Genomic DNA, 114509 nt, shown 5'->3' on the forward strand with positions numbered 1-114509 from the left:
CTCGATCATCAACCGGGAGGAGGAACTCAAGATGGGTTCGCCCGAGCGCCGCAACGCGATCGCCAGCGGCGTCGCCTCTGCCGTGAAGGAGTTCTGCGACCCGCGGTGGGTCCTGCTCGGTCCGCTCTGACGTCCACTCAGCCTGGATTGCCTGCCTTGATCTCCTTGAGCCTGGCAAGCGCCTGTTCGAACTTGGCGTTGAACAGCCACATCGCATCGAGGATTTCGCGGAAGGTCGCCGATGTTCTTGCCCTGTCGGCCCGGCCGAACGCGAAGATGCTGTTGTTGCGCAGATATCCCATGATCCTGGGGTCGGAAATTCGGTAGCCGACCAGATTGCCCGACTTCAGCGCGGCCCGCGTCGGGGTCGGAATGATCTGGATCAGCTCGAAGAGCTTCATTTGATCGATCGGATCGGGCAGCGCCTTTGCGATCGCCGGAACCTGCGGGAAAACGTCCGCGTGTGCGTTCATGAGCGCGTCGCGCACCGCGGTCCAGTGATTGAACCGATGGTCGAGATTGCCGGCTCGGGCCTCTTCCTTGTCGTCGCGACGGCTCAGCGCAGGATCGAGGGCCGCGATCGACCCCTTGATGGCGGCCCACTTCTTCTGGCCGTTGCGATCTTCGGACGGGCCGGTCTGCAGGCTGCCCTTGTAGGTGTTCGACCGCGCATTTCCGGCATTCTGCTTGCCGTTCGTCTCGGCAAAGAACAGGCCAAGGCTGATACGGCCGGCGACAGCGGCGTCAGCGGCATCGAGCCCCCTGGCGCGCGCGATCACTGTCGCCAGGTCGACCACGTCCTTGAACGGCGTATCGGAGCTTTGCGCACCGGCGGGCGGCGCCTCCATGACGTCGAACAGCGTCTTGTACTCGTCGAGCAGCGGCTCATTGTCGGCATCGAAATAGGCCGGAGGGATTCCCAGCCTGTTGGGCCTTCCGATCCGCGCCGGCAGCGCATCGGTGAGATCCTTGTAGGTGCTCATCATCTCGACACGGGCCAGATAGATCGCCTGGCCCGGCAGGTTCGGCAGCGACTGCCCGGCATCGATCTGCGCGCGGCGCTGGCGCATGATCGAGACGAAATTCTTCAGCGCATTGTCGTAGGCCTTGAGCGCGGCCGATTGCTCGCTCGTGAGGGCGGCTGGCTCAGCAATGGCAGGACCCGCCGCAACCGGCGCAAGCAGCAGTCCGAGAGAGAGCGCCGCGGCGCGCGCAGCGGCAGATATCCCGATCGCCATCCTGATTGCCATGACGGCTTCCCGAGGCCCGTGCGTCACCGAATCCGACATCCCGGATCGTAGACCGCGAGGCCGAATCCCGGCAATCGGTCAAAGTTCGTTTCTCAGCGCAGCCTCGAGCGTCTCGCTCGAACACGGCTTGGCCAGCCGCGGCTTGTCGGCAAGCGATTCCGGCAGCCTGATGTCCGCGCCGTAGCCCGTGATGAAAGCGAAAGGCACTTTCAGGGCATCGAGCCGCTCGGCGATCACGAACGTCTTCTCGCCCCTGACGAGGCCGACGTCGAGCAGCGCGAAATCCGGCGCGCGTTCGGCAATCAGCTCAAGCGCGCGGGCGACGTTCGCGGCGGTGCGCACCGTCCGGGCGCCGAAGCCCAGGATGGTGTCCTCAAAATAGAGCGAGATGATCGGGTCGTCCTCGACCACGAGGACGTCGCCGGGCATGCCGGCATTGGGAGCGGATTCCATGACGCGGTGTCCAATTCTTCGATGATGGATGAGAGACCGGATCAGTCCGGCCGGATGGCCCGCGACCGGCGCCCGAAAGCACGCCGGCTGTTCCCGGGATGAAACCCACCACATCGCGCGCCGTCGCGTCTGTTCACTAGTGAACATAAAAGCTGGAACTTTTTCAGTATGGTCGGCGTTGGGTTTCCAGGATTTTCCAATGATTGCCAAACGGACCGATTTGGCCGGGACGAGCGACCGGCCGTTCAACAATCTCCTGCGCCGGCTGAATGCCGCCGACTACGCGCTGCTCGCGCCGCATCTTGCGGAGGTCGAGGCCGCGGCCGGCGAGCTGCTCTACAATCCCGGCGACGACGTCCAGATCGTGCATTTCCCATGCGGACCGAGCCTTGCGTCCTACATGGTGGCCAACGAGGACGGGCGCGATGTCGAAACCATCCTGGTCGGCCGCGAGGGCGCGGTCGGCGGCATCGTCAGCCAGGGCTTCCTGCCGGCGTACACACGCATCACCGTCAAGTTCGGGGGGCCGTTCGTGCGGCTGCCGATCAGCAAGCTCGACGCCGCCAAGCTGACCTCGATCTCGGTGCGCAACATCTTCGCGCGCTATGCCGACTGCATGCTGGCGCAGATTTTCCAGTCGACCGCCTGCAACGCGATCCATTCGATCGAGCAGCGCGCCGCGAAATGGATCATGTCGGCGATGGAACGCACCAATGGCAATGGCGTGGTGCCGCTGACGCATGAGCAGCTCTCGACCTTGCTCGGCGTCGGCCGCAGCTACACCAGCCGGGTGATCCAGAACTTCAAGGCCGAAGGGGTGCTGGATACCCGCCGCGGCGCGATCGTGATCCGCGATCCCGACAAGCTCAAGCTACGCTCCTGCATGTGCAACGAGGCGGTGAAGGATCACTTCGAGGAAGTGCTGCGCGGGGTGTATCCGAGCGAGGACAACCCGGCCAATTGATGCCAAGCTGACCTCTCCCCGCAAGTGCGGGGCGAGGGGGAACATCTATCGCGGGCCGCGAAAATCACGCTACACTCGCCTGATGAGCGGGGCTGAACTTCACGCGATCTTCGACATCGCAGCATGGGGCGCGGCCGCGATCGCCATGTGGTGGCTGTCGCGCCGGCCCGGGCTGCAATTCCCGCGGCAATCCTTCGAGCTGCCCTACATCGCCGCACTGGTGTTCGGCGCCGGCATCGGCGCCTACATCTTCGGCACGTTGAACCTGTGGTTCTCGGGCATGTCGGGTATCGCCCGCTCGGTCGAGGGTGCGCTGGCCGGCGGCGTCATCGCGATCGAGCTCTACAAATGGCTGCACGGCATTGCGCTGCGCACCGGGGCGCGCTTCGCACTCCCGCTCGCGCTCGGCATCGCGGTCGGCCGGCTCGGCTGCTATTTCGCGGGGCTCGAGGATTTCACCTACGGCACGCCGACCACGCTGCCCTGGGGCCACGATTTCGGCGACGGCATCCTGCGCCATCCCGTGCAGCTCTATGAAAGCCTGGCAATGGCGGCGTTCGCGGCCTTCTACGTCTGGGCCGTATTGAACCGCAACGCCGCTGTGATCACCAATGGATTCTACCTCGTGCTGTTCTACTATGGCCTGCAGCGCTTCCTGTGGGAGTTCATCAAACCCTACGGCACGCTGATCGGCCCGTTCTCGCTGTTCCACCTGCTGTCGCTGTTTGTCATGGTCTATGCCGCCGTCATGCTGGCGACGGCGCCGAATGTGAGTGTGAAGCATGAACGCGCCGCTGCGTAAGGCCCGCCCCTACATCTTCTGGGGCCAGACCCAGTCGCTCTGTGAGACCTGCCTGACATTGGTGCCGACCAAGATCCAGATCTCAGGCAACGAGGTCTGGTACGAGAAACGCTGCAAGCAGCACGGCGTGCAGTCGACGCTGGTCTCGACCGACCAGGCCTATTGGCGGCTGTGCAAGGACTTCATCAAGCCCGGCGACCGGCCGCTCGCCTTCCAGCGCCACACCGAATTCGGCTGTCCCTATGATTGCGGGCTGTGCCCCGACCATGAGCAGCACTCCTGCCTGGCGCTGATCGAGATCACGGAGCACTGCAACCTGACCTGCCCGGTGTGCTTTGCGGATTCCTCGCCGGCACGCTCAAGCTTCACGCCGCTGGCCAAGATCGAGACAATGCTGGACGCGCTGGTGGCGAGCGAGGGCGAGCCCGACCTGGTGCAGATCTCCGGCGGCGAGCCGACGCTGCATCCGGATTTCTTCGCGATCCTGGATGCGGTGCGCGCCCGCCCGATCCGCCACGTCATGATCAACACCAACGGCCTCAGGATCGCGCGCGAGCCGGATTTCGTGGCGAAGCTCGCCGCGAACAAGCGCGGGCTGGAGGTCTATCTGCAGTTCGATTCGCTGAAGCGCGAGGCACTGGTCAATCTGCGCGGCGCCGATCTGCGCAAGATCCGCCAGCAGGCGCTGGAAAATCTCGAGCGTTACGGCGTCTCGACCACGCTGGTCGCCACCATCAAGCGCGGCGTCAACGACGCCGAAATCGGCGACATCATCCGTCATGCGCTGACCTGGAAGTGTGTCCGCGGCGTCACGCTGCAGCCGGTGCAGGACGCCGGCCGCAACGAGGCCTTCAACAAAGATACCGACCGCATCATGCTGTCGGAGATCCGCCAGCGCGTGATCGAAACCGGAGTGTTCGGCGACAAGGACATGATCCCGCTGCCGTGCAATCCCGAAAGCGTCTCGATCGGTTACGGCCTGCGCAGCGGCGACAAGGTGCTGCCGCTGACCTCGCTGATCCCGCAGGAGCAGCTCGTCGCCGTGATGCCGAACACGATCAGCCCGGAGAAATATCCGGTGCTGCGGGAAAAATTCGTCGATTTGTTCTCGCTGTCGTCGGGGCCGCTGAACACCTCGGAGCGGGTCTGCGAGTTGTTGTGCTGCCTGCCGAGCTTCGAAGTGCCGGAGGGGCTGACCTACGAGAACGTGTTCCGCGTCACCATCGTGCAGTTCCTCGATCGCTTCAACTTCTGCGTCGGCAACGTCAAGCGAAGCTGCATCCACTTCGTCACCGAAAGCGGCGCGATCATCCCGTTCGACACCTACAACCTGTTCTATCGCGACGGAAAAATCGACGGCATCCGCGCAAGCCTGGCCGGCCAGACCTATCGCGAGGCGCGGCAGGGCGAGGAGGTGCCGCGATGAGCGATGACAGCAGGCCTATCAATCCGGATGGATCGCCGCCCTCGCTGCCTCCCCCGCTGCCGCCCCGACGCGGCGGCTGCGCGACCGCCTTCATGGCGCTGTTCGGGGTGTTCCTGCTGCTCCCCGGGCTCTGCGCGATCCTGTTCGGGGTCGGCACCCTGACCTCGTCGCGCCCCGACCCCTCCATCCTTTCTCTGGTCCTGCTCGGCCTGCTGGTCGGTTTTGCCGGCGTGATGCTGATCCGCGCCGCGATCACCGGGCGGTAGAGGTCGGCATTGATCGCTGTACGGGCTCGGGCTGATCATCCGGGCAGGCCTGGAAATGATGCCGAATCAGGGCTCTGACCCGTTAGAACCCGGGTTCCCGGCTCGAAATCAGCTTCCCAGACCGCCAACAAACCGTTGTTTTTTGGCGTTTTCTGACTATATTGCGCCGCAACGCGCAAGGTGCCCGGTCCTCTGACCGGGCTTCCTTTTTGGGGTGATGCGTCCCCGTCAAATTTCTTGGGTATGAGCGTGATCCGGGCCCCGATTGGGCCACGTGAGCGAGCGGCCGGCCAAATCGGTTCGGCGAGATCGCGCATCTGACCATTGCACGACCAGAAGAAGAGCCATGAACCTTCGCAACGTCGCCATCATCGCCCACGTCGACCACGGCAAGACCACCCTCGTCGACCGCCTGCTGCAGCAATCCGGCACCTTCCGCGAAAACCAGAAGGTTGCGGAGCGCGCCATGGACTCCAACGATCTGGAGCGCGAGCGCGGCATCACCATTCTGGCGAAAGCCGCCTCGGTGCAGTGGAAAGACATCCGCATCAACATCGTCGATACCCCCGGCCACGCCGATTTCGGCGGCGAGGTCGAGCGCATCCTGAACATGGTGGATGGCGCGCTGGTGCTGGTCGACGCCGCCGAAGGTCCGTTGCCGCAGACCAAGTTCGTGGTCTCCAAGGCACTCAAGGTCGGACTGAAGCCGATCGTTGTGATCAACAAGGTCGACCGTCCCGACGCACGACCGACCGAAGTCATCAACGAGGTGTTCGACCTGTTCGCGGCGCTCGATGCCAGCGAAGAGCAGCTCGACTTCCCGATCCTGTACGGGTCGGCCAAGCAGGGCTGGATGGCGGATAGCCCGGATGGACCGAAGGACGCCGGCATGCAGCCGCTGTTCGACCTGATCGTGCGCCACGTGGCGCCGCCGCAGGTCGAGCAAGGTCCGTTCCGGATGATCGGCACCATCCTCGAGGCCAACAACTTCCTCGGCCGCATCATCACCGGCCGCATCTCCTCGGGCAGCATCAAGCCCAACCAGGCCGTCAAGGTGCTGGGCGCCGACGGCAAGCTGATCGAGCAGGGCCGCATCAGCAAGATCCTCGCGTTCCGCGGCATCGAGCGCACGCCGCTCGATGAAGCCGAAGCCGGCGACATCGTCGCGATTGCTGGCCTGACCAAGGGCACCGTCGCCGATACGTTCTGCGATCCGTCCGTCGACACCCCGTTGCAGGCGCAGCCGATCGACCCGCCGACGGTGTCGATGTCCTTTATCGTCAACAATTCGCCGCTCGCCGGCACTGAAGGCGACAAGGTGACGAGCCGCATGATCCGCGACCGTCTGCTGCGTGAGGCCGAAGGCAACGTCGCGCTGCGCGTCGTCGAAGCCGCCGACAAGGACTCGATGGAAGTTTCGGGTCGCGGCGAATTGCAGCTCGCGATCCTGATCGAGACCATGCGGCGCGAGGGTTTTGAGCTCTCGGTGTCGCGCCCGCGCGTCGTGCTGCAAAAGGACGAAGCCGGCGTCTGGCAAGAGCCGATCGAGGAAGTCGTGATCGACGTCGACGAGGAGCATTCCGGCGTCGTCGTGCAGAAGATGAGCGAGCGCAAGGCCGAGATGATCGAGATGCGCCCGTCCGGCGGCAACCGCCTGCGGCTGGTGTTCTACGCGCCGACCCGCGGCCTGATCGGCTACCAGGGCGAACTGCTCACCGACACCCGCGGCACCGCGATCATGAACCGCATCTTCCACGGCTATGCCGCCTACAAGGGCGAGATCCAGGGCCGCCGCAACGGCGTGCTGATCTCCAACGACCAGGGCGAAGCGGTGGCCTACGCGATGTTCAAGCTGGAAGACCGCGGCCCGATGATGATCGAGCCGGGCTGGAAGGTCTACAAGGGCATGATCGTCGGCGAGCACACCCGCGACAACGATCTCGAGATCAACGTGCTGAAGGGCAAGCAGCTCACCAACATCCGCACCACCTCGAAGGACGAGGCGGTGCGCCTGACGCCGCCGATCCGGATGACGCTGGAAAAGGCGCTGGCCTATATCGAGGACGACGAGCTCGTCGAGGTGACGCCGAAGTCGATCCGGCTGCGCAAGAAGCATCTCGATCCGAACGACCGCAAGCGCGCCGAAAAGGCCAAGGAAGCGGTGGCGTAAAAGCGGCCCCGCAAAGCAATCTGTCATGCCCCGGCTTGACCGGGGCATCCAGTACGCCGCAGCCTATCGGTTCAATAACAACCGCCTCTGGAATACTGGATCGCCCGCTTTCGCGGGCGATGACAGTCATGCGTGAGGCCGCTTCAGGCCCGGCGGCGAACGTGCTAGAGCCGGGACATGAGTTCCCTTCCCTCCACGGTCGATGTTGCCATCATCGGTGCCGGCGCCGCAGGCCTCGGCGCCGCGCATGCGCTGGAGGGCACCGGCCTCTCCAGCATCGTCCTGGAAGCACGCGATCGGCTCGGCGGCCGGGCGCATACGATCCAGGCCGCACCGGACGTGGTGTTCGACGTCGGCTGCGGCTGGCTGCATTCGGCCGACCAGAACAGCTTTGTCGGCATCGCCGAGCAACTCGGCTTCGAGCTCAACAAGGACCTGCCGCCGTGGCGCGAGCGCGCCTATGGCAAGGCGTTCCCGCAGGCCGACCGCGACGCGTTCATGCTGGCGCTCGACGAATTCTACGAACGCATCGAGCAGGCCGCGCGCGGCGGCAAGGACGGCTCAGCCGATCGCTACCTCGAGCCCGGCAATCGCTGGAACCCGATGATCGATGCGATCTCGACCTATGTGAACGGCTGCGAGCTCGACCAGCTCTCGATTCTCGATTTCGACGCCTATGAGGACAGCAACGTCAATTGGCGGGTGCGGCGCGGCTATGGCGCGCTGGTCGAGGCCTATGGTCAGCAGGTGCCCGTCGCGCTGAACTGCGAGGTGAGGCTGATCGATCACTCCGCCAGGCGCATCCGCATCGAGACCTCACGCGGCACGCTGGAGGCGGACAAGGTGATCGTCACCGTGCCGACCAACCTGATCGCCGACTCGGCGATCCGCTTCTCGCCGGCGCTGCCGGAAAAACTCGACGCCGCGCGCGGCCTGCCGCTCGGCCTTGCCGACAAGGTGACGCTGGCGCTCGCCGAGCCCGAGGCGCTGCCGAAGGAAGGCAATCTGCGCGGCGCCACCATGCGCACCGAGATGGGCACCTATCACATCCGCCCGTTCGGCCAGCCCTGCATCGAGGGCTTCTTCGGCGGCCGCTTTGCGCGAGCGCTCGAAGATGCCGGCGACGGCGCCATCGCCGCGCACAGCATCGACGAGATCGTCTCCTTCCTCGGCAATGATTTCCGCGGCAAGCTGAAGCCGCTCAGCGAATCCCGCTGGGCGCATGACCCGTTCGCCCGCGGCTCCTACTCGCACGCGCTGCCCGGCCACGCCGACAAGCGCGCCGCACTCGCCGCACCGGTCGACGGCCGGCTATTCTTCGCCGGCGAGGCGACGTCACCGCACTTCTTCTCGACCGCGCACGGCGCGCGGGACTCGGGCGAGCGGGCGGCAAAGGAAGTGTTGGCTTTCGTATCTCGAAAGTAGCCACATCATCATTGCGAGCGAAGCGAAGCAATCCATCGCGCCGCGGAACGGATAGAGTGGATTGCTTCGCCGCTCCGCTCCTCGCAGTGACGGCAGAAACTACTCCAGCACCCTCGCCCGCATGTCGGCGTCCGGCACGAAGCACGTCTCGTACTTCCCGAAGATGCGATAGCGGTTGCGGGCGATGAGGCTGTAGACGGTGTCGCGCAGCGGCTTCGGCACCGCGAACAGCGCGCTCGTCCAGCCCCAGCCGGGGAGATGGCTCAGCACCGTCAGCGCCGCATCCGACTTCATCCAGGCGATGCCGCCATGGACCACGGCGTTGGTGTCGGGATCCTCAGGGTCGATGCCGAAGGTCTTGGCAAGCCGGGTGCCATAATCCGACTGGATCGGCGTGAAACGAAAGCGGCGCGCCGTGTCGCGGGCGACGACGAAGCGGACCCAGCGCGAGCAGAAGATGCAGACGCCGTCGTAGAGGATCACGTCGTCGTCGGGCCAACTCTTCATCTTGTTTTCCTTCGACGCGTATTCTTCACGCGAACCGGTCCCACTTCGCTTGCAAACGCTATCGATTGTCCAGCATCAAGAGCGCCACCAGCATCAGCACGATCGCAGGTCCGGTCTTCACCAGCGCGCCGAGCGGCTCGATCCAGAGGTCGGGCGTCAGGATCGCCGATCCGAACATATAGCCCAGCGAGGCGACGATGCCCGCAACGAGACCGAACGCCGCGGCACGGCGGATCGCGATCAATACACCGATGCTCATGTCCATCAGGCTGGTCCCGACCGTCACCGGCCCGACCAGAGCGGGCGGGAAATGATGCGCGCTCAATATGCCGGCGGCGGCGTCATAGGAGATGACAAGGGCGATGAAGCCGGACGCGACCCAGAACAGCACCAGGCTCGCGAAGATCAGCGCCTTGATCAGGAACAGCCGCGCGAACCATTTGTCCTGGATCGTCGCGGGTCGGCCGCCGACCGCTTGCGCGATCGTCTTCGGCACGATGCCGGTCGCGTGCATCCAGGGCGAGGGATCACCGGTGACGCCGCGGCGCAGCTCGGCGATCGCAGTGGAGCGCATCGGCGGCATCCAGCCGAGGCGGTTTGTGAGATCGCCGAGACGGGCGCCGAGATCGATCAGGAACGATGGCGAGGCGATACGGAATTGCTTCGCCGTGCCGAACGACCAGCGGAATTGGGCGATGACGCCGCCGAGCGAGACCGGCTGCTTCTGCATCAGGTCCCATGTCACCGAGCGCACCGCTTCGTCGTCGATATCGCGCGTCGCGAGCCATGCGATGGTGGCGGCGATGTCCTCGACCGCGACCGGCTGGAACGGCGTCGCCGCCTCGTCGGCCGGCAAATCCACCGGCAGCGCCGCCAGCGCGCGCAGCATGGCGCTGCCGCCATAGGCCGATGGCGCGATCACAAAGCCCGGGCGCAGGATCGCATGGGCGATCCCCGATGCCGCGATCAGCCGTTCGGCTTTGCGCTTGGTGGCGCTGAAGGCGGTGCGATCCTGATCGGCGCTGCCGGGAATCGAAATGTGCACCAGACGGATGGCGCGATGGCTGTCGCGGATCGCTTCGAGCAGTCGCGCCACGAAGTCGCGATGCACCGCGCTTGTGTCGCTGCCCGGACCGTCCTGCAGTACGCCGAGGCAGTTGACGACGACATTGACCTCGTGGGTGCGAAGCAGCTGCGTCAGGTCAGCGACATCCATCGACATCAGTGGCAGCTCGAGATCGGCTGCGCTCATCTTTTGTGCAGCCGTGAACTGCCGCGCGATCCCGATCGCGTGAAAGCCGCGCGCCCTCAGATCGTCGGTGAGGTAGCGTCCGATCAGGCCCGACGCGCCAAGCACGAGGATATTGTGTGATGCATCGTCACTCATGAGATCGGATCATGTTCTAGAATGGTTTTGCGATCATCAGCCAGAGGATGATCATCACCGAGCCGAAGCCGGGAATCCCGAACAGGAACCAGCGGCGAAACAGCGCAGCGTAGCGCGGCGGCAGCGGAAGCCCCTTATCGGCAGCCGCCTGCGCGAGGTCGCGCATCTCCATCTGCATGAAGATGACGGGAACCCAGAACACGCCGGCCAGTGCGTAGAGCGCAAGCGAGAGCAACAGCCAGCGCTCGGTCAGGCTGGTTGCCGACAGCAACATCAGCAGCCCGCCGCTCACCGGCTGCAGCAACACCGCGCTCAAGGTGAAGATCATGTCCGCGACCACGACCGTCGACGCCGTGCGCGCGATAAAGGACGCGCTTTGCGTGCGATGCGCCGCCAGCATGAAGAAGGCGATGCCGGTCCCGGTGCCGAGGATCACGATGGCGCCGAGCACATGCAGATACTTGATCAGGAAGTAGAGCGTCATCGCAGTCCGCTCACGATCGGGCTGGTTTTGGCGCGCACAGATATCGCCGCTGCCATAGACCGTGCGCGCGCAAAAATCCACTGCGGCTGCGCACTCGGAGTACCCACATCGCGCTTGGATCGCACGCCAGATCCTGGCGGCGAATCAGCCCCGAATGAGCTTTTTCCGAGCGACGGCACCATCATACTGTGCGCGCGATTCACGCTTTGCACAGGCCAGGATCGGCAATTGATCGCTCAAGCCTGGCAAGTGTCCTCTTTCGACACAAGTTTTCATGACACTGATGCAAAAAACCCACAGGTTAACTGATAATTAACGATGGACCTTGAAGGCGGCCCTCCGACTTGCTTTGATTGGATGCATGAGCACAACGCTAATCGAGGTCCGGCCAGCCAAAGCTGCAGACGCAGCCTCGGTGGCGTCTACCCATGACGAAGCCTGGCGCTCGGCGTATCAGGGAATCATCCCCGGCGCCGAACTCGAAAAGCTGATCAATCGCCGCGGCCCGCAGTGGTGGGACAGCGCGATCCGCAAGGGCAGCCGCGTCAGCGTGCTGGTGTTCGGCGACCGAATCGCAGGCTATGCCAATTACGGCCGCAACCGCGCCCGCAGCCTGCATTTCGAAGGCGAGATTTACGAGCTCTATCTGCGGCCGGAATTCCAAGGCCTCGGCTTCGGCCGGCGCCTGTTCGCCGCGGCCCGCCGCGACCTGATGCAGAGCGGCCTGAAGAGCATGGTGATCTGGGCACTCTCCGACAACGAGCCGGCGACCGAGTTTTACCGCGCGCTGGGCGGCCGGATGGTGGCGCGCTCCTCGGAACGGTTCGGGCCGAAGTCGCTCGACAAGGTCGCTTTCGCCTGGGCCAACTGAAAATCCCGCTTCTCTCGCAGCTGCAGCAAGGCTAAACCAGCCTGAGCGCTGCGCGCGACGGCCAGCCCGGCCCCCACGGCCGGGCCTGATGTCGTTTTGCGGCCTGGCGGCGCCAACCAAAAAATCACATCGTTCTCAACTTCCAGAAGGCCACGCGGAGCAATCCATGCGTATCGACGCCATATCGATCGGAAAGAATCCGCCCCACGACGTCAACGTCATCATCGAGGTTGCCGTCGGCGGCGAGCCCATCAAATACGAGATGGACAAGGAGGCCGGCACGCTCGTGGTGGACCGCTTCCTCTACACGCCGATGCGCTACCCCGGCAATTACGGCTTCATCCCGCACACGCTGTCGGGCGACGGCGATCCCTGCGACGTGCTGATCGTCAACACCCGCGCGATCGTGCCGGGCGCCGTGATGAGCGTCCGCGTGGTCGGCGTGCTGCTGATGGAGGACGAGGCCGGCGGCGACGAGAAGATCATCGCGGTGCCGTCCTCGAAGCTGACCCAGCGCTACGACAAGGTGCACAATTACAGCGACCTGCCCGACATCACGCTGCAGCAGATCCAGCACTTCTTCGAGCACTACAAGGATCTCGAGAAGGGCAAGTGGGTGAAGGTGCTGCGCTGGGGCGACGCCGACGAAGCCCGCAAACTGATCCTCGAAGGCATCGAGCGGGCGAAGAAGAAGTGACGGCGTAGTCGATACGGCGCGCTCTTCCGTCATTGCGAGCGAAGCGAAGCAATCCATGCCACCGCACGTGTGGGACGGTGGATTGCTTCGTCGCTTCGCTCCTCGCAATGACTGCGGAGAGATTTCCCAGCTATCTCACACCGCCGGCGCCGGCAGGCCCTGGATCGCGCAGGCGGCACGCAGCGTGTTGACAAGAAGGCACGCCACCGTCATCTGTCCGACGCCGCCCGGCACCGGCGTGATCGCGCCGGCGACGCCGAGCGCTTCCTGGAATGCGACGTCGCCGACCAGCTTCGGCTTGCCGCCGGGCACCGGAATGCGGTTGATGCCGACATCGATCACGGTCGCGCCCGGCTTGATCCAGTCGCCCCGCACCATCTCGGGACGACCGACCGCAGCATAGACCAGGTCGGCCTGGGCGCAGAGTTTCGGCAGATCGCGCGAGCGCGAATGCGCGATCGTCACCGTCGCGTTCTCGTTCAGCAGCAATTGCACCAGCGGACGGCCGACCAGATTGGAACGGCCGATCACGGTCGCGCTCATTCCTTCAAGCGAGGCATGCACGCTCTTGGTCAGGATGATGCAGCCGAGCGGGGTGCAGGGCGACAGCGCAGCCAGGCCCCCGGCGAGCCGGCCGGCATTGTTCGGATGCAGGCCGTCGACATCCTTGGCCGGATCGATCGCATTGATGACGGTCTCGGTGTGCAGCGATTTCGGCAGCGGCAGCTGCACCAGGATGCCATGCACCAGCGGATCGCGGTTGAGCCGCGCGATCAGCGCCAGCAGATCGGCCTGCGACACATCCTCCGGCAGCTTGTGCTCGAACGAGGCCATGCCGGCGGCCTGGGTCTGGGTGTGCTTGCTGCGGACATAGACCTCGCTCGCCGGATCATGGCCGACCAGCACCACGGCGAGCCCCGGCGTGAGCGCATGGTCGCGCTTGACGCGGGCGACCTCGTCGGCGACGCGGGCGCGAAGCTCGGCGGCGATGGCTTTTCCGTCGATGATGCGGGCGGTCATGTCAGTCCTTCGTCTCTTGGTTCGGCTTTGCCGCCGTCAATTTTCTCAGCGTTTCGCCAAGCCCCTTAGGGTCACCGTCGACAGCCACCTGCTTCAGCCGCGAGGTTGCCCCCGATAGCAGCTTCACCCTGGCCTTGGGCACGCCGAGCGCCTTCGCCAATAACTCCGTCACCGCCCGGTTGGCCTCACCGCCCTCGGCGATGGCACGGACTCGCACTTTCACCACCGAACGGCCGTTGGCCAGCGTTTCGATCCCGTCGATGTCGTCGCGGCCACCGCGCGGCGTCACGCGCAACGCGATGCTGATGCCCTCGGTGGAATAGCGCCAAGGATCCATCAGCAATCCATCAGCAGCGGTCCATCGCCAGGGATCAGATCACGTTGGGATAGATGTAATAAGCGATCACCCGCTGGATGAACATGATGATCAGGATCACGATAATCGGCGAGATATCGAGACCGCCCAGATTCGGCATCACATTGCGAATCGGCCGCAGCACCGGCTCAGTGATCCGGTAGAGGAACTCGGCCACCGCCGAGACGAATTGGTTGCGCGTGTTGACCACGTTGAAGGCGACCAGCCAGGACAGGATGGCCGAGGCGATCAGCAGCCAGACATAAAGGTCGAGGACGATGATGACGATGTCGAGAACAGCGCGCATATGATGGGGGCTCGCGGGTGGGACGACCAGGTAAAGCGCAACGAAACCGGACTTGAACCGCCAGCGCGCTTCTCGTTTGAGCAGGATCTTCTCGGAAAACCGCTGCGTACTTCTCGCTAACGCGGCCCGCCGGGTCCGGATCATGCTCTAAATATCGGTTCGGCCCCCCGCAAACAAGGGAAGTTCCGGGCAGGAAAGGTCGAAAACAGCCGTTTCGCCGTTCTTGACTTGGCCTTGGGCGGGACTGTAAATGGCGCCCGACTGACGGCCGGGACACTCAGCAACACCCGGTCGCGATGGGGCCATAGCTCAGCTGGGAGAGCGCGTCGTTCGCAATGACGAGGTCGGCGGTTCGATCCCGCCTGGCTCCACCACGCTTCGCCTTCGGGCTACGCGTGGCGCAGCCGCGCAGAGCCCGAAGGACGAAGCGTGGTGTCCGGCGAAGCCCAAAGGGCGAAGACGGACCGGTCCAAACCCCTCTTCTCCGACGCCTCGCCGCCAGCCCCAATCCCCCTCACGTCCCCGTAAACCGTGGCGGCCGCTTCTCCACGAAGCTCGCGACGCCTTCGCGGAAATCATTGCCCTTGAGCGCGATCTGCATTTCGCGGTTGGCGTCTATGGTAGCCTCGGCGAGGGTCTGGAACGGCACGTCATAGACCTGACGCTTGATCACCGCGATCGCGCTCGGCGAGACGAAATCGGCGAGGTCGCGGGCATAGGCATAGGTGTCCTCGCGCAGCTTCTCCGGCGAAGAGAGCCGGTTGACGAGGCCGATGCGCAGCGCCTCCGCGGCCGACACCCGCCGCGCCGACATCAACAGATCGAGCGCGTTGGCATGGCCGACGATGCGCGGCAGCATCCAGCTGATGCCGTGCTCGGCGATCAGGCCGCGCCGCGCGAAGGCTGTCGTGAACACCGCGCTGTCGGCGGCGAAGCGCAGATCGCAATACAGCGCGTGAACCAGGCCGATGCCGGCGGTAGCGCCGTTGAGCATCGCGATGACTGGCTTCTTGATGGCGGGGTAATAGGCGTAACGCGTCTGCCAGTCGGCGCGGCGGTTCATGTCGAACGGAATGCTCTCGCCACGCCTGACCTCGTTGGGATCGATGCCCTGCAGCGCTTCCATGTCGGCGCCGGCGCAGAAGCCACGGCCCGCGCCGGTCAGGATGATGACGCGAACATGGTCATCGTTCGCCGCCGCCTCCATCGCATGGCGCACGTCGCGCTCCATGATCGCGGTCCACGCATTCATGCGGTCCGGGCGATTGAGCGTGATGGTCGCGATCCGGTCGCTGACCTCATAGAGGATGTGCTGATAGCTCACGGCGATCTCCCTGGCCTTGTTGTTATGAATTCGCACGGCGATACGAGCCACGCGCGGCAGCCGACAGTAGCACATCCATCAGAATGAAAAGGGCGGCGCGAAATTCCGCGCGGCGGCTATTCCGCCGCCTGCAGCAGCATCGGCCGCGGCACGCGCGCGATCCAGCCGTCGATGAAATGCTTCAGCCACGCGCGCTCGGCGGCATCATGCACGGCGCGCCCGGCGAAGTGCTGATGGACCGGTTGCGCGCCCGGCGAATCCAGCCGCGCGCAACCGCGCGTGGTCCAGCGATGCATCATCGCGTAGGTCACATCGGGATGGAATTGCAGGCCGAAGGCGTTGCCGAACTGGAACGCCTGCACCGGGAAATCATCGCCGGTCGCAAGCAGGTCCGCGCCGTCGGGCAGTCGAAAGCCCTCGCCATGCCAATGATAGACGCGCGCCGGCCAGTCCGGGCAAAGGGCGCGGCCCGCGTCCGTCGGACTGACCGGGTAGTAACCGACCTCGACACGGCCCTGCGGATGCGGCGCGACGCGCGCGCCGAGTTGCCGCGCCAGCATTTGCGCACCGAGGCAGATGCCGAGGAACGGACGCTGCTCGCGCAGCGGAACGGAAATCCAGTCGATCTCGCGCCGGACATAGTCGTCGGGATCGTTGGCGCTCATCGGGCCGCCGCAGATCACCGCGCCGGCATGCATCTCGAGCGTGTCGGGCAGCGTATCGCCGAAGCGCGGACGGCGGATGTCGAGGGGGTAGCCCAGCGCACGCAGCGCGTTGCCGATCCGGCCGGGAGTCGAGGTCTCCTGATGCAGCACGATCAGCACCGGCCTTAGCGCAGCCTGATCCGAAACCTGATCTACCGGCGTGACCGCGGTCGGCCTTCGGTTTGCGAAGGGTACCACGACACGGCTTTGGTCAGACCGGAACGACATTGCCTCTGCTTGAAGGTTTGGCCTCTGCTTAAGGATTCGGCACGTAAGGTGCGATCATAGCTAAGTGCTCGTTAACATCGTGTGAGTTTGCGCACACACGCGCGAAGCAAATCGCGGGCCAGAGACAGCCTTAACGACGACCGAGGGAACGCTTCAGGGGGCTAGCGCTTGCGGAGCTGAAAGCCGCCGACCGCCGACAGGATGAACGAACGCGGAAACAGCCGGAGCAGGAACGGCACGACCTTGATGAAGGCGCCGGGCAGCACGGCGCGCTTGTTGGCCATCAGGCCGCGATAGGCCTGGCGGGCGACCTCATCAGGCGCAACGTTGAGGATCGCGGAATCGAATCCCGGGGCAAACCCTGCGCGATCCTGGAATTCGGACGGCACGGGACCAGGGCAAACCACGGTAACGCGCACGCCTTTCGGCGCCAGCTCACAGCGCAATGCCTCGGAGAATGAAAGCACATAGGCCTTGCTGGCGTAGTACACGGCCATGCCGGGGCCCGGCAGGAATCCCGCGATCGAGCCGAGATTGAGGATGCCGCCGCGATTGCGGATCAGCTGGTCGGCGAAGCGCAGCGTCAGGTCGGTCAGCGCACGGATGTTGACGCTGATCATGTTGAGCTGTTCGGCACGGTCACGCTCGACAGCGAGGCCGAACAGGCCGAAGCCGGCATTGTTGACGAGATATTCGACCTCGACCCCGGCCTCGGTCAGGGCCTGCGCGATCCGGTCGCCCGCATCGGTCTGCTGGAGATCGCAGGGGATCACGATCGGGGCCGCGCCGCCCTTGGCCCCAAGCTCGTCGGCGAGCGCAGTCAGGCGATCGGCGCGCCGCGCCACCAGCGCCACGCGGTGCCCCTTTGATGCAAACACGCGCGCCAGTTCGGTGCCTATGCCCGCCGATGCCCCGGTTATCAGCGTCACACGCTCAGTCACGTTTCAAACTCTTACTGCAAATTCTAGTGAGGTTCCCTGCGGGGCGACGAGAGCATAGGCATGCGGTGCGACGCAAGCCGTGTATGGGCTTGTGGATAGCGGCTGAGGCGCTGGTTTCGGGACGAAACTACCGATTTTCAGTCGGATCGCCCCCGATCGCGGCGGAAATTAAAATTTCGTCATCCGTGATGCCGGCGACGATGCACCCGCTTGCGCAGCCGACCCTGTCAAATTGCCGCGTCTGCCGTGCCCCAGGGGCCCTTCGGCAGCTCGGCCTGCTTCTCGGCGACCCTGTGCTTGAGGTCGATGCGGTCGCGCGAGGAAATGCCGAGCAGGTCGGCGGCGCGCCAGACCACATTGTCCTCGAACTCGCTGACCTGGCCGTCGGCATAGACCAGCTCCCACATCATCTCGACGATGCGCAGCCGCCCCTCCTCATTCACCGAGCGCATGATCACGCTGGTAAAGTGATAGAGATCCACGGCCTCGCCTTCGACGCGCATCGCGGAAGCGATCAACTTGTCGGCGGTGCCGGGATCGAGCTGGAAACGGCTCTCGATCAGGCTGTGCAGCTTGCGCGTCTCGGTCGGCGTCGGCTCGCCGTCCAGCGAGACGACATGCACCAGCAGCGCGGTCGCCGCCAAGCGATAGTCGCCGTCATCGAAACTGCGGTCGGCCCGGGCATCGGGGGAGACGATATCGGCAATGAATTGGCGGAGTCCGTCGAGCATCGCTCTCTCTGTCGAATGAAGCTGAAACCTATATGGCGTGGAAACAGAACCGGCGCAATCCGCGCAGGTCCCCGCTGCGGCATTACGTTTCGGCAAGCATTACGTTTCCGCAATATGACTACGGTATCTCGTACACCACGAGCTTGTCGGCAATGCCGCGCAATGCCGCTTCCTTCTGGATCGGCTTGATCGCGGCGCGATCGAGGATGCCTGCGACTTCAGCCGATTCCATCACCGGCTGGGTCAAATGGATTTCCTGTGACGTCGACAGGCTCTGCACCCTGGCTGCAATGTTCACGGTCTGGCCGAAATAGTCCTGCCGCTCGTTCAGCGTCACCGCGAGGCACGGCCCCTCGTGGATGCCGATCTTGACGATCAGATCCTCCTTGCCGCGCTCGGTGTTGAGCTGCTTCATCGCGGCCCGCATCCGCAAGCCTGCCGACAATGCATGCTCGGGCCGGATGAAGGTCGCCATCACGGCGTCGCCGATCGTCTTCACGACCGCGCCGCGCTCGGAAGCGATGATCTCGAGCAGCGCGTGGAAATGCGCGCGCACCAGATCGAACGCGGCGAGATCGCCGACCCGCTCATAGAGTGCGGTCGAACCCTTCAGATCGGTGAACAGGAAAGTCAGCGCGGTGATCTTCAGCCGCTGGTCGCCGGTGAGATTGTCGGCCTTGAACACGTCGCGGAAGGTCTGGTTCGACAGCATCCGTTTCGCGGTGAGGATCGGCTTGCGCTTGCCGACAAGCTTGTGCAGCGGATCGCCGGCGACCCACACCGAGGGCAGCACGCGAACGTCGGCGTGATTCTCCAGCGAAAGCCGCAGCGGCCCCGGCCGCATCGTCGAGGTGCCGGTCGGCGCATGCGTTTTGTTGAACGCGATCGAGAATTGCTGACGCTCGGTGGTCGGCTCGCCCTCGATGGCGAAGAAGTGCGCCGAATGTGTCACCGGCTCGAACACGATGATGAACTCGTTGGGCAGGTTGAGCGACAGGATCGCCTTTTCGCCGGGCGGCAGCTCGAGCCCCTCCAGCGTGACCTCATTGATCAGGGTCGACACCGAGCTCTCGTCGAGCTCGATCCCTGAACTCCAGAACACCTGGCGGAAGTATTCCCAGATCGGCAGCGTGTTGGGATCATGCGCGGCGATGTGGCGGACCCGCGGGCTGACGGTGAAGGCGACCTCGACCAGCTCGTCGACTGAGACCTCATAGCCGGCCGCGCACAACGCGCAATTGTAGTCGTCATGACGCAACGATTTCAGCGTGGTGTGGGCATCGAGCACGCCGCCGCAGCCCGGACACAGCACGTTCCAGCTCATGTCGAACAGGCCGAGCCGCGAGGCGTGCAAGAAGCCGGAAATCGCCTTCTCCTCGTCGAGCCCGGTGCGGCGCGAGAAATCCAGCACGTTGATGCGATTGAGCTCGCGATCATCGCCATCAGCGATCAGCTGCTGCATGGCGTCGACGACGGCCGGATCGGCCGTCTGCCTGAGGACTGCGAAGTGGGCCTGCGTGTCGCTCATGGTGACCACCTATGTTGGGAGACGCCGCGCACGGTCAGCGCGGCTTGATCGTGAACACCGGCGATCGGTTCGGCTGTGTCGTCACCACGCCGATCGGAATCACCGGATCCTTGTCCGCCAGCGCGACGCGGAACGCGCCGATGATCTTCGCGAGCGCGAGCGTCGCCTCGACCAGCGCGAAATGCGCGCCGATGCAGACCCGCGCGCCGACGCCGAACGGCAGATAGGCGAAGCGATCGGGCGGTGTTCCCGTCATGAAACGCTGTGGCACAAAAGCATTCGGATCGCGCCATAGCTTCTCATGCCGGTGCAACAGCCACGGCGCGATCAGGATTACGTCATGCTTCCTGACCGGACGGCCCTCGATGGTGTCGGGACCGCCCGCGGCACGCGCGATCAGGAACGCCGGCGGATAAAGCCGCATGGTTTCGTCGATCACGGCGCGGGTGAACTTCAGCTTCTCGAAGTCCAGCGCGCCTGAAGTCGCCACGTTCCTGACTTCTGCTTCCAATTGCTCCTGGGTCTCTGGATCGAGCGCCAGCAGATAGAGCGCCCAGAACAGCGCGGTCGCGGTGGTCTCATGGCCGGCCAGGATCATGGTCGCGACCTGGTCGCCGAGCTGGGCATCGGTGAAGGCCTGACCGGTCTCAGGATCGCGCGCAGCGCCCATCAGGTCGAACAGGTCGCGGGCCGGCGCATTGTCATCCTTGCCGGCGGCGCGGCGCTCGGCCATCAGCTGGCCGACGAATGCGGTCCAGCGCTTGCGGAAGCGGGCGCGCCGGAAATCCTGCGGGGTCGGCCAGTTCAGGGGCAACAGCAGGTCCAGCATATGCGGCCGCGCCAGCGTGTCGCCATACTCCATCACGAAGTCGCGCAGCGCGGCGCCGTGGCGGTCCATGCCGAACGAGAACATGGTGCGGCCGGCGATCTCCAGCGTCATGCGCTGCATCACCTCGCGCAGATCGACCGGACCGCCGCTCGCGATCTTCAGCCTGCCGATAGTCTCGTCGACCGCCGCGATCATGTAGGGCACCAGCGTCGTCACCGCGCGCGGCGTGAACGCCGGCGCCAGGGTGCGGCGCTGATGCTTCCACGCGCGGCCCTCGGCGATCAGCAGTCCCTCGCCCAGCATCGGACGCAACACACGGAGGCCGGCGGGCGTGCGGGTGTAGTTCTCGTAATTGTCGACCAGCACGTGGCGGATCGCATCCGGCGTGTTGAGGATGAAGCTCGAGTGATTGAGGAAGCGGCCCTGAACGATGTCGTCCTCATAGGCGCGCTGGCCCCAGGTCTCGATCGGCGAGTTGCGCATCACCCGCATCCGCTGGAACGCGCCCATGTCGGCGGGGGCGCGCGGCGGCGCCGGCGGGACCAGGGGCCGCCGCGTGACCGTGATATCGTAGACTTCAGCTATGCTCATGGTCCTCGCTTCCTGCCTCACGCAACGGCCGATCCGGCCATGCGATCCCGGCGCCGTGAAGGCGCGCGGACCCCTTCCACAAGACCTAATAAGTCAGCTCGGCGACTGCAATCCGGTTCTCCGACGCCGGCCAGCTCCGCATCACAATGCGCTCGGCGTTGAAGATTGCGGCAACCGGACGTCCGATCTCGGCCGCGGTGAGCCGCAACGTCGTCACCGCGTCGGTCGGCACGCCGGATTTGACGTCGGCCGGCTCCTTGCCGTCGAACAGCACGATATCGCGCGGTAATCCGAAATAACCGCGCGGCCGCGACATCAGCACGACGGCGCCTGCACCGGCATCGGCCGGCAGCATGGGCCGCGCGGCGCGCAGATGCACGATGTCGGAGGAGCGCGGAAACGGCGAGCGATAGATATGCGTCGTCACCGCATCAGGCGAGGTCAGCACGAATTCGAGCGACCAGGACGGATCGACCTGCGCCGGCCCCCACCGGCCATCGGCGCCGGTCTGCGAGCTGTGCAGCGGGCCGCCGAGGCGCTCGCCGGTTTCCGCCGACACATGATAGATGTCGACCACGGCGCCCGGCACCGGCCGGTTGGTCGGCACGCCGCCGGGCGTGCCCGTGACGAGGCCGCTCAGCCGCACCGCCGTCTCCGGCACGATCTCGATCCGCGACGGCTCACGTCCGGCGATGAATTTGTAGATCTCGCGAAAGGCGCGCGGATGATACGCGGTCTCGCGATGATCGACCGCGCCGAGCACCAGATTGGTCGCGCCTTTCAGCGCCGGGCCGTCGGTCGTGACGTTGGTCGGCGTGCCCGGCTTGCCGATGAAGCGGCCGTCGGCCTGCGCATATTTGTCGAGCCCGTCGCTGCGCAAGGTCAGGAACGCGGTGCCCGCGGTCACCTCGCTGTCGCCATCGTTCAGCCCGCGCAGGAACGGACCGCGCCCGTTGAACTCGTTGCCGAGGCCGTCGTCGGATGCATAGACGCCGTGATTGGGCGTGCCGCACAGCACCGCGTGGCTGATGTCGCCGCTGCCACCATTCTTGATGGTGTTGCGGATCGCATTGCCGCCGCGGGAATTCCCGACCAGCGCGATCCGCGTGGCGCCGCTGGTCTGCTTCAGCTCCCTGACCGCCTCGGCGAGCGCGCGGCGCTGGTCCTCGGTCGAGGAACGGCCCGCCTGCTCGACCTTGTCGTCGGCGCGCGCCAAGGGATCGGTGAAGTTGATCGCGGCCATGCGCTCGCGCGGCACGCCGTTGGACTCCATCCGCCACAGCGTCGTCATCCAGAGCGCGGCATGATCGCCGTTGCCGTGCACGAACAGGATCGGCGGCAGGGTCGGCGGAATGTCGCCGGCCGGCGCCGGCTGGGCAAAAGCCGGGGCGGCGAGGCGGCCCGCCAGCAGCGTCAGGGCGCCGGCTCCTTGAAAAAATCTCCGCCGCGACAGCGCCATTGATCCCCTTCCCCAAGCCTTTCAGGGCTTTAGCTGTGTCCTACAGCCCGCGAGGATACCGTAATCGCTGGACAGGACACGCGTTTGCCGGGCATCAGTTGATGCAGCCGGAATCATTCAACAAACCATAGCAGGCCAACCGGAACCGGATATGACCGAACCGCCGGATCGACCAGACCGTATCACTGCACCGTTGCGGCATTCAATCTTCAGGCGGATCTGGCTCGCGAGCCTGCTCTCCAACCTCGGCATCCTGATCCAGGGCGTCGGCGCCGCCTGGGCGATGACCCAGATGACCGCGGAGGCCGACAAGGTCGCCCTGGTGCAGACCGCGCTGATGCTGCCGGTGATGCTGATCTCGATGCCGGCCGGCGCCATCGCCGACATGCATGACCGCCGCATCGTCGCGCTGGTGTCGCTGGCGATCGCGCTCTCCGGCGCGACCACGCTGACGGTGCTGGCCTGGCTCAATCTGGTGACGCCGAACATCCTGCTCGCGCTGTGCTTCGTGGTCGGCAGCGGCATGGCGCTGTTCGGCCCGGCCTGGCAATCCTCGGTCAGCGAGCAGGTGCCGTCGGAGACGCTGCCCGCCGCGGTCGCGCTGAACGGCATCAGCTACAACATCGCGCGCAGCTTCGGTCCTGCGATCGGCGGCATCGTGGTGGCCTCCGCGGGCGCCGTGGCGGCGTTCGCGGCCAACGCTGTCCTGTACCTGCCGCTGCTGGTCGTGCTGTTCCTGTGGAATCGCGTCAGCGAACCGTCGCGGCTGCCGCGCGAGCGGCTGAACCGCGCCATCGTCTCCGGCGTGCGCTACATCACCAATTCGCCGTCGATCAAGATCGTGCTGACCCGCACCATGGTGACCGGCATCATCGGCGGCTCGGTCTCGGCGCTGATGCCGCTGGTGGCGCGCGATTTGCTGCATGGCGGCGCGCAGACCTACGGCATCATGCTCGGCGCCTTCGGCATGGGCGCTGTGATCGGCGCACTCAACATCAGCGAGATCCGCAGCCGGCTCAGCGGCGAGGCCGCGGTGCGGACCTGCGCGCTGCTGATGGGCGTTGCGATCGCGATCGTCGCGGTGAGCAAGCAGCCGGTGATCACCGCAGCCGCGCTGGTGGTCGCCGGTGCGGTATGGATGCTGGCCATCGCGCTGTTCAATATCGGCGTGCAGCTCTCGGCGCCGCGCTGGGTCGCCGGCCGTTCGCTTGCGGCGTTTCAGGCCTCGATCGCCGGCGGCATTGCGATCGGAAGCTGGTGCTGGGGCCGCATCACGGACCTCGGTGGTGTCGAGACGGCGCTGTTGATCTCCGCCGGCCTGATGCTGCTGTCGCCGCTGCTCGGCATCTGGCTGCGGATGCCGCCGGTCGGCGCGCGCAACGAGGACGCGACGGTTGCCCTGGCCGATCCCGAGGTGCGGCTGCAATTGACCGCGCGCAGCGGGCCGCTGGTGGTGGAGATCGAGTACCGGGTGGCGCAGGACAAGGCGCGCGCCTTCCACAATGTGATGCAGGACGTGCAGCTGAGTCGCCAGCGCAACGGCGCCTATGGCTGGTCGATCGCGCGCGACATCGCCGATCCCGAATTGTGGACCGAGCGCTATCATTGCCCGACCTGGCTCGATTTCCTGCGCCAGCGCAACCGCGCCACCCAGATCGAGCGCGAGCTGCACCAGAAGGCGGCCGACTTCCATATCGGCGCGGATCCGATCCGGGTGCGGCGGATGCTGGAACGGCCGTTCGGCTCGGTCCGCTGGAAGGACGAGACCCCGGATCGCGCCGCCAAGGAGGTGATCCCGGTGGTCGCGACCGCGGCGGGGAGTAGTACGTAGACTCCGTCGTCATTCCGGGACATCGCGCAGCGATGGGCCCGGAATCCATCGGGCCGCGAGTCCAGCGTTGGAATGGATTCCGGGCTCGCGCCAGGCGGCGCGCCCCGGAATGACGATGATGGCGCTACTGCCCGTTGTCGGTGAGCGTCTGCTGGCAGGCCTTGCTGAGACGGCTGCGATGCTCCTTCAGGCAGGCCAGCACGACCTGATCGCCCTCGCCGAGATGGGCGCGGCAGAACCGCGAGGCATCGCGCGAGCAGGCATCGCGCCCCTGCTGCTGTGCTGAGACCGCTGACGTCAGCAGAACCAGCGGAACGGCGGCGAACAGAAATCGGGTCATCACAAAGCCTCTAAGGAATGCGACGCTGGTTCTATAGCGTTTCAGGGCGGCAAAGAAGCCCTGCGGCTTCGCCGCCCACGGCGAAGTCCATTGGTGCACTGCAATCACTCGGCGGCGGCCCGGCGCTGGGCCGCGAGATCGCGATCCAGCACGACGCGGCAGCCACTGGTCAGCTGGGAGCGGTTCTTGACCATGCACGCCGTGATCTTCGGGATGTTCGGGATCTCGGAGCTGCACAGGCTGAAGGCGTCACCGGTGCACATCTGCTGCGCCTCGGCGCTGAATGCGAAGCTCGCGCTCGAGGTCAGCGACGAGACGCTCGCCGCAACCGCCAGCACGACGGCGGTCCTGCGAACGCCACGTCCAAGTGCTCCGCCCCGAAGAACCCGGCCTTTGAAAATGGTGGTCATGATCGGCTCCCATCGGCGCCACCGATCGCGGCGCCCGTTGTCTGATGTCCGATCCTGCTTGAGCGCGCACCCGATGACTGTGACGACCATCACGCATCGGTAAAGCACGCTTTTTCTTGCGGTCCTGGCGCCTTGTTGGGATCGCGTTAAGACCTTGTTGGCATTAATCGCTCGTTACGGCTGTGGCGTATCCTTAAGTCCGAGAGAGTGTGTAGCGATGCGTAGTGCGTTGGGCCTGATGCTGGCCAGTGTTGTAGCGGCGATCGTGATCGCCGGCGTGTGGTTCTGGACCTCCTCCCCGCGTGCCGACGCGGCGCCTCCGCAGACAACGGCAGCAAGCCAGGCCGATCCGCTGCCCACAGCGGCCAAGCAGGCCGCCAGAGACGATGTCGACACGACCGCCGCGCTCTCGAAGCGCGCCGACGCCACCCAGGCGGCGGCCCCGGCCGCTGCCCCTGCACCGGCGCCCGCTCCGGTCGTGGCGATGCCAAAATGCGCCAATCCCGATGGGCTCGGCATCAGCCGCACCGTCGTGGTCGACACCACAGGCGGCCCGGGCTTCGGCTTCCTGCAGTACAAGCAATATGACTTCCTGACCGACCATGAGGTGGTGCTGACCTTCGACGACGGTCCGTGGCCGACCACGCCCGCCGTGCTCAAGGCGCTGGCGGACGAGTGCACCAAGGCGGTGTTCTTCCCGATCGGCCTGCACACCACCTATCACCCCGATATCCTCCGCCAGGTCGCCGCCGCCGGCCACACCATCGGCGCCCACACCTGGTCGCACGCGCATCTGGCGAGCAAGAAGATCACCGAGCAGCAGGCCAAGGACGAGATCGAGAAGGGTTTTAGCGCGGTGAAGCTGGCACTCGGCGCCAATCCGGCTCCGTTCTTCCGCTTCCCGGCACTGGCGCACACGCCGGCGACCACCGCCTATCTCGGCACCCGCAACATCGCGATGTTCTCGGTCGACGTCGACTCCAACGACTTCAAGTCCAAGAGCTCCGACGAAGTGATCAACAACGTGATGACCAAGCTCGACAAGGAGCACAAGGGCATCATCCTGATGCACGATCTGCAGAAGCACACCGCACAGGCGCTGCCGACGCTGCTGCGCAAGCTGAAGGCCGGCGGCTACAAGGTGGTCTGGATGAAGGCCAAGACCCAGATCGAGACGCTGCCGGAATACGACGCGATGATGGCGAAGACCGAGAAGCCGGTCGCATCGGGCCGGCCGATCGGCAACGTCGTGCAGACGGTGGCCGAGTAACCCCGCGAATACGCCGAACACACTCAACCCAAGGGCGCTCCTGGATCCGATCCGGGGGCGCTTTCGTTCGTGGTGTCGGCGTCGACTACCGGCAGATCACCACGGGCAATGGTGGCGAAATTCCTGCTTCAGATGTACGCAGCCAAAATATCGAAACAACCCCATGCAAAGGAGCTGGCGGGTGCCGGCGCTCGACAAGGCAGCTTGACCCGTCGGGCTGCTCGGGCCCAAGATGCATGGCACCGTGATGAAGATAGGACGCACGGTCTATCGCTCCTCCGTGATCGAACCAATCCTCGCCGCCTTGATGCCGTTCCAGGCCGCCGTCGGCATGCGGCTGGCTTGGCGCTGGAGCGCGGCCGGCGGATGCGTGTTTCAGATCGGCTCCGGCGTGTACCTCCCGGCGTTCATCGTAACCCATCTGAATTCCGCACTCGTCTCCGCGCGGGCCGTGAACCACATAGATACCAATTGGGCGCGTGCGTCGGGGGCACCGACCGGCCTGATCCACGACGCCTGGAGCATCCGCCTGGTGTCGCACTACGCGCTCGGCGTCTTCTTCGTCCTTGCCCATCTCACCTCGGGATTGCGCGGCGTCCTGATCGCGCACGGCGCGGCCACCGCGATCGCCAACCGGATCTGGGCAACCGGCCTCGCCGCGGTCGGACTGGTCGCGGTCGCGAGTGGACTGTGCGGCGCGCGGATCTAGGTGGAAGATGTTCTGGGGTGCCGCAAGAAGGGAACGAAACCCCTCCTCCAAACCCAGCATTTTCCGCCTAAACGCGCTGATCCGCGAGTTTCGTGCCGGGGATCGTGTACCATTGAAAGCGAAAATTGAACTGCCGAGATTAATCCGAAATCTGACCCTGGGTGCTCATCACGCAGCCTTACATGTAGGGCTCGAGCTCGTTGAGTTCGATGCTGCACCTCTTGAGCCGCATGAGATCGCGAAGACGAAGCTTGGTCACCCCACTCTTCCAAAGGCCCTCGATATATTCGTCATCGCTCTCTACGAGTCCGCACCCACGTGCTTCGTAGCATCGGACGATCAGGTTGCGAACGCTGATGCCAGCAATGTCACCGTACAGGGTAACGCCGTCGCGAATTTCGAACAGCTTTTCTGCCTGTCGGGAGGTGAGGCGAAAGTCGCGCAACGCGAGACGCGCCTCAGCGTGCTTCTCGCTAAATTTGAGGTCTTTGCGCTCCTTTGGACTGAGCGCGATAACCTTTTCCGCCTGCTCGACAGTGTCGAGCAGAAATGTCAACTCCCACTCACTGAAGAGATTTTCAGCCACCTTCCTCATCGCGAGAAGGCTGAGGGCAAGGTTACGGACCTTGACCGGATCGCTGCTGACAGCGAGCATTTCGCGAGCAGAGGCCATCGGAGACACCTGTTAACAACATGTGCATGGCTGATGCAGAACTCGACGCGCGAAATCCTCCCTAAGTGATTTGCTGACTTTCAGCAAGGATCAGCGCCCGTAATCACCAGAAACTGCGGGGCGGCGGGAGCAGGCACGGAGCTTGCGCCTACGGTGAGTTCCGTTACGCTTTCAACCTGAGCGGGAGGACCGTGGCGTGCGAGAGCTTGGAAGGGTCAGTGTTGCTGGGTGGCCGACGAGGCCGCCTTCGTCGCATTGAGGAGTGGCGCAGGACGCGTTTCCAGCGACTGCTAAGAGGTTCGGATCGTGAAAGAGCCATCAGAGCAGCGCGCCACTGTCTCGACGTTAGTGCACGTCGCATAGCTGGCGAGGGAGGTCTGATCAGCTAGAACACAAAGGCCCACTACCGGTGTCTAACGGACTTCTTACCTTAATAGCTCTGATACGCCCATTATCCGAGGCAGACATGCCACGTAAGCTTTTCAATATCATCGTAGGCTTCCGAAACTATCTCCGCCGAGAGCCGTCCGAAGCCCATTTTGATAGGGGCGGCATGGCCATTCCGGAGTACCAGCTTCGTCAACGAGAAGTACTGATCCAACGATCGCAAATCGAATTGCATGGACAACGCCAAGTTGCACCGACCCAAGACCCTGCGCCGGACATCGATGCAAGAGAAGCATTTTTTCTGATTTTCGAGGAAAGCGAGTGGCGGGAGAGTCAATTAAAAACAACCATTGATACCTCGAACCTCGTTTACGACTGGCTTGCGCGTCGGCTCGACAACGAAATCCATAAAGCTCTGCGAAACTCGCTTCTCAGTTCTTGGGGCGAGGAATGCTTAGCAGGAACGGCCACTACCCCAGAAAAGCCTATCCCTCCGGACACGTGGGACAAAGTTGAGATCGTATTTGATCGTAGTCATCTTCCACGGACTGCGGCTCACTGGAAGGGTCCCACAAGCCGCGAGTTCGGCCCAATGGCGTGGGTCGGCGTCAGGTTCTCTAGGAACCAGATATTCGGACAATTTCCACTAGTTCAGCGGCCGATCAAGATCATTTTCGACCAAGCTAATCCCAATAGAAGGTTTTGGTCAATCGAACCGATGAGGGACGAAACCGGAAAGCAAATACCCGGAACGTTTTGGGAGTATCGAGCGCTGATAAGGAATATGTCCGCCAAGACTCAAAGGAACGTAAAGGTCATCGTCGAAGCAATCGGACCGATGCCTACTCGGCCGGAGCCGTCACAGTTCGACATCAACAAAAAGCATCTGATCGACTTAAATCCCGGAGAAGAGGCGCTTGTTTTGATACGGCGGTGGTACAACCCGCCTATCGTGGCGGGGATGGCGTGTGGCACAGACGTATATGGACCAATAAAAATGACCGCGAGTGCCGATGACGTTGTACCGACAATAAAGCTTTTTCATTTCGATCCTGAGCGGACACCAATGATCTTCGAGTAGCGCCGATCCAATGATGTAGGTCCTGACATCCTTAAGCACCGATCTTGTGAAACAAAACCTTGCTGACTTTGATAAACACAAGCATCGAAGGGATCGACAAGCAGATAAACCCCGCGAGAAAGAAAATTGCCGCGATCCATCGAGATATCGGGCGAGACCGGTCAAGCATCTCATAGAAGAGGTTCATTCGTATGCGAAGCAATTCGCGTCCGTTCCGCCGCAGTTCCTCTAGATCAGGGTTCGGCCTGCCAAAATAGTACGCGCCATATTCGCTACTGTCTTTGCGCGCGATATCGTCGCCGACCTCCAATTTCCTTTCGATGATCGCTATTTGCTTGTCGCTCACCGACGGTTCGTCGCCCGCGATGTACTCTTCGGGAGAGCCATACCGCTTCACTTCGCCGGGGCATCGTATTGCGAATACGGCTGAGGCAATCGCGATGAATACAAGGCCGACATAAACTGCAAGCAATCGCGTCAATGTATGGTCGGCAGCGTCGTCAAACACATCCTTCGACAGCGTAAGATGCGCAACGATGTCGTCATTCAGCAAGATCAAATAGCCGATCAGCGGAATGAGCACGGTTAGCTTTGCGGCTCGCGAATTGCCGACCGACCGGAGCAAGCTCCATGGCAGTATGACCTTCCCGCGCTTCAAGCCGCTCCTAATCTCGGCTTCGGTCTGAGTGCTGCTCATCGGTCAGGCTCGTGCTGCGGTCGCGTCCATGGTCGACGCGTTTACGGTATATCCAGTAATTGCGGCGCCCAACTTGACCAAGCTCGTGCGCCACCAGATCCACACTCCGCCGTGTAGCAGGATTGGGATCAGCACCTACACGGAGAAACAATTTCCGCCCGGAAGATCGCAAGAATTGAAGGGCTTAGTCTGAGAATGGTGCCGCAAGAGGGACTCGAACCCCCGACCCCGTCATTACGAATGACGTGCTCTACCAACTGAGCTATTGCGGCGAACCGTTCGGCAACGGCCTGAGCTTGCGCGCCACCTGATATCGGGCATGACCCCGATTGGCAAGAAGATGCGGTTATTAAACCGCACAGCCGTTACCTAACCCCGAATTAGCTTCCCAAACGTGACAGAAATCCGCGCCAACCGCCCGCCTGGGCCTTGGGAGGGCCGATTTGTTCCGCAAATTCGTCCACCGGGCCGTCCTCATCGACCCCGGGGTCGTCGGGAGCCCGGACGATCGGAATCACGGCCGGAATCGGCGCCGGCGCCGCCTTGGGCAGATCAGTCCGGGACCGGAACAGCGGGGCCGGGGCCGGGGGCGCCGCCTCAGTGGCCGGGGGTGGAACCGGCTCCGGCGCGGCGGGTTCAGGCGGCACCGGCTCGGCGTCGCTGGCCGCCGGCGCCGGGGCGTTGTCCTGCACGGACGGCGTGGCCGGCTCGACCGGCTTGGCCTCGACCGGCTCAACCGGCTTGGGTGACGGCGGCTCGATGGCCAGCTCCTTGGGCGGCTCGACCCGACGCGGCGCCAGCATCGCCTCTTCGAACGGCGAGGGCTCGATCGCATTGCCCTTGTCGGACGGCAGCGCCGCCACCGGCGTCTGCCACTGGAAGGCATCGAAGCGGCCGGTGACCGGCGACACCGGACGCCAGCGATCCGAGACATAGCCGTCGGCAGTCCACACCGGATCATGCAGCGCGCGCACCGCGCGCAGGGTCCAGGCCCGTGCCCGGCCGCTGTCGCCATGCTCGCTGCGCTCGATCTCGGCCATCAGCAGCGCGACGCGCTGGGTCGGCGCGGCTGTGAACGGCTCCAGCGCCGCACGCGCCTTGCCGAATTCGGCCGCATCTATCGCGGCGCGCGCGATCGCCAGCGCGCCCTCGATGTTGCCCGGCGTCTTGGCCGCCAGCGTCTCGACGCGCACCAGCCGCTGCCGCGCGGAATCGCCGAGCCGGACATGCGAATAGGCGTCGGCGAGATCGGGATGCGGCTGCTTGAGCCACGCGGTCTCGACGATGCGCATGGCGCGGCGCACCTGATGCGCCTCGCTCTCGAACTTCGCCGAGAGCACCGCGGCGGGGATCAGCGTCGGCGCCAGCTTGACGGCCTCCATCGCGCTCGAGCGCGACAGGTCGCGATCGACGGTCTCCAACTCCAGCGCGCGCGCCGTCAGCAGCACGCCGCGCTGCCGCCGATAGGTCGCCTTGTCGATCAATCCGGCCGTCTGGTTGTTGTCGATGATCGACAGCGCGCCGGCCCAGTCACCCTTGGCGCAGCAGAAGCCGAGCACCGCATGCGAGGCCCATGACGAGGACGGCGACATCTTCAGCGCCTCCTCGGCGATCATCACGGCCGCCACCGGATCGTCGGCGCGCTGTGCCTCGATGAACAGGCCGCGCAGGCCGAGCAGCCGCGTGTCGGCGCGCTCGGCCATGGCGCGGAAGGCGCGCTGCGCGCCGTCGCGATCGCCGTCGAGCTGCGCCGATTGCGCGTGCAGCAACAGCGCCAGCGGATCACCTCCGGCGTGGCGCCGCGCCACCTCGGCATGGGCACGCGCCGCCGACGAATCGCCATGCCCGATCGCGAGCAGGCCTTGCGTGATGGCGTGACGGCCGCGGGCGTGGCGCCGCTCGCGCTGGCCGCGTCGGATGCGGCCCGGGATCTTCCACAGTCCGCGCAGGATCATGCCGGCGACCATTGCGACGACGATGACGAGGCCGAGCAGGTACATCGGCTGCCTGGACGTCAGACGCAACCCGCCCCAATTCAGCACGAGATCGCCGGGCTGATCGGCCAACCAGGCGGCACCCGCTGCAGCGAGCGCGATCAGCAGCAGGAACAGAATGATCCGGATCATCAAGAACCTATTGCAAGAAGCTATTGATTGACCGTGGCGAGCGCCGCCATGGCGTTGTCGGCAAATTTACGCGACGCGTCGAGCGCGGCACGGCGTGCGTCCACCCTGGCGAGCCAGGCTTGCGCCGCGGTGCGATCGGCCGGCGGCAACGACTTCAATTCGCGTTCGGTCAATGCGAGATCATTATGCACGGCGGCCGATGTCACGCGCGCGACGATGCTGCCGCGGTCGGTGCCGGTGCCGTCGGTCCGCTCGATGCGGATCAGCTTGGAGGCGCCGGCCTGCAGACGATCGACCAGCCCGGCGCTGGCGGCCGCGGCCTCCGGCGGCGGCGGAGCAAGCTGCGGCACGATCTCGATCAGCTCGCGGCACAGCGCGTTCGGATTCGGCACGCCTGACGCAGCGAAGACTTCGAGCGGCTTCAGCATATCGGGATTGTCGGCGATGGCCTTCGCGGCCTCGAGCGCCGAGCCGTAGGGATCGCCGTGACGCACCGCGACGTCGAGCAGCGAGGCCGCAACCACGCGGCGCAGCGGCACATCATCCGCCTTCGCCTCGGCCTTGGTGTCGGCGATCTTGCCGTCCTGTTTGGCGATCGCGGCGCCCTGCGCCTTCACCGCACCCTCGACCCTGTCGATCCGCGCCGTGAGGCCGGAGATGTCGGGCGCCGCCGCGCCATCGCGCGGCGCGGCCTTCGCGTCATTCACCGCAGCGGCGAGCTTGTCGGATTGCGCCCGCGTCGCGGCGAGCTCGGTACGCAGCACGGCGATCGACTTGTCGAGCGCCTCGAGCCTTGCGGTTGCCGCGGGATCGGCGACCGCAGCGGCTGGCCGGCTCGCCTTTGCTTCGAGCGCGGCCAGGCGCGCACCGAGTTCGTCAACCGTTGCGGCGCTGGGCTGCGGCGCGGACGCCGGCGGCACCGAGGGCCAGCCGAGCAGCCAGCCGACCCCGATCACCAGCGCGGCGGCGACCGCGCCCGACACCGGCGCCACCACCCAGGGCGACACCGGCCGCGGCCGCTCGGCCTCCGGTGCCGCGGAGGCGGCCTCGAGTTGCGGCTCTGTGTGAGGCGCAGGATCGGGATGAGGCTCCGCCCCGGGCGCAGCCGCCTCGCCGGCATGGCCAGCGGTTTCCTCGCCAGTTTCCTTGCCAATTTCCTTGGCGGCTTCCTCGGTCGCCTCGGTCCTTGACGGCTCGCTGGAGATTTCGGTCGCCTGAAGATCAATGGTCGGCGGTGCGCGCTTGGGCCGGGAATCCGGCGAAGGTCCTGGGTCGTCGGGCCTTTCTTCAGCCATCGCGAGGGTCCTCAAAACTACTGGCCGCACATTCTAGAGCATGATCCGATCCGATTGAATCGGATCATGCCGTCATCGAGTTGTTTGGTGGCGTTACCTTAACGCGAACCGCTCCGTCAGGATCGGCCATGGTCTTAGAGCACGATCCGAAACCCGGAGCATTGCCTAACATCATGGTCCGACGAAAGAATTATTCGAGTGACGGCCGCATTGTGCGGTCGAGCGCCTCCAGCAGGGCGTTTTCGTCCGGCCGCGCCGCCACCACCACCTTGGTCGCACCGGCGTCATGGAGCACCGCGGCGACCGCGGCCGAGATGCAGCACTGCGGCAAAGCGAGCGCCGAAATCTCCAGGCCGTCGGCCCGGATCGTGTCCAGGAAGGCCTGCGCGCTGCGCCGGGAATAATGCAGCACCGCTGTGATCCGGTTCGCCATGAAGGCGTCGCTGACCTCCCTTGGAAAGCCGGCCACCGGCGCCATCCGGTAGGTGGTATGGGTGACGACGCTTAACCCGCGCTCGCCCAGTTCACCGGCGAGATCGCGCGACAGGTCGGCGCCGGCGAGATAGAGCAGCGTGGCGGATGCCGGCAGCTCGCCGGCCTTGACCCGCGCGAGCACGAGATCACGCAGGCTCACCGCGTCGCCCTTGGCCACGATCACCTTGTCGAAGCCGGCGGCACGTGCGGCGTCCGCGGTGTGCGTCCCCACCGCGAACAGCGGCAGCGGCATCAGCCGGCTCGCACCGAGATCGACCGCGCGCAGCGCATTGGCGCTGGTCAGGATGACCGCGTCATATTCGGCATCGTCGTCATCATGGAACGGCAACGGCTCGAAGCGCAGCACCGGCGCCGCGAGGGCATCAAAGCCGCGCTGGCGCAGCGTCGCAAGCGTCGCGGCACTATCCGGATGCGGTCGTGTGACAAGGATGGTCAGGGTCAGGCCTCCCGCCTTGCGAATTGGCCCCTGCAGATTGGACCTTGTTGGTCCTTGGCGACCGATTGCACTTTGCGACCTCGCAATGCTACCCCGGAGAGGACATTTGATGGGCATGATCTGGCCGGAAACCGGTTCCGGCCGGTCCGGATCATGCTGGTAGCACAAGGGCCGAAATTGGGACACGAACCGCCGATGCTGGTGTTGGGAATCGAGACCACCTGCGATGAAACCGCAGCCGCCGTGGTCGAGCGCCAGGCTGACGGACAGGCCAAGATCCTCTCCAACGTCGTGCGTTCGCAGACCGACGAGCACGCCCGCTTCGGCGGCGTGGTGCCGGAGATCGCGGCGCGCGCCCATGTCGACCTGCTCGACGGTATCATCGCCTCCGCCATGAAGGAGGCCGGCGTCGGCTACGGCCAATTGTCCGCGGTGGCAGCGGCCGCCGGCCCCGGCCTGATCGGCGGCGTGATCGTCGGTCTCACCACCGCGAAGGCGATCGCGATGGTGCACGACACGCCGCTGATCGCGGTGAACCATCTCGAGGCGCACGCGCTGACGCCGCGGCTGACCTGCGCGCTGGCGTTTCCCTATTGCCTGTTCTTGGCCTCGGGCGGCCACACCCAGATCGTCGCCGTGGTCGGGGTCGGCGAATATGTCCGGCTCGGCACCACGGTCGACGATGCGATGGGCGAGGCGTTCGACAAGGTGGCGAAGATGCTGTCGCTGCCCTATCCCGGCGGACCGCAGGTCGAGCGCGCGGCGGCCGACGGCGACCCGACGCGGTTTGCCTTTCCGCGCCCGATGCTCGGCCGTCCGGATGCGAATTTCTCGCTGTCGGGACTGAAGACGGCGGTGCGCAACGAGGCGAGCCGGCTGGAGCCATTGGAGCCGCAGGACATCAGCGACCTCTGCGCGAGCTTCCAGGCCGCGGTGCTGGAAGCGACCGCGGACCGGCTGACCGTCGGCCTGCGGTTGTTCCAGGAACGGTTCGGCACGCCGCGCGCATTGGTCGCGGCCGGCGGCGTTGCCGCCAACCACGCCATCCGCAGCGCGTTGCAGGATGTCGCGGCGAAAGCGCAGACCACGCTGATCATCCCGCCGCCGGCGCTCTGCACCGACAATGGCGCGATGATCGCCTGGGCCGGCGCCGAGCGGATGGCGCTCGGACTCACCGACACGATGGAAGCGCCGCCGCGCGCGCGCTGGCTGCTCGATGCCAACGCCAAGGCGCCGGCCGGCCACGCCAACAGCCGCGCCGGATATTGAACCGAGGGGTCGGATGCCCGCGCATATGTCAGTCAGCGTGATCGGTGCCGGCGCCTGGGGCACGGCATTGGCCGAGGTCGCGGCGCGCGCCGGACGCAAGGTGACGCTGTATGCGCGCAATGCCGGGCATGCGGCGCGGATCGAGGCGACGCGGGTCAATCCGAAGCTGACTGGTGTCCAGCTTCAGCCCGGCATCGCGGTGACGTCGGATATCTCCGCCGCCGCACGCGCCGACATCATCCTCGCGGTCACCCCGGCGCAGCATCTGCGCGCGGCGGTCGGACACCTTGCGCCGTACCTCGAACCCGACACACCTGTCATCGCCTGCGCCAAGGGCATCGAGCACGGCACGCACAAGTTCATGACCGAGGTGGTTGCGGAGGCCGCACCGCGCGCGGTGCCCGCGATCCTGTCGGGACCGAGCTTTGCCGACGACGTCGCGCGCGGATTGCCTACCGCCGTGACGCTGGCTGCCAAGGATGAGGCGCTTGCACGTGCGCTGGTCCAGGCGCTCGGTTCGGCGACGTTCCGGCCCTACCACACGTCAGACGTGCGCGGCGTCGAGATCGGCGGCGCGGCCAAGAATGTGCTGGCGATCGCGGCCGGCATCGTCGTCGGCAAGGAGCTCGGCGCCTCTGCGCTCGCCGCACTGACCACGCGCGGCTTCAGCGAACTCGCCCGGTTGGGCCGCGCCTGCGGGGCGCGCACCGAGACGCTGTCCGGCCTGTCGGGGCTCGGCGATCTCTTGCTCAGCTGCTCGACCGCGCAATCGCGCAATTTCGCACTCGGCCTCGCGCTCGGGCGCGGCGAAGCAGCGCCGGTCGGCAAGCTTGCCGAAGGCGCGTTCACCGCTCCGGTGCTGTGCGAGCTCGCCGCTGCGCAGAAGGTCGATATGCCGGTGTCGAACGCGGTCGCCGCGATCCTGAGCGGCCGGCTGACGATCGATGCGGTGATCGAAGGATTGCTGACACGGCCTTTCAAGGCCGAGTAGCGCGCGTCACAGGTGCGCGAGGTGGAGCTTCACGATCCGCGCGCGCCGTACTAGCGTGGCGGCGAACCGTCGGATCCCGGTCTTAGCAGTCGAGCAACGGATCCCAAGGGAAAAACACATGCGTCAACCGCAACGCGCCATCGTTCCCATCTGCTTCGCATTCGCCCTCGCCGCCTCGTCCATCACTGCCCACGCCCAAACCGCCGCTTCCTACGACGAACTCGCCAAGAGTGAGGCGGCCGCCAATGCCGACAGCGGCAAGCGGGTCGCGCCGCTCAAGTCGATCGGTAACCCCACCGCTGACGTCTCTCCCGAGATGCAGGCCATGATCGGCACGGCCTATCCGCCGCATTTCAACGCCGACCCGAAGACATCAGCGGAATGGAAGGAGCTGATCGATCGCCGCGCCAAGCAAGCCATCGCGAATATCCCGGCGATGAAGGCGAAGCTCGGCGTCAAGGTCGAGGAGAAAACAATCGCCGGCGTGCACTGCTATGTCGTGACGCCGAACAAGATCGCGCTCGAGAACCGGCGGCGCCTGCTGATCCATGTGCACGGCGGCGGCTACGTGTTCGGCCCCGGCGAAGCCGCGCTGCCGGAAGCCATCATGATGGCGGGCTTCGGCGGCTACAAGGTCATCTCGGTCGACTACCGGATGCCGCCGGACTTCCCCTATCCGGCCGCGATGGACGACGCGATGGCGGTGTGGAAGGAGGTCCTGAAATCGCATGAGCGCCATCGGCTGGCGATCTTCGGCACCTCGACCGGCGGTGCGATGACGCTCGCGATGGTGTTGCGGGCGAAGGATGAGAAGCTGCCTCTGCCCGCCGCCATCGCGCCGGGCACGCCATGGTCCGATATCGACAAGATCGGCGACAGCTACGCCGGCAATGAGTGGGTCGACAATGTGCTGGTGACCTGGGACGGCTGGCTCGGCCGCGCGGCCAGGCTCTATGCCAACGGGACCAGCCTGAAGAATCCCTACATCTCGCCGATCTACGGTGACTTCAAGGGTTTCCCGCCGACCATCCTGACGTCGGGGACGCGCGATTTGTTCCTCAGCAACACGGTTCGCACCCACCGCAAATTGCGCCGCGCCGGCGTGATCGCCGACCTCAATGTCTATGAAGGGCAATCCCACGCGCAATACCAGATGAACATCGATGCGCCCGAGACCAAGGAAGCCTTCACCGATATCGCCAAATTCTTCGATCGATATCTGAAGCAGTGAGCGCTGCCATCGAGACCAGATGCCTGTGCTTGTCGCGGGCGTCCGGCTGCCTGTAGATTGCCGCTCAATCGGCGTTCAGGAACGGGGTGAGTCGCGATGAATTACTGGCTGGTGAAATCCGAGCCGTCGGTCTGGTCGTGGGACCAGCAGGTCGCCAAGGGCGCGAAGGGCGAGGCCTGGACTGGCGTGCGCAACTTCACGGCGCGGCAGAACCTGGTCAACATGAAGAAGGGCGACAAGGCGTTCTTCTATCATTCCAACGAGGGCAAGGAGATCGTCGGCATCGCCGAGATCGTCAAGGAAGCCTATCCCGATCCGACCGACAAGACCGGCAAGTTCGTCTGCGTCGACATCAAGGCCGACAAGCCGCTGAAGACGCCGGTGACGATGGCCGCGATCAAGGCCGACAAGAAGCTCGCCGACATGGCGCTGGTGAAATATTCGCGGCTCTCGGTACAGCCGGTGACCGCGGAGGAATGGAAATACGTCTGCAAGATGGGCGGACTGTAGCGTTCCAGCATACTCTGCTGTCGTCCCGGCGAAGGCCGGGACCCATAACCACAACTCTCTGTGTCGCGCAGAGGTGTGGCCCCAGCGTTCTACATACTGAACATTTGTGTTTATGGGTCCCGGCTCGCGCTTCGCTTGGCCGGGACGACGTCGAGTTGGATTCTGGGCTTACGCCCCCGCCGCCATCACCACCTGCGCCAGCAATTGCTCGCGCTTGCTCTGGGTGCGGTAGCCGCCCATGGTCGCGGCGAAGCGCTCGAGGATGCCGTCCTCGAACGCGGTGACGATGGTGTCGTGGACGTAGCTCTTGCGGCAGATCGCCGGCGTGTTGGAAAGCTGGTCGGCCGCGGCGCGGATCGCGTCCAGCACCTGGCGCTTGCGGCCGCGCTGGCTGGCGGCCGGCGTGATCCGCGACAGCGATTCCACGACGACGGCCGACGCCATCAAGGTGCGGAAATCCTTCAGCGAGATCTTGATGCCGGCGAGCTCGCGCAGGAACGCGTTGACAGCCGTGGTCGAGGCCGCGCGGACGACGCCGGAGCGGTCGTAATACTGGAACATGCGCTTGCCCGGAACGCCGCGCAGGATGCCGATCGCACGCACCAGCTTGGCCGCGTCGCATTCCTTGCGCACGGCCTTGCCGCCCTTGGCCTTGAAGGTCAGCACCAGGCTGTCGTCTTCCAGCGTGACGTTGGACTTCAGCAGCGTGGTGGCACCGCGGGTGCCATTGAGCCGGGCATAGGATTCGTTGCCGGGCCGGATCGCGGTGCGCGCGATCAGCTCGATCACCGCCGAAAGCGCGAACTCGCGCGTCGGCTCGTCGCCGGACAGGAACGCCGAGACCTTGCGCCGGATCTTCGGCAGCGCGGCCACCAGCTTGCCCAGGCGGTGCGCCTTGCGCTGCTCGCGGACCTTCTCCCAATCGGCATGATAGCGGTATTGCAACCGTCCGGCCGCATCGAGGCCGACCGCCTGCAGATGCGTGTTCGGATCGGTGGAGTAGCGCACCTGGCGATAGGCCGGCGGCATCGCCATCGCGTGCAGCCGGCGGATGGTGCGGGCGTCCCGGACGCGCGAGCCATTGGCGCGAACGAACGAATAGGTCTTGCCGCGCTTGATGCGGCGGATGGTCAGCTCGTTCTGGTCGCCGAGCCGCAGGCCGAGATCGCGCGCCAGATCCTCGACCGAGGTCTTGATGGCGGCGGGCGTCTCGAACTTGAGCTTTGCCCGAGGTGGCTGCAGCTTTGCCTGCGGCCGCAACTTTGCCTGCGGCTGCTTGGGCCACTGACCCAGCGCCTTCGCCAGGGCGACAGCGGGATCGGCGGACATGGGCCGCACAGCCGCGATGTTCTGCTGATCCATCATACTCTTCAGACGCCTTGTTCCGCTGTTCTCCCGGTAATGCCGTTGCTTCGGGCTTCGTTCCGGTGAGGCCGTCCGGCCTCGGAATGGCGATTTAGGGCGTGGAGACTGACATTGCGAGTCGCGAATCGGTTATCAATGGTTTCTAAATACCTTTCATGGGTGCCATTCGCCGGCTAACCTTGATTTCAGCCTGTCCGGGTTCGGTCAAAATAGCGGGAACAGCGTCCGGGAACCGGATTCCGATGGGCCGAACTCGGACGATCTGCCGCACCGGACAGGCCGGATCGTGCCGTCCCGGCGACGCCCTCGATCCTAGGCTGCGGGCAGCAACAAGTGCCTCGACGGGCGCCGTTAGGCCGCGCGAGACGCCGAAGGACCGATTGTTGACGCAGATCATCGCGCCGGCACACGACAGTTCGTTGAATGCCCAAAGCCGCCCGTCAAAATCGACGCCGTACGTCGTTCGAGTTTGTCGCGGTGGGTGGCGGGGAGGCGCAGAGCACAGCACTACTACGACCAAGAGACCGGTGACCTGATGCAGGCGATGGAGCATAGGTTTCCATCGTCAACGAGGCGCGGTAAGCGTCCTATCAGGTGCGGAAGCCGGCGGGATGTCCTGCGGTTTCTGCGCGACGAAAGTGACAGTCCTTTTTCCTTGCGAGGCCGGAACGCGGCAACGCATAATTGCAACAATGATCAAGACGGCTTGCCGTCGCGTGGTTCGCGATCGGCATGAGTGGAGGAAACCTATGTCCGAGAAGATCTATGACGTGTCGGCCGATTGGGCCAAGCGTGCTTACGTCGATGACGCAAAATATCGCGAGATGTACGCGCGCTCGGTCAAGGACCCGAACGGCTTCTGGGGCGAGCACGGCAAGCGGATCGACTGGATCAAGCCATTCACCAAGGTCGAGAACGTCTCCTTCGCGCCCGGCAACATCTCGATCAAATGGTTCGAGGATGGGGAGCTGAACGTCGCCTGGAACTGCATCGACCGCCATCTGGAGAAGCGCGGCGACCAGACCGCGATCATCTGGGAGGGCGACGATCCCTCCGAGTCCAAGCACATCACCTACCGCCAGCTGCATGACGAAGTCTGCAAGATGGCCAACATCCTGCGCACCCGGAACGTCGGCAAGGGCGACCGGGTCACGATCTATCTGCCGATGATTCCGGAAGCCGCCTACGCCATGCTGGCCTGCGCGCGGATCGGCGCGATCCACTCGGTGGTGTTCGGCGGCTTCTCGCCCGACAGCCTCGCCCAGCGCATCAAGGACTGCGATTCGAAGGTCGTCATCACCGCCGACGAGGGCCTGCGCGGCGGCAAGAAGGTGCCGCTGAAGGCCAATGTCGATGCCGCGATCGAAAAAGTCGGCGGCGTCGACTGGGTCGTGGTGGTGAAGCGCACCGGCGGCAAGGTCGACATGAATCCGACGCGTGACCTCTGGTATCACGAGGCCGCCGAGATGGTGACCAATGAATGCCCGTGCGAGCCGATGAAGGCGGAGGATCCGCTGTTCATCCTCTACACCTCGGGTTCGACCGGAACGCCGAAGGGCGTGCTGCACACTTCGGGCGGCTATCTCGTATTCGCGTCGATGACGCATCAATACGTGTTCGACTATCACGAGGGCGACGTCTACTGGTGCACCGCCGACGTCGGCTGGGTCACCGGCCACAGCTACATCCTCTACGGGCCGCTCGCCAACGGCGCGACCACGCTGATGTTCGAGGGCGTGCCGAACTACCCGGACAATTCGCGTTTCTGGAACGTGGTCGACAAGCACAAGGTCAACATCTTCTACACCGCGCCGACTGCGATCCGCGCGCTGATGCAGGGCGGCGACGAGCCGGTGAAGAAGACCTCGCGCAAGTCGCTGCGCCTGCTCGGCTCGGTCGGCGAGCCGATCAATCCGGAAGCCTGGGAGTGGTACCACCGCGTGGTCGGCGACGACCGCTGTCCGATCGTCGACACCTGGTGGCAGACCGAGACCGGCGGCATCCTGATCACGCCGCTGCCCGGCGCGACCAAGCTGAAGCCGGGCTCGGCGACGCGGCCGTTCTTCGGCGTGGTGCCCGAGATCGTCGACGCCGACGGCAAGACGCTGGAGGGCGAGACCTCTGGCAATCTCTGCCTGATCAAATCCTGGCCGGGCCAGATGCGCACAGTCTATGGCGATCATGCGCGCTTCGAGCAGACCTATTTCTCGACCTACAAGAACAAGTATTTCACCGGCGACGGCTGCCGGCGCGACGCCGACGGCTATTACTGGATCACCGGCCGCGTCGACGACGTCATCAACGTTTCGGGCCACCGCATGGGCACTGCCGAGGTCGAGAGCTCGCTGGTCGCACATGAGGCGGTGTCGGAAGCCGCTGTCGTCGGCTATCCGCACGACATCAAGGGCCAAGGCATCTACGCCTATGTCACGCTGATGAAGGGCACCGAGCCGACCGAGGCGCTGCGCAAGGAACTGGTCGCCTGGGTCCGCAAGGACATCGGCCCGATCGCCTCGCCGGATCTGATCCAGTTCGCGCCCGGCCTGCCGAAGACGCGCTCCGGCAAGATCATGCGCCGCATCCTGCGTAAGATCGCCGAGGATGAGCCGTCGAGCCTCGGCGACACCTCGACCCTCGCCGATCCCGCCGTGGTCGATGACCTCGTGCAGAACCGGCAGAACAAGAAGGGCGCGTAGGCGTAAAGGCCAGCCACGACAGTATCGGAAAGCCAAGAAGGGCCGCGCGCGATCACTGCCGCGGCCTTTCGCATTCTCCACGTCGCTCGAAAACGCGCTGGAATCGGCCATTTCACGGGATTGTCAGAGGCAAGGCGCCAGTGCGGCGCGTTTGTGGCCAAGTGTTGTTTTCAAGTCATTTACTTTGATCCCAACTTTTCCTTTTCTGCCCGCCATCTGGACGTGTCTCGCGGCCGGCGTGAAACCACCCGGTTAAGACACGCGGTTAACATTGCGTGCGCGAGACCGGCGGGCCCGGTTTTTTCAGGGCTCTGCATCTTGGTTTTTGGCTCCCCAGCGGGAGCTGTTGGGAAGTGGAGAGGTTGATGTCGATGAAGTTTGCGGTGGCGTTCGCTGCCACCCTTGGTGCCGTTGTCTTGATGTCGCAGACGGCCGAGGCACGGCCGGAAATGGTCGGGATCCACGCTGACAATTATGAGCCGGGCACCATCGTGGTGAAGACCAACGAACGGCGGCTCTATCTCATTCTCGATTCCGGCCACGCGATGCGTTACCCGGTCGGCGTCGGCAAGTCCGGCAAGCAGTGGGCCGGCACCACCCGGATCGACGGCAAGTATCGCAACCCGGCCTGGTCGCCGCCCGCCGAAGTCAAGCGCGACAAGCCGAGCATTCCGAACGTGATCGCCGGCGGTTCGCCGGCAAACCCGATGGGCGTCGCCGCGATGACGCTGGCCGGCGGCGAATACGCCATCCACGGCACCAACGTGCCGGGCTCGGTGGGCGGCTTCGTCTCCTACGGCTGCATCCGCATGCTGAACCCCGACATCACCGATCTCTATTCGCGCGTCTCGGTCGGCACGACCGTCGTCGTCACCCGCTGATTGCGCGAGCGTTTCACCGAAAAGCCGCGCCGATGCGCGGCTTTTTTTTGTTTAGCGCCCGAAGTATCCGCACCAGCCGAAGCGGTGCCCGCCGTTGTAGGCGCGCGCATGGCCGGCAGCGAGCAGCGCCGCCGAGACGTTGTCGGTCTTCTTCGTCGCGACATCGGCGACGACGCGTCCCTGATATTTGTCGGGACCAATATTGTAGATCGTGACATCGCCCTGGCCGAGCAGATCGCGCAGCGCCACCGTCGCCGCCTGCGCCATCTGCAGCTCGCGCGCACAAGACGCCTTCAGCTCCGGCGCATCGATGCCGCGCAGCCGGACCCGCGTATACAGATCGGGCCCCGGCGCGAGATGCACCCGCGCCTCGAACGTGTCGCCATCGATCGTCCTGACGACATCGACAGCATGGCGAACGTCAGGTGCGCCGGCCCGCTGCCGGATCACATCGGCATCGCGCGACCGGCTCAACGACCAGTGCGACGGCAAAGGCACCCATTCAGGCGCCCAGCGGCGGATCGGCAACATGCTGCCGGCGGCGATGCCGAGAACGAACACCCATGGCAGCGCCGTCGAGAAACGCCGCCCCAAAGGCGATCGGCTGAACGGCGGACGTCCCTGCGCACGAGAGGCGTTTGTTCTTTCGTACGGGGGCATGTTCGGCGGGATGACCTCGACAAAGCGCTGGACCTGGACGGCATCTTGAGAACCGGCCCGAAATCAACCCGGCCGTCGTTGCCGCGATAATTCGGCCAGCTTAGCCTACCGCATCAACATGCGATCCGTAATTTCGCGCTGCTCGGGACGATAGTTTCCGATTCCCCAACTCGTCTGCAGACCATAGGGCGGATCATCGGATGGACCGATCACCCACCAGCTGCCGCTGATGGGTTGTTGACCTACGTCGAAGCGGGGGCCGCCCTGATCGGCATATTCGCCGTTCATGTAGCGGATCAGCGTCCAGGCCCAATCTCGGCTGACGGGCGTCCTCATCGACGATCCCATCTCGCCGATCCATACCGGCGCGATATTGTCTCGCACCAGATATCCCCAGGTGCGGTTCATTCGATCGACGTAGTCCGATCCGGCTTCGGCCAGCCCCCATCGGGCAATGTCGGAAACCTCATCCGGGTATTCGTGAACCGAGTACACAAGCTTGTTCGGAATCGGCAATCTCACGGGATTGGCGCCCGCCGCAGTCAAATTGCCCGCCGGTGCGGCGTATCTCGGATCCATGCCCGATGCCGGCGGCGGCGGTGCGTAGAATTCAGGCCCCTCGCAAATGATCAGGACACCGTTGTTGATCGACTGTATCGCCGAGCCGACGCTCTCACACATGGCCTTGATATCGGTTGGCCCACCGTCTCCCCACGTGATGTGCCCCCGGTCGCCGTTCGGCTCGTTGTGCAGATCGAAGCCGATGACCGTCGCGTTTCCTGCGAATGTCCGCGCCATCTGAAGCCAATTCCGCTTGAACGTTTCCGCGGTCACCTTGCCGGTGATGACCCCGTCGGTCCCATCCGATCCCGGCCCGAGGTCGTACCAAAGACCGTTCTTCTGCTGCCCTGCCGTCCCTTGGTTGCTGTGATGGTCGAAAATCACTTTCAGGCCGATCTGTCCGGCGTAAGCGACGACCTTTTTGAACAGCTGCAGGGTCGTCACAAATCTGTAGCGCCCGGCCGGGTCAGGAGACTGACTTGCGACCAGATCATGGTTCAACGTCGCGTTGACCCAGCCGAGCTCGTCCTTGTAGCCGTCGAGGGGTGCATTCAGGCCCGCGTCGGTCCAGGGGATGCGGACGGTGTTGAATCCGGCCGCGGCGATGGAGTCCAGGACGGTCTTGTAGCTGACGCGCCACAGGCCGGAGAGTGTTGCACCAGGGCGGCCGTCGGTGCCGTTCCAACCGATCGAGGCGATGCGCACGTTGCGGCCGGCGTTGTCAACGATCTGACTCCCCGCTGTGCTCAAAAAGCCGGCGGGCAGGCGTCGCCCTGCCTGCGCCGCGCCCCGGCTGTCGGCCGCCCGCATGATGATGGCTGGCGGATCCATGTGATGGTCCAGCGCAAGTCCGGCCATGTCTCACCTCAGCTCACACACTGCGTTCGCACATCCTCCCTGCGGAACAGCGTTGAAACAGCGATCATGAGGATGGCGAAGACAAAGCAGCAGATTTGCCATCGGGATGACCACACGCGGCTCGAGCCGCTTGAACGCCTCATACAGGAAGAGAAAATCCCGACATTTGCGGATACGAAGAATAGCGGAACAACATCGACGGCTTGCATCTTTCGAATGCGGGGCCGGCAAAAGGCAAGCCGAGTCGAATAGTTCCATCGAGCGACGCTGGACGTGACGTCGAATTCACGTCGCCGATGACGTGCCCTTTCGCGCTCACGCGACCAGCGCCTCTGCGTTGCGTTCGATAAAGATCGTCCTCGCCTTGATCCGATGATGTCGCAACAAGTCAGCATGAACCAGGACGTCATCGATCCTGCTATCGCCGGTCGACGCCAGGAAGATGACTTCGTCAGCCATGGCGTACAGTCCGTATTCGGACGACGTGCTGCCGAGTTCGCCGCCATCGATGATGACGCGATCGAAATCGCGCGCCTCGTTCAGCGCCTCGGAGAGTGTGTTCAGTATCCGGTCATCCGGTGGAACCATTGCCGCGAGGCCAACAGGGACGATTTTGATGTTGGTCTTGCCCAGCGGACAGGCCACATCGCTGATCGACGACGTGCCGGCCAGAATATCGCGAATTCCCGGCCGCTGGTCGAAACGCAGACGCGATGTGACCGGGTGCTGCATCAGATCGGCGTCGATGACGATGGCTTTCTGTTCCGTCTCGGCGACGGCGCGCGCCAACTCCAGTGCGATCAGGCTGAGCGATTCTTCTTCCGAGGTGCGAACCAGCAGGATGGAACGGCCCGCAGGCGCTGCGAGCAGTTCCGCCGAAAGACGCGACAACTGTTCTTGGCGACTCGCCGCGGCAGGACGGAGGATGGAGTGCAGCGATGACGTTGACGGGTCGATGCGCTTTCCGATCGGTCTCGGCGGCACCTCATCCGGTCCCGGCGGCACCTCGTTCGGCTTTGGTAGTCGCCGGCCGCGCGCAGCAAGACTGTCCCGCGCCAGGGCCGCGGCAACGCCCAGCGTCAACCCGCCGAACAGCGCCGCGGCCATGATGATCATGGTCGGCGGCCAGCTCTTGCGTTGGGGCGGCGACGCAGGGGAAATCAACCGGATATTCGTGGTGTCGACGACCTGCTGTTCGTGTGCAGTCTTGGCTTTCGCCAGAAACATCTCATAGACCGCGCGATCGGAGTCCGCTTTGCGCTCCAGTTCGCGCAACGGCACGATGATCTTGTCGTTCGTCTGCGACAACGCCTTCAGCGAATCGAAACGCGCCTGGAGTTCCTGGACATTCGTCCGCTCGCTCGTCGCGACGTAACGGACCGCCTCGGCGATCCGCTTGACCTCGTCCTTGATCGCGGTCTGGACGTCACGAAGCTGCGCCCGGACCGCCTGCAGCGCGGGGTGATTGGGACCGTTGATCTGCGCCAGCTGCGCTTCGTCGCGGACGATGTCCGCCGCTCGCGCGCGCAATTGTGTGATCGTACCGGACTGCACGACCTCGGGCAGAGCCTCCAGGCCTGCGCCGCCGGAGACGATGGCATCGATCAGTTTGACGCGCGCCTGCGCTTCGCTCAGCTTGGCCTTGGCATTGGTCAGCTGGGTATTGGCTTCGTCGAGCTCTTGATCCGTCACCAGCCTGTTGCGGGTGCCGACCAGATTGTTGGCGGCCTTGTAAGCGGCGACAGCTCGCTCCGACTGGCTCACTGCATCGCGCATCCGCGCCAGTTGTGAGGTGATCGCCTCTGAAATGCGGCGATTGAAGGTGGAATTCGCCTTGGCTTGCTCCTCAAGATAAGCATTGGCCACGGCTTCGGTGAGCCTTGTTGCTCGTGCCGCCGTGTCCGCGGAAACCATGATGTCGATGACGAAGGAGCGGTCGTTTCGCTTCACTGCCGTCTTCAGGCGCAGATTCCGCAATGCCGTCAGTTCGGGCGGATCGGATGACCCCATCCCGAACAGCGACCTGATCTTCGAGCCGAGGCCGCCTTTGCCGTTGAACTCGGGGTCGTTGGCCAGTCCGGTTTCATCGACGACACGCGTCAGGACTTCGTTCGAGGTGATTATCTTCAGTTGGCTTTCGACGAGGAGCAGGCCGTCGCCAGGCACGGAGTTCTGGGCCGCCGATCCTTCTTGCGGCGTTGGGCGATCGCGGGGATCGACGTAAACTTGGGCTACCGCGGTGTAGGCCGGTCGCGCGATCATGAGATACGTGGCCGCCACCACGCAAAACGCCCCGCATATCGCAAAGATCCAGTGCTTGCGCCGCAAGAGGATGCCGATGACATCCTTCAGGTCGACGCCCTCCGAGACCTTGTCGCTGGATTGAGACAGGTCGCGATAGGGTGCTGTTGCTCCCTCTGTCTGCTGAATCGACATGCCGCATTCCAACCTAGTTAACTCAACACACAGGGCGATTGCCCCGCAACGTATGATGAGTACGGTTAATCGCGGGTTACTTGGTAATTAGATACCATGATATGCTTACAATGCCCCCCGGCTTTCTTCCATGATCAGCTCATGTTCGGCGGCATGTTGCTTGCGTCGATTGTTGTCCGGAATCCCGCTTCAGAAGTCCGAGGCGATGCCCTTGGTTTCCCAATCGCCATAACGGGTCGGTTCCGGACCCTTCGGACCCTGGAATTCCTTCGGGCGTGCGGCGGCATCGTTCGCGGCCAGCTCCTCGGCAGCCTTGCGCCGCGCCGCGGCCTCGGCGAGCGCGCGCTGCGCGGCCGGCGTCAGCGGCTTGCGCGGCGCGGGTTCCGGCGGCGTTGACGATGGCGATTTCTCAGACATGGCAAGCCTTCTTGGCAAAACTTTCCGCCTGCGAATTCGTACTTCCGTGCTGGCTCGGTGACGGCATCACGATCAAGAAATCCGCGAGGCGATTCTTACATTTGGCATATTCGCATGCCAGAGGTGTTTTCGAGTTGATGGGCATGAGCCGAATGTAACTCAGCACCTTCGAGATATCTCCGCTTCATGCCTCCTTCAAGATTTGCAGTTCCTGCCGAAGTCCCCGGTCTCGCGGCGCGCCGCATCGCGGCCGACATCCTCGACGGCGTGCTGCACAAGCACCGCACACTCGATGATCAGCTCGACGGCGCCGGCGCGCATCCCGGCCTGAAATCGCTGGCCGATCGCGACCGCGCGCTGATGCGCCGGCTGGTCTCGACCATCCTGCGCAAGCTCGGCACGCTCGGCCATCTGTTGTCGCGCCTGCTCGATCGCGGCATCCCGACCGATGCGCCGCGCGCGCAGAGCGCGCTGTTGATCGGCGCCGCGCAGATCCTCTGGATGGACGTGCCTGACCATGCCGCAGTCGATCTCTCGGTGCGGCTGGTGCAGTCGGACCGCCGTGCCGCGAAGTATGCCGGGCTCGTCAACGCCGTGCTGCGCCGCTGCGCGCGCGAGGCCCAGGGGCTGATCGACGAGATCAGCACGCAGACGCTGGACCTGCCGCCATGGATGCTGGCGCGCTGGAACGCGCATTACGGCGAGGCCACCGCGCGCGAGATGGCGCTGGCGCTCGGCCACGAGCCGTCACTCGATCTCACGGTGAAGTCCGACGCCGCGCAATGGGCGAGCCGCCTGCACGGCGAGGTCTTGCCGACGGGAACCGTGCGCACGCTGCTGCAGGGTTCCGTCACCATGCTGCCGGGCTTTGCCGAAGGCCAATGGTGGGTGCAGGACGCCGCCGCCGCGCTGCCGGTGCGGCTGTTCGGCGACATCAAGGACAAGAAGGTCGCGGACCTCTGCGCCGCGCCCGGCGGCAAGACGGCTCAGCTCGCACTGGCAGGCGCGCAGGTCACCGCGGTCGACCGCTCGCCGGCGCGGGTCGCGCGGTTGCGCGAAAATCTCACGCGGCTGGCGTTGCAGGCCGAGACTGTTGTCGCCGACGCGGCCGAATGGCCCGCCGAGGCCGCGAGTTTTGACGGTATCCTGGTCGATGCGCCCTGCACCTCGACGGGAACCATCCGCCGGCATCCCGACGTCGCCTGGCTGCGCCAGGAAGGCGACATCGCCGCGCTCTCGGCCCTGCAGAAGCGGCTGCTGCTAAAGGCCACCCATCTGCTGAAGCCCGGCGGCACGCTGGTCTACTGCACCTGCTCGCTGGAGCCGGAGGAAGGCGAGCACGCGATCGCCGCGCTGCTGGCAAGCGAATCAGGCCTGCGCCGTGCGCCGGTCGAGAAGAGCGAGGTCGCCGGCCTCGACGACATCATTACCGCCGACGGCGACCTGCGCACCCTGCCGAGCCACCTGCCCAACGCCGACCCGCGGCTGAGCGGGCTGGATGGCTTTTACGCAGCCCGGCTGGTTAAGTCCTGATTTTAACCTCAGCCTTCTAAGCTCGAAGTGATTCGCGCGGTATCAAGAGGGTGTCTTCTTGATCAAGAAGGTGTCTTGGCCGCGTTTCCGGATTAAATAAGGATTCGTTGAAAATTTCCTCCCCGCAAGGTTAGGCGTGTCGGTCGCTCAAAGCAGACGCATCTCGACGCTGATTGCTGGCCGCTTCGCCCGCAGCATGCTCGCGCGCGCCAGCGGCAGCACGGTCGCGCTGTCGCGGCTGTGGCCGGGCCGCACCGACCGGCTGATCATCGCGCCGCACGACCTGCGGACCGCCGACGCCACCCGCGCTGCCGAGATCTATGCCGGGCGATTCGTGTTCGCCGGCAAGATCGTCACCTGCCACGGCCGCTCGATCTTCGATCTGGAACCGCCGTCGGAGGATTGGGAAGCCGCCCTGCTCGGCTTCGGCTGGCTGCGCCATCTGCGCGCCGCCGACACCGCGCTGACCCGCGCCAATGCCCGCTCGCTTGTCGACGACTGGATCTCCAACCAGGCCCGCAAGCGGCCGCTGGAACGGCGCGCCGATGTGCGCGCGCGGCGCGTGATCTCGCTGCTGTCGCAGGCTCCCCTGGTGCTCGGCGACACCGATGGAAAATTCTACCGCAAGTATCTCCGCGGACTGGCGCGCGAGATCCGCTACCTGCGCCACTCCACGCTCGACAATGACGGCGTGCCGCGGCTGCAGGTGCTGATCGCGCTGTGCTACGCCTCGCTCTGCCTCGCCAACCAGGCACGCAATATCAAGTCGGCGACCCGCAGGCTGTCGGACGAATTGCAGCGCCAGATCCTGCCCGATGGCGGCCACATCTCGCGCAATCCCGGCGCGCTGGTCGAGCTGCTCAGCGACCTCCTGCCGCTGCGGCAGACCTTTGCGGCACGTAACATCGCGCCGCCGCCGGCGTTGCTCAACGCGATCGACCGCATGATGCCGATGCTGCGCTTCTTCCGGCACGGCGACGGCAGCTTCGCGCTGTTCAACGGCATGTCGACCGCGCCGTCCGATCTGGTCGCGACGCTGCTCGCCTATGACGACACCCGCGGCGTGCCGATGGCGAGCATGCCGCACACCGGCTTCCAGCGTCTCGATGCCGGCAACACCACGCTGATCATCGACACCGGTCCGCCGCCGCCGGCAAGCGTCAGCCAGGATGCACATGCCGGCTGCCTGTCGTTCGAGCTCTCCTCGGGACCGAGCCGCATCGTCGTCAATTGCGGCATGCCGTCGACCGGGCGCGACAATTGGCGGCCGTTCGCGCGCTCCACCGCAGCGCATTCGACGCTGACCTATCACGACACCTCGTCGTGCCAGTTCGTCGAGCTGTCGGCGATGAAGCGGCTGCTGCGCGGCGCGCCGATCACCAGCGGGCCCAGCAATGTCGAGAGCTACCGCGAAGCCGTTCCCGGCGGCGACGTGCTCACCGCCTCGCATGACGGCTATCTCTCCCGCTTCGGCGTGATCCATCGCCGCGTGCTGATGGTCTCCCAGGACGGCACGCGACTCGAAGGCGAGGACTCGCTGTCGCCGGCGCCGGGCGGCCGCATGAAGGGCAGCGAGGCCGATTTCGCGCTGCGCTTCCATCTGCACCCTTCGGTGAAGGCGAGCCGGTTGTCGGATGCGCGCGGCGTGATGCTGGTGCTGCCAAACCGCGACGTCTGGACCTTCGAGGCGATGGACGACAAGGTCGACCTCGAGGACAGCGTGTTCCTGGCCGGCAATGACGGCCCGCGCCGCACCTCGCAGATCGTGATCCGGCAGGACGCCAGGCACGCCGCCACCATCCGCTGGAGCTTCGTCCGCTCCTCGACCTCGGCCACCGCCACCAACGCCCGCCGCAACGCCCGCCGCGAGCCGGAACTGCCGCTGTAGCGGCAGCGAAAACGCGCGATCCGCAGCGCGCGGCCTCTCCACCCCGTCGTCCTGGCGAAGGCCAGGACCCATAACCACCAAATTTGATTGTGTGCGGGATGGTGGCCCCAGCGTCGGACAACAACTAGCGGCTGGGGTAATGGGTCCTGGCTTACGCCAGGACGACGCTGAACGTTTGTGAGCCGTCCCTTCACATTCTCTCAGGGTGAAGGGCCAATTTCCCGGGAATCGGCGTCCGGAACCGGTTTCGTGCCGCATAAAACCATGCTACCCGGCTGCCTTAACCGCCAAGGATTTTCCGATATGACCGAGCAGCTTCGCCGCGTGACCCGCGCTCTGTTGTCCGTTTCCGACAAGACCGGACTGATCGATTTCGCCAAGGCGCTGGCCGACCAGGGCGTCGAGTTGGTCTCGACCGGCGGCACCGCCAAGGCGATCGCGGCGGCCGGGCTGCAGGTCAAGGACGTCTCCGAGCTCACCGGTTTCCCCGAGATGATGGACGGCCGGGTCAAGACGCTGCATCCGAAGGTGCATGGCGGCCTGCTCGCGATCCGCGACAACAAGGAGCACGCCGCGGCGATGGCCTCGCACGGCATCGCGCCGATCGATCTCCTGGTCGTCAACCTCTATCCGTTCGAGGCCACCGTCGACAAAGGCGCCGGCTTCGAGGAGTGCATCGAGAACATCGACATCGGCGGCCCTGCGATGATCCGCGCCGCGGCGAAGAACCATGACGACGTCGCCGTGGTGGTCGAGGCGAGCGACTATTCTGCGGTGCTCGACGAGCTCGCCGTGCACAAGGGCGCGACCTCGCTTCAGTTGCGCCGGCGGCTCGCCGCCAAGGCCTATGCGCGCAGCGCGGCCTATGACGCCGCGATCTCGAACTGGTTTGCCGTGCAGCTCGATACCAAGGCGCCGGACTTCCGCGCCTTCGGCGGCAGGCTGATCCAGTCGCTGCGCTACGGCGAGAACCCGCACCAGACCGCGGCGTTCTATGCCACGCCGGAGAAGCGGCCGGGCGTTGCCACCGCGCGGCAGCTGCAGGGCAAGGAATTGTCCTACAACAACATCAACGACACCGACGCGGCCTACGAATGCGTCGGCGAGTTCGACCCGCAGCGCACAGCGGCCTGCGTCATCGTCAAGCACGCCAATCCCTGCGGCGTCGCCGAGGGTCCCGATCTCGCGACTGCTTATGCTCGTGCGCTGGCCTGCGACTCCACCTCGGCCTATGGCGGCATCATCGCGGTCAACCGCACGCTCGATGCGGACGCGGCGCGCGCCATCATCGGCATCTTCACCGAGGTGATCATCGCGCCCGACGCGACCGAGGAGGCGATCTCGATCATCGCCGGCCGGCGCAATCTGCGCCTCATGCTTGCCGGCGGTCTGCCGAACCCGCGCGCGCTCGGTCTCACCGCCAAGACCGTCGCCGGCGGCCTCTTGGTGCAGAGCCGCGACAATGCGGTGGTTGAGGACATGAATCTGAAGGTCGCGACCAAGCGCGCGCCGACCGACGCCGAGCTGCGCGATCTCAAATTCGCCTTCCGCGTTGCAAAACACGTCAAGTCGAACACCATCATCTACGCCAAAGATCTCGCCACCGTCGGCATCGGCGCCGGCCAGATGAGCCGGGTCGATTCCGCGCGCATCGCGGCGCGCAAGGCGCTGGATGCCGCGGCCGAGCTGAAGCTCGCCGAGCCGCTGACCAAGGGTTCGGTGGTCGCATCAGATGCGTTCTTCCCGTTCGCCGACGGCATGCTGGCCTGCATCGAGGCCGGCGCCACCGCGGTGATCCAGCCCGGCGGCTCGATGCGCGACGACGAGGTGATCAAGGCCGCCGACGAGCACGGCATCGCCATGGTGTTCACCGGCGTGCGGCATTTCCGGCATTGATCTAGCAGCATGGTCGCCCCTGCCTAGATCAGGAGGCGCACACTCCTTCACCGTCACCCCTGAGGAGGCGGCACAGCGGCCGTCTCGAAGGGTCGACGGCCCGGCTGGTGGCCGTGCATCCTGCGAGACGCGCGCAAGGGCGCGCTCCTCCAGCGACAAAGGCAGAGCCTTTGCGCGGGGATGACGGGTCCATCGCTTAGCTCAGCCCGCCAGATCGACCTTCGAGGCCACGGTGGAATCCGCATTGAGCCGATAGACCACCGGCGCGCCGGTCGCGAGCTCGCGCTTCAGGATCTGCTCCGGCGACAACTTCTCCAGCACCATGATCAGCGCGCGCAGCGAATTTCCATGAGCGGCGACCAGCGTGCGCTGGCCGCGCAGCACGCCGGGCAAGATCTCCTGCACGTAATAAGGCAGCGTGCGCGCCAGCGTGTCCTTCAGGCTTTCGCCGCCGGGCGGCGGCACATCGTAGGAGCGGCGCCAGATCAGCACCTGGTCCTCGCCCCACTTCTTGCGGGCGTCATCCTTGTTGAGGCCCGAGAGATCGCCGTAATCGCGTTCGTTGAGCGCGAGATTCTTCGTCGTCGGCAGTCCGGTCTGGCCGATCTCTTCCAGCATCAGCTTCAGCGTATGCTGCGCGCGGGTCAGGTCGGAGGTGAAGGCAACGTCGAACGACAGGTCCTGCGCCTTCAGCTTGCGGCCCGCGTCCCTGGCCTCACGGATGCCCTGCTCGGTGAGGTCAGGGTCCTTCCACCCGGTGAACAGGTTCTTCAGATTCCATTCGCTCTGACCGTGACGAACCAGCACAAGAAGACGATCACTCATTTCAGATTCCGTTTCGCTGATTTGGATTTGATCTCGTCGAGCGGTCTCAGTCGCTCAACCCGAGAACGTCGGTCATCGAATACATGCCGGGCTTCTTGCCATGCGCCCACAGCGCCGCCTTCAGCGCGCCCTGCGCGAACAGCGCGCGATCCTCGGCATGATGCGACAGCGTGATGCGCTCGGAAGGACCGGCAAAGATCACGCTGTGATCGCCGGCCGCGGTGCCGCCGCGCAACGATGCAAAGCCGATGTCACCGGCGCGCCGCGCGCCGGTCAGGCCATCGCGGCCACGCGCCGAATGCTGCTCCAGCGCGATCTTGCGGCCGGCGGCGGCGGCTTCGCCGAGCATCAAGGCGGTGCCCGATGGCGCGTCGATCTTCTGCTTGTGGTGCAGCTCGAGAATCTCGATGTCGAAGCTCTGGTCGAGCGACTGCGCGACGCGCTTGACCAGCGCCGCGAGCAGATTGACGCCGAGGCTCATGTTGCCCGACTTCACCACGATGGCGCGGTCGGTGACGCTGCGGATCACCGCATCATCGGACGGCGACAGGCCGGTGGTGCCGATGACGTGAACCAGACCGCGTTCGGCCGCGATCGCGACATTGGCGATGGTCGCGGCCGGCACGGTGAAATCGAGGATGCCGTCGGCGTTGGCCGACATCGACCACAGATCGGCCGACAGCTTGACGCCGTTGGCGGGGAGACCGGCAAGCACGCCGGCATCCTTGCCGAGCAATTCCGAGCCCGGCGCTTCCAGCGCGCCGACCAGCACCGCCCCCGGGGTTTCGTCAATCACCCGCACCAGCGTGCGGCCCATCCGGCCGCCGGCTCCCGCAACGATCAAACGCATGTCAGCCATGGCTCACCTCTGCATGCCGTATAGCGAGCCATGGCTGTTCCGGCAACCGAACCGGCTGCCAGGCTACGGGTTGTCGTGTCCCTCGATGACGATGAGGTCGGCGATCGAATGGGGCTGCCGCACCTTGATGTTCGCCTGGTATTCCGGCGAGTTGTAGCAGGCCAGGGCAGTCTGATAGTCCGGGAATTCGATCACGACGTTGCGCGAGCGGCTCTGGCCTTCCACGCTGGTGAATTTGCCGCCACGGACGATGAACTTGCCGCCGAATTTCTGGAAGATGGCCGGGTTGGCGGCCATGTAGGGCTTGTAGCCCTCGTCATTGTGAACGTCGACGCGTCCAATCCAGTATCCCTTCGCCATCTCTGTTCTCCCGTGTTGTTGGTTCAGGTCAGTGCCTGGGCGACCTCGGCGTGAATGGCCTCGGCTGCGGCCTTCGGATCGGCGGCTTCCATCACCGGGCGGCCAACCACCAGATAGTCGGCGCCGGCGGCAATGGCACGGGCCGGCGTCATGATGCGCTTCTGGTCGCCGGTCGCCGAGCCCGCGGGGCGGATGCCCGGCGTCACCAGGTTCATCTGATCGCCGACGATCTTGCGCAGGGCGGCGGCCTCCTCGGGCGAGCTGACGAGGCCGTCGACACCGAGCGCCTGTGCCTGCCTGGCGCGCGCCTCGACCAGATCGGAGACGTTGAGGCGGTAGCCTGCGGCGTGCAGGTCGCTGTCGTCGTAGGAGGTCAGCACCGTCACCGCGAGGATCTTGAGGCCAGAGCCGGCGCGCGCATCGACCGCCGCCTTCATGGTCTGCGGATAGGCATGCACGGTGAGGAAGGTCGCGCCGAGCGCCGCGACGCTCTCGACCCCGCGCGCAACGGTGTTGCCGATGTCGTGCAGCTTGAGATCGAGAAACACCTTCTTGCCGCTGCCGGCGAGCTGCTTCGCCAGCGCGAGGCCACCGGCATAACCGAGTTGGTAGCCGATCTTGTAGAAGGTGACGCTGTCGCCGAGCCGGTCGATCATCGCCTCGGCGCTGGCGACGGACGGCAGATCGAGCGCCACAATCAACCGATCTTTCGGAGCGATCTTTGAAGCGATCTTGGCTGGCTGCATGTCACCTCACATCATGCGTTGAGAATGGTCGATCAGCTGCCGCACCAGCGCGCGCATCGTGTCGATGTCGGCCTGGTGCTTCAGACGATCCATATCGTCATAGGCCTGCTCGGCGAATGACAGCGCGAGCTGGTTCGGGATCACGGTGGCGTGGCACGCCGACAGGATCAGGCGCAGCGCCGCCAGCGCGCGGATGCCGCCGAGCCGGTTGCCGGATGCCGCAGCGATCGCGAACACGCGCTCGCGGAACACCTGGCCGCGGGCCTCTTGCGGGTCCTGCACGCGGCTCACCCAGTCGATCGTGTTCTTCACCAGCGCCGGCACCGAGGAATTGTATTCCGGCGTCACGACCAGCACGCCATGATGGGCGCCGATCATCCGCTTCAGATTGACGGCGTGCTGCGGCACGCCCGATTTGGCCTGCAGGTCGCCGTCATAGATCGGCAACGGAAAGTCGCCGAGCGAGATGCGGCTGACGTCGGCGCCCGACTGCGCGAGCTCGTGCGCCAGCACGGCGGCGAGCTTCGTGTTGAGCGAGCCGGATCGAAGCGATCCCGGGATCACGAGGATTTTCAGCGCGGACATTTTGAAGTCGCAGGTCCAGGGCGTGCACCCCGGCGCGGGGCGATCAACCCTTGCGATACACCCAGACCCGCGCCGGCGGAAGGTTCATCCAGATCCGCTCCGAGGCCTCTGTGGACACGCCGGGCAGCGACTTCGGAATCGGGGGCGCCACCGAATAGGTGAACTGGACGAAGGGCGCGCCGGGCGCGAGAGCCAGGAAGGCGTCGCGGATCAGCTTCAGGCGGGTGAGCATCGGCTTGGTGACCAGCGGCAGGCCGGAGACCACGGCCGACGCCGGAGACTTCATGACGTCCCACAGCGTGTCGCGGAGCCTGTAGGCGTCGCCCTGCACGACCTTGGCCTGCGGATAGCGTTCGCGCAGCAACGCGCAGAAACCGGGATTATACTCAACCAGGACGAGCCGCTTCTGATCGACGCCGTGCTCGATCAGCGCGTTGGTGATCGCTCCGGTGCCGGGCCCAAGCTCGACGACCGGCCCTTCGGCGTCAGCATCGACATATTGCGCCATGGTGCGCGCGAGCAGCCGTCCGGACGGCATCACCGCGCCCATGTGCAGCGGCTTCTCGATCCATGAACGGAGAAAACGAACCTCGTCGTCGAGACGGAGGGGCTTCTTCGACGCACGCACGGACGATTGCAGAGGCATGTCGCTACCAGGCGGGACCGCGCACAATCGAGCGGTTGTCAGAAAACAGTCATAAACACGTATAGATCGAAGTCGTTACGGTCAAGCGTAACGACTCCGGCTAGACGGAGCGACTTCCGAAGAAGTCCTTGACCTTAGAGAAGAAACCCGCTGCCTCCGGCTGGGTTGCGCCGGACGAGAGTTTTTCGAACTCCATCAGCAATTCTTGCTGCTTCTTGGTCAGATTCTGCGGGGTTTCGACCACGACCTGGACATACATGTCGCCGGTCTGGCGCGAGCGCAGTACCGGCATGCCCTTCGATGCGATGCGGAATCGCCGGCTGGACTGGGTGCCGGCGGGCACTTTCACCTTGGTCTGGCCCTTGTCGATGGTCGGCACCTCGAACTCGCCGCCGAGGGCTGCGGTGACCATCGAGATCGGCACGCGGCAATGCAGGTCGGCGCCGTCGCGCTGGAAGAACTGGTGCGCGGTCAGCGACAGGAAGATGTAGAGGTCGCCGGGCGGCCCGCCGCGGACCCCCGCCTCGCCTTCGCCGGCGAGCCGGATACGGGTGCCGTCCTCGACCCCCGGAGGAATGTTGACCGAGAGCGTGCGCTCGCGCGTCACCCGGCCGGAACCGGCGCAGGAGGTGCAGGCATCCTCGATCATCTGACCGCGGCCCTGGCAGCCGGGGCAGGTCCGCTCCAGCGTGAAGAAGCCCTGGGCCTGCCGAATCCGGCCGGCGCCACCGCAATGCGAGCAGGTCTTCGGCTTGGTGCCGGCCTTGGCGCCGGTGCCGGAGCAGGACTCGCAGGTCACCGAGACCGGGATCTCGATCTGCGCGGTCTTGCCCTGGAAGGCCTCCTCGAGCGTGATCTCCATGTTGTAGCGCAGGTCGGCGCCGCGCTCGCGGCCGCCGCTGCGGCGCTGCCCGGCCATGCCGAACAGATCCTCGAAGATGTCGGAGAAGGAGGAGGCGAAGCCAGCGCCGAAACCGGGGCCGCCGCCGCCCATGCCCTGCTCGAAGGCGGCATGGCCGAAACGGTCATAGGCGGCGCGCTTGTCGCCGTCCTTCAAGACCTCATAGGCTTCGTTGATTTCCTTGAAGCGGACTTCGCTGGTGGCGTCGCCGGGATTCTTGTCCGGGTGCCATTTCATCGCGAGCTTGCGGAAAGCCGATTTGAGCTTGGTCTCGTCCGCGTTCCGTTCGACCTCGAGGGTCTCGTAATAGCAGCGCTTGGTGGACATCCTTCAATTCCGTCCGAAGTTCATCGCGATCGCCAATAGGATCGCGTCAAGGATTGCGCCTGTCTGGAAGATGCAGCGATCGCCTTAAAGAAAAATGACCCCCACTCCTCCGAGACGCGGCGCGTGCTCTTTGGCGTGAGGGTCATGATCGCAAGCCCGCTCAGGCAGACTTCTTGTTGTTCTTGTCGTCGTCGACCTCGGTGAACTCCGCGTCGACAACGTCATCCTTGGCAGCGTCCTTGGCCGCATCGGCCTCGGCCTGCTGCTTGTACATGGCCTCGCCGAGCTTCATCGAAGCCTGCGCCAGCGTGTTGGTCTTGGCCTTGATCGCCTCGGCGTCGTCGCCCTTCAGGGCCTCCTTGAGGTCGCTGACGGCATCTTCGATCGCCCGGCGATCGGTCTCCGGAATCTTCGAACCGTGTTCGGCGAGAGCCTTCTCGGTCGAATGCACCAGGCCGTCGGCATGGTTCTTGGCGTCGACTGCCTCGCGGCGCTTCTTGTCCTCGGCCGCGTTGGCCTCGGCGTCCTTGACCATCTTGTCGATGTCGGCCTCGGACAGACCGCCGGATGCCTGGATCCGGATCTGCTGTTCCTTGCCGGTCGCCTTGTCCTTGGCCGAGACGTTGACGATGCCGTTGGCGTCGATGTCGAAGGTCACCTCGATCTGCGGCATGCCGCGCGGAGCCGGCGGAATGCCCATCAGGTCGAACTGTCCGAGCATCTTGTTGTCGGCCGCCATCTCACGCTCGCCCTGGAAGACGCGGATGGTCACGGCGCCCTGATTGTCTTCGGCGGTCGAGAACACCTGGCTCTTCTTGGTCGGAATCGTGGTGTTGCGGTCGATGATGCGGGTGAACACGCCGCCCAGCGTCTCGATGCCCAGCGACAGCGGGGTCACGTCGAGCAGCAGCACGTCCTTGACGTCGCCCTGCAGCACGCCGGCCTGGATCGCAGCGCCGATCGCGACGACCTCGTCGGGATTGACGCCCTTGTGCGGCTCCTTGCCGAAGAACTGCTTCACCACTTCCTGGATCTTCGGCATGCGGGTCATGCCGCCGACCAGCACCACTTCGCCGATCTCGCCGGCGGTCAGGCCGGCATCCTTCAGCGCCTTGCGGCACGGCTCGATGGTCTTCTCGACGAGATCGGCCACCAGCGCCTCGAACTTGGCACGAGTCAGCTTCATCGTCAGATGCTTCGGACCGGTCTGGTCAGCCGTGATGAACGGCAGGTTGATTTCGGTCTGCGTGGTCGACGACAGCTCGATCTTGGCCTTCTCCGCAGCTTCCTTCAGGCGCTGCAAAGCGAGCTTGTCGTTGCGCAGGTTGATGCCCTGCTCCTTCTGGAACTCGTCGGCGAGATAGCCGACCAGGCGCATGTCGAAATCCTCACCGCCGAGGAAGGTGTCGCCGTTGGTCGACTTCACCTCGAACACGCCGTCGCCGATCTCGAGGATCGAGACGTCGAAGGTGCCGCCGCCGAGGTCGTACACGGCGATCGTGCCGGACTTCGACTTGTCGAGACCGTAGGCGAGCGCGGCAGCCGTCGGCTCGTTGATGATGCGCAGCACTTCGAGGCCGGCGATCTTGCCGGCATCCTTGGTGGCCTGACGTTGCGCGTCGTTGAAATAAGCGGGAACGGTGATGACGGCCTGATCGACCTTCTGGCCGAGATGCGCCTCAGCGGTCTCCTTCATCTTCTGCAGGATGAAGGCCGAGACCTGCGAGGGCGAATAGGTCTTGCCGTCGGCTTCGACCCAGGCGTCGCCGTTCGATGCCTTGACGATCTTGTAGGGAACGAGCTTCTTGTCCTTCTCGACCATCGGGTCGTCATAGCGGCGGCCGATCAGGCGCTTCACCGCAAAGAACGTACGCTCGGGATTAGTCACCGCCTGGCGCTTCGCCGGCTGTCCGACGAGGCGCTCGCCATCGTCGGTGAAGGCAACGATCGACGGCGTCGTTCGCATGCCCTCGGCATTCTCGATCACCTTGGCGTTCTTGCCATCCATTACGGCGACGCACGAATTCGTGGTGCCGAGGTCGATCCCAATGACCTTACCCATGATTTTGATATCCTCTTTGCTACGGCAGGTTGGTTGGGCCCTGACGGCGCTCCGTACCGAACCCCCAGACGTTCACATACTCGCGATATTGCGACGGTGAGCCTGATATAGGAGAGAGGGTTCTGCCCGCAAGGACTGGACGCAACGTTGAGGCCTGAAAAGACTGACGTTTGAAAGATTGTGTCAGTCCGACCGCGGCGCCGGTTCAAGTGGCAACCAGCGCCCCCGCCGAGTTAACAAATCGGCAATGATGCCGCCGGCCGTCGACCCGAACGTCGGAGACGCGACGTCTGCGCTGTTGAGTGAACACTCACAAACATCGTATGCGAGAGCGGCGCACGGGTCGAGGGCGCGCTGTTTGGCCGCTGGCCACCATTCTTGGAAATGTCGGGAAACTGGAAAGTGCCAGCCAATCGGGGCGAAAAGCCCACGGAATCGAGCCTGTGGGCTCGAAGCGGAGATTTGGCGACCTGTTGCAGGGTCATCAAAACCGCTAAAAGCGGTCCGACTGAAAGAGGCCATCCAGCCCTGCACCGGCCCCGTTGCGCGGCCACCAAGCAAAACCGGTAGATCCCCCATGACGCCTTTTCGAGTTCTCGTTGCGGTTGCCTTGCTGATTGCTGCCACCTGTCGTGGCTTCGCCGCCGACGTGGTGTTTCCGCCGGGCGCGCATGTCGGGATGAAGCCGCTGGTGGGCCTCGTCCGGGCCAAGTCGTTCATCGGCTTCGAGACCGAGGATCAGGGCGTCAAGGTCCTGATCGCGGACCTGCCGGCGGACGCCTACAACGAGGTCGTGACCGCCTTCAAGGCCAACCCCGCCGGCACCGGAAACATCAAGCCCGAGAGCCTCGAGACGCCGGCCGGCCTCGCCTATTACACCGTGGAGAGCGCGCGCGATGGCGCCAGCACTGTGCGGCGTTATTCCATGATCCTGCCGGGACCGACCTTCTCCGGCTATGTCGCGGTGCAGGTCCCGGAGAACGCCAGCAGGATCTACACCGACGACGCCGTGCGGCAGATGTTCGCCTCGGCCCAGATCCGCAACGAGGTGCCGGTCGACGAGCAGCTCGGTATGATGCCGTTCAAGGTCACCGAGCTCAGCGCTTTCAAGAACATCCGCATGCTGGCGCCGGGCGCAGCGTTGCTGATGGCCGACGGCGACGACAAGAGCCTCGAGACCAAGCCCTTCATGCTGCTCGGCGTCATCGGGTCGGCCCCCGCCACGCCCGACGACCGCGGCCGCTTCGCCCAGCAGATCGCGACCACGATCCCCGGCGTGCGCGACGGGCGGATCACCATGTCCGAGCCGATCCGGATCGACGGCCAGCCCGGCTTCGAGACCCGGATCGACGCCATCAGCGGCAAGGACAACACCCCGGTGACCATCGTGCAGTGGCTGCGGTTCGGCGCGCAAACGTCGGTGCGCGTCATCGGCAGCTCACCGCGCACCGATTGGGAGAAGGCCTTCCCGCGCTTCCGCGCGGTGCGCGACGGCATCCAGCCGCGCGGCTGACCGGCCTTTCGCGGCCCGGTCGGAAAAATCCCACTTTCGTCGTTCGCCGAACGGAACTAGCCTCCTCGCGCAGTATCACGCAAAGCGAGGAGGGGCGCGATGTTGGATCGACGACAGGTGGTTGCAGGCCTCGGCACGTTGGTGCTGGGGACCCTGGTTCCCAAACATCTTTGGGCGGCCGCGATCAAGCCGGACGATGGTGCCGCGCTGCTCGTGATCGACGTCCAGAACTGCTTCCTGCCCGGCGGCAGTCTCGCGGTGAAGGAAGGCGACCAGGTGGTGCCTGTCATCAACAAGATCGCCAAGAGCTTCGCGAATGTGGTGATGACGCAGGACTGGCACACGCCCGGCCACGTGTCCTTTGCCTCGGTCCATGCGGGCAAGAAGCCGTTCGAGACCATCGACCTCGCCTATGGCAAGCAGGTGCTGTGGCCCGACCACTGCGTGCAGGGCACCGACGGCGCAGGCCTGTCGAAGGATCTCGCGATCCCGCAGGCCGAGCTGATCATCCGCAAAGGCTTTCACAAGGACGTCGACAGCTACTCCGCCTTCACCGAAGCCGACGGCAACACCACCACCGGGCTTGCCGCCTATCTGAAAGCGCGCAAGGTCGAGCGGGTCTTCGTGGCCGGGCTCGCCACCGATTTCTGCGTGGCGTGGACCGCGCTCGACGCGCGCAAGGCCGGCTTCGAAACCTATGTCGTGGAAGACGCGTGCCGCGGCATAGACACCCAGGGATCGCTGGCCAAGGCGTGGGATGACATGGCCAAGGCCGGCGTCAAGCGCATCCAGTCGGCGGATATCGCCTAAGATCTTCGCTGCGAGGCCCGCATGGCCGCTGTCTCAGCGCCGGTCGCATTCGACTTCGCGCGACGCTCGCCGTCGCCGCGCATGGCGGGCTTGATTGTCGGGATCACCGGCTATCGCGAGGCCGTCGCCGGCCGCTATTCGCGGCGGCAGACCGCGCCGCTGATCGCCCCGCTGATCGTCAGTTTCGGCACGCCGTTCCTGATCGCGCTGGCGCGCGAGCCCGGTGCGTCCGACCGGCAGCTCAGCTTCGCCGCGGGCCTGCACGCCGGGCCCGTCTATATCGAGTCCGACGGCGGGGCCGAATGCGTGCAGGTGGATTTCACGCCGCTCGGCGCCTATCGCTTCTTCGGCGGCACCGTCACCGAGCTCGCCGGGCGGATGATCGATCTCGGCGACGTGCTCGGCCACGAGGGGCGGCGGCTCCGCGAGCGGCTCGGCAATACGACCTGCTGGCAGCGCCGCTTCGACCTGATCGAGGACTTCGTGCTTCGTCGCGCGAACCATGCGCCATCGCCGGAGATCGCGGCCGCCTATCGCAGACTGGCGCGATCCGCGGGCACGGTCAGGATCACGACGCTCGCCGCTGAGATCGGCTGGAGCCGCAAGCACCTCGTCGACCGGTTTCGATCGGAGCTCGGCCTCGCCCCCAAATCGCTCGCGCGGATGATGCGCTTTCACCAGGCCTGCCGGATCGCACAGCGCGGCGGGCCGCGCGCCTGGGCGGCGATCGCAGCCGAAAGCGGCTATTCCGACCAGGCCCATCTCGTCCGCGAATTTGTCGAATTCGCCGGGGAACCGCCGACGGCGTGGGCACGCCGGTTGGCGATGACCGACAGCCGGCTGGCGCATTCCGGCGATCTGCTGGCCGACCGGTAACAAACCTTCAAGCCGGTGACACTCAGCCTTACGCATATTGGCGCCATCCGGCGACCAACAAAGGAAACGCGCAATCATGAGCAACATCGAACCGCCCCGCATCTTCCCGACGATACGTTGCAGGGATGCCGAGGCGATGGTCGGCTGGTTCAAGGCGGCATTCGGGTTCACCGAATACGTCGTCTATCGCCACGACGGGGTGATCCATCACGCCGAACTGGCCTACGGTTCCTCGATCCTGATGCTCGGCCAGAGCCGCGACGATGATTATGGCAAGCTGATCGGGGGCATGGATGGCCGGCGCACCGATTCGATCTATGTCGCGGTCGACGATCCCGACGCCCTGCATGCGAGGGCCAAGGCGGCGGGGGCGAAGATCGAGATGGAACTGCGCGACACCGACTATGGCAGCCGTGATTTCGCCTGCCGCGATCCGGAAGGAAACCTCTGGAGCTTCGGAACCTACTGGCCGAAGGCGCATGAGAAGCCGCTGCCGTGAATCCACGACAGCGCGCTCATCGTTCGAAGGTCGGACGGATCAGACCGTGATGTCGGCGCTTGGTGCAGCCTTGGCGCCGCCCTTGGAGACGCCGACCAGCGCCGGACGCAGGATGCGATCGCCGATCATGTAGCCGGCCTGCACCACCTGCACCACGGTGCCCGACGGCACCGACGCATCAGGCACTTCGAACATCGCCTGCTGGAAGTTCGGATCGAACTTCTCGCCGATCGGATCGAACTTCTTGACGCCGTTCTTCTCCAGCGCGTTGAGCAGCGAACGCTCGGTCAGCTCGACGCCTTCGATCAGCGCCTTCAGGCCGGGATCGGCGGATTCCTTGGTCTCGGCCGGCACGGCATCGATCGCGCGCTGCAGATTGTCGGCGATATCGAGCACGTCGCGGGCGAAGCCGGTGATGCCGTAGGTCTTGGCATCGGCGACCTCGCGGCGGGTGCGCTGACGGAGATTCTCCATCTCGGCCAGCGTGCGCAGCGTGCGGTCCTTCGCCTCGGCGAGTTCCTTGGCCAGCGCCTCGGCCGATCCCACCTCGGGATCGTCAGGCATGATGTAGGGCTTCGAGACCACGGGCTCACCCGTCGGCGCCGAATTCTCGGTGTTGTCATTGGCCCGGTTCGGATCGGTCATGGCGTGCCTTCTCGAAAACTCGCGTCGGTTCAAATCTTGGGGATTGCTTGCCGGGATATCGTGCTTTAGGCGGCGAAAATCAAGCGCAACATCCGGCTTCGGCAACAGGGATCTCCGGTTCGGGTCAAGAAAACCCTTCAAATGAAAGCGAAATCCAGCCCAGTCAGCCGCCCAGCATCTTGCTGACGATGCGCGCGGCATAATCGACGGTCGGAATCACCCGCGCATAATTCAGCCGCGTCGGGCCGATCACGCCGAGCACGCCGACGATCCGGCCCTGGGCGTCGCCATAGGGCGCGATGATGGTCGAGGAACCCGACAGCGAGAACAGCTTGTTCTCCGAGCCGATGAAGATCCGCACGCCTTCGCCGCGCTCGGCGCGGCCGAGCAGGTCGATCACGCCGCGCTTGGTCTCGAGATCGTCGAACAGCGACTTGATCCGCTCGAGGTCGTCGAGCGCATGCAGATCCTCGAGCAGATTGGCGTGACCGCGCACGATCAGCTGGCGGTCCTCGCTCTCGCCGCCGGACCAGCTGGCGATGCCGGCCGCGACCACTTTCTGGGTGAGCTGATCGAGCTCGGCTCGGTTCTGCGTCAATGCGGTCTCGAGCTCGAGCCGCGCTTCGGCCAGCGTCCGGCCGCGGATCCGGGCATTGAGGAAATTGGTCGCCTCCGTAAGGGCCGAGGACGGAACGCCCGGCGGCAGCGCCAGCACGCGATTCTCGACCTGGCCGTCCTCGCCGACCAGCACGACCAGCGCCTTCTCCGGCTCCAGCCGCACGAATTCGATGTGCTTCAGCCGCGCATTCGATTTCTGCGTCAGCACGACAGCCGCGGCACGGGTCAGCCCCGACAGCCGCGTCAAGGCTTCGCCGAGCGCCGCCTCGACGGATTGCGCGCGGCCGACCGCGGCCAGCTGGGTCTGGATCGACTGACGCTCGGCCTCGGTGAGGTCGCCGACCTGCATCAGGGCGTCGACGAAGAAACGCAGCCCGAGTTCGGTCGGCAGCCGCCCGGCCGAGGTATGCGGCGCATAGATCAGGCCGAGCTGCTCGAGATCCGACATCACGTTGCGGACCGAGGCCGGCGACAACGGTAATGCGATCAGGCGCGAAATGTTGCGCGAGCCGACCGGCTCGCCGGTCGCCAGATAGCTTTCGACGATTTGACGAAAAATATCCCGCGAACGCTCGTTGAGCTGGGCAAGCCCGGCATGCGGCGCGATCAGGCCGATCGGATCGTGGTGAGTCACACTCCAGTCCCTCACAATTGCTACCTAATTTGTCGATCCGGGAGGCCGGTGACAAGCATGCATTCGGCCCTCTGGTACCGGACCAATCCGGGGCCGAAAACCCTCGCCAAGACCCTTGCCGCTGCCCCCTGCCCCTCCTACAAGCACGCCCAGCTCTATCTGTCGGATTTTTGGAGGATTTCATGCGGCCAAGCCGCCGTGCGCCCGATGAACTGCGCCCCGTGTCGCTGGAACGCGGCGTCGTCAAATATGCCGAGGGTTCCTGCATGGTGAAGTTCGGCGATACCCATGTGCTGGTGACCGCGACGCTGGAAGAGCGGCTGCCGCCATGGCTGAAGGGCCAGGGCCGCGGCTGGGTCACCGCCGAATACGGCATGCTGCCGCGCGCCACCCTGGAACGCACCCGCCGCGAGGCCTCCGCCGGCAAGCAGGGCGGCCGCACGGTCGAGATCCAGCGGCTGATCGGCCGCTCGCTGCGCGCCGCCGTCGATCTCGAAGCGCTCGGCGAACGCCAGATCACGGTCGATTGCGACGTGATCCAGGCCGATGGCGGCACCCGCACCGCCTCGATCACCGGCGCCTGGGTGGCGCTGGCCGACTGCATCAACTGGATGAAGACCCGCAACATGCTGAAGACCAACGTGTTGCGCGACAACGTGGCGGCGATCTCCTGCGGCATCTACCAGGGCACCCCGGTGCTCGACCTCGACTATGCCGAGGACTCCGAGGCCGATACCGACGCCAATTTCGTCATGACCGGCGACGGCCGCATCATCGAGGTGCAGGGCACCGCCGAGAAGACGCCGTTCTCGCAAGACGAATTCCTGGCGCTGATGGCCTTGGCACGCAAAGGTGTCGCGCGTCTGGTCGACTTGCAAAAGATCGCGGTGGCGTAGTCAGATTGGTCATGCATCGCCGAATCACCGGAAGGCTCGTGATCGCCACCCACAATCCCGGCAAGCTTGCCGAGATGCGGGAACTGCTGGCGCCGCATGGCGTCGAGGCGGTGTCGGCCGGCGAGCTCGATCTGGCTGAGCCCGAGGAGACCGGCGACAGCTTTCGCGCCAATGCGGCGATCAAGGCGATCGCCGCAGCGAAGGCGACCGGATTGCCGGCCTTCGCCGACGATTCCGGCCTCGTGGTCGACGCGCTCGACGGTGCGCCGGGAATCTACTCGGCGCGCTGGGCCGGCGAGGGCAAGGACTTCATGGCGGCGATGACGCGGATCGAGCGGCTGCTGCAGGAGCGCGGCGCCACCGCACCGGAGCAGCGCAAGGCCCATTTCGTCTCCGCGCTGTGCGTGGCCTGGCCCGACGATCACCTCGAAGAGGTCGAGGCCCGGGTCGATGGAACCCTGGTCTGGCCGCCGCGCGGCACTGCCGGATTCGGCTATGATCCGGCGTTCCTGCCCGACGGTTACACGCGGACCTTCGGCGAGATGACCAGCATCGAGAAACACGGCTTGCCGCCGCTCGGGCTCGGCCTGTCGCATCGCGCCCGCGCCTTCGTGAAGCTCGCGGAGATCTGCCTTGAGCCACGCTGAACGAGAAGCTTTCGGCGTCTACGTGCACTGGCCGTTCTGCCTGTCGAAATGCCCGTATTGCGACTTCAACAGCCATGTGCGGCATGCGCCGGTCGACGAGGCGCGCTTCGTGCGCGCCTTCGCCCGCGAGATCGAGACCACGGCGGCGCGGGTGCCGGGGCGCGAGGTCACTTCGATCTTCCTCGGCGGCGGCACGCCGTCGCTGATGCAGCCGCAGACGGTCGGCGCCGTGCTCGATGCGATCGGCAAGCACTGGCATGTCGCGCGCGACGTCGAGGTCACGCTCGAGGCCAATCCGACCAGCGTCGAGGCGACGCGCTTTCGCGGCTATCGTGCCGCCGGTGTCAACCGCGTCTCGCTCGGCGTGCAGGCGCTGGACGACGCGTCGCTGAAGGCACTGGGCCGCCTGCACACCGCGCGCGAGGCGCTCGATGCGGTTGCGATCGCGCGTTCGGCGTTCGACCGCTACTCGTTCGATCTGATCTACGCCCGCCCCGACCAGACGCCGCGGATGTGGGCCGATGAATTGAAGCAGGCGATCTCGGAAGCGGCCGAGCATCTGTCGCTCTATCAGCTCACGATCGAGGAAGGCACGCCGTTCTTCGGGCTGCACGCCGCCGGCAAATTGCAGACGCCGGATGAAGCGACCTCGCGCGCGCTCTACGACGTGACGCAGGAGGTCTGTGCCCGCGAGGGATTGCCGGCCTACGAGATCTCCAACCACGCGCGCGCCGGCGCCGAGTGCAAGCACAATCTGGTCTATTGGCGCGGCGAGGAATATGCCGGCATCGGCCCCGGTGCACATGGAAGGCTCGACATCGATGGCGTCAGGCATGCGACCGCGACCGAGCGGCGTCCCGAGGCCTGGCTGCTCAATGTCGAGGAGCGCGGTCATGGCGTCGTCACCGATGACAGCCTCAACAGCGAGGAGCGCGCCGACGAATTCCTGCTGATGGGACTGCGGCTCGCCGAGGGCATCGATCCCAAGCGTTATGCGCAGCTCTCCGGCCGAAAGCTCGATCCGCACCGGATCGCGATGCTGCGCGAGGAAGGCGCGATCGCCGTCGATGCCGACGGACGGCTGCGCGTGACCAAATCGGGCTTCCCGGTGCTCGACGCCGTCGTCGCGGATCTCGCGGCTTAGATCGGCATGAAGTTGGGTTGAATCGGTTTGGCCACGAACACGATTCACCTCTCCCTTGGGAGAGGTCGATTTGCGCAGCAAATCGGGTGAGGGTTTACGGTCTATCGAGAGAGCAAGAGCCCTCACCCGGATTGCTTCGCAATCCGACCTCTCCCCGGCGGGGAGAGGTGAACCAAGACCGGGCTAAGCCGATTCCACCGAAACTCATCCCGCTTTAGGCATCCGCTGCCAAAATATCGAAAACAACCCCATGCAAAGCAGCCGGCGGGCACCGACGCTCGACAAGACGGTTCGACCGGCTGACGAAAATTAAGCCCCAAAACTCTTCGGCGAACCCGCAACCGGCGTGCTGCCGCCGGATGCCACCTTCATGACCGCGAGGCCGCGCTCGTTGGTGCCGTCGGAGCGGAAACGGAACAGGCCGTCGATGCCGGCAAAGCCGGACGGATTGGTCAGCGTCTCCGGCGCGAAGCGCTGCGCACCCTGGGTGCGTGCCAGCGCCGCCATCAGCGCCACGGCGTCATAGGCGAGCGTCGCGGTGCGCACCGGCTCGCCGCCGAATTTGGTGCGATAGCGGCCGGCGAAGCTGCGGAAGCCGGAGGGATCGGGTGCCGCATAGAGGCCGCCCTGCAAGACCGGGCTCGCGAACACCCGCGGATTGTCCCACAGCCCGGTGCCGAGCAGCTGGATGTTGCGCAGATTGGCGCCGGCAGCGGTCAGCGCGTCGGCGGTCGCGACAACAGAATCGCCATCGTCGGCAATCAACAGCGCATCGGCCTGGCCGAGCGATTGCGCCACCGTCCGCGCCGCGGCGGCGCGGTCCGCGCCATATTTCTCGAAGGCGACGACGCGGCCGTTCTTGCGGCCGGCCGCCTGCTTGAACGCGGCCTCGACCACGTTGCCATAGGCGTTGTCCGGCACCATCGCGGCGAACGAGCGTTTGCCGATGCCCGCGGAGTAATCGACGATACGGTTGATGTCGGATTCCGGCAGGAAGCTGAGCAGATAGACACCGCGACCGGCGACGCTCGAATCGGTGGAGAAGGCGATCACCGAGGTGCCGCGCGGCCGCGTCAGTTGCGCGACTGATGGCACCGAGCCTGCGAACAGCGGCCCCAGGATGATCTCGGCGCCTTCGGACAGCGCCTGCTGGGCACCCTGCGCGGCGCCCTGCGGGCTGCCGCCATCGTCCTTGATCAGGAGCTGGATATTCGGATTCTGGAATTCCGCCAGCGCCATTTCGGCGGCGTTGCGCATCGACTGCGCGGCGAGCCCGGCATTGCCTGCCGCCGACAGCGGCAGGATCAGCCCGATCTTGACCTGTCCGGTCCCGACCGCCTGCGGTTGCTGCTGCGGACCGGCAGGAACGCCTTCCGGGTTACCGCTGGAAAACTGGCTTAAACTCTGCTGGATACCGGAACAGGCCGCGAGCAACGGCGCGCTTGCAATCAGACCAAGCGCGGTTCGCCGGGTCGTGCCATCGGGTGGGGACTTGCGGTGATGCGGGCCTTCCATCGTCTCTCTTCTCTTGGCCGACCATGATCGGCCAGGACTCCACCCAGCCCTGATGAGGCGGGTGGATTCAGGCATATTGTCGGCGAATAGTTAACTAAAACAAAAGGATTATGGCCCCGCGGCGCCCTTGCCGCTGCCTTCATTTCCTTCCCTGGCGACGGCCTCTCCGCCGCCGTTTGCGGATGGCGGAAGCGCCGCCGTCCCTCTAGATTGCCATTATGCGCGCAAAAGCCAGTTCCCTCCACCATTCGGATGCCACGACGGGCGTTGCCGCCAGAAGCTTTTCGATCGGCGGCCAGCAGCTGGCCGCACCCAAGGCCAGGCCCGGGCTTCATCTGGTGGCGACCCCGATCGGAAACCTCGCCGACATCACCCTGCGGGCGCTGGAGACGCTGGCGGGGGTCGATGTCATCGCCTGCGAGGACACCAGGATTACGCGCCGGCTGACCGAGCGTTACGCGATCAGCGCGGAGCTCGCGCTCTATCATGAGCACAATGCCGCGCAGGCCCGTCCCAAGATCCTCGAGCGGCTGGCGCAGGGCGCCGCGATCGCGCTGGTATCCGATGCCGGTACGCCACTGATATCGGACCCCGGCTTCAAGCTGGTGCGCGAGGTCTGCGCCGCCGGGCATGCCGTGATCGCGGTGCCCGGGCCGTCATCGGTGCTGACGGCACTGTCGGTTGCGGCGCTGCCGACCGACCGGTTCTTCTTCGAGGGATTTTTGCCGGCGAAGGAGCATGCGCGCCGCGCGCGGCTCAATGAGCTCGCCCGAATCGATGCGACGCTTGTGATGTTCGAATCCGGCAATCGCGTGCAGGACACGCTGCGCGACCTCGCCGCGATCATGGGTGATCGCGATGCTGCGATCTGCCGCGAGCTGACCAAGCTGCACGAGGAGGTCAAGCGCGCGCCGGTCGCCGAGCTTGCGGCAAACGCGGACGCGCTGGAGACGCGCGGCGAATTCGTGCTCGTGATCGGGCCGCCGGCGGACGATGCCGGGGTGATGGATGAGAATGCGCTCGACGACCTGCTGCGCGCGCAGCTCGCCCGCGGCAGCGTCAAGGATGCGGTCGCGCATGCGGTCGAGCTGTCGGGCCGGCCGCGCCGCGAGGTCTATGCCCGCGCCCTCGAGCTCGCCAAAACCGTCGGGGACGGCGATGGCCAAAACTGACAGCGCGAAGACTGACAGCGCCTCGCCCGAGCGCGTCGCCGCTTTCCGCACCGGCCTGTCGGCCGAGAGCCGCGCCGCGGCCCTGCTGATCGCCAAGGGCTATCGCATCCTGGCAAGGCGCTTCCGCACCCCCTATGGCGAGATCGACCTCGTCGTGCGCCGGCGCAACCTCGTCGCCTTCGTCGAGGTCAAGGCCCGCGCCAGCCTCGATGAGGCCGCCTATGCGGTGACGCCGCGCCAGCAGCAGCGCATCGTCAATGCCGCCCAGGCCTGGCTGATGGCGCATCCCGAACATGCCGAATTTGACCTCAGGTTCGATGCCGTGCTGATTGCGCCGAGGAGCCTGCCGCGCCATCTGTTAGCGGCATTCGACGCCAGCCCTTAAAGTTACCCTCAGACCTCTCGGGATACGCCTATGACATTGAAGATCGCCGTCCAGATGGATCCCATCGCGCGCATCAACATCCGCGGCGATTCGACCTTTGCGCTGCTGCTCGAAGCCCAGAAGCGCGGCCACGGCATCTCCTATTACACGCCCGACAAGTTGTCGCTGCGCGGCGAGGAGCTGGTGGCGCCGGTGCAGCCGCTCACCGTGCGCGACGAGGTCGGCGATCACTTCACGCTGGGCGAAGCGAAGCGCGAGGCGCTCAACGGTTTCGACGTCGTGCTGCTGCGGCAGGATCCGCCGTTCGACCTCGCCTATATCACCTCGACGCACTTTCTGGAGCGCATCCATCCGAACACGCTGGTGGTCAACGATCCGGCCAGCGTGCGCAACGCGCCGGAAAAGCTGTTCGTGATGAATTTCCCGCAGCTGATGCCGCCGACCCTGATCTCGCGCGACCTCGACGAGATCAATGCGTTCCGCGACCAGCACGGCGCCGTCGTCATGAAACCGTTGCACGGCCATGGCGGCGCCGCGGTGTTCCGCGTGATGCCGCAGGACATGAATTTCGGCTCGCTGTTCGACATGTTCTCGGTCACCTTCAAGGAGCCCTGGGTGATCCAGCGCTTCCTGCCCGAGGTGAAGCATGGCGACAAGCGCATCATCCTGGTCGACGGCGAATTCGCCGGCGCCGTCAACCGCGTGCCGGCGGCGGATGATCTGCGCTCCAACATGGTGCGCGGCGGCGCGGCCAAGGCGACCGAGCTGTCGGATCGCGAGCGCGAAATCTGCGCCACGCTCGGACCGGCGCTGCGCGAGCGCGGCCTGCTGTTCGTCGGCATCGACGTGATCGACGGCAACCTCACCGAGATCAACGTGACTTCGCCGACCGGTATCCGCGCCATCCAGCGGCTCAATGGTCCCGATGTCGCGGCGATGATCTGGGATACCATCGAGAAGAAGCGCGCCGCGAAATAATCCTCCTCCCTTGTGCGTTGCACATGCCGGCTGAATTTGAGCCAGCGCTTTGTCGCGCCTGCGCTCTCCTTATTCTTCTTGCCAGCTTGCGCAGGCGCGGGCAGCATCCTCTTGCCTGTGTCAGGTCAAGCGGCGGGCCAACGCGGGCGACAACGCAACAAACTCATAAAAATTTGGAGGAAGACGTTATGACGCTCAATGTCTCACGACGATCCTTGCTCGCGCTCGGCGCCGGTCTCGGCGCCAGCACACTGCTCGGCGGCACCGCTTCGGCGCGCGCGCCGAAGCTCGGCACCCAGACACCCTATTGGCACCGCTTCGTGCTCGGCGATGCCGAAGTGACCGTCGTCTCCGACGGTCCGCTTCCGCTCGGCGATCCCTCCGGCACCTTCACCGGCGTGCCGAAGGAAGAGGTGAAGAAGATGCTCTCCGACAATTTTCTCTCGCCCGACAATGTCGTGCTCGAGCAGAATTCGCCGATCGTCAACACCGGCGACAAATTGATCCTGTTCGATACCGGCATGGGCACCTCCAAGGCGTTCGGTCCGACCACCGGCCGGCAGCAGAAGAGCATGCAGGAAGCCGGCATCAAGCCGGAGGACATCGACGCCGTCGTGCTGTCGCACGCCCATATCGATCATATCGGCGGCATCGTCGGCGCCGACGACAAGCCGCTGTTCCCGAATGCGCAATACTACATCGCGCAGAGCGATCTCGATTTCTGGACCGACGAAGGCAAGATGGGCAGTCCGCTGAAGGACTTCGTCGTGCACGCCCGCAAGAACCTGCTGCCGGTGCGCGACCGCATCGTGTTCTTCAAGGACGGCCAGGAATTCCTGCCCGGCGTGACCGCGATCGCAGCGCCCGGCCACACCGTGGGCCACACCATCTTCATGGTGAGCTCGGGCGGCAAGTCGTTCGCCTTCCTCGGCGACCTCTCGCATCACGCGGTGCTGCTGCTGGAGCGGCCGCGGATGGAATTCTCCTATGACACCGACCCGAAGCAGGCGGCGGCCTCGCGGGTCAAGCTCTTGGAGACGCTGGCCGCCAACAAGACGCCTGTGATGTCCTATCACTTCGCCTGGCCCGGCTACGGCCACGTCGCCAAGGCCGGCGAGGGTTTTCATTACTATCCAGAGCCGATGCAGATGACGCTGTAATCGTACGAGGCTCCGTGAGGGTGACAGCTTGTCACCCTCACGGAAAAGCTAACAATATCTCACATCAGGCACCTTCAAGGCTTAGCGCTATTTGCTTGATCCAAGTGAATAAGCCAGCGCAAGAACGCGGTACCATTACTTATCGCCAAAATCGCGAGATCAATGGGCGGCTGAACCGGCTCTTCACTACCCTGCTCATGGCGATAATTGTGCGAGGAATCTATCCAGTCCCTGAACGATGCCAGCTGTTTGTTAGCTGCTCGCATTGCGGTTGCGTCGTTCGCGTGCGTCTGCTGAATAGTCGAACCTAGGTGAGTTTCCGCAGCTCCGGCATTTAACTGGGGCGCAGAAGGAAACATCAGACGAAAAAGCCCCTCTACCGCGCTAAAAATTGCTCGCCAAGCGTCTTTTCCATTAGGAGGCTGCTCCGCCAGTTGGTCGGATATTCGTTCGAATGCCGCTAGGCTGTTCGAATATCGGGCATTCTGGAGTCCAGCCAAGGTGGACCGACGGTTCCTCTGAAATTCTTGGTCTACGGCTGGATGGACAACGCAACTTTCATCGATTTCATACGCAAGGCGTTCTTCAGTAAAGATGCGCCGAACCTCCAGCTGCCAAAGGCGTGCTCCGGCCGATTGGCCTCTCTTTACGAAGAAAGTATTGGCGAGTGTAATGCAATCAAGAAAGTCGCGAACGTCGCATTTCTCGCAAAATGAGATCCATTCGATATTGTAGGTAGCCTTTACCCGAATTCCCAACTCGCGCTCCAAGAGATCTCGCAGTTCTGGCGTGGTGTCGTCGGTGGTGACTCTCTCCATCAGCTTTCCGACGCGTCGGCGAGCGCGCGGGCTGTCCGATACCGGTCCTGCTTGATCAATGTAGAGTTGGCTGTAACGGGACACATTGCCCTCACTTCAGTTCACAAGAGCTTCGTCGGCAGCATCCTTACCATGAGGAGGTTGCCGCTGAAGTTTGTTCCCGTAATGTTCTTGCGCTTTCCACCAGTTTCCACTACCCTTAATTGCGGAAGATAGGGGCAGCATGGTCCAGCGGGTTTCCACCGTCGCATTCGAGGGGATTGAGGCCCGCGCGGTCGACGTGCAGGTCCAGGTCGCGCCGGGACTGCCGGCGTTTACGATCGTCGGCCTGCCTGACAAGGCGGTGTCGGAGGCGCGCGAGCGGGTGCGCTCGGCACTGATCGCCTCGGGGCTGGCGCTGCCCGCCCGCCGCATCACGGTCAACCTCGCGCCGGCCGACCTGCCCAAGGAGGGCAGCCATTACGACCTGCCGATCGCGCTCGGCCTGATGGCGGCGATCGGGGCGATCCCGCCGGATGCGCTGAGCGGCTTCACCGTGCTCGGCGAACTCGGGCTCGACGGCTCGATCGCAGCCGTGGCGGGCGTGCTGCCCGCCGCGATCGGCGCCAATTCGCGCGACGAGGGGCTGATCTGTCCGGCCGCCTGCGGCTCGGAAGCCGCCTGGGCAAGCCCGGACATCCAGATCATCGCGGCGCACTCGCTGATCCAGATCGCCAACCACTTCAAGGGCACGCAGCTGCTGTCGCGGCCGCAGCCGAAGGTGCAAGACCAGAACGAGGCGCGCGAGGAAACGCTGCTCGACCTGCGCGACATCAAGGGCCAGGAGAGCGCCAAGCGCGCGCTCGAGATCGCGGCCGCCGGCGGGCATCATCTGCTGATGATCGGCTCGCCCGGCGCCGGCAAGTCGATGCTGGCGGCGCGGCTGCCCTCGATCCTGCCGCCGCTGTCGCCGTCCGAATTGCTCGAGGTCTCGATGATCGCCTCCGTCGCCGGCGAGATCCGCGACGGCGCGTTGACGGCGCGGCGCCCGTTCCGCAGCCCGCATCATTCCGCCAGCATGGCCGCGCTGACCGGCGGCGGCATGCGCGCCAAGCCGGGCGAGATCTCGCTCGCGCATCAGGGCGTGCTGTTCCTCGACGAATTGCCGGAGTTCGATCCGCGGGTGCTGGATTCGCTGCGCCAGCCGCTGGAGAACGGCGAGGTCTCGGTGAGCCGGGCCAACCATCGCGTGACCTATCCGGCGCGCTTCATGCTGGTCGCGGCGATGAACCCGTGCCGCTGCGGCCACGCCTATGAGCCCGGCTATTCCTGCAAGCGCGCACCTGTCGACCGCTGCACCGCCGACTACCAGATGCGGATCTCGGGCCCGCTGATGGACCGCATCGATCTGCGGATCGAGGTGCCCGCCGTGACCGCGGCGGACCTGATCCTGCCGCCGCCGGCGGAGGGCTCGGCCGAGGTCGCCGCGCGTGTTGCGGCGGCGCGCGACATCCAGCTCGCACGCTATGCTGCGGCCGGCATGCCGCAGATCCGCACCAATGCGGAAGCACCGAGCGCGCTGCTCGAGACCATCGCGCAGCCCGACGCGCACGGTCAGAAGCTGCTCCGCGAGGCGGCCGACACCATGCGCCTCACCGCGCGCGGCTATCACCGCGTGCTGCGGGTGGCGCGCACGCTCGCCGATCTCGACGGCGCGGAGACGATCGGCCGGCTGCACCTCGCCGAAGCGCTGTCCTATCGTGCATTGGCCGACGATTTGCGCCGCGCCGCCTGACCAAGACCCAAGCCTGTTTCAATTCGCGGCGGAATCGCGCGCGTCAACTGCACGGTAACCACTCTCATTTACGCTCCGCAAACCATAAGCACCGCGATCCGCGGCACGCTTGGGTCGAGCGAGTTGTGTCATGTTGCGTATGAAGGTTCTGGCCTCGGTGGTCCCGCTTGCCGTGGCCGCGGTATTTGCCCGCGCTGAATTCCTGCCGGGTCCCCGGCCCTGCATCGAGGCCGGCGGCGCCACGATGCAGATCGCATCGGTGCCCTGGCAGGCGCAGCTTCACGTCAGCTTCACCGACGACCCCGACCTTGCCACCGTCCGGGTCCGGATCGCCGACAGCGCCGACGCGGCCGACTTCACCGTGATCGACGACATCGACGATGCCGAGGCCGGCGCCTGCGAAAGCAACGCGGTGCCGCAGCTGATCGGGATTTCGAGCGAGCCGACCGCAACCGGTCCGGTCATCTATCTTTCCCACGACGGTCCGTTCGATTACCGCGTCTACGTGCAGTCGAAGACGTTCTCCGCGCGCGATGCCGCGGCCCTGATCGTCAGCGCCCGCGGCGGCCATCGCCGCCTCGACGCGGCATCGCTCGCACCTCACACGCGCTTCCGCCGCCAGACCATGGCGCAGTTAACCCTCCGCTAACCCTGTTCCGAGGGCTGCCCGAAAAGGCCACCAACCTCAAGCACTTTGCAAGATCGCCGACGCATCGTCGGCACCAGAACGGGTACTCTCAGGACCACCATTGATGGGGCGTTTCTTCCGGATCAAGTTGCGCTTTCGCCGCTTCCTGCGGCGCCATTCCTGGGTCGCGACGATCATCCGCTCCTTCACGATCTTCTCCATCGCGTTCGGCAGCGCGTTCGGCTTCATTTCCGGCGCCCTCTCGCAACAGAGCGGCTATGACCCCAATACATTCGCGATCGGCGTCAGCTTCCTGTTCGCGCTGGCCTGCCTCTGGATCGTGACGCTCGGCATCCGCCTGCGGCTGATGCGCACGAGATTGCGCACCATCGCCATGCACAACGAGGCGATGGCCGACCGCAACTGGGAACTGCAGGAAGCCGAGCAGCGCGCCTCCACCCTGTTCGAGGCGCAGGACGATTTGATCGTGCTGCGCGACCTCGACGGCCGCATCACCTATGCCAACGACTCCTATTGCGAGCTGGCGCAGACTTCCCGCAGCGAACTGATCGGCAGCACCGACACGCTCAAGGTGCTCGAGCAGGGCGACACCGCGCTCGAATCCAACGGCACGCGGGTCTACGACCAGAAGATCGACGGACCGCTCGGACCGCGCTGGATCGCCTGGCGCGAGGGCCTCGTGCGCAACGATGCCGGCGCGCCGGCGGAGATGCAGAGCGTCGGCCGCGACGTCACCGACCGCACCGAGAGCGAGCGCGCGCTGGCCGAGGCGCGTGATCAGGCCGACGCCGCCAACCGCGCCAAGTCGCGCTTCCTGGCGATGGCGAGCCACGAGATCCGCACGCCGCTGAACGGCATCATCGGCATGAGCGGGCTGTTGATGGACACGCAGCTAACGCCGGAGCAGGTGACCTACGTCAAGGCGGTCAAGACCTCCGGCGATGCGCTGATGGCGCTGATCGAGGAGCTGCTCGACTATTCCAAGATCGAAGCCGGCAAGATCGATCTCGAACACCGCGCCTTTGCGCTGTCCGGCCTGATCGAGGACATCACCGAACTGCTGGCGCCGCGCGCGCAAACCAAAGGCATCGAGATCGCCGCCTATGTCGACGAGCGGCTGCCGATGCAGGTGACCGGCGACGCCGCGCGGCTGCGCCAGGTGCTGCTCAATCTCGCCGGCAACGCCATCAAGTTCACCGCGACCGGCGGCGTGGCGCTGATCGTCGAGCCCGGGATCTGGCCGAACGAGATCAGCTTCCTGGTTCGCGATACCGGCATCGGCATCGCACCGGAGGCGCAGCAGCGCATCTTCCGGGAGTTCGAGCAGGCCGACGACCGCATCGCCCGCAGCTATGGCGGCACCGGTCTCGGCCTCTCGATCAGCGACCGCATCGTCAAGCGCATGGGCGGCCGCATCACGCTGGCAAGCACGCCCGGTTCAGGCTCGACCTTCGAGGTGTCGATCCCGCTCGCCGCCGCCGACACCGGCGAGGCCGACGGCTTCACCGCGCCCGATCTCGCCGGCCAGTCGATCATGCTGGTCGCGCCGCACAGCATCGAGGCGTCGCTGATCTCGCGGCGGCTGCAGCGCTGGGGCGCGCAGACCTGCATCGTGTCGGATGCCGATGTCGCCGAAGCGCTGCTGCCGGAGCGAAGCTGGCACACGGTGCTGATCGACCACACGCTCGGCACGCAGGCGATCGAGGCATTCGCCGAAGCGGCCCGCATCCACGCAACGCATCGCATCGTGATGGTCACACCGGCGACGCGGCAGGACTTCGCGGCCTTCGAGACAGCGATGTTCACCGGCTATCTGGTCAAGCCATTGCGCGCATCGTCGCTCGCCGCGCGCCTGACCGCGTCACCGGAAATCGCCGCGCCAAGCCTTGTGATCGAGGCTGTCACCGAGCCCGCGCCGACCGCACCGGCGGCCGCGCCGGCAGGCAAGGGGCTCTCGATCCTGGTTGCGGAAGACAACGAGATCAACGCGCTCCTGATGCGCTCGCTGCTCGCGCGGCTCGGCCACGACGTGGTCATCACGACCAATGGCGAGCAGGCGATGGAATCCTGGCTTTCGGCGACATCGGCCGGCACGCCTTACGATCTCGTGCTGATGGATATCCAGATGCCGCGCCTCAACGGCATCGAGACCACCAGGCAGATCCGCGCGCAAGAATCCGGCGGGCTGTCCGGACGCCGGACGCCGATCCTGGCGCTGACCGCCAACACGATGGTGGAAGATCGCTATGCCTGCTTCGAGGCCGGCATGGACGGCTTCCTGATCAAGCCGCTCGACCGCGAGAAGCTGGAAGAAGCCCTCGCGGGCCTCGCCGCAGGGCGGCATATCGCGGCGTAGGTGCCGCAAATTCCGCGTCGTCCCGGCGAAGGCCGGGACCCATAACCACTGAAGCGAGTTTGGCGATCGGTTGCGGCCACAGCCTGCGAATCGCAAACAGCTGTGGCTATGGGTCCCCGCTTTCGCGGGGACGACAGCTGTGATGTGGCAAGCTTGAGTGGCTAAGAATTACAGCCGCCGCAGCGCGACCGACTGCACCACATGATCGGCCCCCTTCTTCAGGATCAGGGTCGCGCGCGGGCGGGTCGGCAGGATATTGTCCTCGAGATTGGCGAGGTTGGTGCGCTCCCAGATCGCGATCGCGGTCGCGGTGGCTTCCTCGTCCGACAGCAGCGCATAGCGGTGGAAGTAGGACCGGGGATCCGTGAACGCGGTATCGCGCAGCGCCAGGAAGCGCTTGATGTACCAGTTCCGCAGCACGGCCTCGTCGGCGTCGATATAGACCGAGAAGTCGAAGAAGTCGGACACGAACGGCACCGCCTTGCCGTCGCGCGGCAGCCGCCCGGTCTGCAGCACGTTGACGCCCTCGACGATCAGGATGTCGGGCTGGTCGATCTCGACCCATTTGTTCGGCACGATGTCGTAGGTCAGATGCGAATAGACCGGCGCGCGCACCCGGCGCCGTCCGGCCTTGATGTCGCTGAGGAACGACAGCAGCGTCGGCAGGTCGTAGCTTTCCGGAAAGCCCTTCTTCTGCATGATGCCCTGCCGCTCGAGCACGGCATTGGGAAACAGGAAACCGTCGGTCGTGATCAGATCGACCTTCGGCCGCGGCGACCAGCGCGCCAAGAGCGCCTGCAGCACGCGCGCGGTGGTGGACTTGCCGACCGCAACTGAACCGGCGACGCCGACGATGTAGGGCATCTTGCGATCGCGGATCGCGAGGAACTGGCGCTGCGAATAATACAGCCGCTGGGTGGCATCGACATAGATCGAGAGCAGCCGCGACAGCGGCAGGTAGATGTCCTCGACCTCCTGCAGATCGAGGCGGTCGTGCATCGAGCGCAGGCGGTCGAACTCGCCGGGCTCCAGCGTCATCGGCGTATCGTCGCGCAGATGCGACCATTGCTGGCGCGTGAAGACGCGGTAGGGGTTGTACTGTTGATCTGGTGCCCGGATGTCCATGAGGCCCTCCCGTGATCAATCGCGCTTGCGCGATGCCTTCTCTTCCAGTCCGGACATCGCGGTGCGCTTCTCCAGCGCAGCCTCGACATCCTCCAGCTTCACGCCGCGTGATTTCAGGAGAACCAGCAGGTGAAACACCAGATCGGCACTTTCCGCGATGAGATGATCGCGGTCATTCTCGACTGCGGCGATCACGGTCTCGACCGCTTCCTCGCCCAGTTTCTTGGCGCAGTGCTCCGCGCCCTTGTCGAGCAGCTTGCGGGTATAGGACGCCTCGCCGCCCGATGCAGCGCGGGCGTCGATGGTGGCGGCCAGATCGTGGACCGTGAAACGCGACATCAACTCAACTCAAGCATGCGCATCGGCACCGCCAAGGTGCCATCCCTAACTGGGGACTTAGCATTTTTGTGACAAGGAGTCCCAGATCACTGTGTTTCCGAGCCACGCGCTAGGGATCGAGCCGCATCGGCAGGCCGGCGCGCACCATGTGATCCTTGGCCTGGCGGATGGTGAATTCCCCGAAGTGGAAGATCGACGCGGCCAGCACACCGGTGGCGTGACCCTCGCGGACGCCATCGACGAGATGATCGAGATTGCCGACGCCGCCGGACGCGACGACCGGTACGGGGACACTGTCCGCGATCGCCCGGGTCAGCGGCAGATCAAAGCCCTGTCGCGTGCCGTCGCGGTCCATCGAGGTCAGCAGGATTTCGCCGGCGCCGAGGGCTACGACCTCCTGGGCATATTCGATGGCATCGATCCCGGTGGCATTACGCCCACCATGGGTGAAGATCTCCCAGCGGTCGGAGCCGCCGGCGCGCTTGACCCGTTTGGCGTCGATCGCAACCACGATGCATTGCTCGCCGAACTTCTCGGCGGCTTCCTTGACGAACTCGCGGCGGCTGACCGCCGCCGAATTGATCGAGACCTTGTCGGCGCCATATCGCAGCAGGGTCTTGATGTCGTCGACGGTGCGGACGCCGCCGCCGACGGTCAGCGGCATGAAGCAGGCCTCCGCCGTCCGCCGCACCACGTCCAGCATGATGCCGCGGTTTTCATGGGTGGCGGTGATGTCGAGGAAGGTCAGCTCGTCGGCGCCGGCGGCGTCATAGGCGATCGCGGCCTCGACCGGATCGCCGGCGTCGCGCAGGTCGACGAAGTTGACGCCCTTGACCACGCGCCCGTCCTTGACGTCGAGGCAGGGGATCACGCGAACCTTGAACATGGCAGTCTCCTAGACCGCGGAACGGATCAGTTGAAGCGCGGCGGCGGGATCAAGTCGTCCATCATAGAGCGCGCGGCCGACGATGGCGCCGGCGAGTTTTTTGGCACGAGGCTCAAGCAGCGCCTTGACGTCGTCGATCGAGGCGAAGCCGCCGGAGGCGATCACCGGGATCGAGATGCGGTCGGCGAGCGCAATGGTCGCATCGAGGTTGAGGCCCTTAAGCAGCCCGTCACGCGCGATGTCGGTGAAGATGATCGCGGCAACGCCGGCATCCTCGAAACGCTGCGCGATCTCGAGCGCGGTGACATGCGAGGTCTCGGCCCAGCCTTCGACCGCGACCTTGCCGTCGCGCGCGTCGAGGCCCACCGCCACGCGGCCGGGGAATTTTCTCGCTGCGCCCTTCACGAGCTCGGGATCGCGCACCGCGGCCGTGCCGATGATGACGCGCGTAATGCCCTTGTCGAGCCAGGCCTCGATGGTTGTGAGGTCGCGGATGCCGCCGCCGAGCTGCACCGGCATAGTGACCGCCTTCAGCATCGCCTCCACCGCATGGGCATTCATCGGCTTGCCGGCAAACGCGCCGTCGAGATCGACGACATGGAGATATTCGAAGCCCTGCGCGGCGAAGCTTGCAGCCTGCGCCGCCGGATCGAGATTGAACACGGTGGCGCGCGCCATGTCGCCCTGCTCCAGGCGCACGCACTGGCCGTTCTTCAGATCAACCGCTGGAAAGAGAATCACGGCTTCCACTTCAAGAAATTGGAGATCAGAGCGAGGCCGAAGCGCTGGCTCTTCTCGGGGTGAAACTGGGTGCCGATCGCGGTGTCCTTGCCGACGATCGCGGTCACCGGCCCGCCATAGTCGGCGCGCGCCAGCACGTCCGCCTCGTTGGCGGCGTTGAGGTGGTAGGAGTGCACGAAATAGGCGTGGCGCCCCTTCGGCCCGAGCGGCAGCCGCTCCAGCACCGGGTGCTCGCGCACCATGTCGAGCGTATTCCAGCCCATGTGCGGGACCTTCAGGTTCTCGTCGCGCGGCTCGATCTTGACGACATCGCCGCCGATCCAGTTGAAGCCTTCGGTGATCACGTGCTCCTTGCCGCGCGTCGCCATCAGCTGCATGCCGACGCAGATGCCGAAGAACGGCCGCGCCTTGACCCGCACCGCCTCGGTCAGCGCTTCCAGCATGCCGTCGACCGCGTCGACGCCGCGGCGGCAATCGGCGAACGCGCCGACACCGGGCAGCACGATCCGATCGGCGCGATACACCGCGTCGGGATCGCGCGTCACCTTGATGGCTTGCGGATCCTCCATGCTGCGCGCGGCGCGCTCGAAGGCCTTCGCCGCCGAATGCAGATTGCCGGAGCCGTAATCGATGATTGCGACGGTCATCGTGATCCTCCTGGCTCTGGAAACAATCCGATGATGCCGCCCTGCGGCATCGGCGGGGGTTTTGAGAATGATTGACCCGGAACATCCCGGGTCGGCGGCGGGCCGCCGCGATCGACCGCGCGCTGGTCGTTGACGACGCCGCGATGCCGCGCGGTCCAGCGCTCGAAGAAGCGGCGTTCGGCGGCATCGACATTGTCGGCGAGCACGATGTCGAGCTGGCGCCATTTGCGCCGCGACAGCGTCCAGCGTTGCAACGTTGCGGCCTCCAGCCCGATCAGCACCATCAACACCAGATCGACGAGCACGATCGCGCCGCGGCCGATCCCGAGCTTGGCCAGCGCATAATCGATCGCGAAGGTAAGGACGATCCAGCCGATCAGCGCCAGCCAGAGCCTGTTCCAGGCCAGCCAGAGCGCACCCGCGACGGCGGCCCAGACATGGAAGCCGTCGCGCACGAAGACGAATTTGTCGGTCACCGCGAGATCGGCGCCGTGGGCCACGGGGGCATGCACTGTATAGACCGGCATCGAACGCTCCGCCGAGGATGGACTCTTACTTGCCGCATGATCTCCGGGAAAACCGGTGGCACCGTGCCCGGATTCATGCTCCCGCGGATCAGCCGCCGAGCTGACCCTTTGTCGAGGGCACTTCGCCCTGGGCGCGCGGATCGATCGCAACCGCGGTCCGGAGCGCCCTCGCCAAACCCTTGAAACAGGACTCGGAGATATGATGGCTGTTCTCGCCATATAGGGTCTCGACGTGCAGAGTCACGCCGGCGTTCATCGCGAAGGCGTTGAACCACTCGCGCACCAGCTCGGTGTCGAACTCCCCGATCTTGTCGCGCGGGAACTCGACCTTGAACACGAGCACCGGGCGGCCGGAAATGTCGATCACGACGCGCGACAGCGTCTCGTCCATCGGCATGTGGATCGAGGCGTAGCGGGTGATGCCGGCCATGTTGCCGAGCGCCTGCTTGACGGCCTGGCCGAGCGCGATTCCGACGTCTTCCGTGGTGTGGTGGTAATCGACATGGAGATCGCCATCCGCCTTCACGGTGATGTCGATGCGCGAATGCCGGGCGAGGAGGTCGAGCATATGGTCGAAGAAGCCGATCCCGGTCGAAACCGTGGATACGCCTGCCCCGTCGAGGTTGACCGTCACCTCGATGTCGGTCTCCTTGGTCTTGCGCTTGATGGTTGCCGTGCGCATGAAGATTGAGCTTTCCCGTGCCGAAAACGCCGGTCTTTTAACAGGCTGATGTCACCTTCGCTACTGCGGGATGACGCCAAAAGTGCCCAACTTCGGCCTATGGTGACCGAGATTCCGCGCCAAATCGGCCGATTGTAACCCTCTTGCAGACCACCTAAATCTGCCCCCGAGAGAGGTAACCTATGCAAGCATCCCAAAACGAGCTGCCGGTCTGGCATGGCACCACGATCTGCACCGTCCGCAAGGGCGGCAAGGTGGTGATCGGCGGCGACGGGCAGGTCTCGATCGGCCAGACCGTGATCAAGGCCAACGCCAAGAAGGTTCGCCGGATCGGCAAGGGCGACGTGATCGGCGGCTTTGCCGGCGCCACCGCCGACGCCTTCACCCTGTTCGAGCGGCTGGAAAGCAAGCTGGAGCAATATCCGGGGCAACTGACCCGGGCAGCCGTCGAGCTCGCCAAGGACTGGCGGACCGACCGCTATCTGCGCCGGCTCGAGGCCATGATGATCGTGGCCGACAAGGACGTCTCCCTGGTGCTGACCGGCACCGGCGACGTGTTGGAGCCGGAATCCGGCGTCATGGCGATCGGCTCCGGCGGCAATTATGCCCTCGCCGCAGCCCGTGCGCTGGTCGATACCGAGAAGGACGCCGAGACCATCGTCCGCCGCGCGCTGGATATCGCCGCCGATATCTGCGTCTACACCAACCGCAACGTGACGATCGAGACGATCGGCGGCTGAGCATGGCCGGCCGCTATCATTTCCGCCCGATGACGACGGCCGACCTGCCACTGATCAAGCTGTGGCTGGCGCATCCGCATGTCCGGGAGTGGTGGGGCGATCCGGCTGAGCAATACGCGCTGGTCAGCGGCGACCTCGGCGAGCCGGCGATGGACCAGTTCATCGTCGCCGCCGAGGGCAACGATTTTGGTTACCTGCAGTGCTACGACCTGACGGAATGGAATTGCGGCCTCGGCGTGCAACCTGTGGGCACCCGCGGCATCGATCTCTTCATCGGCGAACCGGATATGATGGCCGGTGGCCACGGCTCGGCGCTGATCCGCGCCTTTGTCGAGGAACGGCTGGCACGGGGCGCGCCGCGCATCGTCGCCGATCCCAATCCGGTCAATGCCCGCGCCGTGCGCGCCTATGCGAAGGCCGGCTTCCAGGAAGCCGGCATGGTCGAGACGCCTGACGGGCCGGCGCTATTGATGGTCCGCGACAAATGAACCAAAGCATGAGCCGGAAAAGTGCGAAGCGGTTTTCCGAAAAGATCATGCTCAAACAACAGGCGCGGAACGGCGCTTGCCGAGACAGTTGTTTCAACCTAGCTAGAGCCAATGACCGACTTCTCCCCCCGCGAAATCGTTTCTGAACTTGACCGTTTCATCGTCGGCCAGGCCGACGCCAAGCGTGCGGTGTCGATCGCGCTGCGCAACCGCTGGCGGCGGCTGCAGCTTGCCGGCTCCCTGCGCGAGGAAGTTCTGCCCAAGAACATCCTGATGATCGGGCCGACCGGCGTCGGCAAGACCGAGATCGCGCGGCGGCTGGCCAAGCTCGCGGCCGCACCGTTCCTCAAGGTCGAGGCCACCAAGTTCACCGAGGTCGGCTATGTCGGCCGCGACGTCGAGCAGATCGTCCGCGACCTGGTCGAGGTTGCGATCGCGCAGACCCGCGAGCGCAAGCGCAAGGACGTCCAGGCCCGCGCCCAGCTCGCCGCCGAGGAGCGCGTGCTGGATGCGCTGGTCGGCCCGGGATCGAGCCCGGCAACGCGTGAATCGTTTCGCAAGAAGCTGCGCGCCGGCGAACTCAACGACAAGGAAATCGAGATCGAGACCCAGTCGTCGGGCAGCGGCATGCCGATGTTCGAGATCCCCGGCATGCCCGGCGCCCAGATGGGCGCGATCTCGCTCGGCGACATCTTCGGCAAGATGGGCGGACGCAGCAAGACCCGCCGCCTGACCGTGGAAGGCTCGCACGAGATTCTCGTCAACGAGGAATCCGACAAGCTGCTCGACACCGACCAGCTGGTGCAGGAGGCGATCAACGCGGTCGAGAACAACGGCATCGTGTTCCTCGACGAGATCGACAAGATCTGCGTGCGCGAGAACCGCGCCGGCGGCGACGTCTCGCGCGAGGGCGTGCAGCGCGATCTGCTGCCGCTGATCGAGGGCACCACGGTCTCGACCAAGCACGGCGCGGTCAAGACCGACCACATCCTGTTCATTGCATCCGGCGCCTTCCACATCGCCAAGCCGTCGGACCTGCTGCCGGAGCTGCAGGGCCGCCTGCCGATCCGCGTCGAGCTGCAGGCGCTGACCCGCGACGACATGCGCCGGATCCTGACCGAGCCGGAGGCCTCGCTGATCAAGCAATACGTCGCGCTGATGAAGACCGAGGGCGTGACGCTCGACATCACCGACGGCGCGATCGACGCGCTTGCCGACGTCGCGGTGGCGGTCAATTCCACGGTCGAGAATATCGGCGCGCGGCGGCTGCAGACCGTGATGGAGCGGGTGCTCGACGAGATCTCCTTCACCGCCCCGGATCGCCACGGCGAGACCATCCAGGTCGACGCCGACTACGTGACCAAGCACGTCGGCGATCTCGCGAAGAACGCCGATCTCAGCCGGTTTATTTTGTAGGCGGTTGCAGCCTCTCGTCGCCCCGGCGAAGGCCGGGGCCCATAACCCCCGAAGTCAGCAGTGACCAAGACTCGGGCCGACATTCCTTCTAAAACTACCATCGGTGGTTATGGGTCCCGGCCTTCGCCGGGACGACGAGAGTGGGCGATCAATGAATCTGTGGGTGACGCAAAACCCCTGGCGCCTGATGCTGGCCGTCAACGCGGCCGTGCTGGTCGGGGTGTTCCTGCACAAGATCGCGCTGCCGCCCTTCGTCCCCTACATCCACTTGCTGGTCGACTATCACTACGGCTTCACCAAGCGCGCGCTGGTCGGGGCGATCGTGTCGCTGTTCACCGACAAGGTGCCGGTGTGGTTGGTGTTCGCGCTGGCCGGCGCGATCTGGCTGTTGACGCTTGGACTGTTCCTCAAACTCTTTCACCGCACATTTGGCTTCGACGACGCGCATCAGCCGCTGTTCGTGTTCATCGCCGGGTCGCCGTTCTTCCTGAAGAACTTCATGCACACGCTCGGCCATTTCGACATCTATGGCTGTGCGCTGACGATCGTGCTGCTGCTGATCCCGGCGCGCTCGGTCCTGTACGTGCTGATTGCAGCGCTGTTCTCGATCGTGCTGATCCTGGTTCATCACATCTTCGTCCTGATGTATGTGCCAGCGATCGCAGCGATCGTGGTGCTGCGCTTCTATCTGATGCAGGGCACGACGCCGCGAAACATCGCCGTCGGGCTTGTAGCGCTCGCCGCGGTCGGCATCCTGTTCCTGGTCGCGCAATTCGAAGGCACCGTCGACGTGCCCTATGACGAATTCCTCCGCCACCTGCAAAGCCGGATGGCCGATCCATCGCGGACCGATCTGCTGCAGTTCGGCTACATCTGGTACCAGCCGCTGTCGAAGGAGTTCGCCGACACCTGGGCGCGGATGCCCTCGAATATCCTCGGCATTCCGGTGTTCGCGCTGCTGATCTGGCTGCATGCGCCGCTGTGGCGCTATTTCTCGCGGTTGATCGAAGCGCTAGCCAGCAAACTGCATCGCCGCATCGTGCTCGCCGCGCTCGTCATGATAAGCGCCGGCTATGTCGTGATGTTCGTGACCGTGTTCGACTATTCGCGCTGGATCTCGAACTGGGCGGTCTGCATGTTCCTGATGCTGCACGCCGTGAAGATGCTGCCGGCGTCGAAGGACGTGCCGATGATCGCGGCGGACGATCGCAAGACGACAATTCTCGGCTGGATCATCACGCTGATCCCGCGCGTCGGGATCGTGCGTCCATTCTGATCTTCCGGATCATGCTCAGCGCGCGCGCCTAACCCGCACATAGAGCGCGCCCTCGCCGCCATGTCCGATATGCGCTTCCTCGAAGCCGACCACCAGCGAGCGGAATTCCGGCAGGCTGAGCCATTCCGGCACCTGGCGGCGCAGCACGCCGCGTTCGGACTCGAGACCACCGACCTTGCCCTTGCCGGTGATGACGAGCACGAAGGTGAGCCCCTCGGAGTGCGCGCGCTGCAGGAAGGCGAACAACACGCGATGCGCGCGCATCTGGGTCATGCCATGCAGATCGAGCCGCGCATCGATCTCCTGCCTGCCGCGCGACAGTTTCGCGCGATCGCGGCGGCCGATCGGCGCCAGCGGCGGCTGTGGGCGCGGTGTCGACACGGCCTTTGCAGGTGCCGTTGGCTTGACCGGAATCGGCTTGGCCGCGGCGTGATGGCTGGCGGGATCAGCCGCGACGGCGTGGGCCTTCGGTGCGGCGGGTCGCTTGCGCAGCGGCTTGACCTGTTTCGCGACGCTCTCCCAGAGCGCACGTTCCTCCTCGCTCAGCGCGCGTTTGCGCCGCGACGGAGCGGACAGGTCGGGGATCGGCGCGGGTCGTTTCATTGCTCGCGGTGATGGCGATAGCGCCTGGTGCGCCGCTTCTCCGGTTGCTGCGGAATGTCAGGCCGGGCGACCGGCAACGGCACTGGTTCTGCCACAGGCGCGGCCTGCGCGACAGGGGTTGTTGTTGGAGCAGCGGCGGGCGCGGCGTCCTTCGCCGCCGGGCTCCTGGCGGCGCTGTTGGCCGCGTCCTTGCTGCCGGCCTTGGCGATGGTCCCCGTCGGCGCGTCAGCAGGTTTCGCCGCCGGCTTGTCCTTCTGCGGATCGGTCTGCGGAAACAGCTTCGCAATTTTGGCCGACGGCCGCTCGTCGGGGATCGGCAGCTTGCGGCCGCGCGCGACGGGATCGAGACCTTTCGGGACCAGCATCACGAACTGCATATTGTGCCGCAGCCGGCCCGAGACCTTTCCGGCGTCGGCGCCGGCGCCGAAATAGAGATCGGCGCGCGCCGGGCCGACGATCGCCGATCCGGTGTCCTGCGCGATCATCAGCCGGTGGAACGGGGTCTTCGACAGCTCGGATTCGATCGGCAGCTGGCCGGCGATGAAGAACGGCGTGCCGTAGACATGCAGCGCCTTGTCGACCGCGATCGAGCGACCGGGCGTCAGCGGCACGCCCTGCGCGCCGACCGCTTCGTCCTTGTCCGACAGCGGCACCTCGCGGAAGAACACATAGGCGCGGTTCTGCCGCCGTACCTCGTTGGCACCCTCGGGGTTCTGCTCCATCCACTCCCGGATCTTCTGCATCGACATCTGCTCCCGCGGGATGATGCCGCGGTCGATCAGGACGCGTCCGACCGGCGTATAGGGGTAGCCATTATGCGCGTCGTAATTGATGCGCAGCGTGGTGCCGTCCTCGAACTTGATCCGCGCCGAACCCTGGATCTGGGCGAACAAGAGATCGGTCTGGCTCTTGAGCCAGGCGATCTCGAGCCCGCGACCGGCGATCGCACCGTCCTCGATCTGGGCGCGGTCGTAATACGGTACGAGCTTGCGCCGGCCGATCTTGCGGTACACCGGACCGCTGTTGGGCAGGCCGACGGAGGCTTGCGTCTTGCCGCGCACGAACAGGTTGGACGGGCGGCGGTAGACCGGAACGTTGTAGACCTCGGTCTGCGTCTTCGAGCCGTCGAGCACCGGCTCGTAATAGCCGGTGACGAAGCCGGCCTCCTCCCCGAGCCGCGATATCCGCAGCGGCACGAAGTTCTGCTCGAAGAATTCCTTTGCCTTGACGCCGTCGCTGAGCTCGAGCCCCTTGGCGATCCGGCAGGGATCGCGCAGCGAGCTGCCGAGCGCTTTCGATTCCGCCGGCGCGCCCTGCTGGGCCGCGATCGGCTTGCAGCTCGTGCGGAACGCCTTGTAGGCGGCGAGATGATCGTCGTCGCCCCAGCCGGCGACATTGGTCCAGGCGAGCGGCTCATACTGGCTGCCGCTGACCTGCAGCGGCAATTCCAGATCGGGATAGGGGATCGGGTGGGACTGCTCGTGCCGGAGCGGCGGGTGCCGGCTCGACCTGTAGCGCGCGGCGATCGCCGCGGTGGAGCACACAACCGCGAGCGCGCAACACGCGATCGCGAGGCGCCCGTAGCTGAGATGTCTAGTGAGCGCTTCCAGTGCCAACCAGCTTCCAATTCGGATCGCGGGAAGTCGAGTCGCGGGCGAATGTCCAGATGTCGGTGATGTCGGCGACCTTGTCCGGGCTGCCGTCGACGATGGTTCCCGCCTTGTCGCGGGTGACCGAGATCATCTGCGACACGAAGCGGACGGTCAGCTGGGTCGAGCGATCGCGCGTCTCCGCGCTGACGATCTCGGCCTTGTCGATCGAGACGAACCGCGTCTCGGTCTTCTGCTCGTGCTTCTCGCGGTCCTTGATCGCGGCCTCGAAGCTTTCATAGACCTCGGTCGACAGCAGGTCGCGCAGCGCACGGCGATCGCCATTGGCGAAGGCCAGCACGATCATTTCATAGGCCGAGCGGGCGCCCGAGAGGAAATGCCGCGGATCGAACGAGGAATCCTGGGCGGCGACCGTATCAAGACCCTGCGCCAGCGCCGTGCCGGGCTCGGCGATACCCTTCCAGCGTTCGGTCGGCTCGACCGGTTCGGCGGGTGCGGCCGGAGCCGGCTGATCGATCACCGATCCCGGGATCGGCACGACGTTGTTGTCCTGGCCGCGCTGCAGGACGTTGGGTGCTGCACGATCATACGGCGGCCGCTCGCTTCCGGTGCGCTGTCCGAGAACGCTGCGCAGGCGCAGGAAGATAAATACGGCCAGCGCCAGGAAGATGATGGTGTAGATATCCACGTCGAATTCGCTTTCTGGTCTCTGCCGGCAACGGGCCGGACATCAAAGCGTTCCCGGTCGGGAACGGCAGAGATTAGATCACCGATTAAGTCCGCAGCATGTAGGCACGAAACTATGCCCGGCCAATGGCGCTTTTTGGCACGGGCAAGTGTAGCGCGTTTTAACCCCGGGGGGAAACCCGTTCCTGCCTGGAAATCGCGCATCTTCAATAATTTAGGAAGCCGTTAAGAGATTGGGCGGAGCTGTGCTCACAAGCCTTCGCCGGAGATTTGGCCGCAACGCCCCGCGGCGTGCGCGCTCGTCGTCCTTGTGGACCGAGCCGGGCCTATGATAGCCACTCGCCGGCATCGGCATTTCCAAACCTCAACGCGTGCCGTCGGACATCCTGTCCATCGAGCGCTGCTCCAGGAGACATTTCATGACCAATGGCAACGGCGCCCCCGTCGAACAGGCCGCTCCCCAGCTCAACGTGCTGGCGCAGTACACCAAGGACCTGTCGTTCGAGAACCCGAACGCGCCGGCCTCGCTCGGACAGCAGCAGCAGCAGCCGGCGATCAACATCCAGATCAATGTCGGTGCCAACAACCTCTCCGAGAACGAGTACGAGGTGATCCTCTCGATCGAGGGCAAGGCCGAGACCGGCGGCAAGGTGATGTTCAGCTTCGACCTCGCCTATGCCGGCGTCTTCCGGATCGTGAACGTACCGAAGGAGAACCTGCACCCGCTGGTCATGATCGAGTGCCCGCGGCTGCTGTTCCCGTTCGCCCGCGAGATCGTCGCGACCTCGGTGCGCGACGGTGGCTTCCCGCCCTTGCTGCTCGACCCCGTCGACTTCGTCGGTCTCTACCGTCAGAACATGGAACGGCAGGCCGCCGCCCAGGCCGCATCCGGCGCAAAGCCGAGCTGATCGGGTACCCTACCCCCGTCATTGCGAGCGCAGCGAAGCAATCCATTGTGCCCAGAAGGGATAGATGGATTGCTTCGTCGCTGCGCTCCTCGCAATGACGAAGAGTTACAGCCCACAATGTAACCAGAGATTTCAAGCCGCCGGGGCTTCAGCAGCTGCCGGCGGCGGCAAATAATCGTTCCAGATCGGCTTGTCGCCCAGGGTGGCGACAAAGGCTCGGTGGGCTTCCCGGTCGACCTCGCTGACCCGCGCGACCAGCGGGATCTCGCGCTGCCGCCGCGGCGCATCACTGTGGCTGCCCGCGCGGGCGTCCGATGCTTCCGATGCCAGGATGAGCTGCGACTGCCGCGCCCCGATCAGGTCGATATAGACCTCGGCCAGCAGCTCGGCGTCGAGCAAGGCGCCGTGCTTGGTGCGGCGGGAATTGTCTATCTGATAACGCGAGCAGAGATCGTCGAGCCGGTTCGACACGCCGGGATGCTTGCGCCGCGCCAGCAGCAGCGTATCGACCAGCCGGTCCTTCGGAATCGCCTTGCGCTTGATGCGGTCGAGCTCGGCGTTGATGAAGCTGATGTCGAACGAGGCGTTGTGGATCACCAGCGGCGTATCGCCAATGAAGGCCAGGAACTCGTCGACCACTTCGGTGAACAGCGGCTTGGAGGCCAGGAACTCGGTCGACAGCCCGTGCACAGCGAATGCTTCCGCCGGCATGTCGCGTTCGGGATTGATGTAGACGTGGTAGGTCTGCCCCGTCGGCATGCGGTTGAATATCTCGACGCAGCCGATTTCGACCAGCCGGTCGCCGCGCAGCGGATCGAGGCCAGTGGTTTCGGTATCGAGAACGATTTCGCGCATGACGTGAGGTAATCCGAAACGCGGGCGAATCAGGCCCGCCGCTGCGGCATCTTAACAACCTCGGCCAGAATGTCGCGGATGCGCGCCCGCACCGGATCAAGTCCGTGCGAGGTATCCACGATGAAATCGGCGCGCTTGCGCTTCTCGGCATCGGGCATCTGCTTTGCGATGATGGCCTCCAGCTTGGCGGCATCCATGGTGCCGCGCGCCAGCACGCGCTCGCGTTGCAGTTCCGGCGAGGTGGTGACGACGACGACGGCATCGACCCGTTTCTCGCCGCCGGTCTCGAACAGCAGCGGAATGTCGAGGACGACGATCGGCGCGCCGGCCGCCTCCGCGTCGGCGAAGAATTTCTGGCGCGATGCGCCGAGCATCGGATGCACGATCTGCTCGAGCTGCTTGATCGCCACCGGGTCTTGCACCACGCGGGCCGAGAGCTTTGCGCGGTCGACCTTGCCGTTGGCGGTGGTGCCGGGAAACGCGGCCTCGATCACCGGCGCGGCTTCGCCCTCATAGAGCTGATGCACGGCCGCATCGGCGTCGTAGACCGGCACGCCGGCCTCGATGAACAGTTTGGCCGTGGTGGATTTCCCCATCCCGATCGAGCCGGTCAGTCCCAAAATCAGCATCGGTTCAGCATCTCTCCGTCGCCGGGCCTCGGCACCTTCACACCGCGAGCAGCTTCTCGCGGCGCAGGAATGCGAGCAGCGACAATAGCGGCAGGCCGAGAATGGTGAAATGGTCGCCTTCGATCCGCTCGAACAGATGCACGCCGAGCCCTTCGAGCTGGTAGGCGCCGACGCTGGTCGTCACCGCCTCCCCGGCCTGGTCGAGATAGGCCTCGATCTCGCCGGCAGCGAGCTGGCGCATCGTCATCCGGGCGACGCTCACATCGTCGAACAGGATCTTTCCATCGCGCGCCACCGAGACAGCGGAATGCAGTTCATGAGTCCGGCCTGCCAACTGACCGAGCTGTTCGGCTGCCTGCGCGCGGCCGGCAGGCTTGCTGAACATCCGTTCGCCCAGCGCCAGCGTCTGATCGGCGCCGACGACATATTGACCAGGTTTCTGCCTCGAGACGAACAGCGCCTTCTCGCGCGCCAGCAGCGACGCGACCTCGCCCGGCGCCGAAAGGCCGGAATTCTTCTGCACCGCGCGTTCGTCCATATCGGCCGGCAACGCCTCGAAGGCGAGACCGGCGTTTTCGAGCAGCATCCGTCGCGCACGGCTCTGCGACGCGAGGATCAGCTCCTGGGGACCACGCCAGATGCTCATGATTTGGCGATCACTCCGACGGCCGCGCGCGCTGGCGGTCGTTATAGAGCTTCATCACGGCAGCGGCGGTTTCCTCGATCGAACGCCGCGTCACGTCGAGCAGCGCCCAGTTGAATTTCGCGCTCAGGCGCCGGGCAAAGGCGACCTCGTCCGCCACCGACTGCTTGTCGATATAGGTGTCGTTGTCGCGGTCGCCCATCGTGAGCAGGCGGTTCTGCCGGACCTGGATCAGGCGCTCGGGCGTCGCGTGCAGGCTGACCACCAGCGGCTTCTTCAGGGTCTCGAGCTGGTGCGGCAGCGGAATGCCCGGCACCAGCGGCACGTTTGCCGTCCTGATGCCGCGGTTGGCGAGATAGATCGAGGTCGGCGTCTTCGAGGTACGCGACACCCCGACCAGCACCACATCGGCCTCCTCGAGGCCTTCGACATGCTGACCGTCGTCATGCATCATCGTGAAGTTCAGCGCATCGATGCGGGCGAAATATTCCGCGTTGAGCACGTGCTGCGCGCCGACCCGCCCGGTCGTCGCAGCACCCAGATACGCCTCGAACAATTGCATCACCGGCCCGATGATCGACAGGCTCGGAACGTTGATCTCCCTGCACTTGCCTTCGAGCCGTCCGACCAGGTCCTTCTCCAGCAGCGTGAACAGCACGATGCCGGGCGATTCCTCGATCTCGTCGAGCACGCGATCAAGCTGCTTCTGGCTACGCACCAGGGGATAGACATGCTCGACCGCGGTGACGTTGGCGTACTGCGCGGCGACCGCGCGCGCCACGGTGATCAGCGTCTCGCCGGTCGAGTCCGACACCAGATGGAGGTGGAAATAATTGGATGTCGTCGGCACCAGAGCCCCTGTCTATCCTGTGAATCCCTGTGGAGGTCGAGGAGAAGATTCCGGGTCCGCCGCCAGGTCCCTGTATATCTCGTCCCCTTCTTCACAGCACCGCCGAAAAGGATAAGTCGACGTCATCGCACAGATGATAGTGAACCGGTGTGGATTTGTCTCTTCATAAGCTGGCCACAGAGGTCCGCAACAGATTGAGTTGAGGGATAGATTCCGGATAACGGCCGCCGCCGGCCTGAATGTTGAGGGATGTGAACAAGCCCGCAAGAACGGCTGGATCGTATTGCATGAGTCAAATTCACCGCCACTAAGACTCAAACCTTAGATTCTAAAATTAATTAGGTTTAGGAGAGCCGTGTGTGCGGATATGTATCCGTCCCTCGCTTGCAAAGCTTAGTTCGCAACGCCGAGGCTGTCCGAGCTGTTTCCCGCCGAGCTGTTCCCTGAAAGGCATCGCTGCGATGTTGTACGACTGGATCAAGGCGCTGCACGTGATTGCCGTCATCTCATGGATGGCCGGAATGCTCTATCTGCCGCGGCTGTTCGTCTATCATTGCGAGGCCGAGGCCGGCTCGAAGCAGTCCGAGACCTTCAAGGTCATGGAACGGCGGCTTTTGCGGGCGATCATCAACCCCGCGATGATCGTGACCTGGCTTGCCGGGCTTTATCTGGCCTGGGCCGGACACTGGTACCTATCGGGCTGGTTTCACGTCAAATTTGCGTTGGTGCTCGCCATGTCGGGTATCCACGGCTTTTTGTCTCGCTGCGTGAAGGACTTCGCCGCGGACCGGAATCAGCGAACCCAGAAATTCTACCGCATTATCAATGAGGTGCCGACGCTTCTGATGATCCTGATCGTGATCATGGTGGTCGTGAAGCCGTTCTAGACATTGCGATGCCCAAGAAGCATGCTTCAGTCCTTCTTGCGAAGGACGGATCGATTTTCTATATAGGTTTTATCCCACCCCACGCAGGCGGATGTGGTCGCGTTTCGGTTCTTTTCGGGCCGGCGCCGCATCAGGTTTGAAAGCCCAAACGGCACTTTCCTGGCTGAGACCTGCGGACCTTCCTTTGGCGTCCGCTTTTTCCAAGCCACCTCGCACCCCTTCCCTACTTACTTCCTCACAGGACGACCCCGATGCGGGAAATCAAACTCCAGGACCTCAAATCGAAAACGCCGGCCGAGCTCGTCTCCTTCGCGGAAGAGAATGGGGTCGAGAATGCCAGCACCATGCGCAAGCAGGAGCTGATGTTCGCAATTCTCAAGCAGCTGGCGATCGCCGAGACCGACATTATCGGTGAGGGCGTCGTCGAGGTGCTGTCCGACGGCTTCGGCTTCCTTCGTTCGCCCGACGCGAACTATCTGCCGGGCCCCGATGACATCTACGTTTCGCCGTCGCAGATCCGCCGTTTCGGCCTGCGCACCGGCGACACGATCGAAGGCCACATCCGCAGCCCGAAGGAAGGCGAACGCTATTTCGCGCTGCTGAAGGTCAACACGCTCAATTTCGAAGACCCGGAAAAGTCGAAGCACAAGGTCAATTTCGACAACCTCACGCCGCTGTTTCCCAATCAGCGTTTCCGCATGGAGCTTGAGGATTCCACCAAGAAGGACCTGTCGGCCCGCGTGATCGACATCGTCGCGCCGATCGGCAAGGGCCAGCGCGCGCTGATCGTGGCGCCGCCGCGCACCGGCAAGACGGTGCTGATGCAGAACATCGCGCACTCGATCACCGCCAATCATCCGGACTGCTATCTGATCGTGCTTCTGATCGACGAACGCCCGGAAGAAGTCACCGACATGCAGCGTTCGGTGAAGGGCGAGGTGGTGTCGTCGACCTTCGACGAGCCCGCGGTGCGCCACGTCCAGGTCGCCGAGATGGTGATCGAAAAGGCCAAGCGCCTGGTCGAGCATGGCCGCGATGTCGTGATCCTGCTCGATTCGATCACCCGCCTCGGCCGGGCCTACAACACCGTGGTGCCGTCATCCGGCAAGGTGCTGACCGGTGGTGTCGATGCCAACGCGCTGCAGCGTCCGAAGCGCTTCTTCGGCGCCGCGCGCAACATCGAGGAGGGCGGTTCGCTGACCATCATCGCGACCGCGCTGGTCGATACCGGCAGCCGCATGGACGAAGTCATCTTCGAAGAATTCAAGGGAACGGGTAACTCGGAACTGATCCTCGACCGCAAGGTCTCGGACAAGCGGACCTTCCCGGCGATCGACATCGCCCGCTCCGGCACCCGCAAGGAGGAGCTGATCACCGATCCGCAGGTGCTGAAGAAGATGTACGTCCTGCGCCGCATCCTCAATCCGATGGGCACCATGGATGCGATCGACTTCCTGCTCGACAAGCTCCGGAACACGAAGAGCAATTCGGAATTCTTCGATTCCATGAACACCTGAGGCTGCAGCCGAAGAGAACAGGGCGCTCCGCAAAACGGGGCGCCTTTTTTCATGCTGCGGATTTGCTGCACCAAGTTGCAGCATAAATCGAGCTCCGCCGGTACGCCGAATATTCATATAAGCTACTGATATTGTTTATATTTAAGATATAGACTTCTGGGGTGGGCCGGATGAGCCGCAGCAAAATTGCTGCGCGGCGGCTGCAACGATTCTCGATCATATTGCATTGCAGCATTTTGCAATATTGCGTGCGAAATGAGAGCGGCATTGCCTTTGCCGATTGGCTTGGGAAGAAATAAGCGATGCATCCGCGCGACCAGACGATCTTCGCTCTATCCTCCGGACGGCCGCCGAGCGCGATCGCCATTGTCAGGCTGTCTGGCCCAATGGGCGCGTCGGTCATTGGGGGATTGGCGGGCAAGAGGCCGGCGCCGCGGATGGCGACCCGGGCGCTGCTTCGCGATTCGGACGGCCAACCGATCGACGATGCGGTCGTGCTCTGGTTCCCTGGCCCGGCAAGTGCGACCGGCGAGGACGTCGCCGAATTTCATGTCCATGGCGGACGCGCAGTGCTGTCGGCGATATTCGAAGCCATCGCGGCATTCGACCATGTTCGACCCGCTGAGCCCGGTGAGTTCACGCGGCGGGCCTTCGAGAACGGCAAGCTTGATCTGACCGAAGCGGAAGGTCTCGACGATCTGATCCATGCCGACACCGACCGCCAGCGGCGGCAGGCGTTGCGGCAGCTGAAGGGGCTGCTCGGCGATCGCGCGCGCGACTGGCGCGAGCGGATCATCGCGGCGTCGGCGCTGATCGAGGCCGGCATTGATTTCTCGGACGAGGGCGATGTCCCCGCGGAACTGATCGCACCGGCGCTTGAGCGGATCCGGGCGCTGCACGATGAGATCATGCAAGTGCTTGCCGGGCAGGGCCAAAGTGAACGGCTGCGGGACGGCCTGGTGGTTGCAATCGCCGGTCCGCCGAATGTCGGCAAATCGACCCTGATCAATCAGTTGGCCAAGCGTGAGGTCGCGATCGTTTCACCGCATGCCGGCACAACGCGCGACGTGATCGAGGTGCAGCTTGATCTCGACGGCTATCCCGTCACCGTCATCGATACCGCCGGGATCCGAGAAACCAACGACCCGGTCGAGCAGGAGGGTGTCCGCCGCGCCCGGGCCCGCGCTGCGGAAGCCGACCTCGTGCTGTGGCTGGCCGACAATGGCAACGCCAAGGCCGGGCATAGCGGCGGGGTGCCAACCTGGCTGGTGCGAAACAAGATCGACTTGGTCAGGACCCCGCCGGGTGAGCGAGGCAGTCAGCCCGAGTTTAGGATCTCGGCCGCTCGTGGCGATGGGCTGTCCGAGCTGATCGCCGCACTGGTCGGTTTCGCGCACGACTATTTTGGAAGCAGCGAAGGCGGTCTGATCAGCCGGACCAGGCAGCGTGGGTTGCTCCAGGAGACTGTCGACTCGCTCCAGCGCAGCATCGACGTGGTCGGGCAGGGCGAGGAGCTCGCAGCGGAGGAACTTCGCAGGGCGGCCCATTCGCTCGGTCGGTTGCTCGGCCGGGTCGACGTCGAGGACATCCTGGACGTCATCTTCCGAGAGTTCTGCGTCGGGAAGTAGCTGAGGCCGGTTTGTTTCACGTTAAACATGGTTTCGGATTGGTTAACTCGCCTCCCGCGTTTCACGTGAAACATTGGGCTTCACGTGACCGCGCTTGTTTCACGTGAAACAGCTCGAGCTCGTCATTGCGAGCGATCCGGATCAATCCATATTTCGCTCAGATGGTCGGGTCTCAGATAGCCGATCTCAACTTCGTTCTTCCGGCTTTCATCACTCCGCGATAGAAGTCCCGCCATGACTTCCAGGGCAGACTCATTCGACGTCATCGTCATCGGCGGCGGCCATGCCGGCTGCGAGGCCGCGAGCGCGGCTGCCCGGATGGGCGCGCAGACGGCCCTGGTGACGCATCGTTTCGCGACCATCGGCGCGATGTCCTGCAATCCCGCTATCGGCGGGCTCGGCAAGGGTCATCTGGTGCGCGAGGTCGATGCGCTCGATGGTCTGATGGGCCGGGTCGCCGATGCCGGCGGCATCCAGTTCCGGATGCTCAATCGCCGCAAGGGTCCCGCCGTCCGTGGTCCGCGGGCCCAGGCCGACCGCAAGCTATATGCGGCCGCGATGCAGGCCGCGATCACCGAGACCGCGAACCTCAGTGTCATCGAGGGCGAGGCGGACGAGCTGATCGTCGTCGAGGGGCGCGTCACCGGCATTCGCCTGGGCGACGGCCGGCAGCTGTCCGCGGGTGCGGTTGTGATCACGACCGGCACCTTCCTGCGCGGTCTGATCCATCTCGGCGAGAAGAATTGGCCGGCGGGCCGGGTCGGTGAGGCGCCGGCCATGGGTCTGTCCGCGTCGTTCGAGCGGGCAGGCTTCGTGCTCGGCCGGCTCAAGACGGGGACTCCGCCGCGCCTCGACGGCACCACGATCGACTGGTCGGCGGTCGAAATGCAGCCCGGAGACGATCCGCCGGAGCCGTTTTCGGTCATGACCGACCGGATCACGACCGCGCAGATCCAGTGCGGCATCACCCGGACCACGCCGGCGACCCATGACGTGATCCGGGCCAATGTGCACCGCTCACCGATGTATTCCGGCCAGATCAAGAGCTCCGGACCGCGCTATTGTCCCTCGATCGAGGACAAGATCGTCCGTTTCGGTGATCGCGACGGCCATCAGATCTTCCTGGAGCCGGAAGGACTCGACGACGACACGGTCTATCCCAACGGCATCTCGACCTCGCTGCCGGAAGAGGTCCAGCTCGCGATCCTCGCCAGCATCCCCGGCCTCGAGCGGGTGAAGATGGTCCGGCCCGGCTATGCGATCGAATACGATCATGTCGATCCGCGGGAGCTCGATCCGACCCTGCAGACCAAGCGGCTGCGTGGGCTTTTCCTGGCCGGCCAGATCAACGGCACCACGGGATACGAAGAGGCGGCGGGGCAGGGCATCGTTGCCGGCCTCAACGCCGCCCTGGCGGCCGGCGGCGCCGACCCGATCGTGTTCGACCGCGCGGACGGCTATCTCGGCGTGATGATCGACGATCTCGTGACCCGGGGGATCACCGAGCCCTATCGGATGTTCACCTCGCGCGCCGAATACCGGCTGACGCTGCGGGCTGACAACGCCGACCAGCGGCTGACCGACAAGGGCATCGCGCTCGGATGCGTCGGGATGGCGCGCGCGGAGCGTCATAGGACCAAGATGACAGCCCTGGACGCCGCCAAGACACTGGCGAAGTCGCTGGCGATCACACCGAACGAGGCCGCCAAGCACGGGCTTTCGCTCAATCGCGACGGCCATCGCCGCTCGGCCTTTGAGCTGCTGGCTTATCCGGAGATCGAGTGGCCGGCGGTCCAGGCGATCTGGCCGGAGCTGTCGGCCATTGACCCGGCGATCGCGGTCCATCTTGAGATCGACGCCAAATACGATGTCTATCTGAAGCGCCAGACCGCGGACGTCGATGCCTTCCGGCGCGACGAGGGCCTGGTGCTGACCGATGTCGATTACGCCGATGTGCCCGGTCTCTCGAACGAAGCGCGCGCCAAGCTGCAGAAAGCGCAGCCGCGAACAGTCGGGCAGGCGGGCCGGATCGACGGCATGACGCCGGCGGCGTTGGGTATCCTGGCGGCCTATCTGCGACGCGAGGCGCGACGGAAATCGGCCAAGGTCAGCGCCTGACGTTTCACGTGAAACAGCGCGGCCTCACGCCGTCACTGCGAGGAGCGAAGCGACGAAGCAATCCATGTCTGCGCGAGCTGTGAGATGGATCGCTTCGTGGAGCCTGTCATCGGGGAGCCTAAGCGCGACCCGTTGGCTCGCAATGACGAACACCAACCTGGCATTCAAGAGAATGGCTTCAATTTCCCGTTCCGCAGACCTCGAAATCTCCGCAGCTGACAAAGCCGCGGCACTCGCGCTGACTCCTGTTTCACGTGAAACGGAAGCCCGGCTCGATCGCTACGTCGCTCTCCTGCTGGAGTGGCAGGCCAAGACCAATCTCGTCGCGCCGTCCACGCTGCCGAATCTCTGGACCCGCCACATCTCCGATTCGCTTCAGCTCCTGAGTCTCGCGCCGACGGCGAAGTCCTGGGTCGATCTCGGCAGCGGCGGCGGCTTCCCCGGCGTCGTGCTTGCCTGTGCATTGGCTGAGACGCCTGGCGCGTCCATCCACTTGGTTGAGCGAATTGCCAAAAAAGCTGCGTTCCTGCGTGAGGCTGTCCGCGTCACGGCGTCGCCTGGGACGGTGCATCTGGCTGATATCGGGGATACTGTGGATAGAATCGCGGGGCCCATCGATTGCGTCACCGCACGGGCGCTGGCTCCGTTACATCAACTCATCGGCTTTGCGGAGCCGTGGGTCAAAAAGGGCGCCAAGGCGCTGTTTTTGAAGGGTCAAGATGTAGAGGCCGAATTGACCGAGGCCACTAAATATTGGACTATTGAGCCAAAGCTACACGCCAGCCGGACCGGCGGACAGGGCTGGATCGTCGAACTCGGGTCAATCGAGCGGCGCTAGGGGACTCCGCAAGAGCAAATGGTATTTTGGTATGACTGTGATGGACGAGGTTTATCAAGGGGATAAGGCGCTCCAAGCGCCGGGCCATCCGCGCATCCTGTCGCTCGCCAACCAGAAGGGGGGCGTCGGCAAGACCACCACAGCGATCAATCTTGGGACCGCACTCGCTGCGATTGGCGAGCGCGTCCTGATCGTCGATCTCGATCCGCAGGGCAACGCCTCGACCGGTCTCGGCATCGATCGCCGCAACCGCAGCTGCTCGACCTACGACGTGCTGATCGGCGAAGCGCCGCTGCGCGATGCCGTAGTCGCGACCGCAGTGCCGCGGCTGCACATTGCGGCATCCACCATGGATCTCTCCGGTCTCGAGCTCGAGCTCGGCACCACGCCGGGCCGTGCCTTCCGGTTGCGCGACGCGATCGCAGGATTGAACAACAACGTCTCGCCGGACTCCGATTACACCTACGTGCTGATCGACTGCCCGCCCTCGCTCAATCTGCTTACCGTCAATGCGATGGCCGCGTCGGACGCGATCCTGGTGCCGTTGCAATGCGAGTTCTTCGCGCTCGAAGGTCTGTCGCAATTGCTGCAGACGGTGGAGCAGGTGCGCTCGACGCTCAATCCGACCCTGTCGATCCACGGCATCGTGCTGACCATGTTCGACTCGCGCAACAACCTCTCCAACCAGGTGGTTGCCGACGTGCGCCAGTTCATGGGCAACAAGGTCTATGACACCATGATCCCACGCAACGTGCGGATCTCGGAAGCGCCGTCCTACGGCAAGCCGGTGCTGGTTTACGATCTCAAATGCGCCGGCAGCGACGCGTATCTCAAGCTTGCCACCGAAGTGATCCAGCGCGAGCGCGAGCTGCGCGCGCATTGAGGGCGATGTGTAGGATGGGTGGAGCGAAGCGATACCCATCGCGGCACTGAACGAGAATGATGGGTTTCGCTGCGCTCTGCCCATCCTACAATCCAGATATCGAAGTTCGGAGTACTGCGTGTGAATCCAAGGGAGCTCGCAACAATGGCCGATGAAGCGCGTTCGCGACTGGGGCGCGGGCTGGCAAGCCTGATCGGAGACGTCGGCGGCGAGGCGGCCGCGCATGTCGAGCGGCCGCGCACGCAGCGCAAGGTGCCGATCGAATTCCTCAAACCCAACCCGCGCAATCCGCGGCGCAGCTTCGCCGATGCCGAGCTCGGCGAACTTGCCGATTCGATCAAGGCGCGCGGCGTGATCCAGCCGATCGTGGTGCGCGCGATCAAGGGCGCGCAGGACCGTTTCGAGATCATCGCCGGCGAACGGCGCTGGCGTGCCTCGCAGCTTGCCGGTCTGCATGAAGTGCCGATCGTGCCGGTCGAGGTCTCCGATTCCGACGCGCTCGAGATCATGATCATCGAGAACGTCCAGCGCGAAGACCTCAACGCGATGGAAGAGGCGCTGGGCTATCACGCGCTCGCCGACGAGTTCAAACGCAGCCAGGAAGAGATCGCCAAGATCGTCGGCAAGAGCCGCAGCCATGTCGCCAACATGATGCGGCTGACCAAATTGCCGAGCGAGGTGCAGGCGCTGATCTCCAAGGGCGATCTCTCCGCCGGCCACGCCCGTGCGCTGATCGGCGTGCCGGATCCGCTGGCTGCCGCCAAGCGCATCGTTGCCGAGGGCCTCAACGTCCGCCAGGCCGAGGCGCTGGCGCATGAGGAGGGCGTGCCGGAGCGCAAGCCGCAGAAGGCGCGTTCTGGCAGCGCGGCCAAGGTCGACAAGGATGCCGATACGCTGGCGCTGGAGAAGCGCGTCAGCGATGCGCTCGGCCTCGCCGTCACCGTCAGCCATCGTGATCCCGGCGGCACCGTGCAGATCAACTACCGCAACCTCGAGCAGCTCGACGAAGTGGTGCGGCGGCTCGAGGGCGGTTAGCTCATCCGACATCTCTCCACGTCATTGCGGGCGTAAGCGAAGCAATCCATTTCTCTGCATGTGCGGAGCGATGGATTGCTTCGTCGCTTCAGCGCAAAATTGCTTTCGCAATTTTGTCGCGAGCTCCTCGCAATGACGGTGGTTGCGACGTCCCGGCTATCCCCGCCGCTTCGCGTTCGCCGCGATCGAGAGCAGCGCGCGCTGCCCGATCACCGCGGCGAGCGAAGCCTGCTTGCGCATGTCGAGCGCCGCGGTCGCGAGCTGATCGATGATGGTCACCAGCCGCGGCGGGGTGAAATTGCGCAGCGCGATCTCGACCATGGGCTTGCGCGAGAAATGCAGCCGCGGAAATCCGCCTTCGAGCACCGCGGATGCCGGCGTGCCGTCCGCGATCGCCAGCGCCGATTTGTGCAGCCACGCCGCCTGGCGCTGCGCAGCCGAGATGATCACGCCGGGATAGGTGCCGGCGACCATCGCCTTCGTGAACTCGCTTTCCACCAGCGCGGCATTGCCGGCGAAGGCGCCGTCGACGATCGGGTCGAGCTTCAGCTCGGAGGCGTCGGAGACCACGGTCATGACGTCGTCGAGCGTGATCTCGCCCTTGCCGTGCGCGAACAGCGCGAGCTTGCGCAGCTCGTTGCGCGAGGCCATGCGGTCGCCGCCGAGCAGCGACATCAGCACCGCGCGCGCATCGCTCGCCAGCCGCAGGTTGGATACGCGGAGCTCTTCCTCGATCAACTTGGTCAGGTCGCGTTCGGTGTCGGGATAGCATCCGATCGCGACCGCGTTCTTGGCGCGCTCGCAGATCTTGCGCAGCGGCGATTCCGGCCGGAGCTCGCCGGCCTCGATCACGATGCGGCAGTCTTTCAGCGCGGCGGTCTCGGTCAGCGTCTCGACGCCGCTTGCGAAATTGCGCGAGCCGGCGCGGACGCGGATGGCGCGGCGGCCGCCGAACAGCGGTACCGTCATCGCTTCATCGACCAGCCGCGACGGCTCGGCGGCGAGTTCGTCGCCATCGAGCCGCACCAGCGAGAACGGATCGTTGGGATCGTCGACCGCGGAGGCCATCAACGCGTCGGCGCGCTCGCGTACCAGCCCTAAGTCCGGGCCGTACAGCAGGATGATCGGTCGTCCGGCGTCCGGCCGGGCGAGGAAGCTGTCGATCTCTTTTCCGCGAAGTGCGACCAATGCGTCGATCAGGTCCCGCTGGAGAAGAACGAGGCGAGCCGGGTCTGGATATTGTCGGCGATCTCGTGCGCGGCGCGGTCCTCTGCGTCGCGCAGGGCGCGGGTGCGAGCGAAGCGCTGGTAGGAGCCCGGCATGTCATAGGATACGCGCGAGAACGTGGTACCGGTCATGACCGACTTGTTCGAGGCGATCTCGATCAGGTTGAACTGGGCGTCGACGCCATAGTTCTCGCTGCTCGGCAGCGCGGTGGCCGGGTCGATCATCAGCGAGGAGCGGCTGGTGGTGAAGCGCAGCACCAGCCGGTGCGTCGGCGGCATGCCAGTGGCGGTGCCGTAGAGCTTGAAGGCGAGGGCATTGCGGACCTCGACGCCGACCCGGGCCTCGCGGGAGGCATTCGGCTTGTCGACCGGCGGAACCTCGACGCCCATCAGCTTTTCGCGCAGCGCGGGCGAACCGTCGAGGGTGCGCTCGGCATACATCGGCTGGAAGCATCCGGCCGTCAGCGCGGCCAAGGCGGCCACGGCTACAAACCGGGCGGCGATCCTGATCCTAGCCGACAACATTGACGATCCTCATGGGCACCACGATCACCTTGCGGACGGGTTTGCCGTCCAAGGCGGCTTTTACCGCATCGAGCGCCAAAACGGCAGCCTCTATCTCCGCATTTTGGGCGGTGCGTGGCACGGTGACATCACCTCGTTTTTTACCGTTGACCTGGACGACCAGGGTCACGCTGTCTTCGACCAGCAAATCGCGCTCGATTTGCGGCCAATCGGCCTCGGAAACCAGCCCGGTTCGGCCCAGAACCACCCAGCACTCCTCGGCCAGATGCGGCATCATCGGCGAGAACAGCTGGACCAGGATCGTCGCAGCCTCCTTGACGGCCCAAGCAACGTCCGGAGAGACATCCGGCGCCGGCTTGTCGCCTTTGGCCAGCACTTCGGCCAGCGCATTGGCGAATTCGCGGATATGGGCGAGGCAGACGTTGAAATGCAGCCGCTCGATCCCGGACGACACCTTGTCGAGCGCGCCATGGGCCGCCTTGCGCAGCGCCTGCGCCTCGGGTCCGAACGAAGCCGGCCGGGCCGCCGGCGCCGCCTTGGCGATCTCCGCCGATTCGTTCACCAGCCGCCACAGCCGCTGCACGAAGCGGGCGGCGCCCTGCACCCGCTCGTCGCTCCAGATCACGTCGCGGTCCGGCGGCGAGTCCGACAGCATGAACCAGCGCGCCACGTCGGCGCCGTAGCTCGCGATGATGTCGTCGGGGTCGACGGTGTTCTTCTTCGACTTAGACATCTTCTCGATCGGGCCGATCTCGATGTCTTCGCCGGTCGCCAGCAGCACCGCGCGGCGAGCGTTACCATCAACCTCGATCTTCACCTCGGCCGGGGTGACCCAGCTGCCGTCGGCCTTCTGGTAGGTCTCGTGCACCACCATGCCCTGGGTGAACATGCCGGCGAACGGCTCCGACATGTCGATGTGGCCGGTGGCCTTCATCGCGCGGGTGAAGAAGCGGCTGTAGAGCAGATGCAGGATCGCGTGCTCGACGCCGCCGATGTACTGGTCGACCGGCATCATCCGGTTGGCGATCGCCGGCGTGGTCGGCGCGGTCTCGTTCCACGGATCGGTGAAGCGCGCGAAGTACCAGGACGAGTCCACGAAGGTGTCCATCGTGTCGGTCTCGCGCACCGCCTTGCCGCCGCACTTCGGGCAGTTGACGTGCTTCCAGGTCGGGTGATGGTCGAGCGCGTTGCCCGGTCTGTCGAAGGAGACGTCCTCCGGCAGTGTCACCGGCAACTGATCGTCCGGCACCGGCACCACGTCGCATTTGGGGCAATGGATCACCGGGATCGGGCAGCCCCAATAACGCTGGCGCGAAATGCCCCAGTCGCGCAGGCGGAAATTGACCTGACGCTCGCCGACCGGCGCGTTGCCGCGGACTTCGCTCTCCAGCCGTTTCGCAACGTCTTCCTTGGCAGCTTCGATGGTCATGCCGTCGAGGAAGCGCGAATTGATCATGCGGCCGTCGCCGTCATAGGCGGTGTCGGTGATGACAAAGGTCTTCGGGTCCTGCCCTTCAGGGCAGACCACCGGGACGTTGCCGAGATTGTACTTGTTGACGAAGTCGAGGTCGCGCTGGTCGTGCGCGGGGCAGCCGAAGATCGCGCCGGTGCCGTATTCCATCAGCACGAAATTCGCGACATAGACCGGCAGCTTCCAGCTCGGATCGAACGGATGCACCGCCTTGATGCCGGTGTCGAAGCCCTGCTTCTCGGCGGTGTCGATGATCGACTGCGCGGTGCCGATCTTCTTGATGTCGGCAATGAACGCGGCGAGATCAGGATTCTTCGCGGCAGCGGCCTGCGCCAGCGGATGATCCGCCGAGATCGCCATGAATTTTGCGCCGAACAGCGTGTCCGGCCGTGTGGTGAAGATCTTCAGCTCGCTCTCACCGGCCGGCGTGGTTGCCGGATCCAGCGCGAAGCGGATCAAGAGGCCCTCGGAGCGGCCGATCCAGTTGCGCTGCATCAGCCGCACCTTGTCGGGCCAGCGGTCGAGACCATCCAGCGCGTCCAGCAGCTCCTGCGCGTACTTCGTGATCTTGAAGACCCACTGGCTCATTTCCCGTTGTTCGACAACGGCGCCCGAACGCCAGCCGCGGCCGTCGATCACCTGCTCGTTGGCGAGCACGGTCATGTCGACCGGGTCCCAGTTCAGCTTGCGCTTCTCGCGTTCGGCGAGGCCGGCAGCCAGCATGTCCAGGAACATCTTCTGCTGATGCTTGTAGTAGCTGGGGTCGCAGGTCGCGAACTCGCGGGACCAGTCGAGCGACAGCCCGATCGACCGCAGCTGCTTCTTCATCGCGGCGATGTTGTCGTAGGTCCAGGCCTTCGGCGCCACCTTGCGCTCGATCGCGGCGTTCTCGGCCGGCAGGCCGAACGCATCCCAGCCCATCGGGTGCAGCACGTTGAAACCCTTGGCGCGCATGAAGCGGGCCAGCACGTCGCCGAGCGTGTAATTGCGGACATGGCCGATATGGATGCGCCCCGACGGATAGGGGAACATCTCGAGCACGTAATATTTCGGCCGCTTATCGTCGTTCTTGGAGGCAAAGATCGCCTTTTCGTCCCAGATGGCTTGCCAGCGGGGTTCGGATTCACGGGCGTTGTAGCGTTCGGCGGTCATGAAATCGCAGGGTTTTCGGTGATTTTCGGGTCCCATCCGGGGACGGCGGACTAGGCCACAAAAACGCCCATGGGGTCAACGGCTTGGGGCCCGGCAAATGCTCATGCCGGGGCGCCGCCAGCAGTCTTCCCGTCGTCCTGGCGAAAGCCAGGACCCATAACCACAGGCGTTTGTTGGGAAAGGGGTCGCGGCCCCAGCTTCGCGCAATCATCAGCCGCGGGGGTAATGGGTCCTGGCCTTCGCCAGGACGACACCGAATGTACAGCTTCGCCGGTGGTCAAGGTTCCGCATTTTCGCGACGCGATCCGGTGCTTAGCCGAGGGCGTCAATGTCTGCGCAAAGCGTCGGTCGTGTTTGATGCTAGAGGTACGACGGATGATCGCGCTGATCTCGGGGGCGCAAGATCCTGGATGAAATCCCTGAGTGCCTCGGTGTCGAACGGCTTGCGGAGGATCTTCAGGCTCGGCGGTGCTGCATTTGCGGCATCGCTGTAACCGGTTGTCAGGGCGATCGGCAAACCCGGGTAGCGTGACCGCACTTCTCTCGCGAGCCCGACGCCATCGATGGTTCCTGGCATGACGATATCGCTGAAGACGAGATCGATCCTGGTGCCGGCATCGAGCAGTTTCAACGCCGCTTCGGCCGAATCCCGATAGATCGTTTCATAGCCCAGATGCTCGAACAGCGAGGATGTGACGTCAGCCACTTCGGGGCTATCGTCGACAACGAGAACCGTCTGCCGCTGCGGCTGTCTCGGCCTTGCTCTGGCGGCGGCGAGGTCTTTGCTGGCGGTCTGCTCGTCTGCGCAGGACGGCAAATAGATTGTAATCGTCGTTCCCTGACCAACCTTGCTGTCCGCCGTCACCGTTCCGCCAGCCTGATGCGCGAAGCCATAGACTTGGGACAGGCCGAGCCCGGTCCCCTTGCCGACCTCCTTGGTCGTGAAGAACGGATCGAACATCTTGGACAGAAGATTCGGCGGAATACCGGTGCCGGTATCGCCAAGCGCGATGGCAAAGAAAGCCTTTGCGCGGCGATCGCCGCCGGTCTCCTGGTTCGCGGTCACCGCATGGACGGACAAGGTGAACGTGCCGCCGCTCGGCATTGCATCGCGCGCATTGACGGCGATGTTGACGATCGCGAGCTCCAGCTCGGCGAGGTCCACCTTGACCGACGCTATGCCCTCACCGACGTTCTCGTTGTAGACGATGTTTCCGCGCAGTGAGCTCTCGATCATCGTCCGCATGTTCTTGATGGACGCGTTCAGATCGACGACCGTCGGGCTGAGATGCTGATGACGAGAGAAGGTCAGCAATTGGCGCGTGAGGCTCTCGCCGCGTTTGGCCGCGGTCTGGATGGCTTCGATTGCTTTGGGCAGTTTCGGATCAAGCAGGCGCGTGAAGATCTGGGCGCTGCCTCCGATGATCATCAACAGATTGTTGAAGTCGTGCGCAATCCCGCCGGTCAGTTTGCCGATCGCCTCCATCTTCTGCGACATCGCGAGCTGTTCGCGGGCCTGAACCAGCTTCTCCTCCGCGTCGCGCCGCTCGGTTGCGTCGCGCAGAATACTGATGAAGCCGATCAGGTTTCCTGCGTCATCATGGCTCGACGACACGGAGCCCGTGATGAAGAACGGCGTGCCATTCTTTCTGATCCGCCAACCCTCGACGTCGTACTTGCCTCTTTCGATTGCCGTCTCCAGCGCGTGTGCGGGCGAACCCGCGCGGCGTTCATCCGGCCGATAGAAAATTCCAAAATGCTTGCCGATGATTTCGTCCGAGCTGTAGCCGATGATCTTTTGAGCGGTGCTGTTCCAACTCGTGACGTGTCCCTCGCGATCGAGCGCGAAAATCGCATAGTCGACGACGCCTTCGATAAGGGTCTGGAAATGCCGCCTGATGTTGTCGAGCGCCAGGGCTTTCCGTTCAAGTTGATCGTTCAGTTGGTCCCGGACAGAAAGGAGATGGGCTTCCGCGGTCTGGCGCGTCGCAATGGCCGCTGCCAGCGCAAGAGGAGCTGCCGATGCGCTGATCGAAAGCACGAGCAAGGATAACAGTGCGCCATTCGGATCCGTTTTCGGAAACGGCTCATTCCCGACCGAGAACCCCCATACGGCCATGCCGACGAAAATGAACGCAGCCGTCGACACGGTGCGTCGATCGCCGCGCAGTCCGGCCCAGATCAAGGGGAGTAGAGCCAGAAAGCCCAGAAGGCTCCGATGCGGCAGCAGCACGTCGAGGTCGGGGCTGATGAGGTCGCTGCCGATGAGCGGGCTGTAAGCAACGATTCCGACGATGCCGGCGAGAGCGGGGACCGCGATCGATTCCAGCAGCTTCCATTTGGAAGGAATGCGGAAGGGCATCGTCGCCCAGAGCACGATGAGCGGAGCAATCACCAGCGCTCCGGCAGCGTCCGCAAGCCACCAGGTCACCCCGGCGCCGACGGAATCGGAGAGGCTCGATTCATTGGCGAGCGCAGAGCCGGCCGAGGCAATGGCTGAGCTGACGATCGTCGTCGGCGCAAAGCAAATGATTGCAAACTTTGCGACACCGACAGGCGTGGCAAACGTCTGGCGACCGTTCGACCAACGGTCGATCAGCCATGTCCCGGCACATGCAGCAAGCAGGCTGCCGGTCCCGGCGGTGCCAAGTTCCAGCAGCGATCGGTCGGCCATGAAGTAGGGAGAGACGGCCCCCATCAGGATCGCCGGCCAGATCCGGTAGCCGCGCAGCAGGACCAGCGCGAGCGCAAGCCCGGTCGGCGGCCATAGCGGTGTCGCGGTTGGGTTGATCGCGGGAACCAGTCGCGCGGCTTCGGCAAGGCCGCCATAAATCGCGGCGATGATCAGGATTTCGACCGCGTAGGTCGCAATGCTCCGAGCGTCGCCAAAAGCGAGCACCCTGGCCTGATCGAACGTTGCCCTTTCCATCGCAAGCCTTTGCCGAGGGCATTTCAAGAATGCGGTGGCGACCTGTCCCCTGATCCAGTGTCACCAAAAGAGGCGAATCGCATCGTCATGGCGTCGATGTTCCCGCCAAGCACTCAACGCAGTTTTGACCAAAGCATGGCCGCACGATAGTGAGTAGAGGGGCGCCCGGCAATTTCGGAACGAGGGGGCTATCGGGCAACACCATTGACCTAATAGCGGTGGCGCACCGGGATCCGAAACAGGTCACGGCGGAATCCGGAATACAAATTGGGTACGATCCGCTGCGTGTCGATGAGAGCACCGGCAGTTATTCTGCCTGTTGGCGCGAGGGATCAGATGCTCCACCTGCACGGGGCGATGCAGCTAGCTCGCCAGCGCCATCCCGGCTTCATCCAGCGTCTGCAGGAAGCCGTGCTCGATCACGGCATTCCTGCCGCGGCGCTTGGCGGCGTAGAGGGCGGCATCCGCGGCTTCGATCAGGTCGCCGGGGCGCTGGGTCTCGTTCGGCTTTGTGGTTGCGACGCCGACGCTGACGGTGACGACGCAATGGCTCGAGGGCGCGTGCGGCACGGCGAGCCCGAGCACCGCGGTGCGCACGGTCTCGCCGATCGCGAGCGCATGGGCGGCGTCGGTGTTCGGCAGCAAGAGGCAGAATTCCTCGCCGCCATAGCGGCCGGCGAAGCCCATCGTGTCGGCGGCGATTCCGGACAGCACCTCACCGATCCGCGTCAGGCAGGCGTCGCCTTCGGGATGGCCGTAGGTGTCGTTGTAGAGTTTGAAGTGATCGACATCGATCATCATCAGCGACAGTTCGCATTCATACTGCTGCGCCCGCATCCACTCGAAATCGAGCCGGCTCTGGAAGCCGCGCCGGTTGGCAAGGCCGGACAGTGCGTCGATCGAGGCCATCACGGTGAGGCGGTCGTTGGACTCGACGAGCTCGCGCTCGCGCTGGCTGAGCTGCGCGGCCATCGCGTTGAAGGCGCGCGCCAGCGGGACGAATTCCGACGGCAGCTTGTGCTTGGCGACGCGCGCCGACCAGTCGCCCTCGCCGAATCGCCGCGCCATGCCGGTCATCAGCTCGATCGGATGGATGACGAGCCGCTCCGCGCCGACCAGGGCGCCGAGCAGCACGAACAAGCAGACGAAGCCGAGCTGCAGATAGGCGGTGCGGATCTCGCGGTTGATCGCCGCTGTTACCTTGGCCTCGTCCATGCTGACGATCAGGCGGGACTGCGTTCCGACGATGCGGGCGAAACTCAGCGTGCGCTGCGCGCCATCGGCGGCCGTGAACGACACCGTGCCGGACGGCTCGTCGTAGCTCAGCGCCTTCTCGGCAATCGCCGACATCAGAGGGATGGTGTCGAGCGAGTGGCCGATCAGGCTGGCATGATCCGATGGAGCGGCGATCACCACCCCGGTGCTGTCCACCAGCACGGCCGACATGCCGGGCTGGCCGCCGAGATTGGCCATGATCTGCGACAGCCAGTCGATGTTGATGCCGGCGACCACGACGGCATCCTGCTCCGGATTGATCGCCGCCACCGGATAGGCGGCCATCATCATCGGCCGGCCGTTGGTCCTGCCGCGCAGATAGTCGCTGAACACGAAGCCACGGTTGTCCTGCGCCTTCTTGAAATATTCGCGATCGCCGAGATTGAGCCCGACCTGCATGTTGAGCGTCGAGCATTGCACGACGCCGTCCCGGGAGACGAACATGATGCTGCGGATCCAGGGCAGCACCGTCGGCAGGCTGGCGCGCAGCACCTCGCAGCTCTGCCCAATGCCGCTGGAGGCGCGGATATAGGCCGCCGATTTCAGCATGGTCTCGACCGAGGAGACCACCTCGCGCTGGGTCTCGGCGGCGTGCGCGGTGAGGTTGGCATAGCCGGCGGCGGCCTGCGCGATCTGCTTGCTGCGGGAATCTTCCAGGGTGCGGACGCGATCGAGCATCAGCGGCGCGACCAGCATCACCGCAAGCAGGGCGAGCCGGGCACGAATACCCAGAACCTTCTTGAGCCTGACCCGGTTGCGGTTGAAAGTAACGCCCGACATTCTATTCCCTTGCCCGCGCGCAAGGTAGAATGCAGGGCTTCAAAAAGCCTTTCCCGAATTTGGTAAAATTCGAGCCAACCCCCGCATCTTGTCAGAGAACGGCACAAGCATGACGCAAAGCCCGACCACGCCGTTATCGGCTGATTCACCACATGGTCTCGCCGCCGTGGAGCAGGCGATCACGCATGCCTGCAAGGAAGCGCGGCGCGACCGCGCGTCGGTGACGCTGATCGCGGTGTCGAAGACCTTCGCGGCCGACGCAATTTTGCCGATTATCGGCGCCGGCCATCGCGTATTTGGCGAAAATCGCGTGCAGGAGGCCAAGGGCAAGTGGCCGGAGCTGATCAAGGCTCATCCGGGCGTGCTGCTCCATCTGATCGGGCCGTTGCAGTCGAACAAGGCGAAGGAGGCGGTTGCGCTGTTCGATGCGATCCATTCGGTCGACCGCGCCAGCATTTGCGAAGCGTTAGCCAAGGAAATCAAAAATCAGGGCAAGCGCCCGGAACTGTTCGTCCAGATCAATACCGGTGAG

Annotated in this window: 107 protein-coding genes, 2 tRNA genes and 1 pseudogene (2 of these 110 cut by a window edge); 50 read left to right on the forward strand and 60 right to left on the reverse strand. The window is 64.8% G+C overall.

Annotated features, from left to right (window positions below; all coding sequences use genetic code 11):
- Positions 1-130, forward strand: partial view of an N-acetylmuramoyl-L-alanine amidase gene (locus JQ507_32785; protein QRI73613.1) — the end only. The gene continues 617 nt to the left of window position 1, outside the view; the window shows 130 of its 747 coding nt (coding positions 618-747); its start codon lies beyond the left edge, outside the window; the stop codon is at positions 128-130.
- Positions 131-137: 7 nt separating this feature from the next.
- Here the strand turns inward: JQ507_32785 and JQ507_32790 are convergent, their stop codons facing one another.
- Together JQ507_32790 and JQ507_32795 are read right to left on the reverse strand one after the other, a co-directional pair.
- Positions 138-1238, reverse strand: a complete 1101-nt coding sequence (locus tag JQ507_32790; GenBank protein ID QRI73614.1) for a hypothetical protein — start codon at positions 1236-1238, stop codon at positions 138-140.
- 90 nt (positions 1239-1328) lie between these two features.
- Positions 1329-1703, reverse strand: coding sequence for a response regulator (locus JQ507_32795; protein ID QRI69576.1), 375 nt, complete (start codon positions 1701-1703; stop codon positions 1329-1331).
- Between the two features lie 199 nt (positions 1704-1902).
- Here JQ507_32795 and JQ507_32800 point away from each other — a divergent pair, with 199 nt between their 5' ends.
- The 6 genes from JQ507_32800 to JQ507_32825 all read left to right on the forward strand — a co-directional run bounded on the left by JQ507_32800 (position 1903) and on the right by JQ507_32825 (position 8756).
- Positions 1903-2667 carry a Crp/Fnr family transcriptional regulator gene (locus tag JQ507_32800; protein ID QRI69577.1) on the forward strand — a complete coding sequence of 255 codons (765 nt, stop codon included), beginning with the start codon at positions 1903-1905 and terminating at the stop codon, positions 2665-2667.
- An 82-nt stretch (positions 2668-2749) separates the two neighbouring features.
- Complete coding sequence (locus JQ507_32805; protein QRI69578.1) at positions 2750-3469, forward strand: prolipoprotein diacylglyceryl transferase; 720 nt, start codon at positions 2750-2752, stop codon at positions 3467-3469.
- Positions 3450-4895 carry a radical SAM protein gene (locus JQ507_32810; GenBank protein QRI69579.1) on the forward strand — a complete coding sequence of 482 codons (1446 nt, stop codon included), beginning with the start codon at positions 3450-3452 and terminating at the stop codon, positions 4893-4895. The genes JQ507_32805 and JQ507_32810 overlap by 20 nt, the downstream gene beginning before the upstream one ends.
- Positions 4892-5161: a hypothetical protein gene (locus JQ507_32815; protein ID QRI69580.1), complete on the forward strand. Its 270-nt coding sequence runs from the start codon at positions 4892-4894 to the stop codon at positions 5159-5161. Before JQ507_32810 ends, JQ507_32815 begins: the two co-directional genes overlap by 4 nt.
- Positions 5162-5507: 346 nt before the next feature.
- Positions 5508-7331 carry a translational GTPase TypA gene (typA, locus tag JQ507_32820; GenBank protein QRI69581.1) on the forward strand — a complete coding sequence of 608 codons (1824 nt, stop codon included), beginning with the start codon at positions 5508-5510 and terminating at the stop codon, positions 7329-7331.
- 177 nt (positions 7332-7508) lie between these two features.
- On the forward strand, positions 7509-8756 hold the full coding sequence (locus JQ507_32825; GenBank protein ID QRI69582.1) for an FAD-dependent oxidoreductase: 1248 nt from the start codon (positions 7509-7511) through the stop codon (positions 8754-8756).
- Positions 8757-8855: 99 nt separating this feature from the next.
- On the opposite strand, the gene JQ507_32830 is transcribed toward JQ507_32825, so the two are convergent.
- The 3 genes from JQ507_32830 to JQ507_32840 are packed head-to-tail and all read right to left on the reverse strand — an operon-like array spanning position 8856 to position 11134.
- A complete protein-coding gene (locus JQ507_32830; GenBank protein QRI69583.1) occupies positions 8856-9263 on the reverse strand; it encodes a thiol-disulfide oxidoreductase DCC family protein in 408 nt (135 codons plus the stop codon).
- Positions 9264-9321: 58 nt separating this feature from the next.
- On the reverse strand, positions 9322-10650 hold the full coding sequence (locus JQ507_32835; protein QRI69584.1) for an SDR family oxidoreductase: 1329 nt from the start codon (positions 10648-10650) through the stop codon (positions 9322-9324).
- A 16-nt stretch (positions 10651-10666) separates the two neighbouring features.
- The gene (locus tag JQ507_32840; GenBank protein ID QRI69585.1) at positions 10667-11134 is read right to left on the reverse strand and encodes a DUF2269 domain-containing protein; all 468 of its coding nucleotides are present in this window, start codon (positions 11132-11134) and stop codon (positions 10667-10669) included.
- Between the two features lie 361 nt (positions 11135-11495).
- Here JQ507_32840 and JQ507_32845 point away from each other — a divergent pair, with 361 nt between their 5' ends.
- Both JQ507_32845 and ppa read left to right on the forward strand, forming a co-directional pair.
- Entirely contained in the window at positions 11496-12005 is a 510-nt protein-coding gene (locus tag JQ507_32845; GenBank protein ID QRI69586.1) for a GNAT family N-acetyltransferase, read from the forward strand.
- A 166-nt stretch (positions 12006-12171) separates the two neighbouring features.
- Complete coding sequence (gene ppa, locus JQ507_32850; GenBank protein ID QRI69587.1) at positions 12172-12702, forward strand: inorganic diphosphatase; 531 nt, start codon at positions 12172-12174, stop codon at positions 12700-12702.
- Positions 12703-12837: 135 nt separating this feature from the next.
- Here ppa and JQ507_32855 read toward each other — a convergent pair whose 3' ends face one another.
- The 3 genes from JQ507_32855 to JQ507_32865 are packed head-to-tail and all read right to left on the reverse strand — an operon-like array spanning position 12838 to position 14384.
- Positions 12838-13722 (reverse strand): bifunctional methylenetetrahydrofolate dehydrogenase/methenyltetrahydrofolate cyclohydrolase, encoded by an 885-nt coding sequence (locus JQ507_32855; protein QRI69588.1) that lies wholly within the window; start codon positions 13720-13722, stop codon positions 12838-12840.
- A gap of 1 nt (position 13723) precedes the next feature.
- The gene (locus JQ507_32860; GenBank protein ID QRI69589.1) at positions 13724-14059 is read right to left on the reverse strand and encodes a DUF167 domain-containing protein; all 336 of its coding nucleotides are present in this window, start codon (positions 14057-14059) and stop codon (positions 13724-13726) included.
- Positions 14060-14093: 34 nt separating this feature from the next.
- Positions 14094-14384, reverse strand: coding sequence for a YggT family protein (locus JQ507_32865; protein QRI73615.1), 291 nt, complete (start codon positions 14382-14384; stop codon positions 14094-14096).
- 298 nt (positions 14385-14682) lie between these two features.
- Here JQ507_32865 and JQ507_32870 point away from each other — a divergent pair.
- Positions 14683-14758 (forward strand) — tRNA-Ala (locus tag JQ507_32870).
- Between the two features lie 140 nt (positions 14759-14898).
- Here JQ507_32870 and JQ507_32875 read toward each other — a convergent pair.
- The 7 genes from JQ507_32875 to JQ507_32905 form a co-directional block, all read right to left on the reverse strand.
- Positions 14899-15708: an enoyl-CoA hydratase gene (locus JQ507_32875; protein ID QRI69590.1), complete on the reverse strand. Its 810-nt coding sequence runs from the start codon at positions 15706-15708 to the stop codon at positions 14899-14901.
- Between the two features lie 116 nt (positions 15709-15824).
- Positions 15825-16640 carry a glutamine amidotransferase gene (locus tag JQ507_32880; protein ID QRI69591.1) on the reverse strand — a complete coding sequence of 272 codons (816 nt, stop codon included), beginning with the start codon at positions 16638-16640 and terminating at the stop codon, positions 15825-15827.
- A 161-nt stretch (positions 16641-16801) separates the two neighbouring features.
- Entirely contained in the window at positions 16802-17581 is a 780-nt protein-coding gene (locus JQ507_32885) for an SDR family oxidoreductase (protein ID QRI69592.1), read from the reverse strand.
- A 227-nt stretch (positions 17582-17808) separates the two neighbouring features.
- On the reverse strand, positions 17809-18312 hold the full coding sequence (locus JQ507_32890) for a TerB family tellurite resistance protein (GenBank protein ID QRI69593.1): 504 nt from the start codon (positions 18310-18312) through the stop codon (positions 17809-17811).
- 118 nt (positions 18313-18430) lie between these two features.
- The gene (locus JQ507_32895; GenBank protein QRI69594.1) at positions 18431-19840 is read right to left on the reverse strand and encodes an adenylate/guanylate cyclase domain-containing protein; all 1410 of its coding nucleotides are present in this window, start codon (positions 19838-19840) and stop codon (positions 18431-18433) included.
- Positions 19841-19874: 34 nt separating this feature from the next.
- Entirely contained in the window at positions 19875-21260 is a 1386-nt protein-coding gene (locus tag JQ507_32900; protein QRI69595.1) for a cytochrome P450, read from the reverse strand.
- Positions 21261-21345: 85 nt separating this feature from the next.
- Positions 21346-22719, reverse strand: a complete 1374-nt coding sequence (locus tag JQ507_32905) for a hydrolase (protein ID QRI69596.1) — start codon at positions 22717-22719, stop codon at positions 21346-21348.
- 151 nt (positions 22720-22870) lie between these two features.
- Between JQ507_32905 and JQ507_32910 the strand changes: the two genes are divergently transcribed.
- Positions 22871-24550, forward strand: a complete 1680-nt coding sequence (locus JQ507_32910) for an MFS transporter (GenBank protein ID QRI69597.1) — start codon at positions 22871-22873, stop codon at positions 24548-24550.
- 124 nt (positions 24551-24674) lie between these two features.
- Here the strand turns inward: JQ507_32910 and JQ507_32915 are convergent, their stop codons facing one another.
- Positions 24675-24890 carry a hypothetical protein gene (locus JQ507_32915; GenBank protein QRI69598.1) on the reverse strand — a complete coding sequence of 72 codons (216 nt, stop codon included), beginning with the start codon at positions 24888-24890 and terminating at the stop codon, positions 24675-24677.
- 104 nt (positions 24891-24994) lie between these two features.
- Positions 24995-25300 (reverse strand): hypothetical protein, encoded by a 306-nt coding sequence (locus JQ507_32920; protein QRI69599.1) that lies wholly within the window; start codon positions 25298-25300, stop codon positions 24995-24997.
- A 217-nt stretch (positions 25301-25517) separates the two neighbouring features.
- Between JQ507_32920 and JQ507_32925 the strand changes: the two genes are divergently transcribed.
- Both JQ507_32925 and JQ507_32930 read left to right on the forward strand, forming a co-directional pair.
- Positions 25518-26570, forward strand: coding sequence for a polysaccharide deacetylase family protein (locus JQ507_32925; protein ID QRI69600.1), 1053 nt, complete (start codon positions 25518-25520; stop codon positions 26568-26570).
- A 247-nt stretch (positions 26571-26817) separates the two neighbouring features.
- Positions 26818-27279, forward strand: a complete 462-nt coding sequence (locus tag JQ507_32930) for a hypothetical protein (protein ID QRI69601.1) — start codon at positions 26818-26820, stop codon at positions 27277-27279.
- A gap of 178 nt (positions 27280-27457) precedes the next feature.
- On the opposite strand, the gene JQ507_32935 is transcribed toward JQ507_32930, so the two are convergent.
- Positions 27458-27952, reverse strand: coding sequence for a hypothetical protein (locus JQ507_32935; protein QRI69602.1), 495 nt, complete (start codon positions 27950-27952; stop codon positions 27458-27460).
- A 466-nt stretch (positions 27953-28418) separates the two neighbouring features.
- Here JQ507_32935 and JQ507_32940 point away from each other — a divergent pair, with 466 nt between their 5' ends.
- Complete coding sequence (locus tag JQ507_32940; protein QRI69603.1) at positions 28419-29420, forward strand: hypothetical protein; 1002 nt, start codon at positions 28419-28421, stop codon at positions 29418-29420.
- Between the two features lie 31 nt (positions 29421-29451).
- On the opposite strand, the gene JQ507_32945 is transcribed toward JQ507_32940, so the two are convergent.
- From JQ507_32945 to JQ507_32965, 5 genes are all read right to left on the reverse strand, one after another.
- Entirely contained in the window at positions 29452-30117 is a 666-nt protein-coding gene (locus JQ507_32945) for a hypothetical protein (protein ID QRI69604.1), read from the reverse strand.
- A 196-nt stretch (positions 30118-30313) separates the two neighbouring features.
- Positions 30314-30389, reverse strand: a tRNA-Thr gene (locus JQ507_32950).
- 108 nt (positions 30390-30497) lie between these two features.
- Positions 30498-32243 (reverse strand): hypothetical protein, encoded by a 1746-nt coding sequence (locus JQ507_32955; protein QRI69605.1) that lies wholly within the window; start codon positions 32241-32243, stop codon positions 30498-30500.
- Positions 32244-32263: 20 nt separating this feature from the next.
- Complete coding sequence (locus JQ507_32960; protein QRI69606.1) at positions 32264-33538, reverse strand: hypothetical protein; 1275 nt, start codon at positions 33536-33538, stop codon at positions 32264-32266.
- Between the two features lie 190 nt (positions 33539-33728).
- Positions 33729-34469: a uroporphyrinogen-III synthase gene (locus JQ507_32965; protein QRI73616.1), complete on the reverse strand. Its 741-nt coding sequence runs from the start codon at positions 34467-34469 to the stop codon at positions 33729-33731.
- Between the two features lie 195 nt (positions 34470-34664).
- Here JQ507_32965 and tsaD point away from each other — a divergent pair, with 195 nt between their 5' ends.
- The 4 genes from tsaD to JQ507_32985 all read left to right on the forward strand — a co-directional run bounded on the left by tsaD (position 34665) and on the right by JQ507_32985 (position 38470).
- On the forward strand, positions 34665-35738 hold the full coding sequence (tsaD, locus tag JQ507_32970) for a tRNA (adenosine(37)-N6)-threonylcarbamoyltransferase complex transferase subunit TsaD (protein ID QRI69607.1): 1074 nt from the start codon (positions 34665-34667) through the stop codon (positions 35736-35738).
- A 13-nt stretch (positions 35739-35751) separates the two neighbouring features.
- Positions 35752-36729, forward strand: a complete 978-nt coding sequence (locus tag JQ507_32975) for an NAD(P)-dependent glycerol-3-phosphate dehydrogenase (protein ID QRI69608.1) — start codon at positions 35752-35754, stop codon at positions 36727-36729.
- A 118-nt stretch (positions 36730-36847) separates the two neighbouring features.
- Positions 36848-37960 carry an alpha/beta hydrolase gene (locus JQ507_32980; GenBank protein ID QRI69609.1) on the forward strand — a complete coding sequence of 371 codons (1113 nt, stop codon included), beginning with the start codon at positions 36848-36850 and terminating at the stop codon, positions 37958-37960.
- 96 nt (positions 37961-38056) lie between these two features.
- Positions 38057-38470, forward strand: coding sequence for an EVE domain-containing protein (locus JQ507_32985; protein ID QRI69610.1), 414 nt, complete (start codon positions 38057-38059; stop codon positions 38468-38470).
- A gap of 168 nt (positions 38471-38638) precedes the next feature.
- Here the strand turns inward: JQ507_32985 and JQ507_32990 are convergent, their stop codons facing one another.
- Positions 38639-39835 (reverse strand): DNA topoisomerase IB, encoded by a 1197-nt coding sequence (locus JQ507_32990; protein QRI69611.1) that lies wholly within the window; start codon positions 39833-39835, stop codon positions 38639-38641.
- Positions 39836-40584: 749 nt separating this feature from the next.
- On the opposite strand from JQ507_32990, the gene acs reads away from it, so the two are divergent.
- Together acs and JQ507_33000 are read left to right on the forward strand one after the other, a co-directional pair.
- Positions 40585-42531, forward strand: a complete 1947-nt coding sequence (gene acs / locus JQ507_32995) for an acetate--CoA ligase (GenBank protein ID QRI69612.1) — start codon at positions 40585-40587, stop codon at positions 42529-42531.
- Between the two features lie 365 nt (positions 42532-42896).
- The gene (locus JQ507_33000) at positions 42897-43412 is read left to right on the forward strand and encodes a L,D-transpeptidase (protein ID QRI69613.1); all 516 of its coding nucleotides are present in this window, start codon (positions 42897-42899) and stop codon (positions 43410-43412) included.
- 51 nt (positions 43413-43463) lie between these two features.
- On the opposite strand, the gene JQ507_33005 is transcribed toward JQ507_33000, so the two are convergent.
- The 4 genes from JQ507_33005 to JQ507_33020 form a co-directional block, all read right to left on the reverse strand.
- Positions 43464-44072, reverse strand: coding sequence for a thermonuclease family protein (locus JQ507_33005; protein QRI69614.1), 609 nt, complete (start codon positions 44070-44072; stop codon positions 43464-43466).
- A gap of 105 nt (positions 44073-44177) precedes the next feature.
- Positions 44178-45491: a cellulase family glycosylhydrolase gene (locus JQ507_33010; GenBank protein QRI69615.1), complete on the reverse strand. Its 1314-nt coding sequence runs from the start codon at positions 45489-45491 to the stop codon at positions 44178-44180.
- Positions 45492-45806: 315 nt separating this feature from the next.
- Positions 45807-47927, reverse strand: a complete 2121-nt coding sequence (locus tag JQ507_33015; protein QRI69616.1) for a chain-length determining protein — start codon at positions 47925-47927, stop codon at positions 45807-45809.
- Positions 47928-48116: 189 nt separating this feature from the next.
- Positions 48117-48344, reverse strand: a complete 228-nt coding sequence (locus JQ507_33020; protein ID QRI69617.1) for a DUF1674 domain-containing protein — start codon at positions 48342-48344, stop codon at positions 48117-48119.
- 186 nt (positions 48345-48530) lie between these two features.
- Here JQ507_33020 and JQ507_33025 point away from each other — a divergent pair, with 186 nt between their 5' ends.
- The 3 genes from JQ507_33025 (at position 48531) to purH (ending at position 53661) form a co-directional block, all read left to right on the forward strand.
- The gene (locus JQ507_33025; protein QRI69618.1) at positions 48531-49877 is read left to right on the forward strand and encodes a methyltransferase domain-containing protein; all 1347 of its coding nucleotides are present in this window, start codon (positions 48531-48533) and stop codon (positions 49875-49877) included.
- Between the two features lie 136 nt (positions 49878-50013).
- Positions 50014-51765 (forward strand): heparinase II/III family protein, encoded by a 1752-nt coding sequence (locus JQ507_33030; protein ID QRI69619.1) that lies wholly within the window; start codon positions 50014-50016, stop codon positions 51763-51765.
- Positions 51766-52068: 303 nt separating this feature from the next.
- A complete protein-coding gene (gene purH / locus JQ507_33035; protein ID QRI69620.1) occupies positions 52069-53661 on the forward strand; it encodes a bifunctional phosphoribosylaminoimidazolecarboxamide formyltransferase/IMP cyclohydrolase in 1593 nt (530 codons plus the stop codon).
- Between the two features lie 201 nt (positions 53662-53862).
- On the opposite strand, the gene JQ507_33040 is transcribed toward purH, so the two are convergent.
- The 8 genes from JQ507_33040 to dnaK all read right to left on the reverse strand — a co-directional run bounded on the left by JQ507_33040 (position 53863) and on the right by dnaK (position 60972).
- Positions 53863-54486: a 2,3-bisphosphoglycerate-dependent phosphoglycerate mutase gene (locus JQ507_33040; GenBank protein ID QRI69621.1), complete on the reverse strand. Its 624-nt coding sequence runs from the start codon at positions 54484-54486 to the stop codon at positions 53863-53865.
- A gap of 46 nt (positions 54487-54532) precedes the next feature.
- Complete coding sequence (locus JQ507_33045; GenBank protein QRI69622.1) at positions 54533-55345, reverse strand: 4-hydroxy-tetrahydrodipicolinate reductase; 813 nt, start codon at positions 55343-55345, stop codon at positions 54533-54535.
- A gap of 63 nt (positions 55346-55408) precedes the next feature.
- Complete coding sequence (locus tag JQ507_33050) at positions 55409-55705, reverse strand: DUF1330 domain-containing protein (GenBank protein QRI69623.1); 297 nt, start codon at positions 55703-55705, stop codon at positions 55409-55411.
- Between the two features lie 23 nt (positions 55706-55728).
- Entirely contained in the window at positions 55729-56451 is a 723-nt protein-coding gene (gene pyrF / locus JQ507_33055; protein ID QRI69624.1) for an orotidine-5'-phosphate decarboxylase, read from the reverse strand.
- A gap of 6 nt (positions 56452-56457) precedes the next feature.
- Positions 56458-57036 carry an NAD(P)H-dependent oxidoreductase gene (locus tag JQ507_33060; protein ID QRI69625.1) on the reverse strand — a complete coding sequence of 193 codons (579 nt, stop codon included), beginning with the start codon at positions 57034-57036 and terminating at the stop codon, positions 56458-56460.
- A 43-nt stretch (positions 57037-57079) separates the two neighbouring features.
- The gene (locus tag JQ507_33065) at positions 57080-57682 is read right to left on the reverse strand and encodes a methyltransferase (GenBank protein QRI69626.1); all 603 of its coding nucleotides are present in this window, start codon (positions 57680-57682) and stop codon (positions 57080-57082) included.
- Between the two features lie 100 nt (positions 57683-57782).
- Positions 57783-58910: a molecular chaperone DnaJ gene (gene dnaJ, locus JQ507_33070; GenBank protein ID QRI69627.1), complete on the reverse strand. Its 1128-nt coding sequence runs from the start codon at positions 58908-58910 to the stop codon at positions 57783-57785.
- Between the two features lie 160 nt (positions 58911-59070).
- Complete coding sequence (dnaK, locus tag JQ507_33075; protein QRI69628.1) at positions 59071-60972, reverse strand: molecular chaperone DnaK; 1902 nt, start codon at positions 60970-60972, stop codon at positions 59071-59073.
- A 577-nt stretch (positions 60973-61549) separates the two neighbouring features.
- Between dnaK and JQ507_33080 the strand changes: the two genes are divergently transcribed.
- The 4 genes from JQ507_33080 to JQ507_33095 all read left to right on the forward strand — a co-directional run bounded on the left by JQ507_33080 (position 61550) and on the right by JQ507_33095 (position 64670).
- Positions 61550-62485 carry a hypothetical protein gene (locus tag JQ507_33080; protein ID QRI69629.1) on the forward strand — a complete coding sequence of 312 codons (936 nt, stop codon included), beginning with the start codon at positions 61550-61552 and terminating at the stop codon, positions 62483-62485.
- A gap of 99 nt (positions 62486-62584) precedes the next feature.
- Positions 62585-63295 carry a bifunctional nicotinamidase/pyrazinamidase gene (gene pncA, locus JQ507_33085; protein ID QRI69630.1) on the forward strand — a complete coding sequence of 237 codons (711 nt, stop codon included), beginning with the start codon at positions 62585-62587 and terminating at the stop codon, positions 63293-63295.
- Between the two features lie 21 nt (positions 63296-63316).
- Positions 63317-64171, forward strand: coding sequence for an AraC family transcriptional regulator (locus tag JQ507_33090; GenBank protein ID QRI69631.1), 855 nt, complete (start codon positions 63317-63319; stop codon positions 64169-64171).
- Positions 64172-64247: 76 nt separating this feature from the next.
- Complete coding sequence (locus JQ507_33095) at positions 64248-64670, forward strand: VOC family protein (protein QRI69632.1); 423 nt, start codon at positions 64248-64250, stop codon at positions 64668-64670.
- A 39-nt stretch (positions 64671-64709) separates the two neighbouring features.
- Here JQ507_33095 and grpE read toward each other — a convergent pair whose 3' ends face one another.
- Positions 64710-65315, reverse strand: coding sequence for a nucleotide exchange factor GrpE (gene grpE, locus JQ507_33100; GenBank protein QRI69633.1), 606 nt, complete (start codon positions 65313-65315; stop codon positions 64710-64712).
- Positions 65316-65478: 163 nt separating this feature from the next.
- Positions 65479-66567, reverse strand: a complete 1089-nt coding sequence (gene hrcA, locus JQ507_33105; protein QRI69634.1) for a heat-inducible transcriptional repressor HrcA — start codon at positions 66565-66567, stop codon at positions 65479-65481.
- A 182-nt stretch (positions 66568-66749) separates the two neighbouring features.
- Here hrcA and rph point away from each other — a divergent pair, with 182 nt between their 5' ends.
- Genes rph through JQ507_33120 form a run of 3 tightly spaced genes read left to right on the forward strand, consistent with a single transcriptional unit; the run spans position 66750 to position 69254 of the window.
- The gene (gene rph, locus JQ507_33110; GenBank protein ID QRI69635.1) at positions 66750-67463 is read left to right on the forward strand and encodes a ribonuclease PH; all 714 of its coding nucleotides are present in this window, start codon (positions 66750-66752) and stop codon (positions 67461-67463) included.
- 11 nt (positions 67464-67474) lie between these two features.
- On the forward strand, positions 67475-68110 hold the full coding sequence (gene rdgB / locus JQ507_33115) for an RdgB/HAM1 family non-canonical purine NTP pyrophosphatase (protein ID QRI69636.1): 636 nt from the start codon (positions 67475-67477) through the stop codon (positions 68108-68110).
- The gene (locus JQ507_33120) at positions 68097-69254 is read left to right on the forward strand and encodes a coproporphyrinogen III oxidase (GenBank protein ID QRI69637.1); all 1158 of its coding nucleotides are present in this window, start codon (positions 68097-68099) and stop codon (positions 69252-69254) included. The genes rdgB and JQ507_33120 overlap by 14 nt, the downstream gene beginning before the upstream one ends.
- A 309-nt stretch (positions 69255-69563) precedes the next feature.
- Here the strand turns inward: JQ507_33120 and JQ507_33125 are convergent, their stop codons facing one another.
- Positions 69564-70769: a penicillin-binding protein activator gene (locus JQ507_33125; GenBank protein QRI69638.1), complete on the reverse strand. Its 1206-nt coding sequence runs from the start codon at positions 70767-70769 to the stop codon at positions 69564-69566.
- Positions 70770-70987: 218 nt separating this feature from the next.
- Between JQ507_33125 and rsmI the strand changes: the two genes are divergently transcribed.
- The 4 genes from rsmI to JQ507_33145 all read left to right on the forward strand — a co-directional run bounded on the left by rsmI (position 70988) and on the right by JQ507_33145 (position 74464).
- Positions 70988-71941 (forward strand): 16S rRNA (cytidine(1402)-2'-O)-methyltransferase, encoded by a 954-nt coding sequence (gene rsmI, locus JQ507_33130; protein QRI69639.1) that lies wholly within the window; start codon positions 70988-70990, stop codon positions 71939-71941.
- Positions 71928-72326: a YraN family protein gene (locus JQ507_33135; protein QRI69640.1), complete on the forward strand. Its 399-nt coding sequence runs from the start codon at positions 71928-71930 to the stop codon at positions 72324-72326. The genes rsmI and JQ507_33135 overlap by 14 nt, the downstream gene beginning before the upstream one ends.
- 30 nt (positions 72327-72356) lie before the next feature.
- Positions 72357-73304 (forward strand): glutathione synthase, encoded by a 948-nt coding sequence (gshB, locus tag JQ507_33140; protein QRI69641.1) that lies wholly within the window; start codon positions 72357-72359, stop codon positions 73302-73304.
- A gap of 188 nt (positions 73305-73492) precedes the next feature.
- Positions 73493-74464, forward strand: a complete 972-nt coding sequence (locus tag JQ507_33145) for an MBL fold metallo-hydrolase (GenBank protein QRI69642.1) — start codon at positions 73493-73495, stop codon at positions 74462-74464.
- 74 nt (positions 74465-74538) lie between these two features.
- On the opposite strand, the gene JQ507_33150 is transcribed toward JQ507_33145, so the two are convergent.
- Entirely contained in the window at positions 74539-75282 is a 744-nt protein-coding gene (locus tag JQ507_33150) for a hypothetical protein (protein QRI69643.1), read from the reverse strand.
- A 223-nt stretch (positions 75283-75505) separates the two neighbouring features.
- Between JQ507_33150 and JQ507_33155 the strand changes: the two genes are divergently transcribed.
- The 3 genes from JQ507_33155 to JQ507_33165 all read left to right on the forward strand — a co-directional run bounded on the left by JQ507_33155 (position 75506) and on the right by JQ507_33165 (position 80061).
- On the forward strand, positions 75506-77056 hold the full coding sequence (locus JQ507_33155) for a YifB family Mg chelatase-like AAA ATPase (protein ID QRI69644.1): 1551 nt from the start codon (positions 75506-75508) through the stop codon (positions 77054-77056).
- 130 nt (positions 77057-77186) lie between these two features.
- Entirely contained in the window at positions 77187-77705 is a 519-nt protein-coding gene (locus JQ507_33160; GenBank protein ID QRI69645.1) for a hypothetical protein, read from the forward strand.
- 103 nt (positions 77706-77808) lie between these two features.
- Entirely contained in the window at positions 77809-80061 is a 2253-nt protein-coding gene (locus JQ507_33165; GenBank protein ID QRI69646.1) for a response regulator, read from the forward strand.
- 168 nt (positions 80062-80229) lie between these two features.
- Here JQ507_33165 and JQ507_33170 read toward each other — a convergent pair whose 3' ends face one another.
- The 7 genes from JQ507_33170 to hisB all read right to left on the reverse strand — a co-directional run bounded on the left by JQ507_33170 (position 80230) and on the right by hisB (position 85008).
- Positions 80230-81186, reverse strand: a complete 957-nt coding sequence (locus JQ507_33170; protein QRI69647.1) for a type I pantothenate kinase — start codon at positions 81184-81186, stop codon at positions 80230-80232.
- Between the two features lie 15 nt (positions 81187-81201).
- Entirely contained in the window at positions 81202-81525 is a 324-nt protein-coding gene (locus JQ507_33175) for a phosphoribosyl-ATP diphosphatase (protein QRI69648.1), read from the reverse strand.
- A gap of 109 nt (positions 81526-81634) precedes the next feature.
- Positions 81635-82411, reverse strand: a complete 777-nt coding sequence (gene hisF / locus JQ507_33180; protein QRI69649.1) for an imidazole glycerol phosphate synthase subunit HisF — start codon at positions 82409-82411, stop codon at positions 81635-81637.
- A 9-nt stretch (positions 82412-82420) separates the two neighbouring features.
- On the reverse strand, positions 82421-83152 hold the full coding sequence (hisA, locus tag JQ507_33185) for a 1-(5-phosphoribosyl)-5-[(5-phosphoribosylamino)methylideneamino]imidazole-4-carboxamide isomerase (GenBank protein QRI69650.1): 732 nt from the start codon (positions 83150-83152) through the stop codon (positions 82421-82423).
- Entirely contained in the window at positions 83149-83799 is a 651-nt protein-coding gene (gene hisH, locus JQ507_33190) for an imidazole glycerol phosphate synthase subunit HisH (protein QRI69651.1), read from the reverse strand. Before hisH ends, hisA begins: the two co-directional genes overlap by 4 nt.
- Entirely contained in the window at positions 83796-84326 is a 531-nt protein-coding gene (locus tag JQ507_33195; GenBank protein ID QRI69652.1) for a DUF2628 domain-containing protein, read from the reverse strand. Before JQ507_33195 ends, hisH begins: the two co-directional genes overlap by 4 nt.
- Before the next feature lie 88 nt (positions 84327-84414).
- Positions 84415-85008, reverse strand: coding sequence for an imidazoleglycerol-phosphate dehydratase HisB (gene hisB / locus JQ507_33200; protein ID QRI69653.1), 594 nt, complete (start codon positions 85006-85008; stop codon positions 84415-84417).
- Positions 85009-85190: 182 nt separating this feature from the next.
- Between hisB and hslV the strand changes: the two genes are divergently transcribed.
- The 4 genes from hslV to JQ507_33220 all read left to right on the forward strand — a co-directional run bounded on the left by hslV (position 85191) and on the right by JQ507_33220 (position 88928).
- Positions 85191-85748, forward strand: coding sequence for an ATP-dependent protease subunit HslV (gene hslV, locus JQ507_33205; GenBank protein ID QRI69654.1), 558 nt, complete (start codon positions 85191-85193; stop codon positions 85746-85748).
- 2 nt (positions 85749-85750) lie between these two features.
- On the forward strand, positions 85751-86236 hold the full coding sequence (locus tag JQ507_33210; GenBank protein QRI69655.1) for an acetyltransferase: 486 nt from the start codon (positions 85751-85753) through the stop codon (positions 86234-86236).
- Between the two features lie 111 nt (positions 86237-86347).
- Positions 86348-87652, forward strand: coding sequence for an ATP-dependent protease ATPase subunit HslU (gene hslU / locus JQ507_33215; GenBank protein QRI69656.1), 1305 nt, complete (start codon positions 86348-86350; stop codon positions 87650-87652).
- Between the two features lie 151 nt (positions 87653-87803).
- Entirely contained in the window at positions 87804-88928 is a 1125-nt protein-coding gene (locus JQ507_33220; GenBank protein QRI69657.1) for a hypothetical protein, read from the forward strand.
- A gap of 15 nt (positions 88929-88943) precedes the next feature.
- Here JQ507_33220 and JQ507_33225 read toward each other — a convergent pair whose 3' ends face one another.
- From JQ507_33225 to JQ507_33235, 3 genes are read right to left on the reverse strand one after another with little or no spacing between them, the layout of a single operon-like run.
- Positions 88944-89531 (reverse strand): Smr/MutS family protein, encoded by a 588-nt coding sequence (locus tag JQ507_33225; protein QRI69658.1) that lies wholly within the window; start codon positions 89529-89531, stop codon positions 88944-88946.
- Entirely contained in the window at positions 89528-91141 is a 1614-nt protein-coding gene (locus JQ507_33230) for an MltA domain-containing protein (GenBank protein QRI73617.1), read from the reverse strand. The genes JQ507_33225 and JQ507_33230 overlap by 4 nt, the downstream gene beginning before the upstream one ends.
- Positions 91125-91829, reverse strand: a complete 705-nt coding sequence (locus JQ507_33235; GenBank protein ID QRI69659.1) for a Tim44 domain-containing protein — start codon at positions 91827-91829, stop codon at positions 91125-91127. The genes JQ507_33230 and JQ507_33235 overlap by 17 nt, the downstream gene beginning before the upstream one ends.
- A gap of 418 nt (positions 91830-92247) precedes the next feature.
- Here JQ507_33235 and secB point away from each other — a divergent pair, with 418 nt between their 5' ends.
- Positions 92248-92736, forward strand: a complete 489-nt coding sequence (secB, locus tag JQ507_33240) for a protein-export chaperone SecB (protein QRI69660.1) — start codon at positions 92248-92250, stop codon at positions 92734-92736.
- Between the two features lie 132 nt (positions 92737-92868).
- On the opposite strand, the gene dnaQ is transcribed toward secB, so the two are convergent.
- From dnaQ to JQ507_33260, 4 genes are read right to left on the reverse strand one after another with little or no spacing between them, the layout of a single operon-like run.
- Entirely contained in the window at positions 92869-93591 is a 723-nt protein-coding gene (gene dnaQ, locus JQ507_33245; protein QRI69661.1) for a DNA polymerase III subunit epsilon, read from the reverse strand.
- Between the two features lie 29 nt (positions 93592-93620).
- The gene (locus tag JQ507_33250; GenBank protein QRI69662.1) at positions 93621-94220 is read right to left on the reverse strand and encodes a dephospho-CoA kinase; all 600 of its coding nucleotides are present in this window, start codon (positions 94218-94220) and stop codon (positions 93621-93623) included.
- Between the two features lie 37 nt (positions 94221-94257).
- Positions 94258-94866, reverse strand: coding sequence for a Maf family protein (locus JQ507_33255; GenBank protein ID QRI69663.1), 609 nt, complete (start codon positions 94864-94866; stop codon positions 94258-94260).
- Between the two features lie 10 nt (positions 94867-94876).
- Positions 94877-95713 carry a kinase/pyrophosphorylase gene (locus JQ507_33260; GenBank protein QRI69664.1) on the reverse strand — a complete coding sequence of 279 codons (837 nt, stop codon included), beginning with the start codon at positions 95711-95713 and terminating at the stop codon, positions 94877-94879.
- Between the two features lie 464 nt (positions 95714-96177).
- Between JQ507_33260 and hemJ the strand changes: the two genes are divergently transcribed.
- Positions 96178-96600: a protoporphyrinogen oxidase HemJ gene (gene hemJ, locus JQ507_33265; protein QRI73618.1), complete on the forward strand. Its 423-nt coding sequence runs from the start codon at positions 96178-96180 to the stop codon at positions 96598-96600.
- A gap of 251 nt (positions 96601-96851) precedes the next feature.
- A complete protein-coding gene (rho, locus tag JQ507_33270; protein QRI69665.1) occupies positions 96852-98117 on the forward strand; it encodes a transcription termination factor Rho in 1266 nt (421 codons plus the stop codon).
- A gap of 122 nt (positions 98118-98239) precedes the next feature.
- Here the strand turns inward: rho and JQ507_33275 are convergent.
- Positions 98240-98484 (reverse strand): annotated as a pseudogene (locus JQ507_33275) (hypothetical protein).
- On the opposite strand from JQ507_33275, the gene mnmE reads away from it, so the two are divergent.
- From mnmE to JQ507_33300, 5 genes are all read left to right on the forward strand, one after another.
- Positions 98420-99745, forward strand: coding sequence for a tRNA uridine-5-carboxymethylaminomethyl(34) synthesis GTPase MnmE (gene mnmE, locus JQ507_33280; protein ID QRI69666.1), 1326 nt, complete (start codon positions 98420-98422; stop codon positions 99743-99745). The pseudogene JQ507_33275 and the gene mnmE sit on opposite strands and share 65 nt — an antisense overlap.
- A 234-nt stretch (positions 99746-99979) precedes the next feature.
- Complete coding sequence (gene mnmG, locus JQ507_33285; GenBank protein ID QRI69667.1) at positions 99980-101863, forward strand: tRNA uridine-5-carboxymethylaminomethyl(34) synthesis enzyme MnmG; 1884 nt, start codon at positions 99980-99982, stop codon at positions 101861-101863.
- Positions 101864-102035: 172 nt separating this feature from the next.
- The gene (gene rsmG, locus JQ507_33290) at positions 102036-102701 is read left to right on the forward strand and encodes a 16S rRNA (guanine(527)-N(7))-methyltransferase RsmG (protein ID QRI73619.1); all 666 of its coding nucleotides are present in this window, start codon (positions 102036-102038) and stop codon (positions 102699-102701) included.
- A 31-nt stretch (positions 102702-102732) separates the two neighbouring features.
- Positions 102733-103584: a ParA family protein gene (locus tag JQ507_33295; GenBank protein QRI69668.1), complete on the forward strand. Its 852-nt coding sequence runs from the start codon at positions 102733-102735 to the stop codon at positions 103582-103584.
- A 144-nt stretch (positions 103585-103728) separates the two neighbouring features.
- Positions 103729-104619 carry a ParB/RepB/Spo0J family partition protein gene (locus JQ507_33300; protein ID QRI69669.1) on the forward strand — a complete coding sequence of 297 codons (891 nt, stop codon included), beginning with the start codon at positions 103729-103731 and terminating at the stop codon, positions 104617-104619.
- 156 nt (positions 104620-104775) lie between these two features.
- Here the strand turns inward: JQ507_33300 and JQ507_33305 are convergent, their stop codons facing one another.
- The 5 genes from JQ507_33305 to JQ507_33325 all read right to left on the reverse strand — a co-directional run bounded on the left by JQ507_33305 (position 104776) and on the right by JQ507_33325 (position 113977).
- Positions 104776-105807 (reverse strand): DNA polymerase III subunit delta, encoded by a 1032-nt coding sequence (locus JQ507_33305; GenBank protein QRI69670.1) that lies wholly within the window; start codon positions 105805-105807, stop codon positions 104776-104778.
- Positions 105808-105815: 8 nt separating this feature from the next.
- Positions 105816-106370, reverse strand: coding sequence for a hypothetical protein (locus JQ507_33310; protein QRI69671.1), 555 nt, complete (start codon positions 106368-106370; stop codon positions 105816-105818).
- The gene (locus JQ507_33315) at positions 106357-108993 is read right to left on the reverse strand and encodes a leucine--tRNA ligase (protein ID QRI69672.1); all 2637 of its coding nucleotides are present in this window, start codon (positions 108991-108993) and stop codon (positions 106357-106359) included. The genes JQ507_33310 and JQ507_33315 overlap by 14 nt, the downstream gene beginning before the upstream one ends.
- A 325-nt stretch (positions 108994-109318) precedes the next feature.
- Entirely contained in the window at positions 109319-111922 is a 2604-nt protein-coding gene (locus tag JQ507_33320; GenBank protein ID QRI69673.1) for an MASE1 domain-containing protein, read from the reverse strand.
- A 363-nt stretch (positions 111923-112285) separates the two neighbouring features.
- Positions 112286-113977 carry a diguanylate cyclase gene (locus tag JQ507_33325; GenBank protein ID QRI69674.1) on the reverse strand — a complete coding sequence of 564 codons (1692 nt, stop codon included), beginning with the start codon at positions 113975-113977 and terminating at the stop codon, positions 112286-112288.
- Between the two features lie 109 nt (positions 113978-114086).
- Between JQ507_33325 and JQ507_33330 the strand changes: the two genes are divergently transcribed.
- On the forward strand, positions 114087-114509 hold the 5' portion of the coding sequence (locus tag JQ507_33330; protein QRI69675.1) for a YggS family pyridoxal phosphate-dependent enzyme. 282 nt of this gene lie beyond the right edge of the window; the window shows 423 of its 705 coding nt (coding positions 1-423); its start codon is at positions 114087-114089; its stop codon lies off the right edge, out of view.

Source organism: Bradyrhizobium sp. PSBB068 (assembly GCA_016839165.1).
Classification (GTDB): Bacteria; Pseudomonadota; Alphaproteobacteria; order Rhizobiales; family Xanthobacteraceae; genus Bradyrhizobium.

Coding starts and splice junctions, on each gene's coding strand:
- JQ507_32790 (QRI73614.1), bottom strand. CDS start 1,238: ATGGCGATCGGGATATCTGCCGCTGCGCGCGCCGCGGCGCTCTCTCTC.
- JQ507_32795 (QRI69576.1), bottom strand. CDS start 1,703: ATGGAATCCGCTCCCAATGCCGGCATGCCCGGCGACGTCCTCGTGGTC.
- JQ507_32800 (QRI69577.1), top strand. CDS start 1,903: ATGATTGCCAAACGGACCGATTTGGCCGGGACGAGCGACCGGCCGTTC.
- JQ507_32805 (QRI69578.1), top strand. CDS start 2,750: ATGAGCGGGGCTGAACTTCACGCGATCTTCGACATCGCAGCATGGGGC.
- JQ507_32810 (QRI69579.1), top strand. CDS start 3,450: ATGAACGCGCCGCTGCGTAAGGCCCGCCCCTACATCTTCTGGGGCCAG.
- JQ507_32815 (QRI69580.1), top strand. CDS start 4,892: ATGAGCGATGACAGCAGGCCTATCAATCCGGATGGATCGCCGCCCTCG.
- typA (QRI69581.1), top strand. CDS start 5,508: ATGAACCTTCGCAACGTCGCCATCATCGCCCACGTCGACCACGGCAAG.
- JQ507_32825 (QRI69582.1), top strand. CDS start 7,509: ATGAGTTCCCTTCCCTCCACGGTCGATGTTGCCATCATCGGTGCCGGC.
- JQ507_32830 (QRI69583.1), bottom strand. CDS start 9,263: ATGAAGAGTTGGCCCGACGACGACGTGATCCTCTACGACGGCGTCTGC.
- JQ507_32835 (QRI69584.1), bottom strand. CDS start 10,650: ATGAGTGACGATGCATCACACAATATCCTCGTGCTTGGCGCGTCGGGC.
- JQ507_32840 (QRI69585.1), bottom strand. CDS start 11,134: ATGACGCTCTACTTCCTGATCAAGTATCTGCATGTGCTCGGCGCCATC.
- JQ507_32845 (QRI69586.1), top strand. CDS start 11,496: ATGAGCACAACGCTAATCGAGGTCCGGCCAGCCAAAGCTGCAGACGCA.
- ppa (QRI69587.1), top strand. CDS start 12,172: ATGCGTATCGACGCCATATCGATCGGAAAGAATCCGCCCCACGACGTC.
- JQ507_32855 (QRI69588.1), bottom strand. CDS start 13,722: ATGACCGCCCGCATCATCGACGGAAAAGCCATCGCCGCCGAGCTTCGC.
- JQ507_32860 (QRI69589.1), bottom strand. CDS start 14,059: ATGGATCCTTGGCGCTATTCCACCGAGGGCATCAGCATCGCGTTGCGC.
- JQ507_32865 (QRI73615.1), bottom strand. CDS start 14,384: ATGCGCGCTGTTCTCGACATCGTCATCATCGTCCTCGACCTTTATGTC.
- JQ507_32880 (QRI69591.1), bottom strand. CDS start 16,640: ATGTCGTTCCGGTCTGACCAAAGCCGTGTCGTGGTACCCTTCGCAAAC.
- JQ507_32890 (QRI69593.1), bottom strand. CDS start 18,312: ATGCTCGACGGACTCCGCCAATTCATTGCCGATATCGTCTCCCCCGAT.
- JQ507_32895 (QRI69594.1), bottom strand. CDS start 19,840: ATGAGCGACACGCAGGCCCACTTCGCAGTCCTCAGGCAGACGGCCGAT.
- JQ507_32900 (QRI69595.1), bottom strand. CDS start 21,260: ATGAGCATAGCTGAAGTCTACGATATCACGGTCACGCGGCGGCCCCTG.
- JQ507_32905 (QRI69596.1), bottom strand. CDS start 22,719: ATGGCGCTGTCGCGGCGGAGATTTTTTCAAGGAGCCGGCGCCCTGACG.
- JQ507_32910 (QRI69597.1), top strand. CDS start 22,871: ATGACCGAACCGCCGGATCGACCAGACCGTATCACTGCACCGTTGCGG.
- JQ507_32915 (QRI69598.1), bottom strand. CDS start 24,890: ATGACCCGATTTCTGTTCGCCGCCGTTCCGCTGGTTCTGCTGACGTCA.
- JQ507_32920 (QRI69599.1), bottom strand. CDS start 25,300: ATGACCACCATTTTCAAAGGCCGGGTTCTTCGGGGCGGAGCACTTGGA.
- JQ507_32925 (QRI69600.1), top strand. CDS start 25,518: ATGCGTAGTGCGTTGGGCCTGATGCTGGCCAGTGTTGTAGCGGCGATC.
- JQ507_32930 (QRI69601.1), top strand. CDS start 26,818: ATGAAGATAGGACGCACGGTCTATCGCTCCTCCGTGATCGAACCAATC.
- JQ507_32935 (QRI69602.1), bottom strand. CDS start 27,952: ATGGCCTCTGCTCGCGAAATGCTCGCTGTCAGCAGCGATCCGGTCAAG.
- JQ507_32940 (QRI69603.1), top strand. CDS start 28,419: ATGCCACGTAAGCTTTTCAATATCATCGTAGGCTTCCGAAACTATCTC.
- JQ507_32945 (QRI69604.1), bottom strand. CDS start 30,117: ATGAGCAGCACTCAGACCGAAGCCGAGATTAGGAGCGGCTTGAAGCGC.
- JQ507_32955 (QRI69605.1), bottom strand. CDS start 32,243: ATGATCCGGATCATTCTGTTCCTGCTGCTGATCGCGCTCGCTGCAGCG.
- JQ507_32960 (QRI69606.1), bottom strand. CDS start 33,538: ATGGCTGAAGAAAGGCCCGACGACCCAGGACCTTCGCCGGATTCCCGG.
- tsaD (QRI69607.1), top strand. CDS start 34,665: ATGCTGGTGTTGGGAATCGAGACCACCTGCGATGAAACCGCAGCCGCC.
- JQ507_32975 (QRI69608.1), top strand. CDS start 35,752: ATGCCCGCGCATATGTCAGTCAGCGTGATCGGTGCCGGCGCCTGGGGC.
- JQ507_32980 (QRI69609.1), top strand. CDS start 36,848: ATGCGTCAACCGCAACGCGCCATCGTTCCCATCTGCTTCGCATTCGCC.
- JQ507_32985 (QRI69610.1), top strand. CDS start 38,057: ATGAATTACTGGCTGGTGAAATCCGAGCCGTCGGTCTGGTCGTGGGAC.
- JQ507_32990 (QRI69611.1), bottom strand. CDS start 39,835: ATGATGGATCAGCAGAACATCGCGGCTGTGCGGCCCATGTCCGCCGAT.
- acs (QRI69612.1), top strand. CDS start 40,585: ATGTCCGAGAAGATCTATGACGTGTCGGCCGATTGGGCCAAGCGTGCT.
- JQ507_33000 (QRI69613.1), top strand. CDS start 42,897: ATGTCGATGAAGTTTGCGGTGGCGTTCGCTGCCACCCTTGGTGCCGTT.
- JQ507_33005 (QRI69614.1), bottom strand. CDS start 44,072: ATGCCCCCGTACGAAAGAACAAACGCCTCTCGTGCGCAGGGACGTCCG.
- JQ507_33010 (QRI69615.1), bottom strand. CDS start 45,491: ATGGCCGGACTTGCGCTGGACCATCACATGGATCCGCCAGCCATCATC.
- JQ507_33015 (QRI69616.1), bottom strand. CDS start 47,927: ATGTCGATTCAGCAGACAGAGGGAGCAACAGCACCCTATCGCGACCTG.
- JQ507_33020 (QRI69617.1), bottom strand. CDS start 48,344: ATGTCTGAGAAATCGCCATCGTCAACGCCGCCGGAACCCGCGCCGCGC.
- JQ507_33025 (QRI69618.1), top strand. CDS start 48,531: ATGCCTCCTTCAAGATTTGCAGTTCCTGCCGAAGTCCCCGGTCTCGCG.
- purH (QRI69620.1), top strand. CDS start 52,069: ATGACCGAGCAGCTTCGCCGCGTGACCCGCGCTCTGTTGTCCGTTTCC.
- JQ507_33040 (QRI69621.1), bottom strand. CDS start 54,486: ATGAGTGATCGTCTTCTTGTGCTGGTTCGTCACGGTCAGAGCGAATGG.
- JQ507_33045 (QRI69622.1), bottom strand. CDS start 55,345: ATGGCTGACATGCGTTTGATCGTTGCGGGAGCCGGCGGCCGGATGGGC.
- JQ507_33050 (QRI69623.1), bottom strand. CDS start 55,705: ATGGCGAAGGGATACTGGATTGGACGCGTCGACGTTCACAATGACGAG.
- pyrF (QRI69624.1), bottom strand. CDS start 56,451: ATGCAGCCAGCCAAGATCGCTTCAAAGATCGCTCCGAAAGATCGGTTG.
- JQ507_33060 (QRI69625.1), bottom strand. CDS start 57,036: ATGTCCGCGCTGAAAATCCTCGTGATCCCGGGATCGCTTCGATCCGGC.
- JQ507_33065 (QRI69626.1), bottom strand. CDS start 57,682: ATGCCTCTGCAATCGTCCGTGCGTGCGTCGAAGAAGCCCCTCCGTCTC.
- dnaJ (QRI69627.1), bottom strand. CDS start 58,910: ATGTCCACCAAGCGCTGCTATTACGAGACCCTCGAGGTCGAACGGAAC.
- dnaK (QRI69628.1), bottom strand. CDS start 60,972: ATGGGTAAGGTCATTGGGATCGACCTCGGCACCACGAATTCGTGCGTC.
- JQ507_33080 (QRI69629.1), top strand. CDS start 61,550: ATGACGCCTTTTCGAGTTCTCGTTGCGGTTGCCTTGCTGATTGCTGCC.
- pncA (QRI69630.1), top strand. CDS start 62,585: ATGTTGGATCGACGACAGGTGGTTGCAGGCCTCGGCACGTTGGTGCTG.
- JQ507_33090 (QRI69631.1), top strand. CDS start 63,317: ATGGCCGCTGTCTCAGCGCCGGTCGCATTCGACTTCGCGCGACGCTCG.
- JQ507_33095 (QRI69632.1), top strand. CDS start 64,248: ATGAGCAACATCGAACCGCCCCGCATCTTCCCGACGATACGTTGCAGG.
- grpE (QRI69633.1), bottom strand. CDS start 65,315: ATGACCGATCCGAACCGGGCCAATGACAACACCGAGAATTCGGCGCCG.
- rph (QRI69635.1), top strand. CDS start 66,750: ATGCGGCCAAGCCGCCGTGCGCCCGATGAACTGCGCCCCGTGTCGCTG.
- rdgB (QRI69636.1), top strand. CDS start 67,475: ATGCATCGCCGAATCACCGGAAGGCTCGTGATCGCCACCCACAATCCC.
- JQ507_33125 (QRI69638.1), bottom strand. CDS start 70,769: ATGGAAGGCCCGCATCACCGCAAGTCCCCACCCGATGGCACGACCCGG.
- rsmI (QRI69639.1), top strand. CDS start 70,988: ATGCGCGCAAAAGCCAGTTCCCTCCACCATTCGGATGCCACGACGGGC.
- JQ507_33135 (QRI69640.1), top strand. CDS start 71,928: ATGGCCAAAACTGACAGCGCGAAGACTGACAGCGCCTCGCCCGAGCGC.
- gshB (QRI69641.1), top strand. CDS start 72,357: ATGACATTGAAGATCGCCGTCCAGATGGATCCCATCGCGCGCATCAAC.
- JQ507_33145 (QRI69642.1), top strand. CDS start 73,493: ATGACGCTCAATGTCTCACGACGATCCTTGCTCGCGCTCGGCGCCGGT.
- JQ507_33150 (QRI69643.1), bottom strand. CDS start 75,282: ATGGAGAGAGTCACCACCGACGACACCACGCCAGAACTGCGAGATCTC.
- JQ507_33155 (QRI69644.1), top strand. CDS start 75,506: ATGGTCCAGCGGGTTTCCACCGTCGCATTCGAGGGGATTGAGGCCCGC.
- JQ507_33160 (QRI69645.1), top strand. CDS start 77,187: ATGTTGCGTATGAAGGTTCTGGCCTCGGTGGTCCCGCTTGCCGTGGCC.
- JQ507_33165 (QRI69646.1), top strand. CDS start 77,809: ATGGGGCGTTTCTTCCGGATCAAGTTGCGCTTTCGCCGCTTCCTGCGG.
- JQ507_33170 (QRI69647.1), bottom strand. CDS start 81,186: ATGGACATCCGGGCACCAGATCAACAGTACAACCCCTACCGCGTCTTC.
- JQ507_33175 (QRI69648.1), bottom strand. CDS start 81,525: ATGTCGCGTTTCACGGTCCACGATCTGGCCGCCACCATCGACGCCCGC.
- hisF (QRI69649.1), bottom strand. CDS start 82,411: ATGTTCAAGGTTCGCGTGATCCCCTGCCTCGACGTCAAGGACGGGCGC.
- hisH (QRI69651.1), bottom strand. CDS start 83,799: ATGACCGTCGCAATCATCGATTACGGCTCCGGCAATCTGCATTCGGCG.
- JQ507_33195 (QRI69652.1), bottom strand. CDS start 84,326: ATGCCGGTCTATACAGTGCATGCCCCCGTGGCCCACGGCGCCGATCTC.
- hisB (QRI69653.1), bottom strand. CDS start 85,008: ATGCGCACGGCAACCATCAAGCGCAAGACCAAGGAGACCGACATCGAG.
- hslV (QRI69654.1), top strand. CDS start 85,191: ATGCAAGCATCCCAAAACGAGCTGCCGGTCTGGCATGGCACCACGATC.
- JQ507_33210 (QRI69655.1), top strand. CDS start 85,751: ATGGCCGGCCGCTATCATTTCCGCCCGATGACGACGGCCGACCTGCCA.
- hslU (QRI69656.1), top strand. CDS start 86,348: ATGACCGACTTCTCCCCCCGCGAAATCGTTTCTGAACTTGACCGTTTC.
- JQ507_33220 (QRI69657.1), top strand. CDS start 87,804: ATGAATCTGTGGGTGACGCAAAACCCCTGGCGCCTGATGCTGGCCGTC.
- JQ507_33225 (QRI69658.1), bottom strand. CDS start 89,531: ATGAAACGACCCGCGCCGATCCCCGACCTGTCCGCTCCGTCGCGGCGC.
- secB (QRI69660.1), top strand. CDS start 92,248: ATGACCAATGGCAACGGCGCCCCCGTCGAACAGGCCGCTCCCCAGCTC.
- dnaQ (QRI69661.1), bottom strand. CDS start 93,591: ATGCGCGAAATCGTTCTCGATACCGAAACCACTGGCCTCGATCCGCTG.
- JQ507_33250 (QRI69662.1), bottom strand. CDS start 94,220: ATGCTGATTTTGGGACTGACCGGCTCGATCGGGATGGGGAAATCCACC.
- JQ507_33255 (QRI69663.1), bottom strand. CDS start 94,866: ATGAGCATCTGGCGTGGTCCCCAGGAGCTGATCCTCGCGTCGCAGAGC.
- rho (QRI69665.1), top strand. CDS start 96,852: ATGCGGGAAATCAAACTCCAGGACCTCAAATCGAAAACGCCGGCCGAG.
- mnmE (QRI69666.1), top strand. CDS start 98,420: ATGCATCCGCGCGACCAGACGATCTTCGCTCTATCCTCCGGACGGCCG.
- mnmG (QRI69667.1), top strand. CDS start 99,980: ATGACTTCCAGGGCAGACTCATTCGACGTCATCGTCATCGGCGGCGGC.
- rsmG (QRI73619.1), top strand. CDS start 102,036: ATGGCTTCAATTTCCCGTTCCGCAGACCTCGAAATCTCCGCAGCTGAC.
- JQ507_33295 (QRI69668.1), top strand. CDS start 102,733: ATGACTGTGATGGACGAGGTTTATCAAGGGGATAAGGCGCTCCAAGCG.
- JQ507_33300 (QRI69669.1), top strand. CDS start 103,729: ATGGCCGATGAAGCGCGTTCGCGACTGGGGCGCGGGCTGGCAAGCCTG.
- JQ507_33310 (QRI69671.1), bottom strand. CDS start 106,370: ATGTTGTCGGCTAGGATCAGGATCGCCGCCCGGTTTGTAGCCGTGGCC.
- JQ507_33315 (QRI69672.1), bottom strand. CDS start 108,993: ATGACCGCCGAACGCTACAACGCCCGTGAATCCGAACCCCGCTGGCAA.
- JQ507_33320 (QRI69673.1), bottom strand. CDS start 111,922: ATGGAAAGGGCAACGTTCGATCAGGCCAGGGTGCTCGCTTTTGGCGAC.
- JQ507_33325 (QRI69674.1), bottom strand. CDS start 113,977: ATGTCGGGCGTTACTTTCAACCGCAACCGGGTCAGGCTCAAGAAGGTT.